Annotated in this window: 94 protein-coding genes (1 of these 94 running past the window's edge); 25 read left to right on the top strand and 69 right to left on the bottom strand. The window is 41.8% G+C overall.

Features of this window, described 5'->3' with window-relative positions:
- Positions 1–743: the 5' portion of a trigger factor gene (tig, locus tag DWW91_RS21320; RefSeq protein WP_009859578.1), read on the bottom strand. Its footprint begins 610 nt before the window's first position; 743 of the gene's 1353 nt are visible here — the first part of the coding sequence; the start codon lies at positions 741–743; its stop codon lies off the left edge, out of view.
- 325 nt (positions 744–1068) lie between these two features.
- On the opposite strand from tig, the gene DWW91_RS21315 reads away from it, so the two are divergent.
- Positions 1069–1314, top strand: a complete 246-nt coding sequence (locus DWW91_RS21315) for an RNA-binding protein (RefSeq protein ID WP_009859579.1) — start codon at positions 1069–1071, stop codon at positions 1312–1314.
- 82 nt (positions 1315–1396) lie between these two features.
- On the top strand, positions 1397–2287 hold the full coding sequence (locus DWW91_RS21310) for a CPBP family intramembrane glutamic endopeptidase (RefSeq protein ID WP_122328874.1): 891 nt from the start codon (positions 1397–1399) through the stop codon (positions 2285–2287).
- 12 nt (positions 2288–2299) lie between these two features.
- On the opposite strand, the gene lptB is transcribed toward DWW91_RS21310, so the two are convergent.
- From lptB to DWW91_RS21180, 25 genes are all read right to left on the bottom strand, one after another.
- Complete coding sequence (gene lptB, locus DWW91_RS21305; RefSeq protein ID WP_009859581.1) at positions 2300–3052, bottom strand: LPS export ABC transporter ATP-binding protein; 753 nt, start codon at positions 3050–3052, stop codon at positions 2300–2302.
- A 128-nt stretch (positions 3053–3180) separates the two neighbouring features.
- A complete protein-coding gene (locus tag DWW91_RS21300; RefSeq protein ID WP_233584549.1) occupies positions 3181–4683 on the bottom strand; it encodes a leucine-rich repeat domain-containing protein in 1503 nt (500 codons plus the stop codon).
- A 232-nt stretch (positions 4684–4915) separates the two neighbouring features.
- Positions 4916–5359 (bottom strand): hypothetical protein, encoded by a 444-nt coding sequence (locus DWW91_RS21295; protein WP_122328872.1) that lies wholly within the window; start codon positions 5357–5359, stop codon positions 4916–4918.
- On the bottom strand, positions 5356–5841 hold the full coding sequence (locus DWW91_RS21290; protein WP_009859584.1) for a D-Ala-D-Ala carboxypeptidase family metallohydrolase: 486 nt from the start codon (positions 5839–5841) through the stop codon (positions 5356–5358). Before DWW91_RS21290 ends, DWW91_RS21295 begins: the two co-directional genes overlap by 4 nt.
- Positions 5838–6032: a hypothetical protein gene (locus tag DWW91_RS21285; protein WP_009859585.1), complete on the bottom strand. Its 195-nt coding sequence runs from the start codon at positions 6030–6032 to the stop codon at positions 5838–5840. The genes DWW91_RS21290 and DWW91_RS21285 overlap by 4 nt, the downstream gene beginning before the upstream one ends.
- A gap of 11 nt (positions 6033–6043) precedes the next feature.
- Positions 6044–6487, bottom strand: a complete 444-nt coding sequence (locus DWW91_RS21280; RefSeq protein WP_009859586.1) for an HU family DNA-binding protein — start codon at positions 6485–6487, stop codon at positions 6044–6046.
- A gap of 211 nt (positions 6488–6698) precedes the next feature.
- Positions 6699–7166: a hypothetical protein gene (locus tag DWW91_RS21275; protein ID WP_224264352.1), complete on the bottom strand. Its 468-nt coding sequence runs from the start codon at positions 7164–7166 to the stop codon at positions 6699–6701.
- 78 nt (positions 7167–7244) lie between these two features.
- Positions 7245–8186 carry an HlyD family efflux transporter periplasmic adaptor subunit gene (locus DWW91_RS21270; protein WP_122328871.1) on the bottom strand — a complete coding sequence of 314 codons (942 nt, stop codon included), beginning with the start codon at positions 8184–8186 and terminating at the stop codon, positions 7245–7247.
- A gap of 18 nt (positions 8187–8204) precedes the next feature.
- Positions 8205–10094 (bottom strand): glycosyltransferase, encoded by a 1890-nt coding sequence (locus tag DWW91_RS21265; protein WP_122328870.1) that lies wholly within the window; start codon positions 10092–10094, stop codon positions 8205–8207.
- Positions 10095–10105: 11 nt separating this feature from the next.
- Positions 10106–12301: a peptidase domain-containing ABC transporter gene (locus tag DWW91_RS21260; protein WP_122328869.1), complete on the bottom strand. Its 2196-nt coding sequence runs from the start codon at positions 12299–12301 to the stop codon at positions 10106–10108.
- Between the two features lie 10 nt (positions 12302–12311).
- Entirely contained in the window at positions 12312–13706 is a 1395-nt protein-coding gene (locus tag DWW91_RS21255; protein WP_122328868.1) for a galactosyltransferase-related protein, read from the bottom strand.
- Positions 13707–13720: 14 nt separating this feature from the next.
- Positions 13721–15154 (bottom strand): Gfo/Idh/MocA family protein, encoded by a 1434-nt coding sequence (locus tag DWW91_RS21250; protein ID WP_122328867.1) that lies wholly within the window; start codon positions 15152–15154, stop codon positions 13721–13723.
- Positions 15155–15167: 13 nt separating this feature from the next.
- A complete protein-coding gene (locus tag DWW91_RS21245) occupies positions 15168–17243 on the bottom strand; it encodes a TIGR04157 family glycosyltransferase (protein ID WP_122328866.1) in 2076 nt (691 codons plus the stop codon).
- 1 nt (position 17244) lies between these two features.
- Complete coding sequence (locus DWW91_RS21240; RefSeq protein WP_122328865.1) at positions 17245–18474, bottom strand: TIGR04157 family glycosyltransferase; 1230 nt, start codon at positions 18472–18474, stop codon at positions 17245–17247.
- Positions 18475–18485: 11 nt separating this feature from the next.
- Positions 18486–19355 carry a hypothetical protein gene (locus DWW91_RS21235; RefSeq protein WP_122328864.1) on the bottom strand — a complete coding sequence of 290 codons (870 nt, stop codon included), beginning with the start codon at positions 19353–19355 and terminating at the stop codon, positions 18486–18488.
- Positions 19355–20530 (bottom strand): 6-bladed beta-propeller, encoded by a 1176-nt coding sequence (locus DWW91_RS21230; protein WP_233584548.1) that lies wholly within the window; start codon positions 20528–20530, stop codon positions 19355–19357. Before DWW91_RS21230 ends, DWW91_RS21235 begins: the two co-directional genes overlap by 1 nt.
- Positions 20531–20563: 33 nt before the next feature.
- Positions 20564–21724, bottom strand: coding sequence for a TIGR04150 pseudo-rSAM protein (locus DWW91_RS21225; protein ID WP_122328863.1), 1161 nt, complete (start codon positions 21722–21724; stop codon positions 20564–20566).
- Positions 21721–23154 (bottom strand): radical SAM peptide maturase, encoded by a 1434-nt coding sequence (locus DWW91_RS21220; RefSeq protein WP_233584547.1) that lies wholly within the window; start codon positions 23152–23154, stop codon positions 21721–21723. Before DWW91_RS21220 ends, DWW91_RS21225 begins: the two co-directional genes overlap by 4 nt.
- A 118-nt stretch (positions 23155–23272) precedes the next feature.
- Entirely contained in the window at positions 23273–23458 is a 186-nt protein-coding gene (locus DWW91_RS21215; RefSeq protein ID WP_122328862.1) for a TIGR04149 family rSAM-modified RiPP, read from the bottom strand.
- A 224-nt stretch (positions 23459–23682) separates the two neighbouring features.
- Complete coding sequence (locus tag DWW91_RS21210) at positions 23683–24030, bottom strand: LytTR family DNA-binding domain-containing protein (protein ID WP_122328861.1); 348 nt, start codon at positions 24028–24030, stop codon at positions 23683–23685.
- Positions 24031–24040: 10 nt separating this feature from the next.
- Entirely contained in the window at positions 24041–25474 is a 1434-nt protein-coding gene (locus DWW91_RS21205; RefSeq protein ID WP_122328860.1) for a LicD family protein, read from the bottom strand.
- Between the two features lie 50 nt (positions 25475–25524).
- Entirely contained in the window at positions 25525–28218 is a 2694-nt protein-coding gene (locus DWW91_RS21195; RefSeq protein ID WP_233584546.1) for a glycosyltransferase, read from the bottom strand.
- 17 nt (positions 28219–28235) lie between these two features.
- On the bottom strand, positions 28236–29849 hold the full coding sequence (locus DWW91_RS21190; RefSeq protein WP_122328859.1) for an alpha-1,2-fucosyltransferase: 1614 nt from the start codon (positions 29847–29849) through the stop codon (positions 28236–28238).
- A 23-nt stretch (positions 29850–29872) separates the two neighbouring features.
- Positions 29873–30226 (bottom strand): DUF3244 domain-containing protein, encoded by a 354-nt coding sequence (locus DWW91_RS21185; RefSeq protein ID WP_122328858.1) that lies wholly within the window; start codon positions 30224–30226, stop codon positions 29873–29875.
- 107 nt (positions 30227–30333) lie between these two features.
- Positions 30334–32154, bottom strand: a complete 1821-nt coding sequence (locus DWW91_RS21180; RefSeq protein WP_122328857.1) for a tetratricopeptide repeat protein — start codon at positions 32152–32154, stop codon at positions 30334–30336.
- A gap of 85 nt (positions 32155–32239) precedes the next feature.
- Here DWW91_RS21180 and DWW91_RS21175 point away from each other — a divergent pair, with 85 nt between their 5' ends.
- Entirely contained in the window at positions 32240–34126 is a 1887-nt protein-coding gene (locus DWW91_RS21175) for a glycosyltransferase family 10 domain-containing protein (protein ID WP_010800570.1), read from the top strand.
- A 220-nt stretch (positions 34127–34346) separates the two neighbouring features.
- Positions 34347–34940, top strand: coding sequence for an HU family DNA-binding protein (locus DWW91_RS21170; protein ID WP_122328856.1), 594 nt, complete (start codon positions 34347–34349; stop codon positions 34938–34940).
- A gap of 442 nt (positions 34941–35382) precedes the next feature.
- On the opposite strand, the gene DWW91_RS21160 is transcribed toward DWW91_RS21170, so the two are convergent.
- Positions 35383–36537 carry an ATP-binding protein gene (locus DWW91_RS21160; RefSeq protein WP_122328854.1) on the bottom strand — a complete coding sequence of 385 codons (1155 nt, stop codon included), beginning with the start codon at positions 36535–36537 and terminating at the stop codon, positions 35383–35385.
- A 172-nt stretch (positions 36538–36709) separates the two neighbouring features.
- Between DWW91_RS21160 and DWW91_RS21155 the strand changes: the two genes are divergently transcribed.
- The 4 genes from DWW91_RS21155 (at position 36710) to DWW91_RS21140 (ending at position 41708) form a co-directional block, all read left to right on the top strand.
- Entirely contained in the window at positions 36710–38020 is a 1311-nt protein-coding gene (locus DWW91_RS21155; protein WP_122328853.1) for an ATP-binding protein, read from the top strand.
- A 12-nt stretch (positions 38021–38032) separates the two neighbouring features.
- Positions 38033–40102, top strand: a complete 2070-nt coding sequence (locus DWW91_RS21150) for a cation:proton antiporter (protein WP_122328852.1) — start codon at positions 38033–38035, stop codon at positions 40100–40102.
- A gap of 82 nt (positions 40103–40184) precedes the next feature.
- Complete coding sequence (locus DWW91_RS21145) at positions 40185–40931, top strand: ABC transporter permease (protein WP_044215279.1); 747 nt, start codon at positions 40185–40187, stop codon at positions 40929–40931.
- A gap of 3 nt (positions 40932–40934) precedes the next feature.
- Positions 40935–41708 carry an ABC transporter ATP-binding protein gene (locus tag DWW91_RS21140; protein ID WP_009859610.1) on the top strand — a complete coding sequence of 258 codons (774 nt, stop codon included), beginning with the start codon at positions 40935–40937 and terminating at the stop codon, positions 41706–41708.
- 91 nt (positions 41709–41799) lie between these two features.
- On the opposite strand, the gene DWW91_RS21135 is transcribed toward DWW91_RS21140, so the two are convergent.
- The 15 genes from DWW91_RS21135 to miaB all read right to left on the bottom strand — a co-directional run bounded on the left by DWW91_RS21135 (position 41800) and on the right by miaB (position 59715).
- The gene (locus tag DWW91_RS21135) at positions 41800–44712 is read right to left on the bottom strand and encodes a pitrilysin family protein (protein ID WP_122328851.1); all 2913 of its coding nucleotides are present in this window, start codon (positions 44710–44712) and stop codon (positions 41800–41802) included.
- A gap of 148 nt (positions 44713–44860) precedes the next feature.
- Positions 44861–46147 carry a methionine adenosyltransferase gene (gene metK / locus DWW91_RS21130; protein ID WP_122328850.1) on the bottom strand — a complete coding sequence of 429 codons (1287 nt, stop codon included), beginning with the start codon at positions 46145–46147 and terminating at the stop codon, positions 44861–44863.
- Positions 46148–46394: 247 nt separating this feature from the next.
- The gene (locus DWW91_RS21125; RefSeq protein WP_009859618.1) at positions 46395–46586 is read right to left on the bottom strand and encodes a hypothetical protein; all 192 of its coding nucleotides are present in this window, start codon (positions 46584–46586) and stop codon (positions 46395–46397) included.
- 55 nt (positions 46587–46641) lie between these two features.
- Positions 46642–47091 (bottom strand): 2-amino-4-hydroxy-6-hydroxymethyldihydropteridine diphosphokinase, encoded by a 450-nt coding sequence (folK, locus tag DWW91_RS21120; protein WP_010800577.1) that lies wholly within the window; start codon positions 47089–47091, stop codon positions 46642–46644.
- A 10-nt stretch (positions 47092–47101) separates the two neighbouring features.
- A complete protein-coding gene (gene queA, locus DWW91_RS21115) occupies positions 47102–48151 on the bottom strand; it encodes a tRNA preQ1(34) S-adenosylmethionine ribosyltransferase-isomerase QueA (RefSeq protein WP_010800578.1) in 1050 nt (349 codons plus the stop codon).
- Positions 48152–48265: 114 nt separating this feature from the next.
- Positions 48266–48973: a tRNA pseudouridine(55) synthase TruB gene (truB, locus tag DWW91_RS21110; protein WP_010800579.1), complete on the bottom strand. Its 708-nt coding sequence runs from the start codon at positions 48971–48973 to the stop codon at positions 48266–48268.
- Positions 48974–48979: 6 nt separating this feature from the next.
- Entirely contained in the window at positions 48980–49780 is an 801-nt protein-coding gene (locus DWW91_RS21105; protein WP_009859622.1) for an undecaprenyl-diphosphate phosphatase, read from the bottom strand.
- Positions 49777–50019 carry a DUF3098 domain-containing protein gene (locus DWW91_RS21100; protein ID WP_009859623.1) on the bottom strand — a complete coding sequence of 81 codons (243 nt, stop codon included), beginning with the start codon at positions 50017–50019 and terminating at the stop codon, positions 49777–49779. The genes DWW91_RS21105 and DWW91_RS21100 overlap by 4 nt, the downstream gene beginning before the upstream one ends.
- A gap of 13 nt (positions 50020–50032) precedes the next feature.
- Positions 50033–50911 (bottom strand): ABC transporter permease, encoded by an 879-nt coding sequence (locus DWW91_RS21095; RefSeq protein ID WP_010800580.1) that lies wholly within the window; start codon positions 50909–50911, stop codon positions 50033–50035.
- Positions 50912–51181: 270 nt separating this feature from the next.
- On the bottom strand, positions 51182–51694 hold the full coding sequence (locus tag DWW91_RS21090; protein WP_122328849.1) for a hypothetical protein: 513 nt from the start codon (positions 51692–51694) through the stop codon (positions 51182–51184).
- Positions 51695–51707: 13 nt separating this feature from the next.
- Positions 51708–52346, bottom strand: a complete 639-nt coding sequence (locus DWW91_RS28180; protein WP_233584545.1) for a hypothetical protein — start codon at positions 52344–52346, stop codon at positions 51708–51710.
- Positions 52306–53022 carry a hypothetical protein gene (locus tag DWW91_RS28175; protein WP_233584544.1) on the bottom strand — a complete coding sequence of 239 codons (717 nt, stop codon included), beginning with the start codon at positions 53020–53022 and terminating at the stop codon, positions 52306–52308. Before DWW91_RS28175 ends, DWW91_RS28180 begins: the two co-directional genes overlap by 41 nt.
- A 155-nt stretch (positions 53023–53177) precedes the next feature.
- Complete coding sequence (locus tag DWW91_RS21080; protein WP_122328848.1) at positions 53178–54692, bottom strand: RagB/SusD family nutrient uptake outer membrane protein; 1515 nt, start codon at positions 54690–54692, stop codon at positions 53178–53180.
- 23 nt (positions 54693–54715) lie between these two features.
- Positions 54716–57673: a TonB-dependent receptor gene (locus DWW91_RS21075; RefSeq protein ID WP_173012309.1), complete on the bottom strand. Its 2958-nt coding sequence runs from the start codon at positions 57671–57673 to the stop codon at positions 54716–54718.
- Positions 57674–58344: 671 nt separating this feature from the next.
- Positions 58345–59715: a tRNA (N6-isopentenyl adenosine(37)-C2)-methylthiotransferase MiaB gene (gene miaB, locus DWW91_RS21070; protein WP_046146288.1), complete on the bottom strand. Its 1371-nt coding sequence runs from the start codon at positions 59713–59715 to the stop codon at positions 58345–58347.
- A 251-nt stretch (positions 59716–59966) separates the two neighbouring features.
- Between miaB and DWW91_RS21065 the strand changes: the two genes are divergently transcribed.
- Positions 59967–60392: a hypothetical protein gene (locus tag DWW91_RS21065; protein ID WP_010800594.1), complete on the top strand. Its 426-nt coding sequence runs from the start codon at positions 59967–59969 to the stop codon at positions 60390–60392.
- Positions 60393–60471: 79 nt separating this feature from the next.
- On the top strand, positions 60472–61968 hold the full coding sequence (locus DWW91_RS21060; RefSeq protein WP_009859642.1) for an acetyl-CoA hydrolase/transferase family protein: 1497 nt from the start codon (positions 60472–60474) through the stop codon (positions 61966–61968).
- A gap of 124 nt (positions 61969–62092) precedes the next feature.
- Here the strand turns inward: DWW91_RS21060 and DWW91_RS21055 are convergent, their stop codons facing one another.
- From DWW91_RS21055 to DWW91_RS21035, 5 genes are all read right to left on the bottom strand, one after another.
- The gene (locus DWW91_RS21055) at positions 62093–63220 is read right to left on the bottom strand and encodes an ATP-binding protein (RefSeq protein WP_122328847.1); all 1128 of its coding nucleotides are present in this window, start codon (positions 63218–63220) and stop codon (positions 62093–62095) included.
- A gap of 176 nt (positions 63221–63396) precedes the next feature.
- Positions 63397–64188 (bottom strand): gluconate 5-dehydrogenase, encoded by a 792-nt coding sequence (locus DWW91_RS21050; protein WP_046146286.1) that lies wholly within the window; start codon positions 64186–64188, stop codon positions 63397–63399.
- Positions 64189–64312: 124 nt separating this feature from the next.
- Positions 64313–65155 (bottom strand): 5-dehydro-4-deoxy-D-glucuronate isomerase, encoded by an 843-nt coding sequence (gene kduI, locus DWW91_RS21045; RefSeq protein WP_009859645.1) that lies wholly within the window; start codon positions 65153–65155, stop codon positions 64313–64315.
- A 39-nt stretch (positions 65156–65194) separates the two neighbouring features.
- The gene (locus tag DWW91_RS21040; protein WP_122328846.1) at positions 65195–66415 is read right to left on the bottom strand and encodes a DUF2264 domain-containing protein; all 1221 of its coding nucleotides are present in this window, start codon (positions 66413–66415) and stop codon (positions 65195–65197) included.
- 7 nt (positions 66416–66422) lie between these two features.
- Positions 66423–67625 carry a glycoside hydrolase family 88 protein gene (locus DWW91_RS21035; protein WP_009859647.1) on the bottom strand — a complete coding sequence of 401 codons (1203 nt, stop codon included), beginning with the start codon at positions 67623–67625 and terminating at the stop codon, positions 66423–66425.
- A 327-nt stretch (positions 67626–67952) separates the two neighbouring features.
- Here DWW91_RS21035 and pstC point away from each other — a divergent pair, with 327 nt between their 5' ends.
- The 9 genes from pstC (at position 67953) to DWW91_RS20990 (ending at position 79990) form a co-directional block, all read left to right on the top strand.
- A complete protein-coding gene (gene pstC, locus DWW91_RS21030) occupies positions 67953–69140 on the top strand; it encodes a phosphate ABC transporter permease subunit PstC (protein ID WP_122328845.1) in 1188 nt (395 codons plus the stop codon).
- A gap of 7 nt (positions 69141–69147) precedes the next feature.
- The gene (gene pstA / locus DWW91_RS21025; protein WP_009859649.1) at positions 69148–70035 is read left to right on the top strand and encodes a phosphate ABC transporter permease PstA; all 888 of its coding nucleotides are present in this window, start codon (positions 69148–69150) and stop codon (positions 70033–70035) included.
- Between the two features lie 38 nt (positions 70036–70073).
- Complete coding sequence (pstB, locus tag DWW91_RS21020; protein WP_010800600.1) at positions 70074–70826, top strand: phosphate ABC transporter ATP-binding protein PstB; 753 nt, start codon at positions 70074–70076, stop codon at positions 70824–70826.
- A gap of 35 nt (positions 70827–70861) precedes the next feature.
- A complete protein-coding gene (gene phoU, locus DWW91_RS21015) occupies positions 70862–71536 on the top strand; it encodes a phosphate signaling complex protein PhoU (protein ID WP_010800601.1) in 675 nt (224 codons plus the stop codon).
- 84 nt (positions 71537–71620) lie between these two features.
- On the top strand, positions 71621–72202 hold the full coding sequence (locus DWW91_RS21010) for an RNA polymerase sigma-70 factor (protein ID WP_044215285.1): 582 nt from the start codon (positions 71621–71623) through the stop codon (positions 72200–72202).
- Positions 72203–72297: 95 nt separating this feature from the next.
- Positions 72298–73302, top strand: coding sequence for a FecR family protein (locus DWW91_RS21005; RefSeq protein WP_122328844.1), 1005 nt, complete (start codon positions 72298–72300; stop codon positions 73300–73302).
- A gap of 143 nt (positions 73303–73445) precedes the next feature.
- Positions 73446–76733: a TonB-dependent receptor gene (locus tag DWW91_RS21000; protein WP_122328843.1), complete on the top strand. Its 3288-nt coding sequence runs from the start codon at positions 73446–73448 to the stop codon at positions 76731–76733.
- A 20-nt stretch (positions 76734–76753) separates the two neighbouring features.
- Complete coding sequence (locus DWW91_RS20995; protein ID WP_010800605.1) at positions 76754–78367, top strand: RagB/SusD family nutrient uptake outer membrane protein; 1614 nt, start codon at positions 76754–76756, stop codon at positions 78365–78367.
- A gap of 15 nt (positions 78368–78382) precedes the next feature.
- On the top strand, positions 78383–79990 hold the full coding sequence (locus DWW91_RS20990; protein WP_122328842.1) for a LamG-like jellyroll fold domain-containing protein: 1608 nt from the start codon (positions 78383–78385) through the stop codon (positions 79988–79990).
- 190 nt (positions 79991–80180) lie between these two features.
- On the opposite strand, the gene DWW91_RS20985 is transcribed toward DWW91_RS20990, so the two are convergent.
- From DWW91_RS20985 to DWW91_RS20955, 8 genes are all read right to left on the bottom strand, one after another.
- Positions 80181–84275: a hybrid sensor histidine kinase/response regulator transcription factor gene (locus DWW91_RS20985; RefSeq protein WP_122328841.1), complete on the bottom strand. Its 4095-nt coding sequence runs from the start codon at positions 84273–84275 to the stop codon at positions 80181–80183.
- A 65-nt stretch (positions 84276–84340) separates the two neighbouring features.
- Positions 84341–85666, bottom strand: coding sequence for a heparinase II/III family protein (locus DWW91_RS28170; protein ID WP_233584543.1), 1326 nt, complete (start codon positions 85664–85666; stop codon positions 84341–84343).
- On the bottom strand, positions 85663–88107 hold the full coding sequence (locus DWW91_RS28165) for a heparinase II/III family protein (protein ID WP_233584542.1): 2445 nt from the start codon (positions 88105–88107) through the stop codon (positions 85663–85665). The genes DWW91_RS28170 and DWW91_RS28165 overlap by 4 nt, the downstream gene beginning before the upstream one ends.
- Positions 88108–88185: 78 nt before the next feature.
- The gene (locus DWW91_RS20975; RefSeq protein ID WP_122328840.1) at positions 88186–88785 is read right to left on the bottom strand and encodes a fasciclin domain-containing protein; all 600 of its coding nucleotides are present in this window, start codon (positions 88783–88785) and stop codon (positions 88186–88188) included.
- Between the two features lie 12 nt (positions 88786–88797).
- Positions 88798–90255: a RagB/SusD family nutrient uptake outer membrane protein gene (locus DWW91_RS20970; RefSeq protein WP_122328895.1), complete on the bottom strand. Its 1458-nt coding sequence runs from the start codon at positions 90253–90255 to the stop codon at positions 88798–88800.
- A gap of 12 nt (positions 90256–90267) precedes the next feature.
- Entirely contained in the window at positions 90268–93345 is a 3078-nt protein-coding gene (locus DWW91_RS20965) for a TonB-dependent receptor (RefSeq protein ID WP_010800610.1), read from the bottom strand.
- Positions 93346–93366: 21 nt separating this feature from the next.
- Complete coding sequence (locus DWW91_RS20960) at positions 93367–94056, bottom strand: DUF5018 domain-containing protein (RefSeq protein ID WP_228100070.1); 690 nt, start codon at positions 94054–94056, stop codon at positions 93367–93369.
- Positions 94057–94094: 38 nt separating this feature from the next.
- Complete coding sequence (locus DWW91_RS20955; protein WP_122328839.1) at positions 94095–95192, bottom strand: glycoside hydrolase family 105 protein; 1098 nt, start codon at positions 95190–95192, stop codon at positions 94095–94097.
- Between the two features lie 223 nt (positions 95193–95415).
- Between DWW91_RS20955 and DWW91_RS20950 the strand changes: the two genes are divergently transcribed.
- Positions 95416–96513 carry a porin gene (locus tag DWW91_RS20950; protein ID WP_122328838.1) on the top strand — a complete coding sequence of 366 codons (1098 nt, stop codon included), beginning with the start codon at positions 95416–95418 and terminating at the stop codon, positions 96511–96513.
- Here the strand turns inward: DWW91_RS20950 and DWW91_RS20945 are convergent.
- Both DWW91_RS20945 and DWW91_RS20940 read right to left on the bottom strand, forming a co-directional pair.
- Positions 96510–98888 carry a glycoside hydrolase N-terminal domain-containing protein gene (locus tag DWW91_RS20945; RefSeq protein ID WP_370449605.1) on the bottom strand — a complete coding sequence of 793 codons (2379 nt, stop codon included), beginning with the start codon at positions 98886–98888 and terminating at the stop codon, positions 96510–96512. The two genes, DWW91_RS20950 and DWW91_RS20945, sit on opposite strands and share 4 nt — an antisense overlap.
- 120 nt (positions 98889–99008) lie before the next feature.
- The gene (locus DWW91_RS20940; RefSeq protein WP_122328836.1) at positions 99009–100856 is read right to left on the bottom strand and encodes an ABC transporter ATP-binding protein; all 1848 of its coding nucleotides are present in this window, start codon (positions 100854–100856) and stop codon (positions 99009–99011) included.
- Between the two features lie 121 nt (positions 100857–100977).
- Between DWW91_RS20940 and DWW91_RS20935 the strand changes: the two genes are divergently transcribed.
- From DWW91_RS20935 to DWW91_RS20920, 4 genes are all read left to right on the top strand, one after another.
- Positions 100978–101466: a radical SAM-associated putative lipoprotein gene (locus DWW91_RS20935; protein WP_122328894.1), complete on the top strand. Its 489-nt coding sequence runs from the start codon at positions 100978–100980 to the stop codon at positions 101464–101466.
- Positions 101467–101573: 107 nt separating this feature from the next.
- Positions 101574–102056, top strand: a complete 483-nt coding sequence (locus tag DWW91_RS20930; RefSeq protein ID WP_009859669.1) for a radical SAM-associated putative lipoprotein — start codon at positions 101574–101576, stop codon at positions 102054–102056.
- Positions 102056–103126, top strand: coding sequence for a TIGR04133 family radical SAM/SPASM protein (locus tag DWW91_RS20925; RefSeq protein WP_122328835.1), 1071 nt, complete (start codon positions 102056–102058; stop codon positions 103124–103126). The genes DWW91_RS20930 and DWW91_RS20925 overlap by 1 nt, the downstream gene beginning before the upstream one ends.
- Before the next feature lie 66 nt (positions 103127–103192).
- Positions 103193–104947 carry a DUF4091 domain-containing protein gene (locus DWW91_RS20920; RefSeq protein WP_122328834.1) on the top strand — a complete coding sequence of 585 codons (1755 nt, stop codon included), beginning with the start codon at positions 103193–103195 and terminating at the stop codon, positions 104945–104947.
- A 68-nt stretch (positions 104948–105015) separates the two neighbouring features.
- Here DWW91_RS20920 and DWW91_RS20915 read toward each other — a convergent pair whose 3' ends face one another.
- From DWW91_RS20915 to DWW91_RS20900, 4 genes are all read right to left on the bottom strand, one after another.
- On the bottom strand, positions 105016–105477 hold the full coding sequence (locus DWW91_RS20915; protein ID WP_122328833.1) for a hypothetical protein: 462 nt from the start codon (positions 105475–105477) through the stop codon (positions 105016–105018).
- Between the two features lie 88 nt (positions 105478–105565).
- Complete coding sequence (locus DWW91_RS20910; protein WP_147426561.1) at positions 105566–106057, bottom strand: hypothetical protein; 492 nt, start codon at positions 106055–106057, stop codon at positions 105566–105568.
- A gap of 355 nt (positions 106058–106412) precedes the next feature.
- Positions 106413–106805 carry a HEPN domain-containing protein gene (locus DWW91_RS20905; RefSeq protein WP_122328831.1) on the bottom strand — a complete coding sequence of 131 codons (393 nt, stop codon included), beginning with the start codon at positions 106803–106805 and terminating at the stop codon, positions 106413–106415.
- On the bottom strand, positions 106802–107110 hold the full coding sequence (locus tag DWW91_RS20900; protein ID WP_122328830.1) for a nucleotidyltransferase domain-containing protein: 309 nt from the start codon (positions 107108–107110) through the stop codon (positions 106802–106804). The genes DWW91_RS20905 and DWW91_RS20900 overlap by 4 nt, the downstream gene beginning before the upstream one ends.
- Positions 107111–107511: 401 nt before the next feature.
- Here DWW91_RS20900 and DWW91_RS20890 point away from each other — a divergent pair, with 401 nt between their 5' ends.
- Complete coding sequence (locus DWW91_RS20890) at positions 107512–108339, top strand: DUF6261 family protein (RefSeq protein WP_122328829.1); 828 nt, start codon at positions 107512–107514, stop codon at positions 108337–108339.
- A 33-nt stretch (positions 108340–108372) separates the two neighbouring features.
- Here DWW91_RS20890 and DWW91_RS20885 read toward each other — a convergent pair whose 3' ends face one another.
- From DWW91_RS20885 to DWW91_RS20850, 8 genes are all read right to left on the bottom strand, one after another.
- On the bottom strand, positions 108373–109296 hold the full coding sequence (locus DWW91_RS20885) for a hypothetical protein (protein ID WP_009859675.1): 924 nt from the start codon (positions 109294–109296) through the stop codon (positions 108373–108375).
- Positions 109297–109510: 214 nt separating this feature from the next.
- Positions 109511–109741 carry a hypothetical protein gene (locus DWW91_RS20880; RefSeq protein ID WP_009859677.1) on the bottom strand — a complete coding sequence of 77 codons (231 nt, stop codon included), beginning with the start codon at positions 109739–109741 and terminating at the stop codon, positions 109511–109513.
- 122 nt (positions 109742–109863) lie between these two features.
- Positions 109864–111177, bottom strand: a complete 1314-nt coding sequence (gene der / locus DWW91_RS20875; protein ID WP_122328828.1) for a ribosome biogenesis GTPase Der — start codon at positions 111175–111177, stop codon at positions 109864–109866.
- A 24-nt stretch (positions 111178–111201) separates the two neighbouring features.
- A complete protein-coding gene (era, locus tag DWW91_RS20870; protein WP_009859679.1) occupies positions 111202–112092 on the bottom strand; it encodes a GTPase Era in 891 nt (296 codons plus the stop codon).
- Complete coding sequence (locus DWW91_RS20865) at positions 112076–113080, bottom strand: beta-ketoacyl-ACP synthase III (RefSeq protein ID WP_122328827.1); 1005 nt, start codon at positions 113078–113080, stop codon at positions 112076–112078. Before DWW91_RS20865 ends, era begins: the two co-directional genes overlap by 17 nt.
- Before the next feature lie 106 nt (positions 113081–113186).
- Positions 113187–113372 carry a 50S ribosomal protein L32 gene (gene rpmF, locus DWW91_RS20860; RefSeq protein WP_009859681.1) on the bottom strand — a complete coding sequence of 62 codons (186 nt, stop codon included), beginning with the start codon at positions 113370–113372 and terminating at the stop codon, positions 113187–113189.
- A gap of 12 nt (positions 113373–113384) precedes the next feature.
- Positions 113385–113969: a DUF177 domain-containing protein gene (locus tag DWW91_RS20855; RefSeq protein WP_009859682.1), complete on the bottom strand. Its 585-nt coding sequence runs from the start codon at positions 113967–113969 to the stop codon at positions 113385–113387.
- Between the two features lie 88 nt (positions 113970–114057).
- On the bottom strand, positions 114058–115215 hold the full coding sequence (locus DWW91_RS20850; protein WP_010800623.1) for a HAMP domain-containing sensor histidine kinase: 1158 nt from the start codon (positions 115213–115215) through the stop codon (positions 114058–114060).
- Positions 115216–115343: the final 128 nt, after the last annotated feature.

Below are 115343 nucleotides of genomic sequence, written 5' to 3'. Positions count from 1 at the left end.
AAATCTCCGGTAAGACCGGCAACAGCTTCTTTGTCAACCTTCAGCAAAGAAGCGATCTCTGCTTCAGCGCCTTCGTAAGCCTTATTCGGGTTGAACACGATTACAGTGTTAGCTTTTGCACCGATGAATTTAGCTTTTTCAGCTTCATCCTTCATATAAGAAGGCATCAGTACTGCATCTTCCACAACGATACCACCTTCTTTCGGAGAACCGTTTTCAAGTTCTGCAATAGTACCTTTAACCAGGTCTTTTTCTTCTACTTCTTCAGCAGTGTCATAAGATCCGAAGTTTGCAGTATAAGCGTCAACCTGCTGGTTCAACATCTCTTCGTCGATAGCAACCTGATAATAAGGAAGCTTGTCGCCCTTACTCAGTTCGATTTTGATTTCCGGAGCCAAAGCTACGTCAAAACAAAATTCGAAATCTTCCTGTGTATCGAAATTAATAGGCTGTTGTTCTGTTTCGTTAGGCATCGGTTCGCCTAAAACGTTCAACTTATTCTCGTTGATATATTTGAACAGATTTTCGGAAACCAACTTGTTGACTTCTTCAACCAGTACATGTTTTCCATACATCTTCTTCACCATACCCATCGGTACCATTCCCTTACGGAAACCCGGTACATTTGCTTTCTGACGGAAGTTGCGCAGGCTCTTTTCAACCTGTTCAGCATAGTCAGCCTTCACTATTTCTAATTTCACAATACCGCTAACGGCATCAATGTTCTTAAGCGAAACGTTCATTCTGAATGATTTATTTAATTAATAGTCGTATCGAATTTTAGGCTGCAAAATTAGAGTTATTCTTTTAATCTCGCAAATTGTTTACTTAATTTGTTATAAGTAAGCCAAAATTAGACACATATTAATTTTTTCAATCCAAAATCTTGTATTTCTAAAATAAATGTATTCCTTTGTAATGTGAAAGGGGATTTACCTTGAACGTAAATAACATTGTTTTTTATTTCTTCATTTACTTGTTACTTGTCGATTTATCTATCACTGTTACGAAATTCCGGTTTATTACTTTCATCAGTAACAATTTTATTTTTTAATTATTTCTATTTTTATGAACATTTACATTGGCAACCTGAACTATCGTGTTCGGGAAGAAGATCTGAAACAAGTAATGGAAGAATACGGAGTGGTAGATTCTGTAAAGATCATCAAAGACCGTGAAACAGGTAAATCAAAAGGCTTTGCTTTTGTTGAAATGCCTGATGATGCAGCAGCTAAAAAAGCTATTGGAGAATTGAACGAGGCTGAATTCGAAGGTCGTCAGATGGTTGTAAAAGAAGCCAGACCAAAAATGTAATTCATTCTTTCCTGAAGAAATAAAAACTTCTACCTATATTTGGGCAGAAGTTTTTTTATGTCCGTACATTAATATTATAGATATGGTATTAAAAGGTATATATGCCGGTAAACCGGCCATGTTCCAGTTATGGCTCCTGCTGGTCAGTCTTTTGTTCGGAGCAGTCCTATCATCCCTGATCGGAACGGGAATCTTTGTTTTGTCACACGGTGTATCCGTCAATATAACGCAATACCCCGATATGATGCGAATGATGCAGTTGTTGTCAGCCATCGGGACTTTCCTGTTCCCGGCACTGGCGGTAGCCTGGCTGTGCAGTGCGGACCCGGCCGCCTACCTTTGTATAAAGCGTAAAGTGGATACCAAAATCCTGCTGCTAGCACTGGTCAGCATGTTCCTGATGTCCCCTGCGATCACACTGACAGCTTTGCTGAACAAGCAAATGATACTGCCGGAGTTCATGGCCCCGGTCGAAAGCTGGATGAAAACGCAGGAAGCCCTTGCCGAACAAATTACCAATACGCTTTTAGCCGGCGACGGTATGCTTACATTCCTGTCGAATCTGTTTGTCATCGCTATAATGGCCGGTATTACAGAAGAATTTCTGTTCCGTGGTGCCCTGCAACGGATTATAGGTCAATGGACATCCAATCATCATATAGTCATCTGGTCTGCCGCTATTCTATTCAGCGCATTCCATTTGCAGTTCTACGGGTTCCTTCCCCGTATGTTATTGGGAGCATATTTCGGTTATTTGTTATATTGGAGCAGAAACATCTGGATTCCGGTCTTCGCCCATTTCGTCAATAACGCTTTTGCCGTTATCAGCATGTCGGATATCCATCTGCGGGAGAATGAATTTATCACCGGAGATATATCCAACGCGAACCTGTTGCCTTACTCTGCATTAGCAGTAGTGACATTAGTCCTGTTCTTCTTATGCACCCGGCACATCAGGAGACTTTTGCAATAAAATAAGTTGAATTTATAAATCTTTTTTCCGCAGCACGAAGTCTTTCCCCAAATATTTTTCGCGTACGATCTCGTTTTCTGCCAATTGCTCTGCTGTTCCCTGGAAAAGCACTTTTCCTTCGAACAGCAAATAAGCACGGTCGCAAATGCTCAATGTTTCGTACACATTATGGTCGGTAATCAAGATACCGATATTCTTATGCTTTAACTTGGCAACGATCGTCTGGATATCCTGCACGGCAATCGGGTCGACACCGGCAAACGGTTCATCCAACATAATAAACTTAGGGTCGATCGCCAGACAGCGGGCAATCTCGGCACGACGGCGTTCACCACCAGACAACTGGTCTCCCAGGTTCTTTCTAACCTTGTTCAATCCAAACTCAGCGATCAAGCTTTCCAGTTTTTCTTTCTGATATTCAGGAGTAGTTTCCGTCATTTCCAAAACAGAACGGATATTATCCTCAACCGTCATTTTACGGAAGATAGAAGCCTCCTGCGCCAGATAACCGATCCCGTTACGGGCACGTTTGTAAACCGGGAATTTCGTAATTTCCATATCATTCAGGAATATCTTTCCCTCATTAGGAGTCACCAACCCCACAGTCATATAGAATGTCGTCGTCTTTCCCGCCCCATTCGGACCGAGCAATCCAACAATCTCCCCTTGTTTCACATTAATAGAAACATGGTTCACCACCGTTCGCGTTCTATATTTTTTCACCAGGTCCTCCGTCCGGAGCACCATCTGTTGTTCGTCTGCCATATCCTAATAATTTACGGGTACAAAGAAACGCAATTAATTAGTTTTCCACAAGACTATTATCATTTCTTACAATTCCATTACCACCAACTACCCAACCAACCGCTTTCATGACCACTTCTCCTATTTTATTAACCTAAAAATATTTTTTTCAACACACTGATTATAGCAAACAAGCCGAAGATCAGAGGATTAAAGACACCCCAGCCACCCATTTCGTCAAAAGAAAACAGATTATATAAAGCCGTTAACGAACCGGAAGAAACGAACATGATTTTACGCTTTATCAGATCTTCATATTTAACCCAATTTTCTCCCGAATAACCGGAACTTCCTTCCGGGACATAAATAGCTTCCAATGAAAAACAATTCTCAAATACATTCTCTCCAAAACGGGCAGGTGCCTTTGATGAGAGAAAAGTAACATCAGTCAATTCGGAACAACATTGAAACACCTCTTTCCCAATCGCTTTCACAGAAGATGGGATTATAACTGAGGTAAGATATGTTTGGGAAAAAGCAGCACGTTCAATATCCGTGACAGATGCCGGAATTACAACAGATTTAAGAGCGGAATGGGAAAAAGAACCTGCACCAATCGTTTTCACGGAAAATGGAAGTTCTACGGAGGACAAAGCCGTTCCGTAAAAACCACCTGCTCCGATCTTCTCTAATTCCGATTTTTCGGCAAACGTCACTGACGATAATTTTCTACAATCAGTAAAGGCAGCCCCTCCGATTGCCGTTACGGAAGACGGAACCATTACCGACTCAAGAGGTGTTTTAGCAAAAGCACCCGCTCCAATCGTAGTAACCGAAGAAGGTATTGAGAATGAAGCCAGTGCTGTTTCTGAAAAAGCCCACTCACCGATCGCTTTTAAATTATCGCCACCAAACGTCACCAACGTCAATCTCCTGCAATACCTGAAAGCCCCCTCCCCAATCGTTGCAACAGAAGATGGAATCATAACAGAATGAAGCCTCGTCCCGGAAAAAGCCCCAGCACCAATCATCCTCAAATTCATGTCTCCCGTAAAAGTTACAGACAAAAGTCTCTTACACTCCGTAAAGGCAGCCTTTCCTATAGTAGTTACGGAAGCCGGGATTACAACCGATTCCAGAGACGTCTCACAAAAAGCCCATTCACCGATTTCCTTTAGCTTCTGGTTTCCGGCAAATATAACCGACGACAGATTATAGCAATATCTGAAAGCAGCCTTTCTGATCGCGGTAACAGACGCCGGTATTACAACAGACTCCAGGGCTGTTTCATAAAAAGCATACTTACCGATCGTTCTCAACTCCGAATCTTTAGCAAACACCACAGATGACAAATTGCTACATCCCGCAAAGGCAGCCCCACCTATCATCGTCACCGAAGCAGGAATCGTTACCGACCCGACACGCGGCAAATCTTTAAATATCAAATTCGGAATAACGGGAACACCCTCTTCTATATAAATTTCAGTCACTGCCCTTTTATCATTTTCACTGGCATTCTTCTTCCAATCGGCATAACCGCCATACATCAGAATAGTCAGCTTCCCATCCTGCAACTCATAACCGAAATCTTCCGCTGACAGGCTCCCCATCGAAAGCAACAACAAAGCAAATATCCAGATATAGTGTCTCATAATCATTTCTTTTCTGGTTAACAATTTATCATTTTAGCAAGATACACACTTATACGAACAATCCGTGATCCAAAGGATTAAAGTTATTTAAATCCGTTAAGATTTCCGTAACAGACAAACAGAACATTTCCCATGCTAATTACTAATAACTCATTCCAAGAAGTTATAACATCATAATTTACCATCGTCTGATTAAAAATGCACTCTCATAGTGCAATACAAACAAAAGTATCTATTTTATCCGTCGCAATTTTCGTAGCAGACAGATTAAAATGATCAAACCAGGAATTAATATCCACCAGACAATCCGGCTCGTTTTTCTTCTGGTCACTTCCTGCTCGACGGAGACGGATGAAGTAACACCCTGCTCATTAACCGTATTGGCAGACACAGACACCAACTCTGTCGAATCTGCCATTCCCCATTCTTCAGTAGCATATACAATACGTTCTACATACTGTTTACTGGCACTGTCGGGTACAGAAAGGGAGACCTCCTTCAAACGAGACCAGCCCCGCAACAGCATCCCACGATTATAATGCAGGCAAGAAGTGTCCAACCGTGTATACGATATCGAATCCCTGAACGAACGAAGTTCTCTCCTGCTTCCGGGATTACGCGATGCACAGCCGGACAATCCTGCTATAAGTAATAAAAAACAAATACCACCTCTCATTTGATAATCACCTGGCGACGGTTCTTCCCCGTCAATTTCAATGACAAATGAATAAAACCACGGCGACGGTAATAAATCGCCTGATCAAAATTCAACCGGCTTTGCTGTAAAGCCTCCAGCAAACGACAACTGCCGAACGTATAAATATCCGCCGCCTCCCCTTTCAGATGCTGGGAATCGGCGACACCACCCACCAGATGATTCAATTCTTCACAACGATACCCACTGGAGATATGCATCCCCATAGGACAATCCGCATACTCCCGAAGCGGCTCCAATAATTTTCTAACCAGATTTCTGATTGCACGCTGCGCTTCCGGTGGCGGCGTATTGTCCAGGCCCTTCTCCACAGCAACCGCACTGTAGATAAACTCCCCCATGTAAAAATGATCACTGATCCAATCCGGATGATTTCTTCTCCACTTCATTTGTTCCGACGTCAAAGGTTCCTCTATTGCATATTGACAAAATTTCGTTTTCATTCTTTTCTTATTTTATATGAATAATCCACTCCAAACAAGGCTCCGGCAAACGTACTGATCTCCCCGAAAGCGACTAAAACGCTATTATGTATTTCCCCTGTCGGAGCCACCCAAAAACCGGAAAAGATCAGGATAAGACCGGCTGCACAAAGCAGCACGGCCATTACCAATTGAACATTCATTCTTTTCATCCATCATCGAATTACTCGATTTCCGGACGATCCTCACCACCTCCGGGATTCTCCGTTTTTTCAACTTCCGGAGTAATCAAAGAATAACCCATCGTTTTCTTAGTCTCACGCAAATCAAACCCGGGAGTGAAAACAATCTTCGGAGCACGAATCATACTTGCAGAGAACTTCTTTTTATCCTCCACGCCCTCGCTTCCGACCGTAATACGGAAATTACCGAATTCCCCCAACTGAACAATACGACCATCCTGCAATTCCAGATCCAGAATATAATTCAGATTATCCAGTACCGCTTTCACATCCGCACTCGATACCGTACTTCTAGCAGCAACCAACTTGCATAAACGTCTGATATCCGTAAATCCCGTACTTTTAGATACCGCATAATACAACTTCTTGGAACCTTTGACTCCCGGTTCCGACGGGCGCAGAACCAACTTGTAACCTTGTGCCATAATTAAAAATGTTTTTAAGTGAATAATTAAGTACAACACAAAGATACGGCGGTAAAAAAGAGGCAATAAGCAATAAGAAGAGGAAGCACAAATAATATAATCACATAAGAATCAAATGGTTGATCTTTTAAACGATCAATAAAGAGATTATAATCCCGGTTCTTACTGCTTTTCCGAAACGCCCATATTTTATATTCTTTAAATATAAACTTCAGCTTAACTTTACTTTCTCAATCAACTCAAACAACTCAACCAGATCATCCGTATCCACCTTGGCGTACCTGATTTTGTCAGATAATCCCTTGACTTCCAAGTCCATCTTAAACCCTAGCAAAAAAGAAAAAGCCAACTTGGAATAAGAAATCTTATGCTTTTTAGACGGTCGCTCAAACAGATTTAATATTTTCACAAACAACTCTTTATCTTTCAGATCGTACAGGAATTCCCCCAGAACCGTATCCTTGCGAACAAACTCCACAAACTGCTGTCGTTTACTCTTTATCAATGCGACCAAAAACTCACGGTAAGCAACATTCAGGTTTCCCCACTCAGAGAAAGCCAACCCGAAAGTACCTTTCACAAAACCGGCTTTTTCATTCTCCGGAAGATTTATCACTATTTCATTAAAATGCTGGACGGTAGGCTCGGCACCCAACTGTGCCATCAGTAACTTTTTCATACGAATCCGGGAAGGGGATTGTTCATCCTTCCCGGCTCGAAAGCCACTAAACGAGACAAAAGAGACAACAAAAAAACTTCAGAACCCTTCTTTCAGTATCTTTTTCAGTGGCTGGAAGAAACGTTCTATCAAACGTACATCATCAGTTACAATTTCGGCTGTGGCTTTCATTTCATAAGAAACAGGCAAATTCTTCCTATAATTGGTGGTCAGTCCGTCCGGGAAGGCAATCTCCACCATATAATTGTCTTCCGAAGGCACCAGCGAAACTGACGACAAACGCCCGTTCACGACACCGAACTCCTGATCCGGGAAATTCGTAAACCGCACGATCACCCGCTGTCCGACCTTCACCTTTCCGGACCGCTGAATCGGCAGTAAGGCCCGCCCGATCCAGGTCTCCCCACCCTCAGGCACCATACGGGCAAAAATATCTCCCGCCGACAAATAAAGGTTCGGAGCCCCTTGCACAAGCAACTGAACCTTTCCATCCGACGGCGCCACCAGGCAGTAAGACATCTCCCAGACACGGATCGCCGCTAGTAACTGTCCGACTGAAGCCCGGTAATCGCGGGCTGAAATATCTTTCGATGCCAGACTCATATAAGCCGACTGAATATCCCCCAGCAGCCACACATCCTGCAACAGATAATAGCTCAGACGTTCCGGCTGCTCCTGATAACGTGCCAACAACTTCTTCAGCCGGAACACATCCTCCGTCCTGGCCGGGTTCTCAACCACCGCCAACGGAGCACCCATCTTCACCTCCTGTCCGTTAAACACATAAAGCTCATTTATCTTTCCCGACGAGCGGGCCACCACCTCCGCCACCGGATGCCGGCTTGTCAATGTCATCTCCGTCGTGATCACATCCGGATATCTAAAGAAATAGCTACCCACCAAAAGTGCCAGCACCACGATAAACAAGATCGTAATCCCCCACCGTACAATCCAGGCCGGGATCTGTCCCATCACCTCCTGAACCTCTTCGCTACGTAATTCTATTTCTTTTCCTTCCATTTTATCAACACTGACTAGTTATTGAAAAACATTATAAATCTTATCCATTGCTTTAGATACATCAAACCACCCAGATCGTTCAAAAGCCTTAGACCGCAAATCAAATCTCAAACTCTCACTTTGAATTACATTTTTCAACGCCTTATATAAGAAATCATCTCCCTGTTCTATTAGCATTCCATATTTTCCCCCATCCAAGACTTCTTCTGATCCAGCATTTTTCGTAGCAACAACAGGTTTTCCCAAACATAAAGCTTCTCCTATAACGAGAGAGAAGCCCTCTACCGAAGAAGAAGACACAAAGACATCAGCTTCTTTCAAAAAAGGAATCGGATTTTTATGAAACCCTTGCAAGAAAACAATATTACTCAAAGACCTTTCCTGAATTAAATCCTCCAATACCATCCTTTGCTCACCTTCTCCAACAATCCATAAATCAAAATCCAACCCATCATCTACCAAACGATGAACAGTCCGTATTAACGACAAATACCCCTTCATTGGCGTTAACCGCCCAATACTACATAACGTAAACTTTCTTTTAGAGACCTTATAACCTTCTGATTTCTTCAATAGATCAGACTGATCGATAAAGTTATGTATCACTAATAACTCTGCATGAATACCTCCAAACAACCTTTCAAATTGCCTTTTAATATTTTCTGTTACAAAAATAATCTTATTCATTTTTTGGTAAACCTCATATTCATGCTCATCACTCTTATAAAAAGATTTGGTCCAATGAAAATTATACAAATCAATGTGTACCCAAGCTATTTTTACAGCAGCGCTATCCCTTTCAGCAATATATTTTACCGCCACTCCTTCCAAAAAAGCAATCTCTATATCATAAAATCGCTTTTTGACTTTTCCACTACCCGGAAAGAACCACGAAACCTCCTCTGGTATATCTACAAAATAGATTCCCTTTTCAAATAGGACTAAAAGATCAACAGCATATTTATCATAATCAAATCTTTTCAAAATATCGATCAATAATTTTTCAGCACCGCCACCTCCTAATGTATCGATACAAAACAATATCCTGATTTTGCCTTCCTTTAAACGTATCTCTTCTTTTTCTCTAATATAACTATATATATTCCGAACAAGTCCTTTACACTCCTCAAAAGTCAATTTATTACTATTCTGTAATTCAACTGCACTATTCAAAAAATCAAAATACGCAGGGTCAAGCTCAATGATCTTATTCATTAAATAATCCAGATAACAACATTGGACATTTCTTAGATCTACTCGTTGTAAACTTGGATCAGAAAATAAAGACACATTTTCCCCTGTTCGCACTTTCAACAACACCTCTGGAATATTAGCAAAAATATATCCCTTTATTATTAAGTCAGTCCATATCTCATAATATTCCACACATTCATGTCTCTGTATTTTCCCTAAACACGTTTTTAGAAACTCTCCAAAAACAGACTTGCGCATTATCACCGACTGAGTATATATAGCTTTAGAAAACAACATCTCAATGACAATATCATTATGCCGTACCTGATAAAAATGATTTACTCCGGAATTTCCATTTTCCGTTACCCAGGTACCACAAACATCAACATCTCTATGGTCCTCCATAAAAGAAAATTGGGTATGAAGTTTCCTGGGAACCATTAAATGACCAGCATCCATTAAAACAACATATTTCCCCTTTATGCTTTCCATTACCTGCCCCCATACTCCCGGTTCTTCAAATGATACAACATTCAAAATTCTCAAACGCATATCGATTGCATCCATACCATCCAGAGTATCCTCGTAATTAGCCCCTTCCTTCAACACAAGAAGTTCAAAATCTGAAAACAATTGCATAAAGACATTATTCACAGCTTCCTGCAAATCCCCATTTCCATCATCTACTTTCAGAATAACACTAATCTCCGGCATATCAGTACATTTTATGAACCCAATTCCAATTGATTCTTTACCAGCTTATAATATACACCCCGCCGTGCCGTCAGTTCCTCATGCGTCCCTTCCTCCACGACCTGTCCTTTATCCAGTACCACTATATTATCCGCATCCCGCACCGTACTCAGCCGGTGAGCCACCACAACCACTGTCCTTCCTTTATAAAACTGATGCAGATGTTCCATTATTTCCCGTTCATTATTGGCATCCAAAGCATTCGTTGCTTCATCCAAGAAGATAAATTCAGGATTCTTATATACAGCACGTGCAATCAGGATACGTTGCCGCTGTCCCTGGCTTACACCATTTCCTTCCATACCTATTTTTGTGTTATAGCCCAATGGTAGCGAATCTATAAAATCCCGGATATTAGCCACAGTCACGGCATGCAACAACCGTTCTTTATCGATCACTTCCGCACCTATAGCGATATTCTTCGCTATCGAATCCGAAAAAATAAACCCATCCTGCATCACACATCCCGTACAGGCACGCCATACATGCGGATTCATATTCTTCAATGACAGATCACCTACTTTGATATTTCCTTTGTTCGGTTCATAAAACCCAAGCAATAACTTTATTAATGTCGTCTTTCCGCTTCCGCTGGCCCCGACAATAGCCGTCACCTTATGCTGTGGGATCGTCAGATTAATATGTTCCAACACATAATCCCGGTCTGCCCCGTCATAACTAAAACTCACATCCTCGATCTGCAAAGCCCTGTTATCCGGTAAAGCATTTACTTTCAATGCTAAGGTCTGTTCTTCATCCTCCCGCTGATGGATCTCTCCCAAACGTTCCAAACTAATCTTTGCATCCTGAAATGAACGGGCAAAACCAATAAACTGTTCGATCGGAGCAGTCAACTGCCCCACAATATAGGTGAGCGACATCATCATACCAAGAGTCATCTCACCGGAAACAACAGCCCGGGCTGCGGTGAAGGAGATCAGGATATTGGTGGTTTGGTTAAAAAACACCGACCCGAGCTGTTGATATTGCCCTAAAGCTAACCCTTTAATACTTATTTTAAATAATTTCACTTGAATACGTTCCCATTCCCAACGCTTTTCAGTCTCGCAGTTATTCAGCTTGATTTCCTGCATGCCGGTTACCAATTGGAATAGATTGCTTTGCTCACTAGATGCCTGAGCAAAACGTTTGATATCCAATTCTCGCCTATATCTCATAAAAGCTAATACCCAAGCAACATACAAGCCATTCCCCAATAAAAACAAGCCTAATATAGTTAGGTCATAATAAGCCAGAACAAAACCAAATACAATAAAATTGACGAAAGAGAACAATGTACTGATTGAAGTTCCCGTCATAAACGACTCAATTCTGTTATGATCCCCGATACGTTGCATAATATCACCAACCTTTTTCGTATCAAAAAAATGAAGGGGCAACCGCATCAATTTCGCCAGAAAATCAGAAATCAAAGCAATATTGATTCGGGTATTAACATGCAATAAAATCCAACTACGGATAAAATCGACAGACAACCGGGCAATAAAGATAACTAACTGAGCAATCAGAATCAGAGTAATAAAACTCAGATTACTATCCCGAATACCAGTATCCACCAGACTCTGGGTAAGAAATGGCATGATTAACTGTAGAATACTCACCGTCAGCATCCCCAACACTAACTGAAAAAGTTCCCGTTTATAAGGAGTTAAATAACGAAAGAAGAAAGAGAATTTCCTGTCTTTTCGCTCCTCTACTTCTCCGCGATCATAAAAGTCCGGTCCGGGTTCCAATAATAAAGCGGCTCCGGTATCTCTCCCTTCCACTAAGGTACTACACCAGCAACGCTCCAACTCCTTTTCATCATAGGACACTTTTTTGTTAGCCGGATCTGCAATATAATATTTCCCGTTTTTTATTTTATAACAAACAACAAAATGCTGCTGGTTCCAATGTAAAATGCATGGCATAGGGACTTCTGTCCGTAATTGCTCCAGCGTAATCCTTACCCCCATTGTACGGAATCCGATTAATTCTGCGGCATCGCTAATCCCTAACATCGATACCCCTTCACGCGAGATAAAAGCTTGTTCACGTAAATACTGAACCGAATAGGTACGACCATAATACTTCGCAATCATACGAAGGCAGGTAGGACCGCAGTCTACGGCATCGAGTTGATGATAATGAGGGAATATTCTTTTCATGAGATTACTTTCACTTTTTAACACCCCATGACCAATCAGCTATCTCTTCCAACAAATCTGCCTTACCCATCCTGCATATTCGAAGTAACTCTTTTTTGGCAGACAAATTTTGAGACCGATCTACATACCCAGAGTTTAACTTTCGCGGATGATATAAATGATAAATACAACCTTTTACCCGCGATACCGGTAGGTCCAAAATTGTAAGCCGTTTTAACCGCTCAATATCTTCAGGTCCCCAACCAAGAAAATATTCATTCTCCATTCCGGCTCGCATGTACCTTTCACGATCAACAACGAATATACCTCCGGCAGTCAATTGCCCGAACATGGTCGGAAACTTTTCTTCTTCTGAAAGCAAAACTTCCCAATCCAACGTATTTCTGAAATTATCACTCATATCAGGCGGCAGACTATAACAAATACCATCATACGGAAAAGATAAAACAGCCTGTTGGTTTCTTACATCATCCACAGCCCTACATAGTTGTTCTTCAGGAACTAAAACATCCACATCCCACACTATCACTATAGGAGTTTTTGCCTGTTTTATCATCACATTTCGATAATAAGTAAAATGAAATACAGGATTGTCATCCATACAAAACGAATAACTGATTCGCTCATTTTCTTCTATATAAAGATGTTGATAATTATCCGCTTCCCAAATTATAAAATGTATATTTTCAAGAGTAGAATACAAACGAATTATAGTTTTCAAATTTGCTATTCGATCATCACTGTCTACACGTATCGGCATAACAATCGTTACATCACTCATGTCCGTATCGATTGAATTATTATACCTTCTTGCCGGTGAAACAGGATTCTGTTCTATTCTATTCTGCAATATCAATGCTAGTTCATTACATATATCATAATGTAAAAAATCTTGTATAAACTTTCTAACATCATGTGTTTCAGCCATACTTATCCGGGGCAATTCTCTGATTTCGGAAGAGACATAACCTTCGACACCAAATCTAATCAACAAAATATCCAAAATAGATAATAAAACCGACTTACTTGTTAAAGTACTCAAGTTATTATCACTAGCATTAGGGTCTTCTAATCTTCCTAAAAAGTAAGAAGCTATTCCCATCAAACCTGTTGCATGGGTTAAATCAGTATGCATACGAAAATAAACTGCGGAAAAAAGATGTCGATCGCATTCTTCAAGCACCTCATCAGCATCTTCTTCTATTAAGCCAGTACAAATCAAATACTGGATACCATACCCAATACCGGCTAAACCGGTTGAAAAATCCGGATATATACTTAAATCACAATTATACACCGTATCTTCTATTATTGATACGGCTGTATCCATATTTACATTCCTGTCTTCTGACAATAAACGAATGGCAGACAAGATTTCCGGATGTATATTTTGAGGAGCTTCCATAATTACAGATCTTTTTATCGGATATTTCCCAGAGGGAGATTCCACCCCGTGCGATAATTATGTTTAATCAATCCGGCAGCAAATTCTTTGGCATTGATCGGATCCGACATTTTAGCATTAAACGAAGGATGTCCCGCTTTGATTATAAATCCATTTGAAATCATCTGCCGGATTTCTTCATTGTCACTAATATTCGTAAATTCCATATTCGTTCCATCCCACTCCAATATTTTATTCAAGGATTGCAGACGAACTGCCAATACCCCCATCATGATCATTTCATTGAACGGACCCGCTTCCGAAAAATCAGATTTGGTTTTTATACGATTTTCCGGACTTTCCTTACAAGCACGTACCCAATCCTGTTCATGCCCACCTTCCATCGCTCTATCTACACGGCGAATCGTCCTGGGCACATTCGGCACACGTCTGGATAGCAGCCAGGGCCTGAGTCCGTAAGAACCGCAAAGCAGCGTATCTTTCGTCCCATGAAAAATTGTCAAACCACCACTCATCCCCATCAGTGGACGTCCTTGAGGAAATCCAGTCGGACGCTCCGGCATAAAACCACCATCATACCAATGGATTTCCACTTGCGGAAAATCAACTTTGGGCATGCCTTCCCGAGCCGGATAAACAAATTTCACATACTCCGACTGTGGAGCGCAATCAATAAACCCAGGCGAAGAAGCAGCTTCAACTGACACGGGGTAACCTAATTTAAGCGCTTTGAATGCAGGATGTAGAACATGGCACCCCATATCCCCCAAAGTGCCCGTTCCAAAATCCCACCAACCACGCCAATTCCAAGGATGATAAATGGAATTGAAAGGTCTCATTTTAGCCGGACCGATAAACAAATCCCAATCCAATGTAGGAGGTACTTTATGTATTCTGGAAGGAGTTTCCAATCCTTGCGGCCACATAGGACGATCAGTAGCGGTTTCAACTTTCTTTACTTCACCGATTTCACCGTTCCAGATCCATTCACATATCAGATCAACACCCTCATCAGAGGCTCCCTGATTCCCCATTTGTGTCGCAACATTATATTCTGCTGCCAACTTTGCTAGTAATCTCGATTCATAGACCGAATGGGTTAATGGCTTTTGAACATACACGTGTTTACCTAATGTTATAGCAGTAGCAGCAATAATAGCATGGGTATGGTCAGGTGTTGCAACCATAACAGCATCAATCTGTTTATCCATTTCATCATACATTCTACGAAAATCTTTATACTTCTTCGCCCGTGAAAAACAATTTAATACTGGCTTCGAATATTTCCAATCCACATCACAAAGGGCTACGATGTTCTCTGTTTCAAAAACATGCTGAATATTCGTAATACCCATACCACCAATACCTGCAACGGCAATATTCAATTTGTCCGAAGGAGCTGTATATCCGTGGCTTTTGCCTAAAATCGAATTGGGAACGATTTCCATATTAAACTGTTTTTTATTTGTAATTTTTACGCAAAGAAATACTTTTCTCTGTCGGGAAATCATCAGGCACCGGCTGCGTCACATTACCGGTTGCCGCCCATTCGGCACCACGAAGCAATGTAACCTGAAATCCCGCACACTGCATTGCTATATTATTGTCAAGAGTATTTCCCGCATGACCTAAAGTAGTATGAAAAATACGTGCTTTTCCATAATCGACTGTAAATATAGCCATCTCATCACGCCCGGAGCCTTTCGTTGCCGGATCGGAATACCCCCAAAACAAAACATCTTTAACAATACCCGGACCACGCATACGATCGTACAATTCATCCTGTGCATGACGCCATGCTACAGGCAAACCTTTCGTTACCGGATGTTCCGGGTTGCTGCAATTTAACACGAACTCATGCTGAATACCGTGTGAACCGGCGCACCCGTAAGATTCCTTATCATACACCAAGCGTCCATCCCGCATGTAAATATAAGGACCGGCTGTTTCATCACGATCTTCCCATCCCCCGAAACCGATTATCCGATTATATTCTTTCCAATCTCTGAAAGCATTATTCGCAGCATGATAGATTATTACACCGCCTCCCTTTTCTACAAAATCCAAAAAAGATTTTTCTGTTTCCTCCGGCCATCTGTCTCCATTGTAGTCGAGTACGACCAATTGGTAAGATGCAAAATCAAGATTGAAATTCGACATGATCTTTCCGGTTTCGGGCGATATGGCGACATTGACCGTAAAAAGTCCGGAGTTCTCAAGAATCTGCTTGATCGCAAGGTGACTGACCTCCCAATTATGATTGCTCTGTCCTGTAACTATCAAAACTTTAATCTTACCATCATCACTATGCCAACATGATTCATAGATTTTCAACATATTCCCACGAAATATATTCGAAGAATAGTTGTTTAGATATCTTCTACGCCCGTTTTGGCCCATCTGTTTAGCTTCAATCGGATGTTGTAGTAGGTATAACATCTTTTCAGCCAATAGTGAACTATCAATTTCTGTTTTATCAGTATATTCTATCACTGGTATGTGTAAGCCAGTAATATTATTCTCTACCATTTCATACAAACCGGCAGAAGTACTGCATACGATTGGTAATCCATGCATCATCATTTCTATAGCTACGTAACTGCATTGTTCATGAAAGGAAGGCATAATACCTAAATCTGCTATTGTATATAATTCATAGACTTTTTCCTTCTTTATTAATCCTGTCCAAATAACATTCATCCAAATATCTTCACATTCTGCCATATGAAGATCAAAGTCTCCATTTCCTGCAATAATAAAACGACAATCCGGACACATTTTTAATATAATTCGAAAACCCCGTAATGCATACTTTAATCCTTTACTATTGTCTACTCTCCCTACAAATAATATGATAGGAACATTTAATGGTATATTAAATTTTTGCCGTAACATGGATTTTTCAGAAACAGAAGTAGTATCTGTTAGTCCATTACATATAGTCACAATTTTATTCGAATTTATTTTATAATCATCCTGTAATATTTGTCGCGTTTTATTTGAAAGACAAATGATATAATCTACTATCTGAAAAGTATCTTTTTCTATTTGGAAGCTATCCTTCAACAGTTCTATTTCTTTATCTCTCTGAACTAATTGTTGTGTTTCCAATATTTTTTTTAAACGAACTTGATTTCCTAATAGTTTGAAACACCAATCAAGATAATGTACTGTCAGTATAATTTTACATTTGAATACATCTTTCAATTCTTTTGCAAGTTTACCTTTTTTGTTATAATTCAAATGAAATATTAGATTTTCTTTATTCTTTATATGTAATTGAAGCCAATATACGATATTATGATGATATAAGTCCCAATGTTCCGAGAGTTCATTTGACCATTGTATAGGTGGAGGAAAATACAAATAAAGTACACCCTCTATCTCTTCTGACATTATCTGTAACTTGTCAGAATTTAAGTTCACCACACAAACATTCACACCACTATTTTTCAAAACAACAACCAGTTCCTTAATATAAGTACCTATCCCATAACTTGTCGCAGGGTTTGTTTCATTAAAAATATACAGATTCATCTTATGTGCATATTGATTTATATATCCATAACATATTCTCACAAAATATCTTCGAAGAATAATTATTTAGAAACCTTCCTCGTCCATTTTCTCCCATTTGTTTGGCTTCTGTCGGATGTTCTATCAGATATAAAATCTTTTCCGACAATAATTTCGAATCTATTTCCACACTATCAGGTAAGACAGTAAGGGGAATTTTTAACCCACAGGTGTTATCCACTATTTCGTTCAATCCTGAAGTTGCCGTAACCACAACTGGCAATTGGTGCATCATCATTTCAACAGCTACATAACCAAATGGCTCGAATAACGAAGGCACAACGCCAATATCTGCTATTTGATAGAGTTCATATAAATCTTCCTTTTCTAGTAATCCAGTAAATGTTGTTTTGATACAAATATCTTTACATTCTAGAAAACACTTGTCATAATCACCACTACCTGCCATTATCAAATGACAATTTTTATTTGTTTTCAGCACTTCACGAAAAGCTTTGATCAAATAAATTACTCCTTTAACTTCATCAATACGACCAACAAAAAGGATGATTTTTTCTTCAGATAATATATTCCATTTTCTCCGAAGATGTTTAATATTAATTGATGTATCAACCACATCGCATACCCCATTTGAAATGACCGATATTTTAGCAGCCGAAATTCCATAATCCCTACATAAAAAGCCTTTCATATAATTTGACAAACAAAGGACATGATCTACCCTAGAATAATATAATTTTTCCTCTTCAAATGTTTTTTGTAGTTTTTTTCCAAAACTATCCGGATATTTTTCTTTTAAAATATGCCGCAATCTCTCCGGATTGTCATAAATATTAAACCCCCAATCAAAAAAATGGACAACAGCAAGAATACTACAATCGAAAGTATTTTTCAATTCTTCGACTAATTTACCACTTTCAAAAAAATTGAGATGAAATATCAAATCCTTTTTATCCTTGATATACAATTGAAGCAAATATACTACATTACGACAATATAATTTCCACTGATCCTCATTGCTTGTTGTTCGTTGATCCTGAATAACTAAAGGAAAACATAAATGTTCTATCCCATCTATTTGTTCTACTTGTATTTGAGGTTTTTCAGATATCAAATTTACTACGCAAATATTTATATCACAGCCTTTCAAAGCTGAAACCAATTCACGGATATAAGTACCAACTCCAAATACAGATCCACGACGAGTTTGATTGAAAATATACAAATTCATTTAATTACAAATTACAAAAGGTGCATCCATGATATATTTGCTTGGCCTAGTGCTAGCATTCGTAGCATACCTTCACCTGAGTATCCATTAAGAATACCAGCGTTAGTAGGAGCTTTTCCTATATCCAAATTTGGTATTTGCCTCAAAGCAATATCAAATTCATCTTGTAAAACATCATTGAAATACCTATTACACTGATAAGCACGAATAAAATTACCAACCATTGAATCCCCCAGCCGAGAAAACCTTTTAACTATAGATAACGATTGCAAATTCCATTTCCTCTGACATAGATCCAAGAGCCTGAAACAATCATCAAAACCTGATATTTTCTGTAAATCACATAGAAAACAAAATACATCCGTCTGCTCTGTGATTGATATATCAGAAAATCTTTCACTAATCAGAACTGTTATATGTGATAGACATTTTCGTGCCAAAATAGTTGACTCTTGATAACGTAGTCGTGTAATCCAATATTGCCCATAACCGATTAATCCACCATATAGAGTAAAATCCGAATAAGGATCATACATCACAGCTCGAAACATTCGTTGATCAAAACCCTCACAAATATCATCCTCTACACTTAAAAAATCATTAAAAATTAAATTATCAATTCCAACTCCGATACCAGCGATTCCTCTTTCGTAATCAGCAGGACTGTTAACGTGAATTTGATCTAACATTTCACCAATCACATCCATTGCATAATCAGCAAACAATTCGTTACCTGTAAACAAAGCATAATGAAAAAAGAAAATCGCAATCCCCATTTTTCCATGCACCAAACCCGGACATTGAGTTAAAGTACCGTTTAGCAAAAGCATATTAGCTATCTGCTGCAAGTCTTCTTCTATTTTTATATTTTTTTTTTGCATTACCTTACATAATTATGTCTATTTTTATACTTTATCAACATGATAACCGGATTGGATTCTTCATCCAAAGTAGCAGCAATTTCTTTTAACTTTCCTTTAAGTTGCCCCTTTTTATAAGCATCTACAAGTTTGTAAGCCTCCAAATTTTGCCAAGTTGCTATTTTATTACCTAGAGGTCTCGTATTCATAAATGTTTTACTTTTATTTAAATAGTCCTCATTGTATACAATATATTCAAATATCGCTTTATTCTTTTTGTCGTACATCAAACAAACATTGGGAAATCCTCGTTTAAGCACAAAATCATACTCTTTTTTTACTATTTCCATAAAATAAAAATCATCTGTCACAATGCTTGGACAAAGAAAGACTTCAGGTACCATAGATTGAATAGATGGAGTCCTTATAATCAACGGAATCATATCATGATTAGAAGAATATATGTAGACTGTATCAGATGAAGGTTCGGTAATTACATAATTATTATAATAAGGAATTATAGGTTCGTAAGGAAGACGTGCAGAGTAAGATCTATTATTTTTTTCATCCCTTAATATCAACGATGTCATTATCTTTTTTTCAAAAAGAATCTCGATATTCTTAATTACATTTCCTGACTGCTTAGATATGAGCGAAAATGATTGCTCATTCACAGTTCCATCATAGCAAATAAAATTATCATAATCGAAATTATATATTCTATTATACATAGCATTCCCATTATGCTTTAAAACTCGCTTTAAATTTCCACATAAATCATATACAATAACCCTCTTTGCCAAATGCTCATTAACAAACATTTCACCTCTATCTTCATCAAGTACTATTCCTGAAATATATGTATATTCTCCAACACCTTGTCCCTTTCTGTTTATCTTCTTTACCCCCTTACCATTTCTAGTAAAGATAAAAATATCTCCATCATAGTTACGGTTGATTATTACTATAAAATTCTTAGTAACATCCAATACAAGTCCTTGACATATAAACTCCCCTGAGGTTTCTAAAGGAATATATTCCACATCCATAAAATCCTGCAAAACAAGATTCTTTTTAGGATATTTTGCAGTAACATCAACAACAATTACTCCATCTTCATTAATTACAGATTTTTCACACCCAACAAGTCCCATTATAGCGGAAATAATCAACAAAACAATATTCACTATTTTCATCCACTTTCTATAATTAAATACAACACTAATCTATCATTTTATCACATGGCATAGATTCGACCTTCCAATCGCAATTTCATAATTTGAAGGAGAAGGGCAAATCCACTGATAGACACAATTATCACATGGGAATTGATTACGAATTCGAAGCCATGACTTACCTTTTTCAATCTCATTATATACTATTTCATGGATACTATGAGTATATATATTGCCTAATAATGGATAATTCACATTAGCATAAGCATCACCATTAGACATAATAGTTATTTTTCCAAAATCAAATAAATTAATTGCTTGGTTAGCGAAAATTTTTTTTACTGTCATTGATGTAGATAAAATATCATCTTTCGTCAGAAAAACATTTTTTTCAAAAAAACTCAAATTACTACCGGTATATATAGGATTTATACGATATTTTTCAATGCTAAATTCTTCTACAAATTGCTCTATTAACTCATATTCCTCCATAGTTGATACATCAAAAACATACTCAAATGACAAAGCCTGATTAAGCAAGGTTTGTTTTGAATCATTCCACTTATCTATATCTATAGGAAAATCAACAGAAACTCTATATGAAAAAATATTTTTAAAAATTGATGGTAAAGGCAAAATAGTATCATATGAACATATGATATTTTTTGATGAACTGTATCGATAAAAAAAGGAAAGTAATTCACTATATTTAACCAATATATTCATATCAGACACAATATTAATTATCAGTCTATCAGGTAAAGATTTAAAAAAAGAAATAAGGTTTGCTTCATCAGTTTTACAATCCACATAAATATTAATTTCAGATAGATTTTCTAATATATTTTTGCGTGGAGAAAAATTCATCTTCTTATATAATTCATGCTTGCTTGATAAATTAAAAAAAGGTAGCAATTGAACTGGTTTACCTTTTGATAAGGAAACATCAATTACATCGCCCATAAATTTTTCTCGTAGTTCACTGACAAAAGCATTGATATCGTCATGTTTATATACTTCTTTTTTTAATAAAGCAACACCACAATTTTCCTTTTTAAGTATTTCTCCTAACAATTCAATAACATCAGCTTTATCTGATTCTATAGTTTTTCCATCGAGAGTATTGTACAATAAAAGACTATTATTGACTATACTAATAAAAACATAAGGTTCAATAGTGAACCAATAATCGGTTGTTATTTCTTTATATTTCATTCCAATATTGTATTTTCTATTATTTGAGAATAATTAGCAGGATATTTTTCGATAAAAGAAAAAAGATGATATAGTTTATTCTTAAAATCACTATAATCTTGAAATCTATCACAAACAAAGTCTTCAGAACCCAATTTATCAAAGTTTTTCATACGAAATAAGCAAACACCACAAAACCTATATTCATAACAATTTTGACAATGTTTTATCATATAATTATAATACAAATTATACTTATTAACAATTTCAGATATATCAATTTTAACCTCTTTTCCAACCTCACCCAACGCAAATTTATTATAACTAATTTTTTCACATGCTAATAATTTTCCACGGGTTGTTAAAAGTATTTTTCTTTGAAAAGGCAAACAGGTACTTGTTGGCACATATTTTTCCACACCATGCCATACATCGGCAATATTGGATAGATAAAAATTCACTGAATTATATTTCAAAAAATCAGACAACTCCTGAAATATTGATAGTTCAACCACAGGAAGAAGATTCGATTCTTCCTTTTGGTATTCGTATTCACTTTTTCTTTTACTATGAAATATTTTATCATGAATAGCTTTTTTACTTGGATTCAGACCATCAAATGTTAGTTCTGAAATTCTAGGAATTTTATGATATCTAGAATAAATAAATTCATAAATTTCCTTCACTGAATTTCGATTATGCAAAACAGCATTAAAATTCACATTTTGTTCAAAATACTCTCTATATTCATTTTGAATAAAATCAATATTTTCAATTACTTTTTCGAAAGAATTTTTATTATTACTAAAAGAGCGATAACTATGATTTTTTGCGTTCCCGTCTAAGCTAATAAGTAGACGAAATTTGTTTTCAACTAAAAAAGGAATGCATTTATGTATCAATGTAGCATTTGTAGTCATAGTATATGACACATCCAACTCTTTCTCCTGTTTATATTGATTGACAAGCCTAACTATCTGTTTGATAAACTTTATATTCAAAAGAGGCTCACCTCCATAAAAACCAATATTCAGTTTATTATTCTTATTTTTGTACTTCAATCCAAAAACATATTTTAGTAATTTAATAGCATAATCTACATTTATATTTTTTTGATTTCTTGTATCAAATCCTTCGTACAATTCACCATAAGCACAATACGTACATCTCAAATTACAACTATCTGTTACTTCGAATACAATTTGCTTTGTTTGAATAATACTTTCTTTTACCATTGACTCGCTTATAATATCTATATTAGCAAGTTTTGGAGTTCCAAAGAAACCATACTTTTTCAAATACTCATACTTTTTAGAATAATACGACTCATTGTCTACTGACTTTTCTGAAGCTTTTATTAGTTCAGGGTGTATTAACATCGATAATCGGCTTTGGTCATCGAATATATATGAATTTTCATTTTCCGATGTATGAAAGAGTGTTTGTATCATAATAAAATAATTAGTTAACATTCATATCGACAACTAATATTACTATTAGTCGTCGATATCATTACATACTTTACAAATTAATAAAATCTGACATATCAACTCTAATAATCTAGAAAAATCAATACGCAAATTTATCTCTAGAATCAACATGATGATCAAAACCTCCTGTTTCCGGAAAAATATAGTAGCATGAACAAGTACCACATCTAGCACATTCACAACCACCTTTTAATGCATTCAATTCACGTAATTCTAATTCATCTTTGCTGAATTGATTCAATTTGATTTTACCTAATTTTTTCATATCATTCAAATTTAAGTTTATACTACTTGTAGACAATATTAACCATTTACTTTTTATCCACCAAGGAAATTTCACCTTTAACCCCCAAACGCAGGTATTTTCATACTGAACGCATCTTTTTATTAAGTAAAACTAAAATTTTATATCCAAACAAGTCACCTATGAGTTACTATTGACTGCGTATATAAATCTTCAGCCATCCATTTGAGTTTATACAACTCAGATCAAGCATACAGACGAAATGCATCACGAACCGTTTTTTCTCGGCGTTCACTTATCTTATATTGAACTCTATTCTTCATCATAACCCAATAGGATCCTCGTAGACAAACAATATGCTCTACATGCTTCATATTTACAATAACTTGTCTATTTACCTGAACAAAATAATCTTTTAACGATTTTGCAATAGTAGCCAAAGTACATTGTACCAGAAATTTTTTATCTTTCAAATAGAAACAGACAAATGGCTTATCACACTCAACAACAAATAAATCGTCATAAAAAGCTTTTGATAGACCTCCTCTATTAGAGTAAATAAAGTAATCATCTTTAAAATCGAGTATCTCCATTGTTCACATATTATTTATTATTAATCGTAGTGTTCCATTGCAAACTCTCCGAATGATCGCATGGAGTAAAAATATCAACTAATGGATATCTTCTGTCCTTCTCCGGAGGTAATTCCATATAATTACCATAACAGCGTTGCAAATAAGTGCAATAACCAACCGGAACAGGATAAAGATTCCCTTCAAAATAGGCTTCATCCAACATTTCTATTTCATCAATCAATAAATGTATCCGGCTATTATTCAAATACCTTTCAAAACTATTGGATATTGCATTTTCATAAATGGCATCCTGGTCATATACAAAAAAATCCAATTGTATGCCATTATGCCAGTTTATAGTATTGCCCATTGTTTTTTCCGAATCTAAATAATTGCTATAACGATCTCGCAAGCGTGCCTCAACTAACCAACTGAAAGACGCCATACTCGGATCAGTATCACTATTCTGAAAGAAAATATCCTTTGGTAACTCCCTTACTCCTTTTTCTAGAAACAACTCATAATCCGCACGAAGTATGCCGATATCAATATCATTATCCCAAGGAATAAAACCTTTATGACGTATAGCCCCTAACAGAGTTCCATAATCCAGCCAATAATCGATATCATGCTTTTTGCAGATACAATCAAATATTTTCAACATTCTTACCAATACAAACTTCAATTGTTCCTGAGATGTTTTTCCTTTCTCTCTTTCATCTGGGTATTGAGGATAGGAATATGGAAACAGACAACTGTTTAGTTTTTCTAAATCATCAATAGTATCCACTTCATAAACAGATTCCAGCAACTCTGTTCTAATTGTAAAGTCATTACAATTATCCAGAATGATTTGTTCCCAAAAAAAATCTTTATAATGATTGCCATCGATATATTTTATTAGATATTCTTGTAAAATAGTGCCATCAGCTCTATTCCAATAAGAGATGCCCGACATCATCCTATAAAATCCTGGTTGATTCGTTGTATAAATTTCATTAACATACCCATCTTCATTTAATACAGGGATCCATTCCGGCTCAGAAGAGAACTTCTCCACTGTAAATAAAAGAGATGTATCTATTTTTTGTACAGCGTCTTTCATTATTGGGAGGCAACAGTCTCCAATATATACATCGCCATCCAATATAAAGCTATCTCCAAGCATATCAAGAGCTAAATACAAAGAATACAGATTGTTGTATAAATCAAATTTATTGTTAACTCTAATTTCTATATTGGGATATTTTTTGACCAAATAGGCTAATTTATCGCACAGATATCCTGCTATGATACAAATCCTGTTAACTCCCAATTTCCGCAATGCCTGTATTTGATTCTCTATAATTGGAATACCGTATATAGATATCAGGCATTTTGGAAGTTTATTAGTGACCGGCTGCAAGCGAGTCCCCATCCCGGCAGCTAATATTATAGCGTTTATTTCTTTCTCATATTTCATATTATATACATCTTGATTATTAAACAATTAATCAATATACGTACAACAAACTAATACGTTAATTCAATTTCGTAATCAGCTTTATACAATTCTCTTATTTCCTCTATATAATTCCAGTCTGTCAATTGAAACTTCACAGAGGTTTCATTCGCTGATTTTTTCAATACTGGTACACCATGTTCTTCCAGAAACTGATTCAACTTATGGATCGGAACGATATAATCCACATCTTCCGGACGATAGTAATCCGATTGCCTGCGGATATGTTCGTCCTGATAAACAGGATTGCTTTTACGCAGCTCGAACCGGACAAACTCCATAAAACGATCAAATGAATTATCTTCAAACAGAGCTAAATACCGAAAATAGAAACGATTTGCTTTCTCCAGGCAAAAGTGTTTATAGCAAGAAACCAATCGTTCAACAGGATCTCTCCAAACAGCAAATTTGATCATTTTACCAGACTCTTTCTCTTTTTCCTGCATCCTTGAAACCGGACACAAATAGGGACTCGCATCATCATAACCAACCAGGCTATGAGCGCCACCCTGGTTAGGGTAGAAACCATAAAGAGATGACGCAAGCACATTTCTCAAATGTGACGATGCATTTTTCGCGATTATCACAAAAGCCAGATGATAGCTTTCCATCAAACAAAAATAATTAGCCAGAAAAGGAGATCTGGCATGCATCTCCGATGGTAGATAAACTTTATTTTCATATTCCAAGGCTACATCTTTCCAGGTTTGTATATAGTGTTTCAATTGATCTTTATTCAAACCACAGACTTTGAGAAATTCTTCACGGTTCTCTTCTTCCAACCTTGAACTATAAAAACGGGAATTTTCATAACGATAATGGAACAAGTGATATAAAGCTCCGCCGGCACGCGAAACCGGAAATCCTACTATTTCCATTCGCTTGACACGCTCCATATCTTCCATTCCCCAACCGTAAAAATGTTCATTCTCCCCTCCTGCCTTCAGATAATGCTCCTTATGTACAAGAAAAGCACCACCGACAGAATGAATAAAACAATCGGAATGCTCTTTTCCTTTCAGAAATTCAATCAAACGGTTGTCACGAAAAATAAAGCTGTCCTCCATTGAACACATATTAAAATGTCCGTCATAGGGAAAACTCATTACTGCTTTCCCGTTCCGAATATCAGCTATCGAACAGTCTATTTGATCGTTCGGCACTATCACGTCAGTATCCCATATACCAACAATCGAAGTATCAGCTTCTCGCAATAATTCATTTAGATATTTCGTCCGATAAAAAATGGGGTTATCATCTTTCACAAAGCGGTATGTCACATTCAGACAATTTCCAGGCACTCTATATTTGGAATCGTTATCAGCTTCCAATACTATTATTTTGCTCCGCTTACGTTTCGATAACTGATCTAAAACGACATCCAGGTTTTCCCGTCGTTCAGACGAATCGATACGGACCGGGATTACAAACGTAACAATATCATCTAACGGTTTATCTACATTATATATATAGACAATCTCTTTCTCACCCAATAAGCGCTTTGTCCTCTCCGGGAAGATTCCTAAAGCATCTATTTTCCGGATATCCTCCAATAAACAGTCATCGACTATTTCAATATCTCCCAGGCGATCCAGAAATTGGATCAGGTTTTGTTTATTAATAAGAGTAGCCGTGCCCCCTTCCGGAACATCTATCCGAAGTGTCAAATAATGTATCCAACCATATAAAGACTCTTTTTGCTCTTTATTCCAATTTATACTGAGAGCAGACAAACGCGTATCCAACTCCATCAGTATTTCATTTTCTTCACCTTCAGCAAATCCGTTACGCAAAATGTATATAAGCCCGCATCCCAAACTACAAAAACTAGATTCCTGCCCTAAAGACGGAACAATTTCTATATCATTTTCCAATAATTGCTCTAATAACTCATCCGCTTGTTTTTCATAAATCACATCTCCGGTATAACTCGCACAAGTATACAATGCTATAATTCGTCCAATCTCCGGAATACCGACAGTCCATTCATCCGGCATTTGCTGATTGGCCCTCCTATAACGGTTTATAAATTCAATCTGATATTTTCGGCGTATATCATAAGCAAATGCTTTCTGTTCATCTCGATGTAATTGGGATATCTGAGACGCATGCCAACGATACATCATTAATACCTCTGGTAAGTTTTCTACTTTTCCTGCTAAAGAAAAACGTGACATCAAATCGTAATCAGAAGAATATACATATTTTTCATCATATCCTCCATACTTCCTCATCACATCAGTTCGAATCATCAGAGACGAATGCAAAGATACATTATCCTGTAGTAAGCCTATCATCAACTGCTCATGCGAAGACGGCAAAGTCCATTTCATTCCCGGAATAGAAAAATCAAGTCCTGTACCTAATATCCAAAGATCCGGACAAGCTTCCAAATATTGATATTGAAGTTCCAATCTTTGAGGATAAGCGACATCATCTGCATCCATGACACAAATATATTTCCCAACAGCAATTTCCAGTCCTTTATTCCGGGAAGGATAGTTCCCGACATTATATTCATTACAAATCAATATAATACGTTTATCCGTATAAGACTTAATGATTTGCAATGAATTATCTGTTGATGCATCATCTATTATAATAAATTCAAAATTGTCAAAAGTCTGAGAAAGTATGCTGTCAATTGCTGCATGAAGATACTTATCTTCATTATAGACAGGCATTATAATGGATATATCAATCATAGCACTACATTTTTAGATTATACAAGTTCAGTCCATGGAATAAAAGTTTGTACGGAAAAAAATTTCAGTTCTTTACCCGCAAATCCACATAATCCAAAAGAACGATCCCAAATTATTGCATTTATACGCTTTTCATTAACAGCTTCAGCCTTTCGCAGTAAATCGTCATAATTACTCTTTGAATCATGGAGAAAGAAACGTAACAACCATTCTACTAATTCTGGATATAATCCGATATTCCCTATCTTTCCCAATTCAGAAACAATCTCTTCAGCTATAGAAACTGAGATATCTGTTGCTTTTTTCAGACAACATAACCCATAAAAGAGAGTTTCTTTATTCAATAAATAGATCTGCTTATCTATAATAAGAGGATTTTGTAATCGGAAACGAAAATAACGTAACCAGCCACAAAGTCCTGTTGGCAGATTCCACATACCACCAGAAATAGAAGAAATAGATAAGATTAACCTTCTATCTATTTCTGATAAAATCTCATCTGCATTTCCTTCTATAAATCCATTTTGCAAAAGATATTCAATAGCTGTACCGATTCCGGCTAAACCTTCCGCATAATTATCAGGTATATCTGCGGTCATTGAGCAAATCAAAGAATCTAATAGCCTTTCGGCCGTTCGCATATACAAAACATTTTTTATCAATCTATAATGATAGAAAAAAATAATCAATCCCATCTGTCCATGGAAAAGACCTTTCAACGGTATACTTGTAACATGACGGTGAACAATATCTATCCAACGCTTTTCCATGCTAAAAGGATACTGCCACGTTTCAGGCAAGATATCCGGAGCTAACCTGGTATTGAGCCAAACACCCGGTGCAATCACTATCTTATCTTTTCGTCCATCCAACCAGGCTCCCCACCAGCTAAAACTACTATTGGCTACAATATGATAACGACAAACAGAAATCAAATACATATCCTGCCAACTATCTTCTTTGTGATTCCAATCGATTACCTGACTATTTTCATACTGCACATTCTCTTTAACCCATTCCGGATCATCGCTGAATAAATAAATATAAAGTTCATCGGAAGATAATTGTTCACGCAACATCTCTAATGCAACTTCATAATACTTTGACGTACAAATATTTCCATAAAGATGAACGGAATTAGGTAATAGATAATCCTGACGACGAATATGGATACTTACCGATGGATGCTTTCTTATCTCTTCCGCCATTTTACGTGTTTTTTCACTCAAAAGTTGTTCACGGAATCGAAAAGCAGTCCTTATATCTTTTTCAATACCCTTAAAATATAGTTCCGTTTGCCAATAACCGGTAAAGAAACGCACCGGACATATCGTATCAGCCACCTGCTGAAAAAAAGAAGCTCCTTGTTCCTGCACATCTTCTACTTGACCCACAGGCAGTTTTTGTATCCACTCTTTATATGATAAAGGCAATTCTATATCTTTACCAACTGCAAATATTCTGTCTAGTTCATATCCATTATGTGCATGATCAGTATTCAAATAAGTTAAATCAATATAATGCCTATTTTCCGGATGACGGGAACACAGCGAACACCAAAAAGCATATTGGAACATCTGATTCCCCAAACCTCCCAAAAGCTTCACTATGTTCACTGTTTCTTCCGCCATTATAATTAAGGTATGTATAAAGATTATTCTATAATAAACTCACCTGATAGAATAATATCCCCATAAGTTATCTCAACTACATATTCTCCAGACAATTGGGTTAATGGTAGTTGAATCAATTCCGGAGAACTGAAAGTTTTTGAAAAAACTTCATTGCCACCGCTTTTCTTAACTGTAATAGTTGCACTTTCGGGAGAATTAAAAAATTCTACCCAAATAGTATTTTCTTCCTGCCAGGCTCTTACAGGTAATATACTACGAAGAGCTTCCTGATCTGATTGTCTTGCTCGTAATTCAATATCTCTTGAATCTGCTGTTTTAGAAAACGCACTAAATCCGACAAGCACACATAAAAATAGAAATAATGTTTTTCGCATATCTGTTAAATTAGATTGTTAAGATGTAGCAAAGAGACAAAATTTCTTTCAATAAAAAGTGGATTTGATTATTTTATTTACGCAGTTAACGACCTGTATATCAAGACCTACAAACCACCCCAAAATGAAGTTTCCAAAAAAATGGATTTAGAAGCCAATTCATTCAAATTTTCACTTAACGAATCATATTGGCTGGAGTTAAAATACTTCATCGCAATGTCCTTAACATATTTTGAAATGGTATTTGGTTGCAAATCCAGGACATTAGCAATCACAGATGTTTTTACTCCTAATAAATACAGACAACAGAACCGGAATTCATTATCAGACATATTAGGACATTCTTTTTTGAGATTACGAATAAAATCAGGATATACAAAATTTAGTTGTTCATCAAAATTTTGCCAGTCTTTTTCACTAAACTTGCTAACAACAACCTTTTTATCAAACATTTTTGTCATGAATGGATTACTTACCTTTAAATAACTTGAAACAAATCCTTTCATTTTGCGATTCATATTCCTGACCGATAACTCCTTTGCTAAGATTTTACCCTTTAATATTAAGATTTGTTCCCGTAAACAGGTTACTTCCTCTAACTTCCCTTGGTTTTCGATATCCCCTATCTCTTTTTCTTTAGACTTCAGTTCACTTTCTTTTCGGGATAAACTAATCTTATATATTTTCAATTCCGTTTTACTTTCTTTCAATTGGTTCCTATAGTCTAAAAGAGATCGTTCATTATCTTTGATTTTCTGTTGTTTTCTATAAAGCAGAATTGCACATATAAACACAAAAACTAATAAAGCTATAATAATCAATAGATATATTTTTTTTGCTTCTTCCTTTTTCAACTCAAGTTGATTCTTTTCATTAATCAATCTCAGGTAATTATAACGGGCATCAATCTCAGCCAACTTCTGAGGTTGAAAAATTCGTTCAATTGAATCGCGTAGCAAAAGATATTGTTCGTTATATTTAAATGCAGTCCCATACTCTTTCTTTTGATATGCCAACAAAGAAAAATGCCGATAAATTCGATTTTGAATATTGATATCCGGACTATTTAAAGCTTTCTCCCAATAATAACAAGCAGAATCTATTTGCCCCAATTGATCATACACACAACCTAACGAATAATAAGCCGAATACAATTGCTCCTCGTCCTGCCCTATCTCTAAAGATTGATTTATACACCTTATAGCTTCCTGATATAAAGACTTACTTTCATAAACATTACTTAAACAAATTAAAACCCGCCGCATTAATTTCTTCCAATTATTTTCTTTTATTATCTCTAATGAGTGATTTAAACAAATAAGCGAACTGTCTAATTTACCCAAATTCTGATAAGCAAGTCCGATATCTCTTAAGGTAGAAGCGATACCTAGCTGGTGATTCTCCATTCTATAGGATTCATTTGCCTTTTGGTAATAAACCAAAGATTTATCATACAGGGCATTATTTCTATATAAATCACCTAGTTGATTATAAATACGTGCTTGTAAAGCGTAATCCTTAATTAGAAGAACAAATTCTTCCGCTTTTGAGAAACTGATAATTGCTTCATCAAAAAGTAACATATCCATATACACCCTGCCCTGGCAATAATAAGCTTGCGCCCTTCTTTCTATATTACCCTTCTTATCATAATAATGTACCGCTATATTTATCAATGAATCAGACGTATGCGTTATATACTTCTTATCCCGCGCCTGAGTGATCAATAAGCTCCAAAGTACCTTATCCTCATTAGACAGAGCCTCCGGCCGTATGATGCTATCTAAAAGATACAAAGCACTATCAGGTCTTTCATTCATATATCCCTCTGCCTTTTTCAATAAAGGAGAGACATTGGTACTTCTACTACAAGCTACCAAACAGAAAAGTAGCAGAAGATTTAGTATTAGCTTAAGTCCTTTTGACATACGCAATTATTTTATAGAATGCAATATAGAACTTTATTTTCAAAAGATCACAAAAAAATCAATACATTTACAAAAAAATTATACAATGAGTACTTCATGTCCTTTTTTATCTATAATAGTTCCGATATATAATGTCGAAACGTATCTGGAAGAGTGTTTGAACTCCTTGATCAACATACGGATAATTTCAAAGGAGATTATTTTGATCAATGATGGCTCTACTGATCGGTCCGGTGAAATTGCAGAGAAGTTCGCTTCTTCTCATTCCTGTATAAAGCTCTTTCATCAACCGAATCAGGGATTGTCGGCAGCACGTAATAAAGGATTGTCTGAAGTGCAAGGGGAATATATAATGTTTATCGACAGCGACGATTGGATAATAGAAGGACAGACCGAAAAAATGTTCTCGGAAGCTATCGGTTTTCACCCCGACATAATAATGGGAAATTCCGTTTGTTATTATCCTGACGGACAAACCGGGACCTTATTTAATCCAATCCCATCCCATTTATGCCATACCTGCCTGACAGGAAAAGAGTGTTTTTCAGAATTAATGAAACACGGGGCTTTTCCTCCGATGGTTTCTAATTACCTATACAAAAAGGACTGGCTAAACAAGCAAACATTGTATTTTGAGAATGTTGTCCACGAAGACGAACTCTGGACTCCCCAAGCTCTTTGCCTTGCAAAAAGCATTTACATCACCAACATTGATTTTTACGGATACCGGCAACGGGAAGGTTCTATCATGAGGACATTGGTCACGTCCAAACGCGTACGAGACCTGATCTATATAGCTAATCGTTTGATTCGTTTTGCATCGGGATACCGTTTCAATGGCCCGGACCGGGAAATGAAAAGCGAACTATACGCAAAAGCTTATATGTTATATAATTTAGCTTTCTTATCACTGGCCAAAATCAAAAATGGTAATTTCACTTTACCGTCACATGCATTGTATACCATTTTTAAAATATACCACCATCTCTCACCACTCTCAAAAAAGAGGATTTACCGCTATTACAAAAATGCCCAGAATAATTTGAAGAGTTATTTAAAATGGAAGATATCTTACTGGGCGGAAAAATTATCTCCTGAAATAATAAAAAACAAACATATTATATTGATATATAATACGATGTGGGATACTCCTCTAAACATTCCCGTTGAGCAGATACCGGAAGACTATAGATTCACGACTGACAGGCAGTATTATTCTCAGGCACAAACAGTTATTTTCCACTTACCGACATTAATCAATGAATTAGAAAACGACCTGGAAAAACCTGAAGGACAAATATGGGTTGCCTGGACATTGGAATGCGAAGAAAACTACCCGTTCTTCAAAGATCCGGAATTCACGGAGCTTTTTGACTACCGGATTTCTTATCATCAAACGGCAGACGTCATACAATCGTATTTGCATGACAATTTTATTCCTTTGATGAAACAACCAGTCGACACAAAGGAGAGAGCTAACAATATCTGTATGCTTATATCCAGCCCGATCAACCAAAGTTCGAGACAGGAATACCTGAAAGAACTTATGCGGGAAATACCTATAGATTCCTATGGAAAACTATTCAATAATAAGAAAATGGATCAGGATAACGGAAGGGAGTCCAAAATCAATTTATATAAACAGTACAAATTTGTTATTGCTTTTGAAAATGCCTGTGCAACCGATTATGTAACGGAGAAATTCTTTGATCCGTTGATCGCCGGAGCGGTTCCCATCTATTTAGGTGCCCCTAACATCAACGAGTTCGCACCTGGGGAACATTGTTTTATCCATGCAAATGACTTTAAATCCCCTAAAGAGTTAGCCGATTATATAGAAGAATGTTACAATAATGAACAGGAATATCAATCTTTTTTCCAATGGAAACAAAAAGACCTCCGTCCTCAATTCATAGAGAAAGCCCAATTACAAAAAACAGCTCCCTTCATCCGCTTATGTGAACTTATTTGAAAGAATATCATTAATATATGCTATCTCCGGTACAATTCCTTCCATTCCGTATTATATTTGTATTCGTACGTTTTTACGTTTGATATATATCAAACGAATAAAACACATATATGCTTCTTTCGTTTGATGATTGATTTCCTTTCGTTCAATGATTATTGAATGAATGGTTGTACGGGATGAAAATTTGTTTTGGCTGGTATTAATTTAAAACAAGATAGTAATGAGTTTAAAATTCGGATGGTACAAGACACCGGTCCCGGGAGACAGGGAAGACAAAAAGATTCCGCATGCACGGATCATTTCACAAGGTACGCTCGACACGAAGTATATGTGCAAGATGATCTCGATGTCGAGCACGATCTCATCGGCAGACGTAAAAGGGGTATTGGAAGCACTTAACTTCTGGATGGGGTTTCACCTGGCGGAAGGGAATAGCATCGAGCTGGACGGACTGGGATATTTCACACCCACGCTGAAAAGCCGGACAGTAACGGATGAAAACGGTAAAACCAAAGTCATCGCAGAAGCCGACACCGTCAGTTTCCGCTGCGCAACCTCCCTGAAAGAACAAGTCAGGGAAGCCGGACTGGAACAGGTGAAAAAGGCCAAAACAGAAAAACTCACACAGGAACAACGGCTGGAGAATATTATGAAAGAGGTGAATAAAAACAGATGTATCAACACCGGTACCTGCGTGCAGATAAATCATTACAGCCGGTTTATGGCCCTGAACGACCTGAAGTTACTGATAGACAGCAATAAGCTGGTTCAGATAGGCAGAGGGAAACAAACAATGTATATACGGTCATTTTAGCAGGGGTGAAATTTGTCATTTTGCGTTCTGTCTTTTATCTTTATTCGAAATTTCGCGGTGGCGAAAATAACCGCCGCGAAATTTCAGATTAATTCCGGTAATATGAAATTTTACCGATCCTTTCTAAAGAAGCAACGCAAACTGTCGGGTATGACATTGGAGATGTATTTCAGGGAAAAGCTGAAAGAACAGTAACTAACAACCTCAACATAACTCTGCAATATTGCGTCATAAACGATAAAATAAGGTCATTATGAATAATAGAAGAATTGCTTCTGGTGCCAGAGTGACCCAGTACAAATATACGGCATTTATCTCTAAGTGCCGTACATTTGTACATATTTTCTTTCCCTACCTCGCTAAAAAATATGTTTTATAACTATTTGATTTTTTAGTATGGTCGCGTTGTTTTTGTGCACCTTTTTGAAATACTTAGTTTCGCCTATAAAAAAATGGATTTATTACCGTAAATTTGATTTATCCACATGGAAAACAGCTTATCGGTCACGGAAAACACTTTATTGATTTCAGTAATAATGTCTTTTTCCAGCAGTTTTTTTACGGCTGACTGTACTGAACTTGCAGATGTCAGGCTATGTCGTTTTATAAACGATCCGGATGTAATACGCTCTGCTTCGCCGTCTTTGGCAATAGCATAGAGTAATTCTTTCTGTTTTTCAGGGATATTTGATAATATTTCACGGAAAATCGTATCATTCGCCGCAATCATGTTGTTGATAGCTGCCCGTATCATTTCCAGTGTACATATTTCCCCTTCCGGGGTATCGGCAAAAGCTTCGTTAAAAGTTTTCTGAATGTAGAACGTATGCCCTTTAAACAGGGTATAAACCCGTTCTACATCTGCAACCTCGATTTGGCGGTTCCGCTTCAGGAAATGTCCGACAATGAACGGGATATATATATTCGGAGCAATTGCGGTCAACTCAAGCATATCCGCACTATGATAAAAAGGGCGGGCGGCAGACAGGAACATCTCTTGCATCATATGCCGTTCGCTACCGGCAAAAATGAAATGGCTATTCCTTATTTTCTGAATGTGAGTACGCAACAAGGCTTCAATATTCTTTTCCGGATATTTGGCGATCTGCTGAAACTCGTCGATCGCCACGATACAGGGTTTGTCAGCCGCTTCCAGATAACGAAAAATCTCATCCAACGTATACTCGGGACGATCTATATCACCTAACTCTATATTAAATGTCGGTGTACCGGAAAGCGGATCAAATCCAAATTTTCCACTGATGGATTTCAGGGTTTGAATGAAAAGGTTTGTCATTTTCCGGCTGCGGGGCAACAATGTTTCGTAAATCTCACGCCCTAACAAATAAGTAAATTCACGTAGCCCCGATGTATGCAGAATATCAATGAAAAAAGTGTAATATTCCTCCCTGATCTCCGGCTTCTCATAACAGAATTGAATCAGTCCCGTTTTACCCATACGGCGGGGAGATATAATAACCATATTGTTTCCGTTCGTGACAGACTTTATCAGGCGAGCCGATTCCTGTATACGATCACAAAAATATTCCGGTTCAATTTTACCGGTTACGATAAAGGGATTTACAACTTTTGCCATATACTCGATCTTTTCAGCAAATATAATTATTTAATTCGAATTATTCAAATCGAATAATTTCATCAACCATTAATAATGGTTTTCATTTGCATTATAAAAGAACAATAGTTACCTTTGTAATAGTCATTAATGTAATAGCCATTAAATTAATGACCATTAAAACAGTAAAGTCATGAAGTTTTACGATCGTACACAAGAATTGGAATTACTTTGGGATATCAATAAACAATCACGAAACACTGCTTGTTTCACGGTGATGGTGGGACGCAGGCGCATCGGTAAAACCTCTTTATTGCTCGAGAGCATGAAAGGTGAAAAGTTTCTCTATCTCTTTGTTTCACGTAAAAGCGAAGTCCTTCTGTGTGAACAATTCCAGCAGGAAATAAAAGACAGTCTGGAACTGGAGATTTTCGGAAACGTAACTGAGTTTCGTATTTTATTCGAACAACTGATGATATACGCCACTCAAACACATTTCACACTGATCATCGATGAATTTCAGGAGTTTGACAATATTAACAGTTCCATTTTCAGTGATATTCAAAATATCTGGGATAGATACAAGGAGCAGGCAAAAATAAATTTTATCGCTTGCGGTTCGATATATTCCATGATGAAAAAAATTTTTGAAAATAACAAAGAACCTCTATTCGGGCGCCTTACTTCAAAAATCATTTTAAAGCCTTTCAGCGTTTCAACAATTAAAGAAATTTTGAAAGACTATAACCCGGAATATACCCCGGAAGATCTTCTGGCCTTTTATCTTATAACAGGCGGTGTTGCTAAATATGTAGCTTTACTAATGGAAGCCGGAGCTGTCACTTTCAATCAAATGATCCGCTATACCATTCGACCGGATTCTCCTTTTTTATCGGAAGGACGTGATTTGCTGATATCAGAGTTCGGACGCGAATATGCTACTTATTTTTCCATTTTACAATTAATAGCTTCCGGAAAGACCAGCCAAAGTGAAATAGATTCGATCATTGGAAAAAATACGGGCGCCTATCTGGCTAATCTCGAAAAAGAATATTCCCTGATCAACAGAAACAAACCGATGTTTTCAAAACCGGAAAGCCGCAACAGTCGCTGGTGCCTGAATGATAATTACCTGATGTTCTGGTTCCGTTTCATATTCCCGAATCTATCAATGATTGAACTGGGAAAAAACAATATGCTGGAACAATTCATCTTAAAAAATTACGAACAATACAGCGGGCGCATCCTGGAACGCTATTTCAGGGATATGATAGCTGAAAGTGAAGACATCACGGATATCGGAAATTACTGGGACAACAAAGGTGAGAATGAAATAGACCTTATCGCCCTCAACCGATTCGAGAACAAGGCGTTAATAGCAGAAGTCAAACGAAATTTTCACAAGGTAAATATAGCCCGCCTATACGAAAAGGTTGCAACAATAAAAAAACAGTTGGCACATTATACGCTGGATATAAAAGGATTATCAATGCAAGATATGTAAATATTTATAGATATGATATTACTCTCAAACATAGATTTCACCTTCCCGCTGGCTGATCCGGTATTGAAGTTCTTACTGATACTGCTGATCATCCTGGCCGCCCCGCTCCTGTTGAATAAACTCAGGGTTCCGCACCTGCTGGGACTGATCATTGCCGGAGCCATTATCGGGCCGAACGGTTTTAACCTTGTCCTGCGCGACAGCAGTATCATTCTTTCGGGGACGGCAGGGTTACTTTATATCATGTTCCTGGCCGGGCTGGAAATAGACATGGGGGATTTTAAGAAGAATAGCGGGAAAAGTCTTGTATTCGGGATGTATACGTTCCTGATCCCTATGATACTGGGGACGGTCGTTGGATTATGGGTGCTTGATTTCAGCATGGAGACGTCCGTACTGCTCGCCAGTATGTTCGCATCCCATACACTGATCGCTTATCCGATCATCAGCAAGCTGGGGATCAGTAAAAACAATGCTGTCAGCATAACCGTCGGCGGGACCATGATCACGGATACGCTGGCTTTACTGGTGCTGACAATTATTGTCGGGATGGCGACAGGAAATGCCGACAACGCTTTCTGGATACGCCTGGGCGTTTCCATCGTTATTTTTGCCTTGATTGTGTTACTGGTGTTTCCCTTTATCGGACGATGGTTCTTCAAACGGGTACACGATAATATTTCGCAATATATATTCGTGCTGTCGATGGTTTTCTTCGGTGCATTCCTTGCCCAGTTAGCGGGGATGGAAGCGATCATCGGCTCTTTCCTTGCCGGACTGGCCCTGAACAGGCTGATCCCGCAGAGTTCGCCGCTGATGAACCGTGTAGAGTTTGTCGGGAACGCGATCTTTATCCCCTTCTTCCTGCTGAGTGTGGGGATGCTGATCGATTACCGGGCTTTCTTTACCAGCTTCGAAACGATCAAGGTCGGTATGGTTATGATCATCGTGGCTACGGCGGCAAAATATGCGGCAGCCTGGCTGACACAAAAGACCTTCCGGCTGTCGGTCGACCAGCGGAGTGTTATTTTCGGACTGAGCAACGCCCAGGCGGCAGCTACACTGGCAGCCGTCATGGTCGGGTATAACGTGATCCTGGGAACCGACGCCAACGGTGCTCCCATACGGCTCCTGAATGAAAGCGTACTGAACGGTACGATCCTGATGATCCTGGTGACCTGCGCCATCGCCTCCTTCTCCGCCCAGAAAGGAGCGCATAATATAGCGATGAAGGAATCCGGTGAGGAGACAGAAGACAAAGATACGAAGGACGAACATATCCTGATCCCCGTCAGCAATGAGGAGACGGTTGAAGAACTGGTCAACCTCAGCCTTGCCATAAAATCAAAAACGAATACCAGCGGGTTATATGCCCTCAAAGTGATAGACAACCAGAATTCGGACGACAAGACGCTGAAGTCCTCCAAACGGGTATTACAGACCGCCGTCGATACCGCCGCGGCCACCGACACCCGGCTGAAAGGTTTGCTCCGCTACGACCTGAGCATCTCCAACGCCATTACCAGCGTCGTGAAAGAACGGGAGATAACCGACCTGGTCCTCGGATTGCATAAGGAAAAGGACATACCGGCAGCATTCCTGGGAAATATTGTTGAAAACGTATTACAGCACAGCAGCGTAACGACCTTCATCTACAAACCGGTACAGCCGCTGGCCACTATCAAACGCCACCTGATTATCCTGCCGGACCGGGCGGAAAAAGAGATCGGCTTCATACCGGTCATGAACCGGGTATGGAACGTGTTGCAGAATACCGGGGCAAAAGTCGTGTTCTACGGTTCGGAGGATACGCTGAAAGCCATCAAAAAACTCTTCGCCAAAAGAGCGGGAGAAATATCATATGTAAACTTCAGCGACTGGGATGATTTCCTGATCGTGTTCCGGGATGTGAAAGCGGACGACAGCATGTGGGTAATCTTCAGCCGGAAAGAAGGCTATTCCTACGACCCCGTAATGCCACGTATCCCCGGCTATCTGAACAAGTATTTCCAGAGTAACAGCTTCATCCTCTCCTACCCGATCCAGGCTAGTATGGACGAAGGGACACGGTACCTGACGTGAAAACAAATCATAAACAGTGAACAGTAGTTGACATATTTCAGTTATATTTGCAGACTGGAACAGATAAGTAATCAATAAAATAATGAATAAAGCGTTACATAGAATGGGAGAATATGTCATGTTGATGGGGAAATCCATATCAATACCTGACAGATGGAGCATGTTCTTCAAACAATTGATAAAAGAGATATATAAGCTGGGTGTCGACTCTCTCTGGATCGTGGTTATCATTTCGGTATTTATCGGTACGGTTATCGCCATCCAGATATCATTGAATATCAGTTCACCGCTGATCCCTAAATTTACGATCGGGTATACGACCCGCGAAATTATCCTGCTGGAGTTTTCATCCTCCATCATGGCACTGATCCTTGCTGGTAAAGTAGGTAGCAACATTGCCTCCGAAATAGGAACCATGCGTGTAACGGAGCAGATCGATGCGATGGAAATTATGGGAGTCAATTCGGCAAACTTCCTGATTATGCCGAAAATTGCCGGACTGATGATCTTTATTCCGGTACTGGTTATTTTCAGTATGTTTACAGGAATTATGGGAGGTATAGCCGCCAGCCATTCGACAGGAACAGGTATGACGCCAGCCTCTTTCGAATACGGGTTGCAATTTTATTTCAATGAATTCTATATCTGGTATTCTATTATAAAATCTGTCGTTTACGCCTTTATAATCTCATCGATAGCCGCTTATTTCGGTTATTATGTGAAAGGAGGGGCACTCGAAGTCGGTAAAGCGAGTACGAATGCTGTTGTAATGAGCAGTATCATGATCCTGCTGGCAGACGTAATAATGACCCATTTAATGCTTACGTAAGAAATGATAGAAGTAAAAAACATAACGAAATCATTTGAAGGCCGCACAGTGCTGAATGATATCAGCGCCGTTTTTGAAACAGGGAAGACCAATCTGATCATCGGACGAAGCGGTTCCGGAAAAACGGTCCTGATCAAAAATATCATCGGCCTGATGAAACCGGATTCGGGTGAGATCCTGTATGACGGGCGCGACCTTACCTCCATGGATAAATTGGAATTGAACATGCTTCGCAGGGAAATGGGCATGCTGTTCCAGGGGTCTGCCTTGTTCGACAGCATGACGGTTCTTGAAAATGTGATGTTCCCGCTCAATATGTTCTCTAATGATTCTTATAAAGAAAGAGAAAAAAGAGCCATGTTCTGCCTGGAACGCGTGAATCTTTCGGAAGCGGAACATCTGTATCCGTCAGAGATCAGTGGTGGTATGATGAAACGTGCCGCTATTGCCCGTGCGATCGCATTGAACCCTAAATATCTTTTCTGCGACGAACCCAACTCCGGACTGGACCCTAAAACGTCCCTGCTGATAGACGACCTGATCCACGATATTACAACGGAATATAAGATGACCACGGTTATCAACACCCATGACATGAACTCCGTAATGAATATCGGGGAAAACATCATCTTCATCAAAGAAGGTGTTAAAGAATGGCAGGGAACAAAAGACCAGGTCATCACCTCCAACAACAAAGCCCTCAACGACTTCATCTTCGCATCCGACCTGTTCCGGAAAGTCAAGGAGGTGGAGATGCATCAGGATGATGGAATTTGAGAATTGAAAATTACTTGATTGGAAAAGAAAGACGGTTGTTAAATCAAATGAGTATTTAACAACCGTCTTTTTAATTTCTAATTTTCAATTCTCAATATCCAAATATCTCTTCTTTACTCAGTTTCGTTACCGGTCCGTACTGTTCCAGAGACTTCAGATCCAGATCCTTTTCATCTCCCAGTACACAATAGGTATAGGAACGTCCTTTCACCCATTTCTCCTGGAAGGCTTTGATATCGGCAAGGGTCATGGAAGGTACTTTTTCAAACAGTTCCTTCCTGCTGTCGGTATTCAGTCCCAAATCCTGTGCATTCAGATACGACCATAAGACTCCGGATTTTGTGATACGTTCCGTACGCATACGGGTTATCAAAGCTTCTTTTGCCAGATTGAACGCTTTTTCCGACTCCGGCATATTGTTGATAATATCATCAAAGGCTTTCATTGCGTCGATCATTTTATCATTCTGTGTAGCAATAAACGTACGGTATACATACGGATATTTCAATTTCGAAGGAGTGATAAGATATGCCCCTGCAGAATAAGCCAGTCCGCGGGCTTCACGCATTTCCTGAAATACGATCGCATTCATTCCGCCACCGAAATATTCATTGTACATGTTCAATGTCGGCTCGATCGACGGATCGAATTTCTCGCCACGGTTGGATACGGCTGAGAAATAAATCTGTTTGGCATCATATTGTGCCAGCAAAACTTTATTTTTCGGTGTTTCCTGTTGCTTGAACTCTGTAGCGGCCGGAACAGGAACAAGTTTTTCCGGAACATTATGATACTGTTTAACGATATCCAGTAAAGCCTGCGGTTTTTCAGGCCCGTAATACAGTATCTTATGTTCATAGGTATTTATCTTATGGATACGGTCGACCAATTCCTGAGGATCCATCTGTTGTAATTCAGCTGTAGAAAGGACATGTGTAGCCGGAGATTGCGGTCCCCAGATAGCATATTGAATCAGTTTATTGAAATTCTGTCCCTGGTTCAATTTGGCATCCGTCCGTTTTTTCAGAATATCGTCAGCCAGATTACCGTAAGTATCCTTGTCCACTTGGGCATCAGCCAGAATCTCCTCAAAGAGAGCCATTGCTTTCGGCATATTTTCCTTCAGGCCTTCCAGCATGACATACGTGCGATCCGCTCCCGGGAAAACATTGAAGTAGCATGCCAAACGATAAAATTCTTCATTGATCTCTTTCAGGCTTTTCTTTGAAGTACCGAGATATTTCATATATTCGAAAGCCGTACCCATCGCCTTATCGTTGTTCGTTCCCATCTCAAAGACATACATCAGAGAGAAAACATCGTTCGTCATATTCTGTTTGTAAAGAACAGGAATATCCGACTTTGCTGTCAGTTTCTGCAAATCCTTGTCATAATCGAGAAATACAGGTTCTATCGGAGCAACCTCTACTGCCTGTATTTCCTTAAGGAACACGCTTGAGCTGTCGCGGTTCATTACGATAGGAGTAATTTTAGGTTTGTCGATTTTCTTCTCATTCGGATCCTTGCCCTCTCTTTTGTAGATCAAAGCATAATTATCTCCGAAATACTTATTGGCAAAGTCGACGATCTGTTGTTTGGTCACTTTACTTAAACGCTCCAACTGAGCTACCTCGTCTTTCCAGTCAACACCATTTATAAAAGCAGAAACAAACATATCTGCCCGGCTGCTGTTATTATCCAGGCGATACATTTGCATCAGTTTATAATTATTGATCGCAGCCTCCAGCAAACCTTCATCGAAATCTCCCTTTTTCAGTTTTTCTATCTCTGCAAGGAAAAAATTTTTCACATCGTCCAGCGTTTGCCCTTGTTTCGGACGGCCACTCATTACAAATGCATTATAATCGGCCATACCATAAGTGCCTGCATAACAACTCAGTACTTTCTGCTGTTGAACCAGATCCACATCCAGCAAACCGGCTTTGCCGTTATTTACGATTTCGCCGGTGAGGTTCAGCAAATCTTCTTCCGGAGACGATGCGCCCGGGAAACGCCATCCCAAAGTCACATTTTCCGCATCCACGCCTAATACCTCTTTCACAACCGGAGCCTTGATAGGTGATTCATGGGTTACCGGCAACTTCGGTAAATTCGGGTTCGGTTGCAGATGACCGAAATATTTATTGATAACCTCAATTGTTTTATCCGGGTCAAAGTCGCCCGACATACAAATAGCCATATTATTCGGCACATACCAGGTATTATGATAGTTCTTTATATTGGTAATCGAAGGATTCTTGAGGTTTTCCTGAGTACCCAGTACTGTCTGGGTTCCATAAGGATGATCCGGGAAAAGAGCGCTCAAAACGGCCTCATATACTTTACGACCATCGCTGGTTAAAGACATGTTCTTTTCTTCATAAACGGTTTCCAGTTCCGTATGGAAACCACGGATTACATTGTTTTCAAAGCGGTCCGCCTGGATTTTAGCCCAGTTGTCGATCTGATTGGAAGGAATATCTTCCGTATAGACAGTCATATCAAATCCCGTATAAGCATTGGTGCCATTGGCTCCGATAGCAGCCATCAGCTTATCGTACTCATTGGGAATAGCATATTTGGACGCTTCATACGAAATACTGTCGATCTGATGATAGATTTCTTTCCTTTCGGCCTCATCGGTAGTCTTCCGGTAAACTTCAAACAGTTGTTCGATTTGATCGAGCAGCGGCTTTTCCATTTCATAATTCTGAGTACCAAACTTTTGTGTACCCTTAAACATCAGATGTTCAAAGTAATGCGCTAACCCGGTTGTTTCAGCCGGGTCGTTTTTTCCACCAACTTTGACTGCGATATAAGTCTGGATACGCGGTGTCTCTTTGTTCACTGTCAAATAGACTTTCAAGCCGTTGTCCAACGTGTAGATACGTGCTTTCATAGGATCGTTAGGGACTGACTCGTACTTAAACGGGGAGGTCTCCTTACATGCTGCCGCCAGTAATATAATCACGGCCAGCGAAAGAAACGAAATAATTTTACGCATAAGATTTAGATTTAGGAATTCTATGGCGCCAAATATAGGAAAATATACTCTAAAAAATCCTGTAAGTGATAAAATACTTAAGGTCTATATAAAAAAACCGATTATGGCATTGTTCCATAACCGGTTTTACATTTTATATCTTCAGAAATCAGATTCCGAATGCTTCTTTCACTTTATCTACATAATCCAACTTTTCCCAGGTAAACAACTCTACTTCGCAGACTGTCGGCTGTGGGTTATAGCGGGATATAAACGTTTTGGTAACCGTTTCCGGCTTACGTCCCATATGACCGTAAGAGGCTGTTTCCAGATAGATCGGGTTACGCAGTTTCAGGCGTTCTTCAATGGCTTTCGGGCGCATATCGAAAAGATCCCAGATCTTTTCAGCGATTTCGCCGTCTGTCATTTTTACATTTGCACGGCCGAAGGTATTCACGAAGATGTTCATCGGTTTGGCGACACCGATTGCATAAGATACCTGTACCAGCATTTCATCAGCCACACCGGCAGCCACCAGGTTTTTGGCGATATGACGGGCAGCATAAGCGGCAGAACGGTCAACCTTCGAAGGGTCTTTACCGGAGAATGCTCCACCACCGTGAGCACCTTTTCCACCGTATGTATCCACAATGATCTTACGTCCGGTCAATCCGGTATCACCATGAGGACCACCGATCACGAACTTGCCGGTCGGATTCACATGGTAAATGATATCATCATTGAACAAAGCCTGTACATGAGCTGGATACTGGGCTTTTACGCGCGGTACCAGGATACTCTTTACATCGACTGCAATCTTCTTCTGCATAGCGATATCGGCTTCTTCCTGGCTAATGCCTTTCGGACCGATAAACTCGTCATGCTGAGTCGATACAACGATCGTATCGATACGCAACGGCTTGCCGTTGTCATCATATTCAATAGTGACCTGGCTCTTTGCATCCGGACGGAGATAAGGCATCAGGTCGTTTTCGTTCTTGCGGATCTTAGCCAGTTCCCATAACAGGCTGTGTGAGAGATCGAGAGCCAGAGGCATATAATTCTCTGTTTCATTGGTCGCATAGCCGAACATCATACCCTGGTCGCCGGCACCCTGGTTATAAGGGTCTTCGCGTTCCACACCACGGTTGATATCGCCACTCTGTTCATGGATAGAAGAGAATACGCCACATGATTTCGCTTCAAACTGGTATTCACTCTTGGTGTAACCAATTTTTTCGATCACGCTGCGTGCAACATCCTGCACATCTACATAAGCACTTGATTTAACTTCTCCAGCCAAGACAACCTGTCCGGTTGTAACAAGGGTTTCGCAAGCAACTTTCGAGCTCTTGTCATACGCAAGAAACTCATCCAGCAAAGCATCCGATATCTGATCGGCTACTTTATCGGGGTGCCCTTCGGACACCGATTCGGAGGTGAATAAATAACTCATTACTTTTTAATTGAAAATTGAAAATTGAAAATTGAAAATTAGTAGGGACTAAAGAACGATGTTCAATTAACAACGGGTTATTAATTAATAATGAATTGATAACGGAAGGACCATATATGCCGAACGGCTAAGAAAAGTATCTTGTTTTTAGCATTTTTTCCTGTGGTTGCAAGCAATACAAATCTATCCACATCAATTCGGATGCAAAGATAAGAATAATTGACAATTCAAAATTGAAAATTGAAAATTATTTTTTCTTTTTGGTATTCCGAAGTGCTTTCTTGTACTTATACTCGGCTTTCATTTTGGCAGAGCCTGATTTATGGGTACCTCTCAGAAAGTCAGAATATTTGATTTTCTTGTCGCCGGTATTTTCGTCGCTGGCTTTTTTCTTGAAAACCATTCCTCCACCGGTCAGGATTTTTTCTATATCGTTCATTGCTTTATCTTTTATATTTATGTGAAAACAGTGCGAAGTTACAAAATGTTGCCTTTTATAACAGAGATATAACAGGCTTTTTAAATACGGGATGAATTACATTCGGGGCAATTTCGGCCAAAGGTTCCATCACGAACAGACGCTCATGCATCAGCGGATGCGGCAAAGTCAGCTCCGGAGTTTGCAGGACCAGGTTGTCATACAGCAGAATATCGATATCGATGATACGGTCATGATAGGCACCGTTACTTTTCTGCGTACGCCCCATCTCTATCTCGATCTCCTGGGTCGCTTTTAAAAGTTCAAGCGGAGACAGGGATGTATCAAGCTGTAAAGCTGCATTCAGGAACGTATTTTCGGACTGAAACCCCCAGGGTTCGGTTTCATAAAAACCGGAAAGGGCGAGAACGTCTCCCACCCTTTCAGCTAACAGCGCTGCGGCCGTTATCATATTCCGTCTTTTATTCCCTATGTTCGTACCTAAAGCCAGGTATGCGATAGCCATAAACCTTGTCTTAGATAATCAACATTGCGTCACCATAGGCACCGAAACGGTATCCTTCTTTCAGGGCTACCTCATAGGCATCCATAATCAGATCGTATCCTCCGAATGAAGCAGTCATCATCAGAAGAGTCGACAGCGGCATATGGAAGTTGGTGATCATGCTGGTAGCCACACTGAAATCGTAAGGAGGGAAAATGAACTTATTGGTCCATCCTTCGAATTCTTTCAGATGTCCGTCGGTACTTACTGCCGTTTCAATCGCACGCATCACGGAAGTTCCGACAGCACAGATCTGGCGACCGTCGTCCTTACCCTCGTTCACAATACTCACAACATCTCCGTTCACGACCATCTGTTCGGAATCCATCTTATGCTTTGTCAAATCTTCCACGTCGATTTCACGGAAGTTTCCTAATCCGGAATGAACGGTCAGGAAAGCAAAACGGCAATCCTTAATCTCCAGACGTTTCATCAATTCGCGGCTGAAATGCAGACCGGCTGCCGGAGCAACCACCGCACCTTCTTCCGTAGCGAAAATGTTCTGGTAGCGGTCTTCATCATCGGCTTCCACCGGACGGTCGATATATTTAGGTAGCGGGGTTTCACCCAACGCATACAATGCTTTTTTAAATTCATCATGATTACCGTCATACAAGAAACGCAGAGTACGGCCACGGGAGGTTGTATTGTCAATCACTTCGGCAACCATCGAATCGTCTTCTCCGAAATAAAGTTTATTACCGATACGGATCTTACGGGCCGGATCGACCAACACGTCCCAAAGACGAAGATCTTCGTTCAGTTCACGCAACAAAAACACTTCAATACGTGCACCGGTCTTTTCTTTGTTACCATATAAACGGGCTGGGAAAACTTTTGTGTTGTTGAAGATAAATACATCTTTTTCTCCAAAATATTCCAACAGGTCTTTAAATACTTTGTGTTCGATCTCCCCGGTGTTGCGGTGTACAACCATCAAACGGGACTCATCCCTGTTCTTTGCGGGATGAAGAGCGATCAGTTCCTGCGGCAAGTTAAATTTGAATTTAGATAGCTTCATAATGTTACTTTATTTATTTTCTTTTTATTCTTATCATTTATCAGACTAATTCCCGTGCCCGACACGGGATCGCATTGGAACAGACCATATCGCTTGTTCCTTTGCGGCCTCGCATCAAGTGCGGGGACAAGCCTCTTCTACCGCTTCATCCAGAAAAGCATCGATATCTTCCGGATTCATGCACTTATCCAATGTTATATCTCCGATCCGGGTACGTTCCAATCCGATCAGATGGGCACCCGAATTCAGGGCTACACCGATATCGCGCGCCAAAGCACGGATATAAGTACCTTTACTACACACCACACGGATCTTAATGACCGGCAGGTTGCATTCCAGCAACTCCATCTCATCGATCACCAGTGTCTTCGACTTCAACTCCACTTCTTCACCTTTACGCGCCAGTTCATAGGCACGTTTCCCATCCACTTTGCAGGCCGAAAAGACCGGCGGAATCTGCTGTATCGTTCCTACAAACGAATTCAGTACCTCTTCCACCCTCTCCCGGGTTATATGTTCCGTCGGATATACGGCGTCTATCTCCTTTTCCAGGTCAAAAGAAGGGGTCGTTTCTCCCAGCTTCAGGGTAGCGACATATTCTTTCGTCTGATACTGGAATTCGTCGATCCTTTTGGTTGCCCTGCCGGTACAAACGATCATCACTCCGGTAGCCAGCGGATCAAGTGTTCCGGCATGTCCGACTTTTATTTTTTTTACTTTCAGCTTCCGCGATAATTTATAGCGGAACTTGTTCACCAGATCGAACGAAGTCCACGTCAGCGGCTTGTTAAAATATAATACCTCTCCTGCAATAAAATCCATTCTAATTTACTTCATCAATGTGCATGCAATAGTAACCAGACCGGCTATTGCACAATAAATAGCAAAGTAGATCAACTTTCCTTTCTTCACGATATTGATCATCCACTTACAAGCCAGACAACCGGACAGGAAAGCCGCTACAAAACCGACAACCAGCGAAAGCGTCGGGATATCCCCGGCGATATCTTCACCTTTTACCAGCTTCAATACATCCAGCAGGGCTTCTCCCAAAATCGGAGGAATCACCATCAGGAAGGAGAACTGAGCCAGTTTCGCCTTATTATTACCCAGTAACAAACCTGTGGCAATCGTTGTTCCGGAACGTGAAAGTCCGGGCAAGACGGCACAAGCCTGAGACAAGCCGATAATAAAAGCATCTTTCATCGAAATACTTTCTTTCTGCCGGGGTTTTGCATAATAAGAAAAGGCCAGCAACGCCGCTGTCACCAACAACATGCAACCGACTATCAGCAAACCCGATCCGAAAATAGATTCGACCGTATCTTTGAAAAACACTCCGACAATACCGATCGGTATCATGGAGATCAGGATATTGATCGCATAACGTGTCTCACTGTTCATCTGAAACTTAAACAAACCACGGAATATCCATTCGATCTCTTTCCAGAGTATAACTAATGTACTAAATACCGTAGCCACATGGACTACGATTGTAAATGCCAGATTCTCTTCTCCTTCAATTCCAAACAGCGCCGATCCGATAGCCAGATGTCCGCTGCTGCTTACGGGAAGATACTCCGTCAGTCCCTGTACAATCCCCAGCACCAAGGCTTCCAACCAACTCATTCTGCGATTTCTTTACCTTTGCTGTTTTTCAGGATTCCTACAATCATCAGGCCAAACCCGATCACAGTTACTACCGGAGCAACAACGATACGACGTGTACTGAATATCTCCGGGTTAAAACTGGTCGTATCACCAGAACCGCCGCCACTCATCAACATAAAACCCACAATGATCACCGCCACTGCAACCGCGATCAGAATAAAATTTTCTTTTCCGAAAGCAAAATCTCTCTTAGCCATCTCTCTTTGTTTATTATATATAATACAACTTATCAACACCCATACGGAGGTACTTGTTTACAGCAAATACGGTAGCCGTTACCGACAACAGGATTCCCAGCAGGAACACCGCCGCATATACAACCAGTAAAGCCTTCACATCCAATAGCTGGATAAAACCGTCCAATTCGTGTTGTAAATAATATAACGAACCGGTCAGCATTAATATTGCCAGGATGGATGCAAAAATACCGCTTACCACATTATAGCGCACAAAAGGGCGCCGGATAAACCCGGAAGTAGCTCCCACCAATTTCATTGTATGGATCAAAAAACGTTTGGAATAAATCAGCAAACGGATCGTATTGCTGATCAGGACAAACGATATAGCCATCAGCATAACAGCCAATGTGAGCAGGATAATGCTCAAGCGTTTCATATTATCGTTCACCATCTGCATCATATCCTTCCGGTAAAGCAGGTCGGATACAGAGGTATATGTTTTGATTTTCTTTTCGATATGCTGCAGGCTGTCCGGGTTTGCATATTCGGAATGCAGCTTCACTTCGATAGATGCCTGCAACGGATTAAAGCCGAGGAAAGTTTCCGGATTCTCACCCAATTCTTCTTCCAGTTCCTTCGCAGCCTGTTCTTTCGATATATATTCGGTAGATTTGATAAAAGGAAGCGCGTCCAGGCTCTTCTGCATCCTCTTGATATCAGCTTCTTTCTGATTGTCTTTCAATACAATAGAAAATGATATATTTTCCCTGACATAAACCGACAACTGGTTTCCAAGCAACCCCATCAACAAAATCAACCCGAGCAGGAAAAGCACCAGGGCGATACTTATGATGGAAGTAAGACGAGAATTAAAGAAAGAAACCGAGTTAACCTTATTATTTTCAGCCATCAGACGTAACCTTATTATTATTCAATAAATTGGGGAGATACGCACAGGGTGCATACCTCCCAATTTTTCTGCAAAGAAAAAAAGAATTTATGGAACAGCCTCTGGTTTATAATTATTTAACCAATTAAAGACAATTACCAAAAGAATTCCAAATGATTCTAGGCATGCAAACCTACCGATTAAAAGCATATAGAAACTTGAAAAAACGGGAAATGGCGAGATTCACATCTGACCATTCCCTTATCAGTGTGTTTATAAAAATGTATGTCACTATCTTTCCCTGTATCGTATAGCAACCCAGACATGCACTGCTCCCCAGGTAAAAGTCTCCTTATCTTTTTCCTCTATTTCAAAATAAGGGCGAAGATCCATTTTCATCAATTCCTCCCCAAAACCTTTAAGATACTCTTCAGACATTTGCGTAAATACCTCCGGCTTTAACATAATGCTATACGCAAATATCTTCATGTTCTTATCGAAATAAATTGAATAAGATGGTCCATATTTCTTTAACCAATCTCTTTTATCACTCCAATCCCGATCCGTGAAATAAGATTCCAGCATTGAATGCATTTTCTTGCCAAACAACCCATGAATGTCAGATTCAGGTGTGCTACGAAAACTTCCGGAATTACCTTCCGGTTTTGGAAAAGACGGAACGCGTAGAACAATACGTTTTTCAAACTTCTTAGATACCTCAAAATATCTCAAATCAGGAATATTCTGAGCATTCATACTACATATTCCGATCAAACAAATTAATATAAGATTAAGTCTCTTCATATTTTCAATATATTTAAAATAATACACTATACGTAATCAATAATTGCGGCAGAATAGATTTATCTACAATGCCAGGATAACCTGTCCATCGCTCCAAAAAATCGAAATAGAGTTGAATATCTATATCAGATATAGATTTTCGATCACACATATCAAGTATAAAATCCTGATATTGACCCATAAACTGGTCATCCATATTAAAACTACCAATAAAAGCTCCACCTTCTGCACGATGTGCCACCAAGTTCCTTAACACTTTTGCTTCAAACTCAAAATTCTTATATTTATTCAACATTCGATCACCATACTCTATCGCTTGAGCCGCATGTATAAGTTCTTCATCAAAATATATATTGAGTATATCTGTCTCCGTTCTATAAGAAATCGTATTTGTTGACTTATCATATTGTGCATTCACACCTATCATAGGATCCATTTTTATATACAACGTTTTACGACTAAGAAGAAAATACAGTCTTTCAAAAACAGGAGTTGTTGCAAACTTATCAACAACAGATATTATTCTGTCCCGTTCTTGATCTCTAACTTCTGTAACAATTTTACAAGTCCTATTAAATCTCTCGGTCGGGGTATTACCCATCGGATGAGTGTCACCGCCTCCTCCCCCCCCATGCTTGTTGATTTGATACATATATATCATCAACAACGACATTTGCCGGAGAATCTACATGATCTATAAACTCAAATTCATGAGTTCTATAGTATTCATTCCAACAATGAGTGCCGGAACTGGTAGCCTTTTTCCCTTCAAACTCTATTTCGATTGTATAGTTTACACAATATGTAACTAAAACACCAGAGCGCGTTTGTAAATCATCACTTAGTTCATGAAAATGATATTGATAATTCATTTCTTCCGAGAACATTTTTTGATTAAAATAATCAAATCCCCATTCTAAATCCATTTTAGTTTTAGAAAGCATCTCTTTAGTAAGAACTATATTGGAAACGATATTATTATGAGCAAAAAACACCCAAAGCGTATTTATCTGTTTCTGCTGTCCTAATTTAATCGGTGTAATAATTATAGTTTCTTCTTTATCAATAGTAACAACTATAGATTCTTGCCACACAGGTTGTCCATAATTAGCTATAAATGCTGAAGAAAAGTTCTTTTGTTCATTTAGGTCTTTCAGTCCCAGTGTAATTTCACTAATAGCAGGTGCTGTTCCGCTATATGTAAAAAAAGCGTTTTCAGCAACTGTTCTCAAATTTATATCCTCTTCATTTTTACATGTTAACATCAATCCTAATAGAAGCAAACACTTGATAAAAATAAATAATTTTAAACTTTTTATTTTTTTCATGACAAACTCGATTTAGGTTTACAACACTTAAAAATAATCTTGTAACTTTTATTACAAGAAAAAACACGAACAGCCAACAAACACTTTTTAGATATTCTATTTTAATCAGTCTTATCGGAAATTCATTTCCAATAAGACTGACTCCAATTTATAACTTAATACCCGGCATTCTGCTGCCCTTTGATCTGCGGATTCGCATCGATCTCATCTTTAGGGATCGGCCATACCCACATATGATCGTCGGCAGACTTTACCATATCCGTACCTAAAGCAGGCAGGTAAGAAATATCCTGAGCTTCGCTTGAAGAACGATTCAGCCCTTTCTTCCAACGTTTCAGGTCAAAGAAATAAGGCTGTTCACCGAATAATTCGCGTACATACTCATCCTGAATTTCTTTTATCAAAGCATCCCCTTTATAAGATTTATCGCTCCATCCTTTCACACGGGCAGTCTTCAGTTTATTCAACATCGCGGAAGCGTTCGTTTCATCTCCCGACATCGCATAAGCCTCAGCCGCAATCAGATACATTTCAGAAATACGGAAAGCCTTGGTCTTATTTATGTTATTGCTCTTTCCTTCATATAATTCAGGGTTACCCGGCCATTTCTTACAATAAGTAATCATAAAATCCGGAACAGTCTGGGCATCGATTGAATCATACGTAAAATAAGCGTTATAACGAATATCATTGTCTTTATCATACAAATTCAATACTGTGTTAGTCGGCAAATAAGAAGGGCGGGGTAATTTATCGATAATACCGCTGAATGCGCTACCCAGGGCGTTCGGTCCTGTTTCCTTGGCTTTCACCATGGCAAACTGCCAGATGGCTTCCGTTCCGTTGTCATGCAACCACATATCGGCATAAGCATCTCCATCTGTCATCAATGGATAGGTTCCACTGTTTATCAGCGCAGTAGCTGTAGATATAGCAGTTTGGTAGTCCTCTTTTTCCAAAGCAATTCTGGCTTTCAATGCTTTTACCACATCAGCCGTGATATAAGCGGAGTTTATCTCTCCTGCTGTCGTTACATATTCTTCTGCTTTTGCCAGATCGCTGTCGATCTGTTTATAAGTCTCCTCCAACGTGCTACGCCCCGGATATGTTCCGGCAATAGATGGTGTCGAATTATATTCTTCAACAAGAGGAATACCATATTCGTTAGCAGCGGAGGACGGATCATAGTTCGTACAGAAATGGAGAGCCAACTCAAAATAAGCATATGCTCTTGTAAAATAAGCATGCCCCATATAAAGCCGGATTTCTTTCCGATCGTCATCCGATAACGAATTATCAGCTAATAAAGCTTCTGCCCCCTTCAACAGGACGTTAGCGTTTGCTATAAAATTATAATTATCGCTCCAGCAACCGGAAAAAGCTCCGTCTGTAATGGTATAGTCCCAGCGGTAAAAAGCACCATACGTATTTCCGTAATCAGCCGTAGCCGTAATCAGTCCGGACTGTACCAACGCATCCATAGTATAGCTATTTTGCACATAGCCACGCCATTCCGCATGAAACAAATTACTATATTTTCCACAGTCCTGGACAGACTGAACAGACTGATTGGTAGGTATGCTTGTTTCCGAAGCCAAATCCATATCGCAAGCTGTAAAAGCAGCAAAACAACAGGTAGCAACTGACAATATAATAGATTTTTTCTTCATGATTTTCTTCTTTTTACAAATTATTAGAACGTAAATTCAGCACCAAATGAGAACTGACGGGTATTCGGATATTTACCCAACTGCAAGTTAGAATCCACTTCCGGGTCTGCTCCCTGATATTTTGTAACAGTCAATAAGTTACGACCTACAGCAAATACCCTGACACCACGGATAAAACCTGTTTTTCTCAACAAATTATCCGGCAAGTTATAGCCGATCGTCAAATTCTTCAAACGCATAAACGACGCATTCTCAATCAGATGAGTATCAAATTGAATGGCAGAATTCGCAGCCGGAATATCCGTTATCTGCCCTGGTGTTGTCCACATATTTTCCATTACGACAGCCTGGTTTAACTGTCCGACGAAATTTGGATTTTCAACGAAGTACCGGTTATTGTCGATCATATATTTACCCAACATGAAAGAAAAGTCCGCATTCAGCGTGAAGCCCTTCCAGGAAAACTGAGTATTGAAACCACCTACCCAGGGAGCAAACTGATTTTTACCGGTAAACACGGCATTATCCTCGGAGTAGGTTTTTGTTTCATTCCCGTCTTTGTCCAGCCATATTTGCTGTCCGTCCTGCGGATCAACGCCTTTCCATCTCACATAATAGAAATCGCCATACGTTTTGCCCACTTCATATTTAACACCGGTATTGGCTACAACATATTCATCACGTCCGCCAAACAATTCTGTAATCTGGTTCTTGTTATAGTTTATATTGGCCGAAACACTCCAGAAGAGATCCTTATTGGAGATTATATCATAAGATGCGGTAAGTTCAATACCACGGTTGAACATACTGCCAATATTTCCCCATCCTGAGCCATGTCCGGTTGTATAAGAGAACGGGATCGTCATCAACATATCCGTCGTCACCTTATTATAGAAGTCAAAGTCGACGCTCAGGCGATTAAAGAAACGCGAATTGAAACCGATATTCAGTGTTTTTTGTTTTTCCCAGGTCAGATCGTCATTTTGCACGGAAGAAACTCCGAAACTCTGGTTTCCGTTGTAAAGACCTGTACCGATCAATCCTAAAGACGGGTAATACGGGTCACCATCAAATGCAGAGTTACCGGTTGTACCATAACTGGCTTTCACTCGCAATTCGTCCAGCCATTCTACATCCGCCAGGAACTGTTCTTCCTTCATATTCCACATAGCCCCTACAGAAAAGAAGGAAGCCCAACGTTTGTTTACTCCAAATAAAGAAGAACCATCCGTACGGTAAGAGGCATCCAGATAATATTTTTCATTGAAATTATATTCTGCGCGTGCAAAGAAAGAGTTCATCGTTTTCTTTTTCAGACTGGCACTCGGCGCTTTGTAAGTGGTACCATGACTTACCATCGACAAACGAGAATCCGTTATACCGTCTACACTGGTTCCGAAAGAACTGCCATCGTATATGATCGATTCCTGTCCGACCAAAGCTGTAATATTATGCAACTTATTGATATCGAACTTATATTCAGCCGTATTAGTCAACGTAAAAGAAGAATACCGCTGGAAAGTTTCGGCAGCGCTACCCGAATAATTATTATATCTGGCCGGCAAACTTTTATAGCGATACCTGTAATCAAACGCATCCATAGCTTGAGCGGCACGAATTGTCAAACCCTTAACCGGAGTCAGTTCTTCGAACATATTTCCATAAAGACGAATTTTATTCTTTTCGGTCGGTTGATTTTCCAATAAATAATAGGGATTCCAGAGTCCCAGCACATCCAGTAAATCTTTTCGTTTGCCATAAGAAATGCTGCCATCGGCATTTTCAATAATTTCATAAGGAGTTTCATAAGGGACAGCCCAACGGCTCAAAGTACCCACATTATACCAGCTATTACCGGTACTGGCAAATCCGTTTGTTTCAAAATCTTCATAAGACAAACCTAAATTCAGCCCTACTCGCAGCCAGCTGAACACTTTTGAGTCGATATTACTACGCAAAGTTTCACGGCGCATACCGGAAGCTGGTTCCACACCGTCCGCATCATAATGACTAGCTGAAATAAAATAATTTGTATTATTTGCTACCCCTGTGATACTTGCATCCAATTGCCATGTCGGGGCATTATCATTCAGGAAATAATCAGCCCAATCGGTAGAAATCCCCATATTCATGTATTTTTCAACCGTAGAAAGATTTGCTCCGGGTTTAATTGTTTTCCATAAATTATAATACTGTGTCGTATTCATCATTTCCGTAGTAGGCAATGCCGGCTGTGAAAAGCCATACTGTCCTTTAACACTAACGGTAGGTTTTGAACCTTTACCACGCTTTGTTGTAATTATCACGACACCGTTTGCCGCACGTGACCCGTAAATGGATGTTGACGATGCATCCTTCAAAACAGTGACATTTTCGATATCACTCGGGTTCAAAGCAGTAAAAACACCGCTGGAAATCGGGGAACCGTCCAAAACGAATAAAGGCTCCGTAGAAGAATTGATAGAACCGACACCACGCAAACGCATTGAAACATTTTCGCTCGGTTCGCCGGAAGAGGTATATACCTGTAAACCGGCAACCTGTCCTTGTAAAGCATCAGCAAAGTTCGCACTCGGACGGTTAGAAATCTTTTCTGATTTAACAGCTGCAACAGAGCCGACCATTGAACCTAATTTCTTTGCCGAACCATAGGTTCCTGTAACCAGCACTTCATCCAGCATCTCTGAAGAGTTTTTCATCCGGATTGTCAGATTCGGAGCGATTTTAACGGTCATCGTTTCCATTCCGACGAACGAGATTTCCAGAACCTTAGCCGAATTCGGGACATTACTCAAATTGAAAAAACCATCAGCATCAGTTACAGTACCGATAGTTGTCCCTTTCACCATCACAGTCGCTCCAATAATCGCTTCTCCATCCTCGTCGGAAAGAACTTTACCGGTTACCTTAGACGACTGAGCCATCACCAAACCTACACCCATTATACAACAGGTAAGCAATAACATCATTCTTCTTCTCATAATTTTACATTTAGATTGTAGTATTAAGTCTATAATACTAAGTTCTCGTAGGACTTATGTAAATTGTGAGGGAGATTTAATGTGTCAATTGTATATAATGCGTTATGAAATAGGATTTTATGGTTTTTGATTTAAGATAAAGGAAATAATCTTTAATCAACCAATTTGGCATATTTTATTTAATAAGTTTTAATTATAATAGATAGGGCTAGGATGATGAATATGCAGAAACTTGAACTAGAACTATATATCAAACAAACAGCGAATCAACAAAGTCGTTTAAAGTAAGGCTCACACAATAATATAGTTTATAAAAAAGAATATATGTTATACGACAGTTTTACTATATTTTCCCTATACTATTTAATTCATATAAATAAATATATGTATAAATTTGCATTCACTAAGAACGTAGTCCTACGAGAACTATGTTAATTTTTTCTTCTACCTTTGAATATCATTCAGACTAGACAGATTGTCTCTTTTAAGAATTCAAGACTTATTCTACCCTGTAAATCAGAGTAATAACATACAAATAGATATCTAAACATTTTTTTACTTCCAGATGAGTTTCCATGAACATGTCGCCTGAATATATACAAAAAAGGTACTGCTTTTATCAGAATCTGACATAAAGCAGTACCTTTTTATCAACTCACTATATAATTCAATCAGTCTATCGTTTCACCAAATAACGTTGCTGAAGACGCACGGTTGATCCGTACTTTCACAAACTGACCGACTTTATAATTCTTCTTATCAAAAATAACCACCTTGTTCTGGCTGGTACGGCCAAATAACTGTTCACGCGAACGCTTGGAAAATCCTTCGATCAGCACTTCAAACTCTTTACCGATATCACGCAGGTTGCTTTCCTCGGATAACTGATTCTGCAAATCGATCATACCCTGTAAACGGCGTACTTTCTCTTCTTCCGAAACGGTATCCGGGAGATGTTTGGCGGCATAGGTTCCGGGACGTTCCGAATATTTGAACAGGAAAGCGGCATCATACCTCACTTCACGCATCAGCGAAAGTGTTTCCTGATAGTCTTCTTCCGTCTCCGAATGGAAACCACAGAACAGGTCGGTAGCAATAGATGCTTCCGGCACGATGCGACGGATAGCAGCAATACGGTCCAGATACCATTCACGGGTATATTTACGGTTCATCACTTTCAGAATCTTCGAACTGCCGGATTGGGCAGGAAGATGGATATACTTACATATATTATTATGGGCGGCAATCACACGAAGCGTATCGTCGCTCATATCTTTCGGATGGGAGGTCACAAAACGGATACGCATATTCGGAGCTTCCAGCGCAACCCGCTCCAGTAACATCGGGAATGTTACAGTTTCACCATCTTTTTCAAAAGCATATGAGTTGACATTCTGCCCCAGCAAGGTAGCTTCTTTAAAACCTTTATCGCGCATATCCCGGATCTCATTCAGGATACTTTCCACATCCCGGCTACGTTCCCGGCCACGGGTATAGGGCACGATGCAATAGGTACAGAAATTATTACATCCGCGCATGATCGACACAAAACCAGAGATATGCACGCCACCCAGCTTCAGCGGCATCACATCTTTGTAGGTCTCCTGTGTGGATAGTTCCACATTGATCGCCTTTTCCCCATGCTCGACAGCCCCGACCAGATTCGGCAGATCCATATAAGAATCCGGCCCGACCACGAGGTCTGCATGATGCACATTGATCAACTCTTCTTTCACCCGTTCGGCCATACATCCCAGTACGCCGACGATCAGCGATTTCTTTTTGCGTTTCAGCGACTGGAAATACTGTAGTCGCCCGTAAACCTTCTGTTCCGCATTATCACGCACAGAACAGGTATTTACGAAGACAGCATCAGCATCTTCAATCTTGTCAGTCAGGGTGTATCCGTCCATTTTCATAATGGAGGCGACCACCTCACTGTCCGCTACATTCATCTGGCACCCGTAGGTCTCGATGAACAACTTTTTTTCCTCATTTGCGGCTGTAGATTTTAAGTCTACGCCATTTTCCTGATTCGTCATTTCGTTCTCGTTAATAAAATTTAAAATCTTGTATTCTATAAAAATAAACCTCCAAAGGTTTGCACAGTTCAATTCCGAGCACTATATTTGCATACGAAAAACGTAAATTTTTTCATAGTTAAGGTTTTGGTTAAATCGAATAAGGGTGGCTGTGAAGTTACCCTTATTTACTTTTATACCCTTTATAATTCTTACCTCTTTCACTATTCAATAATTCTTCGTACATTTGGAGTGCAAAAATAATCAAAGTTATGGATAACGTAGGCGATTGGATCTATATTGTTTTTCTGATAGTTGCAGCAATAAGCGGTTTATTCAGTTCAAAAAACAAAAAAAAGCGCCCGACACAAGTCCTCGGACAGCCCGGTCACGACTCATACCCGGAGGAAAATACCTCTTCGGGAAAAGGTTTTTGGGAAATTCTGGAGGAGGCAACTACCCCTCAAAAGCCGGAAGCACCAACTGCACCGATCCATAAAAAGAAAAAAAAGACACCTGCCTCAAAACCATTTTTATCCACCGAGCAGGAAATCCAAAAGTCAAAAGTCAGTTCATCCCAACCTATGAACTTCCCTGCCGAAGAGGAACACTCCATGCTGGAAGATATTGAGTTTAATAATGCCGAAGAGTTAAGAAAAGCAGTTATTTATTCAGAAATACTCAACCGCAAGTATTAATCTACATTCTTTTTTAATACCTTTGCAGCCGTTTAGCTGACTAACAAGTATTTATCTAATATAAAAACAGTATAATATCATGGCTTTAAAATTCATTACAGCTGAAGAAGCTGCTTCGTTCGTACATCACGACGATAACGTAGGATTCAGTGGTTTTACCCCTGCCGGATGTCCGAAAGTTGTTCCGGGAGCCATTGCTAAAAAAGCAATGGAGGAACATGAAAAAGGCAATCCTTTCCAGATCGGTATGTTTACCGGTGCTTCTACCGGAGACAAGCTGGACGGTGAACTGGCTCGTGCCAATGCAATCAAATTCCGTACTCCATACCAGTCAAATAAGGATCTGCGCGCTTTACTGAATTCTCACGGGGCACAATATTTCGATATGCACCTGTCTGAACTTGCACAAGACCTGCGTTACGGTTTCCTGGGAAAAATCGACGTTGCCATCGTTGAAGCTGCTGATGTAACCGAAGACGGTGAAATCGTTCCGACGAGCGGTGTCGGTATCCTTCCGACTATCTGCCGGATGGCTGACCGCATCATCATTGAATTGAACAGCCGCCACCCGAAAGAAATACGCGGTATGCATGATATTTATGAACCGGCTGATCCTCCTTACCGTCGTGAAATTCCTGTTTATACTCCTTCCGACCGTATCGGTACTCCTTATGTGAAGGTTGATCCGGCTAAGATCGTCGGTATCGTTAAGACAGAAGAGCCGAACGAAGGTGGTAAATTCTCTCCGCTGGACGATGTCACAATGGCAATCGGTAAAAATGTTGCCGACTTCCTGGTAAGTGAAATCGAAGCCGGCCGTCTGCCGAAAGAATTCGTTCCGTTACAGAGTGGTGTAGGTAATGTTGCCAACGCTGTTTTGGGTTGTATGGGAGCTAACAAAAATATTCCTGCGTTCAATGTCTATACAGAAGTTATCCAGGATGCGGTAATCAGTCTGATGAAAGAAGGCCGCGTTAAATTTGCCAGCGGTTGCTCATTATCTGTAAGTAATGAAGTAATTCGCGAAATCTATGCAAATCTTGATTTCTTCAAGGACAAGATCCTTCTTCGTCCGCAGGAAATTTCCAACAATCCGGAAGTAGCCCGCCGCTTAGGCCTGATCGCTATCAACACAGCATTGGAAGCTGACATCTTCGGAAATATCAACTCTACTCATGTATCAGGTACAAGAATGATGAACGGTATTGGTGGTTCGGGCGACTTTACCCGTTCAGCGATGTTGTCTATCTTCACTACTCCTTCTACAGCGAAAGAGGGAAAGATCAGCGCTTTCGTTCCGATGGTATCTCACCTGGATCACAGCGAACACTCAGTGAAGATCATCATCACCGAATACGGTGTAGCCGACCTGCGCGGTAAATCTCCGATCGAACGTGCCAACTGTATCATCGACAATTGCGTTCACCCGGATTACAAACCTCTGTTAAGAGAATATCTGGCAATGGGCGTAAAGGGCCATACCCCGCAAAACCTGAAATGTTGCTTCGCATTCCACGAAGAACTGGCTGCTAGCGGCGATATGCACAATGTAGACTGGAGCAAGTATAATAAGTAATTGCGACTTTTTATATCATATGAAGTCCCGAAGTGCCAAAACACTTCGGGACTTTTTTGTTCAAATCGATGAGAGACTCAAATCTCGTTTTAAACAAGTTTTTAAGGATTGTAACTGCAATATATTACATACGTCTCAGCCACAAAGAGAAGAAACGGTCATAAACCATATAAAAAGCCCCTTCTTTGGTTACAAAATCCTTTTCCAACAAACCTTTTAAAGCAGATTGAACCGAACTGCTCGATGGTAAACTGTATTTATGGATAAATTTCCCGGAAGTTAATGCGGTCGCTTTTCCCTCCTTACAGATTGCAATCAGTAATTCTTTTTGCTTTTCCGGTAACTGATAGAGCAATTCCGAATAGGTAAACGAATAAGAATCCAGGATAAAATGTATGGCTTGCTCAATCATCTCTTTATTACAAACCTCACCGGGGGGAGTTACAGCAAAAAGGATATTCAATATTTTCTGAAGATACCAGGTAATTCCTTCAAAACGATCATACAAAGAAGCTACAACCTCCTCATCTATATCCTTTTGAGCCATTCTGAAATGATGCCGGGCAAATTCGATATATTTTTGCCTATCAATAGCTGCCAAATGAAGAATCGACACACTCTGATAAAAAGGACGGGCCGGGCTGATAAACATCTCTCCCATCAGATGACGCTGAGAACCGGCAAACACAAAGCGGGCATTAGGACAATGCTGAATATAGGTACGGAGCAATGCTTCCGTATTTTTTTCCGGATATTGAGCGACTTGCTGAAATTCATCAATTGCAACAATACAAGGTTTGTCTGATAAGGAAAGATAATGAAATATCTCATCCAGCGTCGTCTCCGGTGATTTGACATCTCCCAACTCTATATTCCATTGAGGCATACCGGACATATCAAAGGTGAATCCAGCCTTCAACGATGTCAGACTATTAATGAACAATTCCCACGTCTTCCGTCCCTTAGGCTTTAAAGCAGTAAGAATAGCTTTTCCCAATTGAAAAACAAACTCGCGAAGCGTCTTCGTTGCATAGATGTCGATAAGAAAAGTATAATAATGATCTTTCACCTCAGCCAATTGAAAACAATGCTGAATCAATCCGGTCTTTCCCATACGGCGGGTAGAAATGACAGCCACATTATTCTCATTCAACAGCCAGCGAAGCAACTCTTCCGTTTCCTTTTCACGGTCACAGAAATATTCGGGGGCAATATAGCCGCTTGTTACAAATGGATTATTTATCAGAAGCATACAACAACCTTTTTATGCAAAGATAATTATTATCTTACAATAATCATACTTACGTAATCAGTAATTCTTTTTACTCCATCCGGGTGAAAATAAAATTCCTTCCGAAAGAAAACCGAATTTCTCTCGGAAGGAATCTTTTATATCAGTAAGACAAACGAGTCTTTATCCGGTATTTATCAGGGTTGTTTTCCGATATAAGCCAGGATACCGCCGTCTACATATAATACATGTCCGTTTACGAAATCAGAAGCATCGGAAGCCAGGAACACAGCCGGTCCCATCAAATCTTCCGGAGTTCCCCAACGGGCTGCCGGAGTCTTCGCGATAATGAAAGAATCGAACGGATGACGTGAGCCGTCCGGCTGAGTTTCACGAAGCGGGGCCGTTTGCGGAGTTGCGATATAACCCGGGCCGATACCGTTACACTGGATGTTATATTGACCATATTCGGATGCGATATTACGTGTCAGCATCTTTAAACCGCCTTTTGCAGCCGCATAAGCAGAAACTGTTTCACGTCCCAGTTCGCTCATCATCGAACAGATGTTGATGATTTTTCCGTGACCTTTCTTTATCATAGAAGGGATAACGGCTTTAGAAACGATAAACGGAGCGTTCAGGTCCACATCGATTACCTGACGGAATTCGGCAGCACTCATTTCGTGCATCGGAATACGTTTGATGATACCGGCATTGTTTACCAGGATGTCGATAACGCCTACTTCTTTCTCGATCTGGGCAACCATTGCATTTACCTGCTCTTCGCTAGTCACGTCGCAAACATACCCTTTTGCTTCGATTCCTTCCGCCTTATAAGCAGCTATACCTTTATCCACCAGTTCCTGTTTGATATCGTTGAAAACGATCTTTGCACCAGCCTGAGCAAAAGCACTAGCCAACGCAAAACCAATTCCGTAAGAAGCACCTGTTACAAGGGCTACTTTACCTTCTAATGAAAAATTTACCATAATAATTAATGTGTTAATGTGCCAATATGCCAATGTGCCAATAAACGCACAAGCAGTTAACACTGATTTTTTTATTTATAGCAACGGGGAATTGGCACATAGGCACATTTTCCCCATTGGCATATTATTTTAAGTCCGTAATTTTAGAGAAATCCTGATCGCCATAGTCCAGATTTTCGCCACCCATACCCCAGATAAAGGTATAGTTGTGCGTAGCAGCTGCACTGTGGATAGACCATTCGGGAGACAAAACAGCCTGGTCGCCCTTCATCCAGATATGGCGGGTTTCATCCACCTCACCCATAAAATGACAGATGGCCTGGTCTTCCGGAATATCGAAATAGAAATAGGCTTCCATACGACGGCTGTGAACATGCGCCGGCATTGTATTCCATACGCTACCCGGTTTCAATTCGGTCATACCCATCTGCAACTGACAGGTAGGCAATACCTGATTCACGATCATCTTATTGATGTTACGGTCGTTCGACATTTCCAGTGAACCCATAGCTGCAACAACGGCATCCGCTTTCGTCACTTTCTTATCCGGATAATTACGATGAGCCGTAGTCGAGTTGAAATAGAACTTAGCCGGGTTCTTTGCATCCTTGCTTTCAAAAGTCACTTCACGATCTCCCGAACCCAGGTAAAGAGCTTCCTTAAAATCGAGCTCGAAAGTGGCATCGCCGGCTTTTACAATACCGGGACCACCCACATTGAAAATACCCATTTCACGGCGTGTCAGGAAATAGGGAGCTTTCAACGGATCAATCGCTTCCAGTTGCAACACTTCGCCGGCAGGCATGGCGCCGCCAACAATCATACGGTCGTACATGGAATAAACCATGTTCACTTCATTCGGCGCGAAAACTGTTTCGATCAGGAAATCCCGACGAATACGTTTCGTATCATATTGCTTGGCATCTTCCGGATGCGCAGCATAGCGCAATTCATAATTTGTTTTCATATTCTTATCTGTATTTAATTTTCAATTCTTCATTTTCAATTACTTAAGCGCATGATCTGCCTTTACATCGCTTTCACCCTTCCAGGCACGCAAATTCGTCCATTCGGTGTAAGGGGCCGACCAATATTCGTCGGTAGCCGGCAATCCTAAAGACAGCAAACCTACGGCACACAAATAAACACTCCCTGTGTTAATATAAGACTCTGACATATCGATTTGTTCACCGGTGAAACCAACACGCAACCAACCGTTTGCATCAAAGTTCTTCGGCGATTTCATCTGGTTACGGATAACAGCCGTCATAGCACAGCGTACCTGGGCCGGTTTCACTCTTTCCGGAAGCACGTGCATCAAACTGGCTTGTGCCAATGCATGAAACGCGCCAAAACGATACACGATAGAACGGCCTACTACAGGGAAGGTTCCTTCCGGCGAGATAAAACGTTCCAACTGTTCGGCATAACGGGTTAAACGCGGCAACTGCACATCGAGAAAGTCCGCCCCTTCCAGATTATGCTTTTTCATCGTCAGCAAAACATCTGTCAGCATCGGATGGATAACAAAACTGTTATAATAATCCATGTGGAAAGCAGGACCGTCACCATACAGCGCATCTCCTTTATACCATTCGTCACGGAACTTTTTGACACCATACGTCAGGCGGTCCATATCGCATTCGCCGGTAAATTCCAGCAAAGCCGCCTCGACCATAGAAGCAAACAACAGCCAGTTGTTTTCCCAAGGCTTGATGGCACGGCTACGTTTAAATTCCGTAATCATCCATTCCTTAGCCTGCGGGTCCAGGTTATCCCACAGCTGGGTTCTGGCACGCAACAATCCCTGAGCCAGGAAAGCGGCATCTACCAACGGCTGATACGGTTTTCCAAAGACCAGATAATCGGGAGAATCCGGGTTTACGGCATTCTTCAGGCCTTTCACTGTCAGTTCGATATATTTATCACGCAGTTGTCCTTCGGGCGTATTGTCCGGACCCAGTTCCAGCCAAGGGGCAATACCGCATACCAGACGACCTACCGCTTCCAGATGCGAGAAGTCACTTCTGTCTTTCGATAAAGACTCGTAAGGCATATTCTTTTTCAACGTATTGTTGCTCAGGTTTGTCAATACCGGGTCAGCGATACGGGTCAATGTTTCTACCCAGAAAGCACGGTCCTGGGTACCGTTTTGCTGCGCTTTTCCTGCGAAAGGAATGCAGAGGCAGCAAACCAAAATAGCGGTTGTTTTCAGAAGATTTGTCATAATAGCATTATTTTTCAGTCAGTTTCTTTAAACGCATCAATGCTTCCACATAATAATAGTCAGCATAACTCAACGGAACATCCACTTCGCTGTTTCCGGGGAAATGACCGGTGGAATGCATCAAAGCAAAATTACAGTTCGTTCCTTTCGCTGCCAGATATTCGGGAGTTGTCAGAGAACGAACCTGCTGTTCTGCAAAATCGAGGTAGCTTTTTGCTTCTTCGCTCTTATCCAGTTGGCTCAGTTCAATCAGTGCAGAAGCCATAATAGCCGCGGCAGAAGCATCTCTCGGCACATTCGGGATACCCGGAGCATCAAAATCCCAATACGGAACCTTATCAGCCGGCATATTCGGATTGTTCATGATAAATGCCGCAATATGTTTAGCCTGATTCAGATATTCAGGTTTGCCGGTTTCGCGATACATCATGGTGAAACCATACAACGCCCAGGCCTGTCCACGTGCCCATGCTGATTCGTCGGCAGCTCCCTGGTGAGTTTGTTTCTTATGAGGAACACCGGTTATCGTATCGTACGAAACCACATGATAACAGCTATAATCGTCACGGAAATGATTATTCATTGTCTTGTCGGCATGAGAAACAGCCATTTTATAAAAACGGTCGTCACCGGATGCTTTGGAAGCCCAACTGAAAAACTCCAGATTCATCATATTATCAATAATAACCGGGAACTGCCAGATTTTTTTATTGAAGTCCCAGGAACGGATAGCTCCCACCCGCTCGTCAAAACGAGTCGCCAGCGAATTGGCACCGGTCAGCATCACCTCTTTATATTCCGGTTTGCCGGTCAGGCGATAACCGTTTCCATAACTGCAATATAGCATGAAACCGACATCGTGGCTGTAAGTGATATTCTTCACTTCTTCCACACGGTCCGTAAACATTTCGGCATATTTCTTTAATTCCGGAGTCGGATTGTTTTCGTACAGATACCATAATTCGCCGGGGAAGAAACCGCTGCACCACCAACTATAGTCGCTTGTTTCCAGTTTTCCGTCCTTTCCGATTGCTTTGGGAAGACGGCCTTCCTGGCTTTCCAGGTCTTTAGCCATCAAAAGGGCCTGTTCGGTCGATGCTTTCAAACCACGGTCAATCACATCAGCAAGGGGTTCTTGTTTGGGTTGCGAATCACACGAAGACAACAACACTGTGAACGCAAACACACCATACGAAAGAAATTTGTTCATGATAAAAATAGGTTATTAAGTTTTTAAGTTTGTGGCAAATATACATGTTTATATTCTAAAAAACGACAACATCCATCGAAAAAGCATCTACTTACCGAACTGTTCCCTCTCTACTTACCAACCGGATGTCTTCTTTACTTACTAAGTAAGCCTTCGTCTACTCGATAAGTAGAGTACCCCACTGCTTAATAAGTAGCCGAATGTCTACTTATTAAGCAGGTTTTGTAATACTTTCGAAACATCAATGTAATATTTACTTCAAAGCGTCTTAACCCGTTCTTAATACATGTTACCTTACTTTGCACTCAGAACAAAGAGGTTAATGACGTGAGAAAGTTTTTTGAAAAAATTGTAGAAGGAGGATTATTAATCAGCGGAGGTGTAACCAGTTTCACGATTCTGCTGATTGTCTTTTTTCTTTTTAAAGAAGCATCCGGCCTTTTCAACAGTCCGGTAGTCGAAGAGGGATACGTGCTTGCCGTGAATAAGAGCAACGATGTGAGTCATCTGTCACCGGAAACAATCATGGATATTTTCGATGCCAAAATAACCAACTGGAAAGAGGTTAACGGCAAGGATGAAGAAATCCTGGTCTTTCGTTTTTCCGACCTGACGCAATATTACAGTGAAGAAGAATTGGGAGATGAGTTTCAGTACGTTCCCGACAAGATCAGCGAACTCGTCAGCAAAGAGCCGGGAATCATCGCATTCTTTCCTCAGCAATATCTGGCGAAAGACTTCAGGGGAACCGTTCTTCCCGAAGAGAAAATATCGCTTTCCGACTTCTTCGCCGGCACCAAATGGTACCCGACCTCTGCGCCTGCCCCAATCTTCGGATTGATCCCCCTGTTGCTCGGAACATTACTGGTCAGTATCGGCGCCATTGTTCTTTCGCTCCCTTTCGGTATTGCCGTTGCCATCTACCTGGCAGAAATCGCAAATAAACGGACCCGGGAGATACTGAAGCCGGTTATTGAATTGCTGGCAGGGATTCCTTCGGTCGTATACGGTTTCTTCGGATTGGTCGTAATCGTTCCGCTCATACAGAAATGGCTGAACCTTCCGGTTGGAGAAACAGCCTTTGCCGGCAGTGTCGTTCTGGCCATCATGGCGTTGCCGACCATTATCACGGTTGCCGAAGATGCCATGCGCACCACGCCGCGTGCCATGAAAGAAGCGAGTCTGGCCCTGGGAGCAACCCAATGGCAAACAATCTATAAGGTAATCATCCCCTATTCCATATCCGGTATCACATCGGCAATTGTCCTGGGTATCGGGCGGGCAATCGGAGAAACAATGGCCGTCCTGATGGTAACAGGAAATGCGGCCGTTATCCCGACCTCCTTCTTTGAACCCGTACGGACCATTCCGGCAACCATCGCGGCAGAACTGGGAGAAGCACCCGCCGGAGGAGCTCATTACCAGGCATTGTTCCTGTTAGGGGCAGTATTATTTATCATTACACTACTGTTAAGCATTACGGTAGAATACATTTCATCCAAAAGAAAAATGTGATTAAGCTATGGCACCTGTTCAAAAGTTAGGCAATGTTGACACAAAGAAACGGACTTCACAGAAAGTTGCGTTCGGTATATTCACACTTCTCAGTTATCTGGTTGTTGTCATTCTTTTCCTTATTCTCGGTTTTATCATTATCCAGGGAGGAAAAGTAATCAGCTGGGATTTCCTGACGGAAGCGCCGGCCGACGGGATGACTGCCGGAGGTATTTTCCCGGCGATTGTCGGAACACTTTATCTGGTATTGGGCAGCAGCCTGATTAGTTTCCCAATCGGAATCATGAGCGGTATCTATATGAATGAATATGCGACAAACGGAAAAATAATCCGTTTCATCCGGATTATGACCAATAACCTGAGCGGTGTACCGTCGGTTGTATTCGGACTATTCGGAATGTCCCTGTTCGTCGTTACCCTGGGGTGGGGAGACTCCATCATCGCCGGTTCGTTTACCCTGGCACTGATGTCTTTACCACTGATTATCCGTACAACGGAAGAAGCCCTCAAAAGCATCGACGATTCTTTCCGCCACGGCAGTCTGGCACTGGGAGCTACCAAGTTGCAAACCATTCGCAGGGTTGTATTACCGATGGCTTTTCCGAATATCATTACCGGATTAATCCTGTCTATCGGACGTGTATCCGGCGAGACGGCTCCTATCCTGTTTACCGTTGCCGCTTACTTCCTGCCCCAGCTGCCGGGAAGCATCTTCGACCAGTGTATGGCCCTGCCCTATCATCTGTATGTTATTTCCACCAGCGGAACAGACATCGAAGCCTCGCGTGGAATGGCCTACGGAACGGCTCTGGTACTGATTGCAATCGTATTAATCGTAAACTTACTGGCCAATGCGCTGAGAGGCTATTTCGCCAGAAAAGTAAAAATGAACTAATCGCATACACCCAATACAAAGAATAAAACAACAATATTATGATAAAGATTGATGCTCAGAATGTAGATTTCTATTATGGCGATTTTCATGCCTTAAAGAATATATCTATGCAAATTGAAGCAAACACGTCGGTCGCCTTTATCGGACCGTCCGGTTGTGGTAAATCCACCTTCCTGCGCTTATTCAACCGGATGAACGACCTGATACCCGACACGCACATGGACGGAAAAATCGGGATCGACGGAAGAGATATTTACGGTAAAGGAGAAAAGGTCGACCTGCTCCGGAAAAATGTAGGCATGGTATTCCAGAAACCGAATCCTTTCCCGAAAACAATCTTTGAAAACGTTGCCTACGGGCTCCGGGTAAACGGGATAAAGGACAATGCTTATATCGAAGAAACTGTTGTCAAAACCCTCAAACAGGTTGTTCTTTGGGATGAAGTAAAGGATAAACTGAAAGAATCGGCTTTCGCCCTGTCCGGCGGCCAGCAACAACGTCTGTGTATCGCCCGTGCATTAGCCATATCGCCTTCCATTCTTTTAATGGACGAACCGACTTCAGCACTGGACCCTATATCGACCGGTAAGATAGAAGACCTGATACATGAACTAAAAAGCGAATATACTATCGTAATCGTTACCCATAATATGCAACAGGCTGCCCGTGTCAGCGACAAGACCGGGTACTTTTATCTGGGGGAACTGATAGAGTTCGATAATACACGTAAGATATTTACCAATCCGGAAAAGGAATCGACTCAGAATTATATTACGGGACGGTTCGGGTAATTGAAAATTAAGAATTAAAAATTGAACGATTATATATGAAAGTCATAGATCAGGAGATTGCCTCCTTAAAAAACAGCATCAGCGAGATGTGGGCATTGGTCCACCAACAGTTATATAATGCCGGCGAAGCCATGCTAACCGGAGACAAGGAACTGGCCTACAAAGTAATCAGCCGCGAACGCCGGGTAAATGCGTTCGAACTGAAGATAGACAGCGACTGCGAAGATATCATTGCCCTATATGCTCCCGTTGCCGTCGACCTGCGCTTCGTTCTTGCCATGTACAAAATCAACACGAACCTGGAACGCTTGGGAGACTTTGCCGAAAGTATCGCCCGTTTTGCCGGAAACCTGCCGGAAGGTGTTCCCGTCGACCCACAACTGATAAAGGATACCCGGGTGGAAGAAATGTTGCAGGAATTGCTGAGTATGCTTACACTCAGCCAGGAAGCATTCGAAAAAGAAAGTTCTGAAATTGCATCACGCATCTTCCTGAAAGACAACCTGATCGACGAGATCAACCATAACTCGACCAGGATCATTGCCGATTACATAGAAAAGCATCCGGGAAGTGCCCTGGTCGGCCTTTACATGGCCGGAGTCATCCGCAAAATGGAACGCTTCGGCGACCACTGTACCAACATCGCCGAAGAACTGATATTCTATCTGGATGCCAAGGTAATGAAGCATATCGGAAAGACAGAAAATTAAAATAGGCATAAATAAGATTTGTGTTTTACGTTTCTATCTTGTAATATTGTATCCGTTAAAGGGAGCAATATCTACAATACTATCGTGGAGATTCATGAAACAGAATTAATAGCCGGTTTGAAAAGTGGGGAAAGCAGAGCCTACCGCACTTTATTTGACAACTATTATCATCTTCTATTCCGTATTGCCTGTCAATATGTAAGGGATGATACAGTAGCCGATACCATCGTCGGTGATGTATTATCCCATATATGGGAAACACGCGAATCACTCCATATCACCTCTTCACTGCAAGCCTATCTGGTCTGTTGCATACGTAATTATGCAATCAATTATCAAAAGAAATTATTTGCAGACCGGGAAATCAGTATCGACGATTACGAAGAATACCCGGAAGCAATTCTTCAGGGACTGTTCCTCTCCGATGAATATCCGTTGGGACAATTGCTAGAAAAAGAACTCAACGAGCAAATACTCCTCGAAATCAATAAACTTCCCCGCGAAACCCGGCAAGTTTTCATCTTTAGCCGGATCGAAGAGTTGGCTTACGACGAGATCGCAGATAAAGTCGGCATCTCGGTTAACACAGTCAAATACCATATTAAACAGGCCCTGTCTACCCTCCGTACCCGTATGAAAGGCTATTTATCTTCCATTTTATTCTGATACATTTCAATCCAAAATCATTTTTTTGAAAAATATTTCATTTTTCACTACCCTCGCTCTACCCCTATGTTGTCTTTAGGATAAGAAGCATAAAAATGGATCAAAATAAACAACAAGAATACTACGACGAGCTGATCACCGGTTATCTGAACCGGTCACTTATTCCTGAGCAGGAGAAAGAACTCAGCCGTTGGGTCGCAGCAAACGAGTCTCATAAAAAACATTATTATGAAATGACCGAGCTGTGGCTATCTTCGTATGACAAGCAACATAAAAACGGAAGAAAGAACGAAGCCGTATACCGACGTTTTGCCGAACAGGCCGGATTCAGAAAACAAAAATATCTGTTCCTACGGGAATATACCCGGATCGCAGCGGCTCTGCTGGTCGGAGTTTTCCTGGGTACTACCGGATTATATCTGTTCAACCAGTCTAACAAGCAGGACGAGCAGGCAATGATACGAACCATTGAAGTGCCGCTCGGTTCACGAAGCCGCCTCCAACTGGAAGACGGAACCATAGTATGGCTGAATGCCGGTAGTAAATTCAGCTGTCAACCCGGATTCTCACAGAAGAACCGACAGGTCATACTGGAAGGAGAAGGTTATTTTGAAGTGGCCCGTAATGAAAAGCTGCCGTTCATCGTCAATGCAAAAGAAATCGATGTGAAGGTACTGGGTACAAAATTCAATGTCAAAGCCTATTCCGACGATCAGGAAATAGCCGTTACCCTGGCTGAAGGTTCTGTAAACATGATAGACAAAGCAGCCCCAGCCAATTCTGTCATTATGGTACCTCAACAGCAAGCCGTTTATAGCAGACTGACCGGAAAGACAGAAGTCAGAAAAGTTTCGACGGACGCAATCTGCCAATGGACAACAGGAGCCCACTTCTTTAATGAAGTCAGTTTTGAAGAAATCGCCGGACAGTTGGAAAAAGCTTTCGACGTAACCTTCATTTTCCGAAATCCGGAACGTCGGAAACTTCGTTTCTACGGAGAGTTCCGCAGCACGGATACGCTTAACGACATTCTGACGATTATGTCTTCCAGTGAGAAATTTACTTACAGACGAAATAACAATATCATTGAGATATATTAAAATAGTTGATAATTAAAAAAGAAAGGAGAATCACGAAAAGAAAAAAAGAAAGCACAAAAAAGAGCCGGAAAATGTTCGCACCATTTCCCGACTCACGAGTTCATTAAAACTTAATAATTAAATTCTAATCACATTACAAAAGTATGGAAAACATTCTTTATAAAGAAAGAAAAATCACGCTAATTGTTCGCAACCGGTTCTATGTATCCTGGTTATGTATGATACTTTTCGCAACAAGTATGCAACAGGCGTTCGCAGCATTACCACAAAATCAAAAGATCACACTGGATCTTCAAAATGCCACGATAAAAGAGGCTTTTGAAACAATCAGAAAACAGAGCGATTACATTTTCTTCTTTGAAACCGGCGACGTGGATACCCGGCAGAAAATCAGTCTGCAAATAAGCAGCGAATCCATTAACGATATTCTGAATCAGGTACTGAAAGGAAAAGGCCTGAAATATGAAATCAAAAACAAACACATTATCATCAAACCGGACAAGACACCGCAACCGGCTCAATCCTCCCGACAGTCGGGAACGATCAACGGCGTTGTTACCGACGAAAAAGGGGAACCGATCATCGGAGCCAACATCATGGTCAAAGGGACCACGAACGGTACAGTCACAGACCTGGACGGTAAGTTTGTCATTCAGGCTTCTCCCGGCGATATCCTGGAGATCAGCTATATAGGCTACAACCCTTTGCAGATAAAAGCCGGCACACAAACTTCCCTCTCCATCAAAATGACGGAAGACACACAGAACCTGGAGGAAATAGTTGTCGTTGGGTATGGTACACAAAAGAAGTCAGACCTGATCAGTGCAATCACTTCAGTACGCGGAAAAGAGCTGGCCGAACAACCGGTTCCCCGCGTCGACCAGCTATTGCGCGGACGTGTAGCCGGGATGCAGGTCGTTCAGTCAAACGGAACACCGGGAGCCTCATCGAGTATCCGTATCCGTGGCGGCAACTCACTTTCCGCTAGCAACGAACCGCTTTATGTAATCGACGGTTTTATCGATGCCGGAGACCTGAATTCCCTGAATCCGAATGATATCGAATCCATTGAAGTACTGAAAGATGCTACATCCACTGCCATTTACGGAGCCCGCGGTTCAAACGGTGTTATCCTGATTACGACCAAAAGGGGAAAAGAAGGTAAAGCACAGTTTGACGTGGAAGCATCCTACGGCTGGCAAAAGTTACCTAAAAAGATAGACTTGCTCTCTACCGGAGAATATGCTTCTTATCTCAATAAAATTGCCCGAATGAACGGGACCACGGTTCCTTATGACGACCCGTCCAAAGTTACAGGCGTAGACTGGCAGGACGAACTATTCCGCACAGCTCCTGTATATAATGTAAACCTGTCAAGCAGCGGTGGTACGGAAAAGATCAAATACCTGATCTCGCTGAACCATTTCGATCAGGATGGCATCATGGTCGGTTCCGGTTTTAACCGTACGACTTTACGTACGAATGTAGATGCGGAAGTCAATCCCTGGTTCAGTCTTGGCACAACAGTCAGCCTGTCACGCGAATTCAGCGATATATCCACACTCCCGAGCGATTATTCACTAGCCGTTTACGGAATAGGCATGTCACCTATCGGAACGGCATTCAATCCGGACGGTTCGTATAATTATACCGAACCCAGCCGCCCGCTCGGCCGTAATCCCCTCGCAGAAGCCTTGCTGCCTACGGATGAAAAGAATACCTATTACGTACTGAACAACTCTTACCTGCAATTCAAGATAGGAGAACATTTCACCTGGCGTTCTACATTAGGTATCAAATGGAACTACTGGCGTGAAGATTATTTCTCTCCGCGTAAAGGCTCTTATCAGGAAAAAACCAACAGTGCCAAGGCCACTACCTTGCAAACACAGGACTTGCTGACAGAGCATACATTGACCTACACACTGAAAAAAGAAGTACACTCATTTTCTGCCCTGGGAGGTTTCACCGCGCAAAAAGGCTACGATAAAGGGTTATCTACCGAAGTCTCGAACTTTGCCAATGATATCACCGGATTCTATGACCTGAACTCCGCCCAACTGAAAAACTCGGTCAAATCAGGTTACCACAACTGGGGATATATGTCCTGGCTTGGACGTATCAACTATTCTTATGACAATCGTTATCTGCTGACAGCCGTAGCCCGTTACGACGGATCATCCCGTTTTTCTCCGGGAAACAAATGGGCATTTTTCCCTTCCGTTTCCGTCGGCTGGAGAATTACGGAAGAAGATTTCATGAAAAGCCAACAGGTTGTGAACGATCTGAAACTCCGCCTCAGCTATGGCCGTGTCGGAAACCAGGCTATCGATATCTATTCAACCCAGTCGCTCTTCTCATCCGGCAGCACGATCCTCGGAGGCCAGGAAGTCGTAACTTACACTCCGAGCAAAGTCCCCAGCAAAGATCTTACCTGGGAAAAAACAGACCAGTTCGATGCCGGAATCGATTTTTCTTTTTTCAACTCCGTCCTGACCGGTTCGCTCGACTATTATCATAAAAAGACCAGCGACCTGTTATGGGAGATATCCGTTCCTTCCTACATTGGACAATCCACCCAGTTGCAGAATCTGGGATCGCTCTCCAACCAGGGAGTTGAATTATCATTAAATGCTTCCCTTATAAACAAGAAGGATTTTCAGTGGGATATGAACTTCAATATCTCGACCAACCGCAGCAAGGTACTGAGCCTTGGCCCGGACCAGGAAAAACCGGTAGGAGAACATTGGGGCGGTTATTACAGCAGTATCCTGAAAGTAGGATCACCCGTCGGACTGTTTTACGGTCAGGTATACGAAGGTGTACTGACCCAGCAGGATATCGACGCTGGAAATCTATCCGCCCGTCCGGGAGATCCGAAATTTAAAAATATTCCCGATGATCCGAACAACTCTACCGTTATCGGTAATGCCAATCCGGATTTCTTCGGAGGATTAGGCACAACAGTAACCTATAAAGGAATATCCCTGAACGCCTTCTTCCAGTATTCGGTAGGCAACGATGTGATGAACCTGAACAGTGCCTATTTCCTGCCGGGTAATGCCAACGTAAACTGCTATCGCGAACTGGCAGAGAAGATGTGGACTCCTGAAAATCCGGATACAGACGTTGCACGTCCTGGAAACAGTTACATCTACTCCGTCGATTCACGTTTCGTAGAGAACGGTAGTTTCCTTCGTCTCTCTTCGCTGACCCTGGCGTATGATTTACCCCGCAACCTGCTGCAATATATCGGCCTAGCCTCAGCCAGAGTATATGCAACCGGCAACAACCTGTTCAATATCTGCAACTACCGCGGATACGACCCGGAAGTCAGCCTCTACTCCACCAGCCCGATCCTGAAAGGATACGACTGGGGACAATATCCGATGAACCGTTCATTCTCCATCGGACTTAAATTCACTTTGTAAACCTATAAAATGATTGAAAGATGAAAAAGTATAATATCCTTCTGATTTTATTTATCCTGTTCACTACAGCCTCCTGCTCCGGATTACTGGATGAAGATCCGAGAGGAGACGTTGCTGGTAGCAACTTCTTTACAGATGAAGAGAATGCTTTATCAAACATAAATGATCTCTACAATGCCTTCGGGGATGCGAACGTATATAGTCGCCAGGCAATGATGGTCATGGAATTCGGGACAGACCTGGGAACACGTTCCCCTAGCGATAACTGGCCGACACTCGACCCGATAGCGACCTATACACACGATGCTTCCGCCCAACGTATCTGGTGGGTATGGCGGGATAGCTACAAGTATATCCGGAATGCCAACCTCTCGATCGCCAGTATAGAAAACATGGATGCTTCCCTGTTCAAACATGCCGGAAAAGAACGGCTGCTGGCTGAAGCACGTTTCATCAGGGGATTCCTTTATTTCCACCTGACAAACTTTTTCGGCGATCTGCCGGTCATCACCGAACCTGCCGAGGATTTGAATTCACTGTTGCATCTTTCACGCACACCCGCCAGCCAGATCAGAAAAGAGATCGTACTGGCAGATATGCAATATGCCGCCGACCATTTACCTGAATTCGACGAGTACAGCAGCAATGATGCCGGACGTATCAGCCGCAGTACAGCAATCGGTATGATGGCAAAGGTCTACCTGTTTGAAAAAGATTACGCCAAATGCGCCGAACTCTGTAAAACTCTTTATTCGGAAGGTAAGCGGGGTTTACTGAACCAGTATGCCGATGTTTTCGATTCAAAATACAACAACAGTAAAGAAAGCCTTTTGGCTATCCAGTCACTGATAGAGAAAAAAGAATCGCCGGCACAGACCACTTGTTACGGTGATTTCACAGAAGATGACGACAGTCCGTATAACAATGGCAGTGCCATTGCCCCGTTACTGCCTTTTGCCTCCTACTACGTACCGAAAGAAGACCAATGGTATGATACGGAGAATGACAACCGGTGGGGTTTCAATTTCCGCCTGGCTTCCGAATCCAAATATAAGGAGTTGATAGACGGTACAGGCACATCAGCCAAACATCTCGGTGCCGGTATCAAATACAAGGGAGAGATTGTCCGTATGCCATATATCGTCAAATTCTGCGATGTAAACAACCGCCGTCCAGACCGTTCGGGTACATCGCTAAACTTCCCGATCCTGCGCTGGTCGGATGTACTGCTGATGTATGCCGAAGCGCTGAATGAACAGGGAAATACAGGCGAAGCATTCACTTACATCAATGAAGTCAGAAAACGCGCCTATACAAACAAAGACAATACCCTCAATCCGGGCTGGGAGCTCAAAGGACTTTCACAAAGCGAACTGAGAACGGCAATCCTGAAAGAACGTGCATTAGAGCTTTGCTTTGAGGGACACCGTAAATTCGATCTTTCCCGTACCGGAACACTTGAGGCGGCAATCAAGGGTGTCACCCATCTGGATGATATCGAATTTCTATTCTCCGAGGCGTATTATCCCAAAGAAGCAGCCCGCAACGTGCATAGCTGGCATCGCCTGTTCGGAGTACCGACAAGTGAGATAACATTAAACAGTAACCTTCTTCCCCAGAATGAAGGTTATTAAACACCATTCTTATTTATGCTTAACAAACTAATTTCGGGTATATCTCTGATAACCCTCTGTTCTAACATAGTAGCGCAAAGCCCCGGACAGGGGCTGGCCTACTATCAGTCATTCGATAACCCGCAACCGGAAGCGATCCGGATGGCAGAAATTGCGACGCGGGATTCATCTTCCCTTTTTCTGGTACATACATCGTCTTACAGTGAAGGACTGAAAGGGAAAGCCCTCGACTTGACAGATGAAGTCGCTTACCGTATTCCCCTTTCCCTGACGACAAAAGATTGTCCGTCTTTCGACGACGGCCGTTCTTTTTCCTTGCAGGTCTGGGTTAAAACCAAGCCGGACGCTCCTTTAGGTACACCGATCATGACAAATGCCACCACCAAGGAACCTACCGGCTGGCGTATCGGCACACAGGAAAACGGAGCCTGGTACCTGAGCCTGAATGACGGAAAAAACAGTTACACCTACCAACCGACAGCACAGCGCCAGGCGATCAATGACGGAAAGTGGCACCAACTGACAGTCTCTGTAGACAAGACAAAGGGAGAAGTATGGATGTATCTGGACGGACGCAATGTCGCCATTTATCAGATCGAAGGATTGAAATCACTTGAAAGTAAATTCCGGACGATTATAGGAGGAAGCGACGAAGAGCAAGACTGGGAATGCCGGGGGGAATGGATGGCTTTCAACGGAAAAATCGATGAAGTGAAAATGTGGGACCGCCCGGTCAGCAGCGCGGAAGTACGAGAGAGTTACAAGCAGTTCTTTCCTTTATCCCCTCTTTATCCGTCATACAAACCCGACCGGTTAAAAGTACAGGTCTGGAATATATGGCACGGAGGACGCCGCTTTGGTAAACAGGTCGGTGTAAACCGCGTCATCGAAGTATTAAAAAAGGAAAATGCAGATGTGATCGGTCTGATCGAGACATACGGTTCCGGAGCAATCATTGCTGATTCCCTGGGGTATTATTTCTATCTGATCAGTTCCAATCTCAGCATCATGAGCCGTTATCCGATAGATGAAACGATCCAACTGTTCCGCTCATTCAATTCAGGAGGGGCACTCATCCGCATAAGTGAAGAACAACAGATTGCTTTCTACGATATCTGGCTCCATTATCTGCCCGATGTTTCGGACCTGAACAAAGGAAAAGCAGCCGTAAAGAAATATGAAGAAGATGAAGCACAAACCCGCATCCCGGAGATCAGGGAGATTCTGAAACAAATGACTCCCCACACTGCCCAATCGGCAGAAACCCCGGTCATATTGGTCGGTGACTTCAACTGCGATTCGCATCTGGACTGGAACGAACAGGCACGTCCCGCCCACCTGGGCGCTTTTGCCAAACTGGAAGTATCCAGACAAGTCCTCAACGAAGGTTTTACGGATAGTTTCCGCCACCTCTATCCGGACATTCTGCTGAATCAAGGGGCGACCTGGTCTCCCCTCATCAACCTGGGTTCCAAAAAACTAAGCTGTCTGCCCCAACGTATCGACTATATCTATTATAAAGGAGATAAACTTATCCCGTATCGTTCGGAAGCCCTCTCCCATCATCCCGTAGGCTGGCCGTCAGACCATGGAAGTGTAGTGACATCATTCTACTTTAAATAAAAGGCAAACTGCAAGTATTGCATATCACTACTGTCTTCTTTTCATATCACAGCTGGATTCCGTTTGTTTCACAGATGGATTTCTTTTGTATCACAGCTGTGATATGAATAGAAGATCAAGGGAAAATCACTCTACCCCGGAACAAAGTCATTGTATGTCCCAGGCAGCCGGCTAGATCCCAAAGGTAATTTTACTTTCCGGCCTTGTTCTTTTGAATAAATGCAGTAGGGATCATTCCGAACTCATTCTTGAAGATACGGGTGAAGTATGACTGGCTCTCGATACCAATCCGCTCCATCGTTTCACGGATAGACAAGTTTTCCTCTATCAGTAATGTTGCGGCCTTTCGCAGACGGTAACTTCTAATGAACTCGACGATCGATTTATCCGTCAACGATTTGACTTTCGCATAGAGTTTACTCCGGCTCATCGATAACTCGGAGGCAATGTAGCTGACATCCATGTCCGGCTGGTCGATACGGCTCTCGATAATCTCAATCAGACGGCTGATAAATTTATTATCCTGCTGGTTAGCCGCCAGTTCCCGGCTGTCAACGAAATAATTTCGGGCATAATGTTCTTTCAGGTTTTGCTGTTGCCTGAATATATTCTGCACAGTCAATTTCAGAAGTCCGAAATCGACCGGCTTTTCAAAATAAGCATCCGCACCGGAGTCCAACCCTTCCATCTGATTCTCTAATCCTCCTCTGGCTGTCAGCATAATGAACGGTATATGGGAATAGTTCATGTTTTCCTTTATCTCCCTGCATAAAGTGATTCCGTTTTTTACCGGCATCATAATATCACTGATGATAAGGTCGATTTCCATTTCTTCCACTATACCGGATGCTTCCGCCCCATTCCCGGCCTCGACAATTTCAAAAGAAGCACGAAGATGCCCTGCCATCAAACCGCGCAAATCCTCATTATCTTCCACCAAAAGGATTCGTTTCCTGTCTCTCAACAAGAAAGATTCCTGTTTATCTGATTCCTGATTATCGAACCGGAGTTCCGGTTCGATAAAATATGACAATGTCATATTTTTCGCTGATGCTTCATTTTCCAACAGTTCCGCAGCATCATACATTTCTTTATCCAGAGGAAACTGCACAAGCATTTCCGTTCCTTTGTTCCGTTCACTATAGATCGAAATGGCTCCTTTATGAAGCAATACCAGGCTTTTTACCAATGCAAGCCCGATTCCGGAACCGATATGAGCCTCCGTATCATCCGAATCGACTTTATAGAAACGTTCAAACACCTGGGCTATAGATTCGGCAGAGATACCGACGCCTGTATCCTTGACCAGAATACTGAAAGTCCGGACCAACTCCGGATTAGATTGTATTTTATAGCTGTTTTTAAAACCGGACCGGAAAGGTTCCTTATCCACCCGGGTCTCAACGACAATATGCCCTCCGTTACCTGTGTACTTGAAAGCATTGTTCAATAAGTTCATGATTACTTTCTCCATGATCTGTTCATCGAAGTAAACAGACGCAGATAAAGCCGGATCGCACTGAATCGTGTAGTCGATCTCCTTTTGCAAAGCATACTCCTGAAAATCAGAAGCAACCTCCTGAACAAAACGGTTGATGTTGGACGAATGTACCTTCAGCTTCATTTTTCCGTTCTCCACCGTCCTGAAATCCATCAGCTCATTAACCAGATTCAGCAGGCGGCGGGCATTACTGTTCAACAACCGGATATAATGATTGTTCCCGTACTGCTGTTGCATATGCTCGACAGAAGCCATGATAAGAGACAACGGAGTTCGGAAATCATGGGAAATATTTGTAAAGAAACGCAGTTGAGCCTGATGGTTCTCTTCCTTCTTCTTCATTTCCAGAGAATCCATATAAAGTTCCAGTTTCAGTTTTTTCTGATGATTGTAGTAATATAAAACAGTTCCTCCCAAAGTAAAAAACAGGAAACCGTAAATCGTATACGCCCACCAGCTAAACCAGGGAGCCGGCAACCTTCTGATCCGGATCGTTGTCGGAACATCATTCCATACCCCATCATTATTGGATGCCATCACTTCAAAAGTATAACTACCCGAAGGCACTTTGGCATAAGACACGATCCGGCTTGTGGCATCGATCTCTATCCAACGCTGATCGTATCCCACCAACCTGTATTTAAACCGATTCTTCTCCGGTATCAGGTAATTATCGGAAGACAACTTAAAACCAAAATTTATCTGGTTATAATCCAAAACGATCTCTCTGGTGGTAGAAATCGACTGGTGCAACGGCGAACCGGTTGAATCAGGTTTTACAATCGCATTGTCTATATAGAAATCGGTAATAATAGCAGTCGGTTTAAATTCACTGAGCAACACTTCTTTCGGATTGATAATTGTAAAGCCGTTGGTCCCGCCAAAATACAATTCACCGTTTTTCCCTTTCATACAGGCCTTCGGATAAAATACGATCCCCTGTATCCCGTCTTTTTTATCAAAACGGAAAAAAGTATTTTTCTCTATATTATATTTAAACAGGCCGTTATCCGTACCCATCCAGAGATCGTTATCATCATCCGTACAAAGACTGTAAATAGTGGATACGTCATAGCGTAAAATATCGTTGACGGAATAAAACCGGTTATTCTTCACATCATATCTAACCAACCCGCTCCCAACCGTTCCAATCCAGACATTCCCTGTTTCATCCAGACATAACGCCTGTGCCCTGAGGCTGTAGGCCGAATCCGGAGCAATTTTCCTGTACTCTTTAGTTCTGACGTTCATATAGTAGAGTTCCTCGTTATTGACTACCCATAAATCATCACCTTTCCCCCGGCAAAGATCCGAGATGGAACTATTGTTGTTGTCCCTTTTCGACATATAATGAGTAAAACGGTCCGTAGCAAACGAATAGAAAGAAATACCGGTCGACTGATAGCTGATCCATAGGCCGGAATCAGCTTCCAGTATTATCTTTCTCAAATCGTTGGTCAACATTCCGTTGTCCGAGCGATAATCTTTATTGAATCGTTTAAAAGTCGAGGTTTTGTGAGAAAAGCAATCCAGTCCTCCCCGGTACATGGCAACCCACAGGTTCTGCGACGGGTCGATGACCAGCGATTTGACATTATCGTAGGTTAAACTGTTTCGCGACGGATTATGGGTATAATACCTGAACTCCCCCGTTTTCTTATTCATCCGGTTGACACCGCCTCCTTCCGTAGCAATCCACAGGGATTCATCATCCTCAGCAAAACCACTTACCACTTTATGGTTCAAACCGTTTTCACGGGGACTGAATGTACGGAAACGGGATGTTTCCTGAAAATTGAGATAACATAATCCACCCGAGTAAGTACCTATCCAGACATTTTTCTGGGCATCTTCTTCTATCGTCCATACCGAGTTGCTGGGCAAAGTAAAAATATCCGATTTTGAATTTGTGAAATGGGAATATTCCTCCGTTTCCGGATTCATGATATATAATCCTCTCTGAGTACCAACCCAGACATAACCGTTTTTATCGACATATAAGGTTTTCGACGGAACATATTCGTTATTCAGCGTACAAAAAAAGCTGTAGTGGTTAATAATGGACAAAGTCTGATAATCCAGCTTATACAGCCCATAGCTTTCGGTCAGCACCCACAACTCAATTCCATGTTTTTTTATTTCGATAATTGCCTGATTATCCGGAAGCGCACAAATTTGCTCAAAAAGCATTTTATCATAGTCAAACCGGTATATCTCACCATTGGACGTTCCGGTAATAAGTTCATCCTCATCAGCACACAGGATTACGGCATTATACAATAAACCTTTTTCCGACTCCATTCCGAAAAAGGTCTTTTTCTCCACATCGAAAATGCCCAGGCTGGCACTTATCAGCCAGAGGTTCCCCCGGGAATCCGTTTTAATGTTCATCGTATTCGGCTTGAACATTCTTTTAAAAGAATCGGTAATCTTATCGTAAACGAAAAGCCCTTTATTGGTTGAAACGAACAAATGTCCGCGGGCATCCAGTTCCACATCCCGGAAGTACCATTTATCCGAGGTATCCAGCATCCTGAAATAAGAATAATATCTTTTAAACTGGTAACCGTCAAAACGAAAAAGATCGTTCTCCATGACGATCCAGATAAAGCCGTCACTATCCTGCTGAATAGACTTTACCCCATCATAATAAAAGCCACCCTCAGGCGACAAGGTGTGGAATTTGTAGTTTTTTATATTCCCCGCCAGAGCTGGCAAACTGAAAGACAGGCAAATAAATAGTATCAGCTTGTATAAAGTATGATTTTTTCTGAATCTAAACATCGTAATCCCTCATTTTGTATAGAAATAAAACTCCCCCAAATATAGGATATTCAGGGGAGAGTTCTTTATTCAGCTTCGAAAAATATACGGATGTAGCCTTTTTTTGACTTTTCATTCAGACGGATTCCGATACGGGAAAACTCAGGACCGTTTTCCTGTATTTTTTCCGGGATAATGGTATATCCTTTCGGAGATGATACTTCTATTTTTACATTGACTGTATGTTGCTTACCTGACAGTTTTATTGTATTGTCTCCCTTTTCCTGCCAGTCGACCAGTGTCGTAACAGCAGATTCAAAAGAGCCGGCCTGATCCAATTCGAAACGATCTTCTATCAGCAAACTACCTTTTCCGCTACGGTCAAACACAAATTTACGGGTATATGATTTCAGATTCGGACAATCGTAAGCACTCGTTAAGTCCAAGACATATTCATCACGGGCAGCCGTAAAATCCGTTCCGATGATTTCTGCCCGGTATTCTTTTCCGGCTCCCTGTAACGCCTGGTCTATCACTGCGACAGGATGGCCGAAAGAGGAAATCGACTTGAATGTATACCGTTTATCCGTCCACATCGCACCGGCATAATGATAAGGACCTCCCGGATCACCCGCCAGTGTCTCATCTCCTATGATAAGAGAATAACTTCCCACATCATTATGATTGTGATGTTCGGCATTATTTCCGCCCTTCAGGGCAACTCCCATCGAATGTGCTGTTGGATTTTCCGGACGACAAATCAACACACCAGCTTTGTCAAAGAACATTCTGATCGGTTGTTTTCCGGCTGTCTTTGCTGCACTTTCAGCATGGCTGGATGTCTGTAAGGCTGTATTCGGGAAAAGTAACATCGCAGTAAAAACCGAAGGCCGGAGCTCCCGGGTATCGATCTGATCATAAGCAGACAACCCCAATCCCAGATTATGGTTACAATACCATAAAATCAGCGGAGAGACAGTCGTTCCGATCCGGCAATCGGCAAAAGCCGGATAAGCACCGTTGATAATTTCGAAATTGATGCCATACATCGCTATCTTTTTCATCTTTTCACTCTTGAACAAGTCTATAGTGCCTTTGGTGCGCTGATACAACTGTTCCCGTAAAATGATGTAATGCTGGAACCCGTAATTAAAATATCCCAACCCTTCCGTACAATATCCGTCGTCCGTATATCCCAGCACACTGTTCTGTGAATAATATTCGGCTGCGGCAACAAACAGGGCACGTTCCTTCCTATCTTTTATAACCCCGACAGCAGCACTGGTAACCCCTGCCAGACAAACGGCATTCCAGTTATTCGTATTATTGAACCAGTTAAAAGTATATCCTTTCCCCGTTTGTAAAGCATCTTTAACCGGATTGAAAACACGGACATACATGGAGTCTATCACTGCCTGACCGGTTCACTGATCTTATCATCCAAGAAATAAAGAGTCTCTGCCAACTCATGGACAAAAGCTGCCGCAGCCAGGTCCACTTCATGTTTTTTCCCGTAAAACACGTTCAGATACGTATCGTGGGCCGGAAGTATCCAGGAACGATGAGAGATCAGGTCTTTTAGGGTCGATTCTATTTTAGGGACAAAACGCCCTTTATTCTCCATACATTCAGCCCAGACCAACGGTGCCAGACGTGATTTCCGGGCATTCAGCATTTTCTCGCCGGGAGGCCTGACCCCATTCTTCGAAAATTCCAGGTAAAGTTCATCATCCCACGCCGGCATTTCCGTATTCAAGACCTCCTCAGCCTTTTTCAATACAGAAGGATAGTCAATTTTATCTTTAATCTTTTCCCACTCCGCACGGTTGTGATAGGATACGCCAAAACCAGCAGGTTCTTCCTCCAGGTAACCGGCAATTTCATTGATCCGCTGCCGGTTATTCTCTTCAAAAGGAACACTTTTCGGTACTTGCGCAGCCAAAGCAAAAGGCTTCTTTTCTCCGGGTATCAGGCAAACATCTACACACTGCCGGGTATTTGCCGGAACTTCAAATTCGAATCCAACAAAGATAGTTCCTTTATTGGAAGCATCATACTCATGGGGAGATTCCGTACTCCAGGTCCTGCTCTTTATCGCAACCGTCCCTTCTGCTTGTATTGTCAGTTTCTTTCCGTCCATGACAAGTACAATGGTATGGTCATCAATGATCTGAGGGGTAGCGGCTGTCAGCAGATTCCACCGGATCGAAGCCGCCTTGTCATTCGTCCGGATTTCATCACGGATCAGGACATATTCGTTATTGATAATCCCGGCACCTCTTTTCAGGCTACTGACTTCCGTTTGGTATAAAGACGTAAGATCCATTGAAACAGACATCAGTCGGTCCTTCTCTGTAATATTTTCCACCGGGGCATGTCCTGCTATGATCTGTTTCTTTCCATTTACAGTCAATGTATTATGAGCCATATTGTTATAGCGGAACACATCCCAGCGGGGAGATTCCTGCGTCATATTCCACAGGTCAATACCTTTCGATTCCAGCGAATGATAATCCTGTGCCCCGAAATCCATTGCCCACCGGATGCCATCCGACTCCATCACAAAAGAGCCTATATCCATATGTCCATGGCTTTCTTTCGGGGTTCCTCCCTTCACACCCAGGTAAATAGCGTTATCCGATTCCCAGGAAGTCCGCATAATAGCAAGAGCACTTTTACCTTGTCCCGTATACATCCGTTCGACAGGAGTCGTGACGTCTTTAAACGAGAGATCCTTACTCCATATAAGCAACATGGGGAGATAACGGTCTTTAGTCAGACTGGGATCTTTTCTGACTTCAAGCGTTTTCAACTTATCCAGTTCTCTCCAGATAAGCGAAGGGGTATTCGTCTTTCCGGCAAACCAATACATAACCGGATTCACGACTGTGGAACTCCCGTTATCGGCAAAGTTAAAACATTGTAGACTGGCATGTTTTGATTCTGCAACACGTTCCAGCGATTTTGTGACAGCCAGTTTATTTACTGCTTTGGCAGTACCTTCCATATGTTGCATAAAAGAGGCTGTATTTAAAAATCCGGGGGCCTCGCAAAGGCCAAAATCCTTTTTCCAGATTGTTTCCAGCAGATCAATGAACAACACATTATAGGTCGTCCCATAAATCCAGTAACCGTATCCTTCGGGATAAGCCCCGTTATTCACATAGACGGTCATCGGTTTGCGTATCGACTCCAGGGCACGGTTTATCAGAGCTGCAGACTCCTCCGGTTGTAATTCATACAAGGCGAGTGCCCCAAAAGTAATGCCTCCATTACAAACCTGGTTCCAATTGTTATTGCCACCCAGCCAGCCATTATATTGTTTTTCCAGCGATGGCTTCAGACCCTTCTCCCTGATTGCTGCGGCAATCTGTTTCCTCGATTTTTCAGACAACCGGGGATATAGCCAATCATATCCGATCGACACGGCAGAAGTCATCTCCGCCACATCCAAAAAATGACTGGGATTCCAGTCTGACAGACCGGCCATTGCCAGCAACTCTTTTTCCGCCCGCAGAAAATAGGTATCCTCCTGCGTCAGACGAAAAGCATACGACAGGTAAAGAATCCTCCGGATAGCTTCACGCGAAGTATGTAAGATTCTGCGCCCTTTCTGGTTACGGGTAAGGACCGGTAGCGGAAGCATCCGGTCGCATTCCTGTATAATCTCGTTGTGCAAGGTTTGCAACAGAGGCTCGGAAGATATCTTATCCTTCAACAGTGTTTCTTCTCCCTTGGTTAAAAGAAGACGGGGGTGCTCCGGAACAACCTCATGCGAAGAGATCCCGGATAATGACTGTGCATGCAAGACTACCGGCAAAAGCAAGGCGATCAATAAGATATACTGTTTCATTTTTTCTCTATTTGGGTAACTGAATAAAAAGAAAGTGTACCGGTCTCGTAGGACATACGGAACACTTTCCATAATTTATTATTTCAACTTATACTCCGGATAAGCGTCGACCACATGCATAATGCCATTGGTCGGCTGCAAATTGGAAGTCACTACCGAAACGACCTTTCCCGAATTTACCACGTCATTGATCCGGACTTCAAACTTATTTTGTGCATCATTATTCTGAGGTCTCAGGCTCAGATACATGATTGCATCCGGATTCATGGTTTCAACTTTTACCGGTGTAGTTGTCAGATCCAGAGAATGATAACGTCCCTTTACAATATATGAATTCAGTAATGTCTTAATATCTTCTACTTTCATTGCCTGCAAACCGGAATAACGTTGATCTTTTAAATAACTGGTAAACGCCACATCGTTCAACAGAATGAAAGTACGGTCACTGGTTTCATATTCCTGCTGGTAACCGGCCAGTGTAATTGCGTCATACAGCAAAGACATATCCATATTTTTACGGCTTTCAATAAAAGCATAGGCCGACATATCCATAGTCAGTTCAACCGGACTGTATTCATATTCAAAATCCTTTTGCAGATCAAGTCCGAACAGGTTGCATGAACTGAATATTGAAGCCATGAAACAACCTGCAATTAGTTGGAATAGTATTTTTTTCATATCTGTATCTTTTTAATAATTACCATTTTGAACCAAATTCGCATTTTCCAGAATATTATTATAATATACCGGCCAGTAAAGCTGCCATTCATCTGTAAAGCGGGGGCATACGTCACCTGTTTGCGCTTCAATGTAATTTTCAAAATAATCGTTCATCACTTTCATCGCCCGGCCTGTACGGATCAGGTCAAACCAACGGCGTCCCTCACCCAACAGTTCCAGCTGCCTTTCCTGAAGGATAGCATCCTCCATAGCCAGAGTCCGGTCCGAAGCATTTGTAAAATCGTCCATCGTCTTCAGTGACAGTCCCGCCCGCTCACGGATCATATTCAGTAATTCCAGTGCTTCTTCCTGTCTCTGCTGCTTATTCAGCGCTTCCGCTCTCAGCAATAGAATATCAGCATAACGGTAAAAAGGAACATACTTTTCATTTGCTTCAATCACACGTTCACCCGGTTGCCATTTCCAGATGGATGCATCGCCATTCGGACTGGATATGTGGTTGGATGCATAGACAATCGTAGTATCGATCGTCTGATAACGGCGAAGGTCCACACGATATTCCTCCGTATTCCACAAGTTCTTCACTCCTTCCGAAGGTATCATCTGCGGAGCAGCTGTCCGGCACATCATATAGATAATCCAGTTCTGTTTATTATTCTGGTAAGACCATTTCATTGTCCAGATGTTTTCGCTGGTAGTACCGTCTGCACAAACCTGGGCAAATTCAGTCCCTTTGAGAAGCGAATAGCGTTTCAAATCCATCAGTTTCCCGGAGTAAAGAATTGCTTTGTCATAGTCACGCATCCACATGGCGTAATCGGTATAAAGGGCATACAAGGCACCGGGATTGAAACGGAACACATCATTCTGGCCTTCGTCCACTAATTTCACAGCTTCTTCCAGGTCTTTTCCCACCAGGTCCAACACTTGCGACTGAGGAGACTGAGTCGGTTTTTCAACATCAGCCAAAGATAAAGTCGGCTTTTCTACCAACGGGACATTTCCCCATATTCTCGCCAGATTGAAATAACAGAAAGCACGTAAGAAATAAGCCTCAGCCAAATAATTATCCTTCTTAATCGCAGTCAGTCCCTGCACATCAGGTATATAATGCAAAGCATAATTAACAGTAGAGATAGATTTATACCACACATTCCAATCAGCAGAGACATGCGATGAATTCAGTTTATTGGTATTGGCGGCATAGGTAGGCATACTGCTGGAAACCGTTGTTCCCACAAAGTTATCGGAGCGCATCTCAAACCAGGTCATATAATTACCGGCACTGTTCTTATTATAGTTTGTCTGGAAATCCGCATAAACAGAATTCAATGCGGCACGGACATCATTATCAGTCTGCCAGAAAGTGGAAGTTGCAATATCACTCACGGGGTCCACATCCAGAAAATCATTCAGGCAAGAGGTGAACAAAAGAGTCGACAAGAAAACTGCATATATCTTTTTCATCTTCATATACATTTAAAAGTTAACATTTACTCCGAACAGAATATCTTTTGCCTTCGGATAGGAGTTATTATCATAACCTACGGCAAATCCGCTGCTTGGTAATTCAGGGTCGAAACCGGAATAGTTCGACCAGGTAAAGAAGTTTTGCATCATAGCTGATACGCTCAATGATTCAACACCGATCTTTTTCACGATATTTTTAGGCAATTCATAAGCCAGACGGATATTCTTCAAACGGATATACGAACCATCCTCGATCCAGAGACTGCTGGCAAAGCGGGTATTATCCATGACTGCCGCACCATTTGGTTTCGGGAACTTGGCTATATCGCCGGGAGCTTTCCATGAATTAGCGATATTAGCTGGGTTACCGCGGGTGATAGCCGACCATTTATGTTCCGAACGGCTCTGCTCGTAAGCATTGAATACATCTCCGCCTATGGCAAAGGAGAAGAACAAAGAAAGTGTGAATCCTTTATACGTAAAGTCGTTATTGAAACCTCCGATCACGTCCGGCTGTCCGCAACCCAGTACCTGACGGTCTTTGGCATCGATGATACCGTCCTTATTGACATCGTCCCACATAACATCACCGCCTTTGAAAACATCACCGGCTGCCGTATTATAACGATACTGTTTGATCTCGCCGTCATAAGCCTTGCCATCCAGTTCATAGCCGGTAAAGCGGTCTTTTTCATCAAATATCGGAGTAAGCTGTTTCCAGTCGGGGGTAAAGGCATTCGATTCATCATACGGGAAAATAGCATTAGCTTTCCATCCATACATAGTTCCTACCGCATATCCCTTATCCAGGATATATACCGTATTGATAAACTGTTGTCCGCCCTCCGGAATGGAAACGATCGTATTCTTATTGAACGAAAGGTTCAATGAGGTATTCCACTGGAAATCTTTCGTTTTAATATTGGTTGAATTCACCGTTATTTCCCATCCTGTATTTTTTACATCGCCAATATTCTGATAAGAACTGCTGAAACCGGATGTTTGCGGTAATTTAACCTGATAAAGAACATCTGAAGTCTTTTTGTTATAATAATCAGCTATCAATCCGATTCTTCCGTCCAGGACAGAGACATCGAGACCGATATTGTACTGCTGCGTCTGTTCCCATCCCAGATTCCTGTTCTCTAACTGGTTCGGATAAATACCCGGCATATCCGCATAGAAATTTGTTGTGTACAATCCCAAAGAAGAGAAATTTCCGGCAACCTGGTTACCCGTTACACCATAACTCAGTCGTAATTTGGAATCGCTGACTACCGGTTTCATCCATTTCATAAAAACTTCATCCGAAAATCTCCATCCCAATGAAGCTGACGGGAAAAAGCCCCAGCGTTTATCCGTACCGAAACGGGAAGAACCGTCGTAACGCAAGTTTGAATTAAACAGGTACTTACCTTTATAACTGTACGAGATACGTCCGAAGAAAGAAGCCAGCCGGTTCGCAGTCCAGGTCGCTTTCGTATTGGTCATATCCACACCACCATAGGCATTTGAAATTTCAATGGCGTCACTGATATTATCGACAACGGCCAGTTTCGTCATTTCCGTTTTAAATTCCTGAAGACTGAAACCTCCCAACACGGTTAACGCATGGTCTTTATTGAACGTTTTATTATAAGTCAGCACATCTTCATGTGTCCAACTGGTTTTCGTATCGTCCTGGTTGGTCGATTTACGACGTCCGTTCACATCCAGGATAGCCGGACGGAAGCTCTGGTATTTCTGTAAATTGATACTACCGGCAATACTGGCTTTAAACTTCAGTTCGTCCAAAATCTTGTATTCCAGAAACTCGTACAGGTCCAGATTGTATATCTTATAATTATTCTTTCCGACCATACTTTCAGCCAAAGGATTACTACGGCTTGCCAGAATCGGGGTATAACTGCCGTCGGGTTCTATCACATTATAGTTGGCAGGACGCTGAAGGAGACGCGACCGGGATTCACTGGTCGACCTGCGCTGGTTGGAAATAGTCAATGCCAGACGATTACCGATAGTCAGACGCGGAGTCGCGTTGTAATCGGCATTGATACGAGTTGTCAAACGTTTATTAAAGGTGTTGACCTGAATACCCTGCTCTCCCAGATAACCTGCACTGACAAAATATTTCAATTTCTTTTCCGCACCGGAAACGCTGACATCCACCTGGTTTGTCCACGCATGCCTGAACAACAAATCCTGATAGAAATTGTCAGCAGTCATGGACGGGTTCAAAGAGTCGCGGTTGGCGATCGTCGTATAATTGCCGTTCAGGAAATTACGTAAAGTTTCATATTGGATACCTTGCAAGCGGCTCATCTGGGCCAGTTTTTTACCTATCCGTGACTGTTTCAATGAATAATTGGCAGAAACTTTTGCTTTTCCTTCCTGTCCCTGTTTGGTAGAAATAATGACAACACCATTGGCAGAGCGGGAACCGTAGATGGCAGCAGAGGCGGCATCCTTCAAGACCTCGACGGATGCTATGTCACGCGGATTGATATTATCGATATTCGAAACTTCCATTCCGTCAACAATAAACAACGGATTGGAGCCGCCGTCACTCAAAGTGGAGGTACCACGAATACGGAATGTAGCGGCAGTACCCGGTTCGGAAGTACTCATAATATCCAGACCTGAGACTTTCCCCTGTAGGGCAGACGCAATGTTTACAGGTTCATTGGACTGTATATCCTTATCACTTACAGAAACGATAGAACCGGTAATATCCCTTTTCTTCATCGAACCGTAACCGACAACGACAACTTCATCCAAAGCCTGGGAAGATTCTTCCATACTTACATGGATAATTTTCCGGCTATTGACATTGACCGTTTGTGTATTATATCCCAGGAACGTAAATTCCAAAACACCGGTAGCCGGCACCTGGATCGAATACTTACCGTCCATATCGGTCATAGTACCGGTTTGTGTTCCCTTCAATACGATATTGACGCCGGCCATCGGACCCAGTTTGTCGGTGACTGTACCGGTGACTTGTATATTCTGAGCAGAAAGGACAGTCCCAATGCTAACAAAGAGCAACAGGAGCAAAAACTGTCTGTATTTATTAATGTGGTTCATTGTATACTGAATTTAAAGTGATTATTCTTGTTTCGTTGTTACAGAGACCGTATAAGTGGCAGTCTTCTTGCCATCTTCCGAAGTGACTGTGAATTGAACAGGTTCTGTAAAATCATAGGCCTTTCCATCCGGTTTGTCAAACGAGGCATTAAAAGACTCTGGAGAAAGTTCAAATTTCGGAACCAGTTTTGTCAGATCTGTGTTTGCGGGCACCACAAGAGTCGCAGTTTTGTTATTCTCATTACAAACCGCTTTCACCGGTTCTCCCGTTTCCGGGTCTGCAACAGCAGGGATAGCAACAGAATACAATTGACAGGCCGCATACTTGTACGTCATATCCAGAACCACTTCATAAACGGCTTTTTTCCCGCTTTCCGCTACAACCGTATATTCAATGAGACCAGCGGAAAAATCGACAGCCTCCAGGCTTTTGGGAGTGACACTCGTCCAGGGAGCCGCCACAATCTCCGGACGAATCTCCTTCAGGTCCAGATGTGAAGGCAGCTTCAACGTAATTGTTTTTTTACTCTGGTCGATAGTAGCAATGTGCTGTACAAAAACATTGCCTCCGTTCTGGGCAGGGTTCAATGTAAAGCGAACAATACTACGCATGTTGGATGGCGGATAATCACTAAGATCTTCACTGCCACAACCAAAACCGATAAAGATAAGGCACAGAAACGTGCTTAAATAAATACTTAGTTTTTTCATGTGTCGAATACAACTAAAAAGGTTAAACATCTATTATTTTATTTTTCTCTCTCTGCGAATTTATACATCTCGGATGCGACCATCAGAAAAGCACCGCTGCCATATTCCTGGTTATCCGCTGCCTTTACATTTTCAGGACTAGCGCCGATAGCCTGTACATATCCCAATTTCCCGTTTTCATCTATACACTCCAGCAAGGCAGTCCATGCCCGGCGTACTTTAGTCATATAAATATCCCGAGACAATAATCCGTTATTAATTCCCCAGATCATGGCATAAGTGAAAAATGTGCTGCTGCTGGTTTCTTTTACGGGCACTTCTTCCGGATCCAGAAGACTCGCACGCCAGAGTCCGTCCGGTTGCTGAACAGATGCTATTTTTGTTATCATTTGCATATACAGTTCCTCATAATCCTTATAAATCGGACTCTTTTCCGGAATCAGCGATAAGAGTTGGGCCAACCCGCCTACCACCCAGGCATTTCCCCGTCCCCAGAATACTTTCTTTCCATTGGTTGTCAATGCATTGAAATAACGCTTGTCCCTAAAGAAAAGACTATCATCTTTACTATACAGAAAATCAGTTGAATCCCAATACATTTCTTGCAGATAGTCGTAATATTTACCATCACCTGTTATAGTAGCCAGACGGGCCAGCACCGGCGGTTCCATATATAAGGCATCGCACCACCACCAATCGACACGACCGGGTTGAGGGTCAGCGATCAGACTATCTATTGCTTCCTGTATCCCGTGAAGCATCTTCGGTTCCTTCTCTGCTTTATAGGCATCCAGATAAGCCTGCCCACAGGCCAGATCGTCTGCATGGCGGTACCGGCGTCCTCTTTTCCAGTTCCATCCATCCGCCCATTTCTTTGTCTGTTCCAGATAGGCCGGATCAGCAGTTGTCTGATACGCATACATTATACCGGAATAAAAGACAGAACGGGCCCACTGTTCCTGTTCCGCATTTATATCTACCGGATGGTTAACCTGCCATCGGAAAACATCGAGCATTTTCTCTTTAATAAATGCTTTTGAATAAATATCTTCTTCAGCCGATTTCTTTTCTCCAGAAAAAGAGCAGGAACAAAGCTGGATTGTTAATACACTGACAAAAACAAATTTCAATTTCATGATTTGCGATTTAGGTGATTTTTAGTCCAAAAGTACAGGGATAAGGAAAAGGTCTTTTGTCCGAATAAGCATCCTTTTGTCTCTATTTGCCTTTTACACAGGAAAAAGCAGAAAAAAACGATTTGCACTAAATTTGAAGACAAATGAGCAAAAGCTCTCTTATTGCCATATTACCCGTTTATATATATCTTTGCACCCCAAATCAACAAACAGAAAAAGATTCATGAAACGACTGACTGTATTTTGCCTGTCGGCCTTGCTGACGGGAACTACTTTTACCGCTACTTCGCAGAAGACGTTAATTCCTAACAATACGGAAGTATTCAAACTGTCGCTCGAAACTCATGGTTCTTATAACGAAGCGCTTTCCGGGGAAACCGAACGCGACCGTTTTCTGTTGAATGATTTCAAGGTGGAAGCGACCGGCACCGTCCTCCCCTGGCTTTCCTATGCCTACCGCCAGGTGCTCTGTTACCGGAATGAATGGGTGCGTGCCAACGGATTCGGTTCTTATATCGAGAATGCGTGGGTGAACTTCCAACTCTCCGAAAAATTCTCCGTCACTGCCGGAAAGCAGGATGCTGCCTGGGGTGGGTTCGAATACGACGAATATCCTTACCGGATTTACGATTACAGTGATATGAATGACTGGATGGAATGCTATTTTACAGGAGTCGCCGTCAGCTATGAACCTACCGGAACACAGGAGATCTGTGTACAAGTGACGAACGGCAACGATAACCGCAGCAAATCTCCTTCTTTCTATAACCTGGGATGGAACAGCAGCTATCTGGATGAGATGTTATCTCTTCGTTATTCCGTTACAGCCGGACAACAGGCCAAAGGGAACTGGATGTGGATGGTATGGGGCGGACAGCAGGTGGAAGCCGGAAAATTCCTGGGATATTTCGATGTGATGTACACCCGGGGCAAGATGGACCCGATGGGATTGCTGGCCGAGCAGTTCGAACCCGAAGACGAAGAGAACGGGGCTTCAATAGGAAATACGAGTTATCTATCGCTGGTCGCCCGTTTGAATTATCAGATCCATCCGAAGTGGAACCTGTTCGTAAAAGGGATGTACGAAACTGCATCCGTATACAAGGCTAACGGTCCTTACGAGTCGGGTAAATACCGTACCGCCTGGGGATATCAGGGAGGGGTCGAGTTCTACCCGATGGGAGACGACAACCTGCATCTTTTCATGACAGGTACCGGACGGGCTTACAACCTGACAGAAAAAGCAAAGGCGTTCGATGTCTTTGCAGAGAACACCGGACGCCTTTCCGTAGGGTTTGTTTATAAGATTCCTTTATTTTAAAACTGTAGCAACAACGAATCTCCTGCCTCCATCTCTACTGTCAACATACCGTCGATAACCGGTAAGGAGGCTGGTTTCTGATTCATTTTAATACTCATATTAGAAGATTCGGCAGGCAGTTTGATGCGGAATGTTCCCGGAACAACGGCTTTAAGTCCGGCTTCCGTCATTTTTCCTTCTGCCCATTTAGCTGACACTTCGCCACCACCCTGAACTTTGAGTCCTTTGAAACTACCGGTCTTCCAGGCTGTAGGCAAAGCCGGAAGCAACTCGATATTTCCGGTCTGGCTCTGTACAAGCATTTCGGCAATACCGGCACAACCTCCATAATTGCCATCGATCTGGAACGGCGGATGCGCACAGAACAGATTCGGATAAGAACCGCCTCCATTCACCATATTCGTCGTTTTTTCCACACAGGGACGCAGCAGGTCGACCAACAGTTTATAAGCATGGTCGCCATCATGCAAACGTGCCCAGAAATTGATCTTCCAGGCCATCGACCAACCAGTACTCTTATCACCTCGTGCTTCGAGTGTCTTACGGGCAGCTTCCGCCAGTTCGGGGGTATGCTCCATAGAGATTTCATTTCCCGGATAAAGTCCATACAGGTGGGAAACATGACGATGATGCGGTTCGACTTCTTCATAGGGTTCAAGCCATTCCAGGATACGGCCATCCTTACCGATCGTAGTCGGCATCAGACGGGAACGCTTATCCGCCAGTTCCTGACAAAAAGCAGAATCAACTCCGAGGATATTGGCAGCCGCAATCGTATTGGTAAACAGCTCACGGACAATCTGATTATCCATAGTCGAACCGGCACAGATATGTATAGCTTTGCCGTTCGGCATACGGTAAGCATTTTCAGGCGAAGTGGTAGGAGCCGTTACCAAATAATTATTTCGCGGGTCACGAACCAACATATCCGTAAAAAATAAAGCAGCACCTTTCATCACCGGATAGACCTCTTTCAGATATTCTTTATCCAGTGTATATTGATAGTGGGTAAACAGATGTTCGCATAACCAGGCGGCAGACGTATTGGTCGCTCCCCAGGAAGGATGTTCGCCCGGAGCAGTAAATTCCCATACATTACCCAGGATATGTGTCACCCAGCCACGTGCATTATAAAAGACTTTGGCTGTACGTTCTCCACTTTCTACCTGCTGTTTCGTCCACTCGATCATCGGGAGATGCAATTCGGAAAGGTTCGTTACTTCTGCGGGCCAGTGATTCATCTGGAAATTGATATTCAAATGATAGTCGCCGTTCCAGGGAGTATTGATCGTATTACACCATAATCCCTGAAGATTAGGAGGCAATGAACCGGTACGGGTTGACGAGATCAGCAGATAACGCCCGAACTGGAAATAAAGGGCCCCCAGCGACGGATCGTTCTGATCCTCCTGGAAAGCATGCAAACGTTCATTGATCGGCATCTCATCCCTTGCGGAACGACCCAGGTCCAGATCGACCCGGTCGAACAGGGAACGATAGGCATTGACATGCTCCTTTCTCAAGGTGGAATAATCTTTTCTTTCCGACTCGGCCAGCAAAGAGAACAGTTGGTCTTCAAATCCTTCGTTCTTATAATTAGTCACCATACTCACCAGAAGGATGGCTTCGGAGGCATTCTGAACGGTTAATGAACTGTCCCCGGAGATCAGAGAACCGCCTTTAGGCAGGAGAACCCGTACACGGGCGCCATATTTAATACCTTTCATTTCCAGCGTATCCACGCCGTCCGGCAATTGTCCTTTCATCAGCAAGTCCTTTCCGTCGACCGACAAGGCATAATGTTCGGGACGGTTCATCCCCACCGTAAAGTTAAGCGCCTTATCGGCATCTGCCATCAAATGAACCACACCCAGATCACCGGAGAAAGAGGTAAACGACTCACGGCTGTAATTCACTTTTCCCTTGCGGAAAGAAGTAGAGGCTATCGCATCGTTCAGATTCAACTCACGACGGTAAGCGGCTACGGAATCGGAACCGTCTACATATACATAATCCAGCACCAGATTTCCCAGCAACTGGTAACTACCATAGGGAACATTGGCACCCTGTCCTTGACCGCTACCAGCCCCTTTACAAACAAAGGTGCGATACATCAGGTCCTGTGCTTCGTCGTTTTTCCCTTCAAAAAGCAGACGGCGTATATTTGCCAACGACCAGACGGCCTGCGGGTTATCCGTATCCTGTTTGCTTCCGGACCACATGGAAATTTCATTCAACAGGATGTTTTCCTTATTGATTCCACCGTCGGGCATCATTCCCAGCCGGCCATTTCCCAATGGCAGAGTTTCCTCCCAGATGCGGGCAGGTTCATCAAAGTGATAAGCGATCTTATTGGCTGTTTTTACTTCTGCCATATCACAGGAAGCCAGCAATACCAATAAAGCAACAATAGAAGGACGAATTATTTTCCGTCCTATTTCCTTTAATCGAATCGAGTTCATAGTATTATTAATAAAATTATAATTCAAGCGGTATCAGAAACTTTGCATGTCACACAGCCTCTTATAATAGCCATTCAAATCCAGCAGTTCTTCATGACGGCCACGTTCAACGATCTCACCTTCATGCATCACACAGATCTCGTCTGCATTACGAATCGTGGAAAGACGGTGGGCAATAACGATCGTAGTACGGTTACGCATCAGGTTTTCCAATGCTTCCTGCACCAGGCGTTCCGACTCCGTATCCAATGCGGAGGTTGCCTCGTCGAGGATCAGGATCGGCGGGTTTTTCAGGATGGCGCGGGCGATACTGATACGCTGACGCTGTCCGCCGGAAAGTTTACCGCCCCGGTCACCGATATTGGTATTGTAGCCATCTTCGCTCGCCATGATAAACTCATGCGCATTTGCGATACGCGCGGCTTCCTTCACCTGTTCCAATGTCGCTCCTTCCACTCCGAAAGAGATATTATTGAAGAAGGTATCATTGAAAAGGATCGCTTCCTGATTCACATTCCCCATCAGGCCGCGCAAATCGTAGAGGGAGGCATCGCGGATATCCGTTCCGTCAATAGTAATGCTTCCCTTATCCACATCATAAAAACGTGGCAGCAGATCCACCAGCGTACTTTTACCGGAACCGGACTGGCCAACCAATGCGACGGTCTTTCCCTTAGGGATTACCAGGTCAACACCTTTCAACACCCAGTCATGCTGGTATTTAAACCAAATATTGTTATATCGTATTTCCTTATTCAATTCTATCTTCTTAGGATCAGCCGGATCATTGATATTACTTTCAGCTTTCAAGATCTTATCGATACGATCCATAGAAGCCAGCCCTTTCTGGATGGCATAAACAGACTTACTTAAATCTTTCGCCGGATTAATAATACTATAAAAGATAACCAGGTAATAAATAAATGTGGAGGCATCGATCGTGCTATGGTTACTCAGGATAAGCGTACCTCCATACCAAAGAACGATGGCGATAGTAGCCGTTCCCAGAAACTCACTCATCGGATGCGCCATCTGCTGTCGGCGATAGATACGGATGGTGGTCCGACGGAATCGGTCATTACTGCTCTCGAAACGAGCCTGTATTTTCTTCTCGGCATTGAATGCTTTGATAATGCGCAAGCCGCCTAAAGTCTCTTCGATCTGGCTCATCAAGCCGCCCCATTGTTGCTGGCCTTCCAGCGATTTACGTTTCAGTTTCTTCCCTACCTGTCCCATCACATAACCCGCCAAAGGCAACAGTACAAGGACGAAAACAGTCAGCTGCCAACTGATAACGATCATACCGATCAGATAGATAATGATCAGGATCGGATTCTTGAACAACATATCCAGGGAACTCATGATGGAGGTCTCCACCTCGTTCACATCGCCGGAGACACGGGCAATGATGTCCCCCTTGCGCTCTTCCGAGAAAAATCCCAGGGGGAGTTCAGTAATTTTCTTATTGATCTGGTTACGGATATCACGAACAACCCCTGTACGGATAGGGATCATCGTAAAAAAAGCCATGTACATCGTACCCACTTTCAGGAACGTAGAGATAATAAGGAAAGCACCTAAAACGATCAGTGTAAATGAGCCTCCCTCTTTTTCAATCAGGTCGCTGACAAACCAGAAGAAATTGTTCTTTATCAGTTCGGGAGTACCTTTCCAGCTTTCCCAGGTCCAGGGATCAAACACCCAGGCTTTATAAGAATAAACATCATCATTCAGTTTGAACAATATATTCAATATCGGAATAATCAGGGCAAAAGAGAACAGATTCAGTATGGCGGATAAAATATTGAACACAATGTTCGACACCATATACTTCTTATAAGGAGGCACAAAACGCCGTAATATGCGTATGAAATCTTTCATGTTTATTTAGTTCGATTGGATTTGGCGCGCAAGTTACTCATAAAAAACAGGCGGTGCAACGTTTCGACTTATGTTTGCATCAATTAGATATGGATGTAAATACAATTAAAACCATATGAATATGAACAGAACAAACCATTTCTTCCTGACCTTTACAAATAAAATATTGGCAGGATTATTAAGCCTGTTAGGCTTTTCACTGGCAGCATGCGACAAAATAGGGGCAGACGAATACGGATGTCCCTATGCCGATTATGAAATCAAAGGGAAAGTAGTCGATGAGAACGGGAAAGTCATCAACGGCATACAAGTTATTATTCCCGACCCTTTTGGTAATGAAGAATATACGCATCGGGATACGCTGATCACGAATAGTGCCGGAGAGTTCGTCGCACGACCGGTTGTCACCACTTTTGGCACGGATATCACTTTCAAAATCACAACAAAAGATATCGATGGCACCGATAACGGAGGAGCATTTGAAGAAACAATCACGGAAGTAGCTTTCAAAAAAGAAGACCTGACAGGAGGAAACGGCGAATGGAATTATGGTAATGCACAAAAGAACGTAACTATCAAAATGAAGCAGGCTGTGGAAAACAAAGAATAAGTAAAAACAAATATCCAGACTTATACAACCGCCGATGCAGTATTTTTCGTACTTTTGTATTTAATCATATGTAATCTATCAGTTAATAACGAAACAACGCAAGTTATATGAAAAGGTTCTATCCTCATTTTTTGAACAGTATGAACTGGGTATTAGCCGGTTTACTCACCTTACTAGGTTTCTCTTGTTCCGATTCGGATGATGATGGGGGAGGTCAGGTAGAAGAATACGGCTGCCCACATGCTAACTACGAGATCAAAGGGAAAGTGGTAAACAGACAGAACAACCCGATCCCCAATATACAAATCGCCATCAGCGATTCGGTTCCCGACCGTCAAATGCCCAGCGATACCATCTACACCGACGCAAAGGGAGAATTCCTTTGGGAAACCGGAGAATTCCCCGGGGCAACATTCAAACTTATCACGACAGATATTGACAAAGATAAAAACGGCGGTCAGTTTGCAGCCGATACCTCTTTTGTTTCCTTTAAAAACGCCGTCTATGAAAATGGCAGCGGTTGGTACGAGGGAAAAGCCAAACAAGAGGTTACAATCACTATGAACGAACAGATTAACACGGAAGAATAATGGATAAACGCCCCGGATTTCGTAAACGCATCGCTCTGGAACTCTTCCGCAGTATCCGAAGAAACAGGGCCAAGCTACACGAACTACGCACACTCTTTTGGGAATGTACGCTTCGTTGCAATGCATCCTGCCGTCATTGCGGCAGCGACTGCCATGTATCGGCTGGCATGAAGGATATGCCGGTGGAAGATTTTCTGAAAGTTATAGACGATATTACTCCCCATGTCAATCCTAATAAAGTATTGGTAATTTTTACCGGAGGAGAGGCTTTGGTGCGCAAAGACATCGAAACCTGCGGAATGGAACTTTACCGCCGGGGATATCCCTGGGGAATCGTTTCCAACGGATTGCTGATGACACGCGAACGGCTGGACGCGCTGCTGGCCTCCGGCATGCATTCGGCAACCATCAGTCTCGACGGCTTCGAAGAAGCACATAACTGGTTGCGCCGTCATCCGAAAAGTTTCGAGAATGCAGTCAACGCCATCTGCATGCTGGCGGAAGAGAAAGAGATTGTCTGGGATGTGGTGACTTGCGTAAACCAAAAGAATTTCAAAGACCTGAAACTCTTCAAGGAATTCCTGACGGAAATGGGAGTAAAACGGTGGCGTCTGTTCACCATCTTCCCCGTCGGACGGGCCGCCGAAGAAGCCGACCTGCAACTGACCAACGAACAGTTCACCTGGATGCTTAACTTCATCCGCTACTGCCGGCAGGAAGGAAAGATACACACCAGCTACGGTTGCGAAGGGTTCCTCGGAAACTACGAAGCCGAAGTGCGCGATTCCATTTTCCAGTGTAATGCCGGAATCAGTACAGCTTCGGTGCTGGCAGACGGTTCCATTTCCGGTTGTCCGAGCATTCGTGCCAATTTCCACCAGGGGAATATCTATAAAGATAAATTCATCGACATCTGGAACAACAAATTCAAACCGTACCGCAACCGTGAATGGACACGCAAAGGACAATGCGCCGACTGCAAAATGTTCCGCTATTGCGAAGGCAACGGCATACATCTGTACGACGATAACGGCAATCTGTTGTTCTGTCATTATAATCGGATAAAGTAATTGCGTACAATATCCCATCTTTTTCCTATCTTTATCCCCCGAATAAACTTCTAAAAGAATTTATACATGAAAAACTCTCTTATTCTCTGTGCCCTGCTAACGCTAGGCCCGGTTTGTTACGCACAGCAATCGAACATCACCGATTACACCGAACTGACCGACACCAAGCCACACGATAGTGAGGCTGTATGGAATAAAATAACAACGCCTACCCAACTCAGCTGGGCGAGCACGGACGTTCGTTATCCGAAACTCAGTATCCCAACCGTTACAAAAACCTCCCGCTGGCAGACGAAAGCCTGGAAAGGAGAACGCGTAAACGCCCAGGCCGTACTGTGGACAACCAACGACCTGTCGGACGCAACCATCACCGTCAGCGAATTGAAAAACGGTTCATCCGTTATCCCGGCTTCCAACGTCACCACCAATTTCGTGCGTTACGTAATGACCGACGAATTGAACAAAGAACGTACAGGCGGTTGCGGTGTACGTGAAAACAAGGCGGAATGGGATTCTTCCGTTGTTGCCGACGTGTTGGATATCGTAAAGATGCGCGATGTCGCCGCCCGTACGACACAACCTATCTGGATGAATGTATGGGTACCGTCCGACGCACGTCCCGGAAAATATAAAGGAACACTGACCGTTTCAGGCGAAAACTTCCAACCGATGAAGTTACAGGTGGAGATAGACGTACTGAACCGTACCCTGCCGGAACCGAAAGACTGGAAATTCCATCTGGATTTGTGGCAGAACCCGTATTCCGTGGCCCGTTACTACGACGTGCCTCTCTGGAGCAAAGAACATTTCGATGCCATGCGCCCGATCATGAAGATGCTGGCTAACGCCGGACAGCGTGCCATCACCACCAGCATCATGCACAAACCCTGGGCGGGACAGACCGAAGATCATTTCGACAGCATGGTGTTCCGCATGAAGAAACTCGACGGCAGTTGGGAATATGACTACACTGTTTTCGACAAATGGGTAGATTTCATGATGAACGATATTGGCATCAACGACCTGATCAGCTGCTACACCATGATCCCGTGGGCATTGAGTTTCGACTATTACGACCAGGCCACCAACCGCATCCAGTTCATCGAAGCCAAACCGGGCGATGCAGCTTATGCCGACTACTGGGGCAGTTTCCTGAAAGATTTCTCCCGTCACCTGCGTGAAAAAGGTTGGTTCGAAAAGACTGCTATCTCTATGGACGAACGTCCGTTGGAAGCCATGCAAGAGGCTATCAAGGTAATCAAGCAGGCTGACCCGGAATTTAAGATTACGCTGGCCGGTAACTATCATAAAGAGATACAAGGCGACCTGTATTACCTGAGTATTCCGTACGGCCACAAATTCCCGGAAGATGTGAAAGCCGAACGCGACCGCAAAGGCCAGATCAGCACGGTTTATACCTGTTGTTCGGAAGCATTCCCGAACACCTTCACCTTCTCCAACCCGGCAGAAGCCCCCTGGACGATCCTCCACGCCGTTGCCGGTGGTTACGACGGTTACCTGCGTTGGGCAGTCAACAGCTGGACAAAAGATCCGTTGCGCGACTCCCGTTTCCGCACCTGGGCAGCCGGCGATACATACAGTATCTACCCGGGTCCCCGCAGCAGTATCCGTTTCGAACGTCTGGTAGAAGGCCTCCAGGACGCTGAAAAAATCCGCATCCTCCGCGAAGAACTGAAGGGCAGCAAACTGGATAAGCTGAATAAAACGGTAGCCATGTTTACTCCGGAAGGACTGGCTGAGACACAGAAGTCGGCTACGGAGATGGTGAATGAGTTGAATAAAGTGCTGAATTCGTTTTAAAAAACTTATATTAAAAAATAACGGTTTCAAATTTCCTACAATAACAGAATTTGAAACCGTTTCCATTTTTATGATAAACCATTATGAGTTTTCCTTTTAAAAAGATCTCTGTAAAAGAATTCTACTGCTATTATTGTGAATATAAGATTTAATATCGCCCTGTCTTCAGCATGCATTCGAAAAAATCCTCCTATAATTAATGTAAAAGGGACAAGTATAAAAAAGACAGGAATAGAACCGATCAAAAAACTAATAATCCTCAACAAAACTTTTCTTGAAGACATCAAAGTGTTACGATCTAATAAATATTTAATGACTTCTCTAAATCCCCAATAAAATAATGGAGCGATGAAGGTACATATTTGATATATATTAAATCCATATTTATAATCATAATCAAAAACATCACCTCGTTTATTTCCAATCAATAAATAAAGTAAACTATTAAACAAAAACCACATACCAAATATAAATAACTCTTTAGTTCTTGACTTTAAAAAAGTTATTATCACATCCATGTTTATATTCATAGACTCACCTTTTACACTATTTCCACAAAATTTACAGTAAAAACTATTTTCTGAAATTTCTTTACCACATTTCCTACAATACATATTATTATGATTTAAAATAATAATTAGATAAAAAGCATACAAATAGTCCTAATAAAAATCTTAAACTTCCTAAAAAGGCGACCCATATATCTCCAACTATCAAATAATGAAGTCCCCACATAGTTTGATATGAACCGAAAAAGGTTAAAATCAAAAAAATCAAGAACAAACTTATTTGCAAAATAGACAAAAAGAACTGCCACAAAATTAAAGAGTCATCAGATGTTTTAAATAGTAACCTCAATTTAAGAAATAATTTTTCAAGACATTTTACTCTCAGAACTTTTCCTTTGTAAAATACTACAAAAGCATTTATGGTAGCAACAGGTAAAGCCATCCACACTACGGCACTCGCTACTGAAGATGCCCCTTCCTCTATAAGAGATTTTTTAGCTGTAGATAAGGCTGCGCAAGCTAAAATCCATGAAAGCAAAATAAAAATACCCTTTAGCAAAACTATAAAAATAGATTTTAAACGAGTTATAACTGACTCCATAAGTATTATCTTTACCCCTCCCTGTCCCCTCCGTTCGGTGTTAACAAAAAAAGAAGCGTGGGAACCATCGTCTATTACTGTCTTGAGGCTCTCGACTGCCCACTCATCAATAATAGCACAATGATCCCACGCTTTATGCAAGTATATAGTCCACCCGTCACCGGGTAGGTATATATAACAAACATAAGCGCAGGAAACATTTTGTCTATTATCTTGATGAGTTGAAATTGTCGAGATTTCAAGACAAGATAATATTGAAACGCTTCTACGTTATTTTTTCAATACGTCGCAAAGATCGCACATTTAGATTATTAAACAAAATATGCGAGATCTTTTCTCTCAGAAATTTATATTGTTACATTTCTATCAAACTTTCTATAGCTTGTATAAAACCAACAGCTTGCGGATAAAGTTCCTTTACCTTTTCCTCCGTCATCATAATAAAATCGTCATAATCTCCCGTTTGGCGATTGTCAAAAAGGATTGAAAAGAAACGTGCCTGCTCTTTTGACACCAATCCCGTAACAACAAACTCCTTTCCTAATGCCTGACGAACACCGGAATGTGTTTTCACACTAATACCATTCTTCAACAGCAAAGCAGCAACAGCGTAATAACAGGCATAATACATACGGTTGGTTGCAGTGTTCCAAAAGCCGTTTTCAATATGCACCGGGACTTCGTCCAACGTTTCTTTTGCATTCTGTAATCTGATGGAAACAAGTGATTTTCGTTCTTCATCCGTCATAACGCAATTCCTTCTCTCATTACATTTTCAGAAAAAGGCGTCGTCAACTTTTCCCATATCTTTTTACTGAATACACGGGGACTGATGATCACTCCCGTCTCGAACTCTATGTCATAAAGCGGATAAGCGATCTCCTGTTCCTCTTTCAGAGAGATATCTTCTTTGTCAAGCAAGATAAGCAGATCGATATCGCTGTCAGGACGGGCATCGCCACGGGCTTCGCTTCCGTACAGAATCGCCTGTGCACCGGGAGCAACACGACGGATAACTTCCCGTATACGGTTTACTATTTCAGGACGTCTCATAAGATACTCCTTTCTTCTTTAATTTCTATTTTCACAAAGGTAGCTATAAATCTCAAAATCACAAGAAAGAGGGTTGTTTCGTCAAGATAAAGACAAAAGAAGGCTCCGACAAGTGAAAGTGACCTTCCGGAAATCCGGGAAGCATTTTTAAACGGTGCAAAACGGTTTCCGGAAACCCGGGAATGAACTTTCACCATTCAAAAGGCATTTCCGGAAATCCGGAAAGTCACTTTCAACAGTCGAAAATCGTTTCCGGAAATCCGGAAGGTATTTTTCAACATTTAAACGAGGTTTCCGGACTTCCGGGAACTTTTTTTTAATATAATCACAGAAAAACTCTTTTTACCGGAATTATTTGTCTACATTGCCGAATGTTTAATTCACTATAAATCTTAAATATCATGGGCAGTTACACAAAAATCAAGCACATAACGCTTTATGATCTCAACAACGCCGAATACCTGGCCTTCCTCAACTCCGTGCTGAACCTCGTCCCCGCTCCGACCGGCGGCGGCGACCGTCCCGAAATCGAATCGCTCGATGCCGACGTACGGACAAACGGCTCGCCCGATATCGGACTGTCGGCACAGTTTGTGCAAAAAATGGAAAACGACGTCATGCTCCTGGCCGACACGGTCGACGAAAGCCGCATCGCACAGGAAACGGAACAGGCCGCCGTTCACGAAGCCAACCGCGACAACCTGGTCATCTACATCACCACCCGCATTTCGCGCGCCGGTACCCTGCCGCTCGAAGCCGAACGTGATGCCGGAAAGTTTCTCTATAAGGTGATCAAACCGTACATCGGCATCGCCCGCCTGCCGGTAGCACAGGAAACAGCCAAAATACAAGGCCTGCTGATCGACCTGCGGAAGGACGAAAACGCGTCCTACGTCACCACCCTCGGACTGGAAGCCTACCTGGCCGAACTCGAAAAGGAAAACAACGCCTACATCGCACTCACCTCGGCGAGAACACAGAGCCGCGCCGCCAATAAAAAGGACAACAGCGCAACAATCCGTCAGCGTCTCGACAGCCAGTACGACGACCTGGTGATGCTGGCACAGTCGTTCAGCGTAGCCCAGCCGTCGGCCGCAGCAACGACATTTGTCAGCAACCTGAACCAGCTGATCTCAGAAACCGTCACCGCTTTCAACCAACGAAAGAAAGGTTCCGGCCCGGCAGGTGAAGGCGGAGGCGGAAGTAGCGACCGCCCGGAAATCGAATAAGTCAATCGGAGAAAAAACGAAAAAGGGAGGTGATTACTTCCCTTTTTTCATTTGATCCAAATAGAGTTTGATATCCGGCATCTGGAGCCGCCTTGTTTCGGCCTTCTCCTGCTTCAGGAGTTGCTCGATATCCAACGTTTCTTCTATGACGTCATCAAATCTTGCCAACAAATCTTCCCGTTGCTCTTCCGTGAGATTCGTCCCGCAGATACGCAGCAGATACCTTCGCAAGATTGCTTTTGTCTTCTCCGGATTACGACAATGCTTCATATACAGCGCCTGTTTCAATTCAAATGAAAGCTCCGGGTTCTCGGTATTTGCCAGGTCTTTCCATAAAGCTTCTTCTTCGTATACCATCGCTTTATAACGGCTCAGGTTCTCCTGGTCGAGGAAAGTGATATAGGTAATCAGTTTTTTGTCGAACCGAACCAACGACAAACCCTGTTTGGAGATCATGAAGCCTTTCTCTTCCATTTCCTTTTCAGTCCACTTTTCAGGCAGGTAATAGGTCAGCGTTTTGTCCTGATTATATATCATATAATATATAGCCGGATGTATGCCACGCAGGTTGATCCCGTTGTATTCGAGATACCGCTCTTTGTAACGTGTCAGGAAATGGGCCGAAAGCCTCTCCAGCACAAAGTCTTCCATATTATTAATGAATAGATAATCGACCGCGTTGTCCCGGTACAAAGGGATATAAACGATACAGCCGGCTATAAACTCATCTGCAGCGGTATAGCTGGTATTAATAAAAACGACATGCCAGGTATTTTTCGATTTGGTCAATACGTTTTTTTCCTCAATCAGCGAATGGAGGACTCTCTTCTCCCCTCTGCGCAAACGAAGGCGGTTTATAAACTGTTCGAAAGCGATCTTCACTTTCATGCGTATCTCCAGAAAGTCGCGGTAGGCAACGGCCTGCAGTTCGTCCTCAGTCATATGTGATGTAAACATAGCAGTAAAGTTTAATATTAACGATGGATAAAAGTACGAATATAAATTCACTAAAGATGTAAATCCTCAATCATTCAACGGCATGGAGCCTTTACTTCTCCGAAACATATAAATGACACGCAGACGAAACGGATTGAAGCTAATTTATAATATCCAAATAAGTCAAGGCCTTGTTCGTATACAGAATTATAACTTTCCCAAAAGCGGTCACTAACTACAACCGGCTTTTTAGGAGCGCCGCTTTCCATTGTTCAAATTTTTGGAATCCTTCATCTAAAGAAGTAAACATTCCCTGCTCAATTTCATGGATATGTTTCCAAAATTCTTCCTGAGAAACTTGAAGCGGTACATTCGGATTCCATTTATCGGAATTCCGGCATACACAAGACTTATCTTTCTGAGTTGATAAATCACGATCTGATGAAAAATGATTAATTTTTGTCATAGTCAAAACTGTTTATTATATTAGAATACGATAAAGATAGATATTCTTCCCCGAATAAAAGACATTTGATAAAAGGAATAACCATAAAAAAAGAGATACCGTTATAGCATCTCTTTTTTATCTTATTTCTCGCGAATAAATACATTAATCGGTGTCCCTGTAAAATCCCAGTTCTCCCTGATCTTATTTTCCAGGAAGCGTTTGTAAGGATCTTTGATCCACTGCGGCAGGTTGGCAAAGAAAACGAAGGAAGGAACAGAGCCTGCGGGCAGCTGGGTGATGTATTTGATCTTGATATACTTTCCTTTCCATGCAGGAGGCGGATAGTTCTCGATGATCGGCAACATGATCTCATTCAGCTTGGCTGTCGGGACGCGTTTCTTACGGTTGTCGTATACTTCTTTGGCAGTTTCGAGCACTTTCAGGATACGCTGCTTGGTCAACGCCGAGATGAACAGGATAGGGAAATCTGTAAACGGCGCCAGACGTTCGCGGATCGCATTCGTATAGCTGTCGATCACCTTCTGGCCTTTATCTTCTACCAAATCCCATTTGTTCACACAAACGACCAACCCCTTCTTATTCTTCTGCACCAAAGAGAAAATATTCAAATCCTGGCTTTCGATACCGCGGGTAGCATCTACCATCAGTACACAGACATCGGAATTCTCAATCGCACGAATCGAACGGATCACCGAATAATATTCCAGGTCTTCGTTCACCTTTCCCTTCTTACGGATACCGGCTGTATCCACCAGATAGAAATTCAGGCCGAATTTATTGTATTTGGTATAAATAGAATCGCGGGTCGTTCCGGCAATATCCGTTACGATATGACGGTCTTCACCGATAAACGCATTGATCAAAGACGATTTTCCGGCATTCGGGCGACCGATAACGGCAATACGAGGCAACTCTTCTTCCAATTCTTCATTTTTTTCTTCCGGAAGGATCTCGATGATCTTATCCAGCAAGTCGCCGGAATTGGAACCGTTGATAGCCGACACACAGAAAGGATCGCCCAAACCGAACGCATAGAACTCTGCGGCCTCGGCATGCATCTCAAAGTTGTCCGCTTTGTTTGCCACCACGATAACCGGCTTTTTATTACGGCGCAGTATCTTGGCCACTTCGATGTCCAGGTCCGTGATACCGTTCAACACATCCACCACAAACAAGATCACGTCTGCTTCATCCAAAGCGACCTGTACCTGCTTATTTATCTCTTCTTCGAAAACATCATCCGAATTAATTACCCATCCGCCGGTGTCGACCAGCGAAAACTCTTTACCGGTCCAGTCCACTTTACCGTACTGACGGTCGCGGGTAGTCCCTGCTTCCTCGTTCACGATGGCCTGACGCGATTGGGTCAGACGGTTGAACAGGGTGGACTTTCCTACGTTGGGCCTACCAACAATTGCTACAATATTTCCCATAAATTTCTTTTCTGTGCGCTGTTTTTAATCCAGCTGATAACCAAAATTCTTCAACAGGTTATCCCGGTTACGCCAGTCTTTTTCAACCTTGACGAACATTTCCAGGAATACCTTCTTCTCAAAGAAGCGTTCAATATCCTTACGGGCCATAGCACCGACTTTCTTCAGTGCCTGTCCCTTATGCCCGATGATAATCCCTTTCTGGGAATCCCGTTCCACAATAATGAGCGCCTTGATGTGAATCATTTCTTCTTCTTCCTTAAACAGCTCAACAACGACTTCCACCGCATACGGTATCTCCTTCTGATAATACAGGAGTATCTTCTCGCGAATAATCTCCGTAACGAAGAAGCGGGCCGGCTTATCGGTAAGCGCGTCTTTTTCAAAATAAGGGGGAGACTCGGGCATCAAATCCTCCACCCTATGCTTCACATAATCAATATTAAAGTTCGAAAGCGCGGAAATCGGAATGATCTCGGCCTTCGGAAGAACCTCTTTCCAATGGGCTACCATCTTTTCCAGTTCGGCCTGATTGCTGGTATCGATCTTGTTGATCAGCAGCAGGACCGGACATTCCACCGATTGGACCCGCTGGAGGAATTCTTCATTTTTATCGATTGTCTCAACGACATCGGTCACATAGAGTAACACGTCGGCATCACCTAAAGCCGACTCCGAAAAATTCAGCATAGACTCCTGCAACTTGTAATTCGGATGCAGGACTCCCGGCGTGTCTGAATACACGATCTGCATATCGTCGGTATTCACAATCCCCATGATACGATGACGGGTAGTCTGCGCTTTCGACGTGATGATGGAGATACGTTCCCCCACCAGACGGTTCATCAGCGTGGACTTCCCAACATTAGGATTACCGACAATATTAACAAAGCCGGACTTATGCTTGTTTTCCATTATAACCCCATTTAAGATAAATTGCACCCCAGGTAAAGCCTGCACCGAATGCTGCCAGAATCAGGTTATCCCCTTTCTTCAGCCTGTCTTCCCACTCCCAAAGGCAGATAGGAATAGTACCGGCACTGGTATTACCATATTTCTGGATATTGATCATTACCTTCTCCATATCCACACCCAGACGTTTAGCCGTCGCATCGATAATACGCAGATTAGCCTGGTGAGGCACGATCCATGTAATATCGTCGTGGGTCAGTTTATTTCGTTCCGCTATTTCGGCAGCCACATCGGCCATATACGAAACAGCATACTTAAAGACATATTTGCCATCCTGCAAAACAAAATGTTCCCGTTTATCCACGGTCTCATGACTGGAAGGATAAGCCGAGCCACCTGACTTCATAATCAGATGAGAATAGCCTACGCCGTCAGTACGCAGAATCGTGTCGAGAACGCCGACTTCTTCCGTAGTCGGTTCCAGTAAAACCGCACCGCAGGCATCCCCGAACAAAGGACAGGTAGAACGATCCTGATAATCGGTAATCGAGGTCATCTTATCACCGGCAACAACAATCACTTTCTTATAGCGTCCCGAACGAATATAATTCGCACCTGTTTCCAACCCATATAAGAATCCGGCACAAGCTCCCTGCAAATCGAAAGTCATTGCATTCTTACAGCCGGTATGATAGGCGATGATTGAAGACATGGTTGGAAAGTGATGGTCTGCCGTTGTTGTAGCTGACAGAATCACTTCGATCTCTTCCGGATTTACTTGTGTTTTTTCGAGTAACTGCTTCACAGCACGTATACCCATGTAAGAGGTACCAACCCCTTCACCTTTCAAAATTCTGCGTTCTTTGATGCCAACACGTGTCATGATCCATTCGTCAGTCGTATCGACCAATTTGGAGATGTCCTCATTTGTCAACACGTCTTCCGGAACATATCCGCCTACACCTGTTATAACCGCATTTAATTTATCCATAATTAAAAAAATAAAGAGACTCTATATCCCAATTAAAAAATTAGCCCTAAAAATATTTTTAGGGCTATTTCTTTCGTTTATCAGACTCAATATGATCGTGACAAACTTACACAGCTGCTTCTTTTACGATAGCTAATTTACCTCTGTAGTAGCCGCATTCGCCGCATACAGTGTGATAAATATGCCATGCGCCGCAGTTCGGGCAAATAGCCATTGTTGGAGCGACAGCCTTGTCATGAGTTCTTCTCTTGGCTGTTCTTGTCTTACCTTGTCTTCTTTTAGGATGTGCCATGTTTTAATTTATTTAATTGTTATCATTCTCTATTAAACCTTTCAGGGCATCCCAGCGAGGATCAGAATTACCGCTTACGTCATCATCCATGGATATATCTTCCACTTCGTCTTCTTCGTAATCATCATCTCCGTCATCTGTACTTTTAGCAGTGTGCTTCTTCAGCTTCGTCGACATCGCTTTATTACATTTTCCCGGAGCATGTACATGCTTCATCGGTACTGCCAATGCAATAAACTCATAAAGGAACCATGCCAAATTAATCGCACCTTCCTCTTCTGGTATTACTACCACCTCGTCGCTCTCTTCGGCATATTCTTTACCGAATTTCACTACCAAGCGATTATGTGTATCAACCGGAATCTCCATATCGTCCAGACATCTGTCACACGGAACGATTGCTACACCTTCAATCTGAAAGTTCATTTCAAAAGCCACTGACGTACGCTTCACTGTCAGGTGAACCTTGACTTTGCCCTTCTGGACTTCGTCTCCGTCAATGTCCACAAAAAACTTGTTCTCCAGTAAATACTCGAATTCGTGCACTCCTGGAGCGAGATTTTTCAAATCTACGTTATATAATTTAAATTTTCCCAAAGCCTTTTAGTGTAAAAACCTTGCAAAGGTACGAAAAAACTAAACACAAATGCAATACCTATGCAGTTATTTTTTATTATTGAATTATTTAGCCTCTATATTTACGAAGCTCTATACGAAATGTCGTGCCTTTTCCGACCTCCGAGTTCTTTACGAATATCTTGCCGCCATGGTAGGACTCTATGATACGTTTGACCAGAGATAGCCCGAGTCCCCATCCGCGCTTCTTAGTCGTATAGCCGGGATTGAAGACAGTCTTATATTTTGATTTGGGAATCCCCTTTCCTGAATCCGTAATATCTATCCGCACAGTCTTGTCACGTTCTTCCACCTGGAACGTTATTTCACCCTGGCCTTCCATAGCATCCACAGCATTTTTTGTCAGGTTTTCAATAACCCAGGCAAACAGTGAATCATTCATTAAAACCAATACGGGATTATCCGGAAGATGAGTATATATCTTCACCTTGGCAGAAATGCGTGTTTCCATATAATTTAAGGCCGTACGAATCGAATTGCTGATATTTACCGGTGTCGGATCGGGATTTGATCCAATCTTCGAGAAACGTTCTGCAATCATCTCCAAACGCTTCACATCTTTTTCCATTTCACCCAGGAGGGACGGATCGATTTCTTTTGTACGAAGATATTCCACCCAGGCGATCAAGGAAGAAATAGGAGTTCCTAGCTGATGGGCTGTCTCCTTCGATAATCCGACCCATACTTTATTCTGTTCTGCCTTCTTCGTACTGGCAAGAGCCAGAAAGGCAATCAGGATAAATATGAAAACGACTGTCAACTGGGCATAAGGATAGATAAGCAGCCTTTTCAGGATAATAGAATCGTCGTAGTATAAATACTGGAAGGTTCCATCCTGCATATCGATCAGTATAGGAGGGTTCTTGCTTTTTAATTCCCGTACTTTATTTTTCAGAAACAAGTCTGAGTCCTTTTCCGGAAGGTCGATATTCTTCTCTGCAATTACACTATCCTTCTCATTACACCATAAAACAGGTATCGTGGTGTTACTCTCCAGAATCTTCAGAATAAGAGCCATATTTGAACCATTGGTTTCGGTAGCAATCATACGTTGCGCTTCCGCCCAGATCTCGACCTTCTGGCGTTCTTCCTGCGCTAAACTCTTTACAAGCTTATCAGAGACAAACACAGAAACGATCGCAATCAATGTGGCTATTAAAATGAAAAGATATTTCAGCCGTTGCCGGGAATCATATATACTGCTCATAATCTAAAATTCATACTCAATGTATATTAGAACGGAAAAGAAGATACATTATTATAAGAGAGATGTTAAATCAGGAAGAATAAAAACGAAAAGAAGCTATAAACGCAAAAAGGAGTCCACTCTATCGA

The organism is Parabacteroides sp. AF17-3, from assembly GCF_003635445.1.
GTDB classification, from domain to species: domain Bacteria; phylum Bacteroidota; class Bacteroidia; order Bacteroidales; family Tannerellaceae; genus Parabacteroides; species Parabacteroides goldsteinii.
This window is presented reverse-complemented; position numbering and strand designations above follow the sequence as displayed.

Excerpts from the sequence above, each read along its gene's own strand:
- DWW91_RS20990 (WP_122328842.1), top strand. The coding sequence starts at position 78,383 with ATGCTTAACAAACTAATTTCGGGTATATCTCTGATAACCCTCTGTTCT.
- metK (WP_122328850.1), bottom strand. The coding sequence starts at position 46,147 with ATGAGTTATTTATTCACCTCCGAATCGGTGTCCGAAGGGCACCCCGAT.
- DWW91_RS21150 (WP_122328852.1), top strand. The coding sequence starts at position 38,033 with ATGATATTACTCTCAAACATAGATTTCACCTTCCCGCTGGCTGATCCG.
- DWW91_RS20890 (WP_122328829.1), top strand. The coding sequence starts at position 107,512 with ATGGGCAGTTACACAAAAATCAAGCACATAACGCTTTATGATCTCAAC.
- DWW91_RS20900 (WP_122328830.1), bottom strand. The coding sequence starts at position 107,110 with ATGAGACGTCCTGAAATAGTAAACCGTATACGGGAAGTTATCCGTCGT.
- DWW91_RS21065 (WP_010800594.1), top strand. The coding sequence starts at position 59,967 with ATGGATAACGTAGGCGATTGGATCTATATTGTTTTTCTGATAGTTGCA.
- DWW91_RS21220 (WP_233584547.1), bottom strand. The coding sequence starts at position 23,154 with ATGATACAAACACTCTTTCATACATCGGAAAATGAAAATTCATATATA.
- DWW91_RS21035 (WP_009859647.1), bottom strand. The coding sequence starts at position 67,625 with ATGAACAAATTTCTTTCGTATGGTGTGTTTGCGTTCACAGTGTTGTTG.
- DWW91_RS21060 (WP_009859642.1), top strand. The coding sequence starts at position 60,472 with ATGGCTTTAAAATTCATTACAGCTGAAGAAGCTGCTTCGTTCGTACAT.
- DWW91_RS20885 (WP_009859675.1), bottom strand. The coding sequence starts at position 109,296 with ATGTTTACATCACATATGACTGAGGACGAACTGCAGGCCGTTGCCTAC.
- DWW91_RS21265 (WP_122328870.1), bottom strand. The coding sequence starts at position 10,094 with ATGCCGGAGATTAGTGTTATTCTGAAAGTAGATGATGGAAATGGGGAT.
- DWW91_RS20850 (WP_010800623.1), bottom strand. The coding sequence starts at position 115,215 with ATGAGCAGTATATATGATTCCCGGCAACGGCTGAAATATCTTTTCATT.
- der (WP_122328828.1), bottom strand. The coding sequence starts at position 111,177 with ATGGGAAATATTGTAGCAATTGTTGGTAGGCCCAACGTAGGAAAGTCC.
- DWW91_RS21230 (WP_233584548.1), bottom strand. The coding sequence starts at position 20,530 with ATGAAAATAGTGAATATTGTTTTGTTGATTATTTCCGCTATAATGGGA.
- DWW91_RS20925 (WP_122328835.1), top strand. The coding sequence starts at position 102,056 with ATGGATAAACGCCCCGGATTTCGTAAACGCATCGCTCTGGAACTCTTC.
- DWW91_RS21315 (WP_009859579.1), top strand. The coding sequence starts at position 1,069 with ATGAACATTTACATTGGCAACCTGAACTATCGTGTTCGGGAAGAAGAT.
- DWW91_RS28165 (WP_233584542.1), bottom strand. The coding sequence starts at position 88,107 with ATGAAACAGTATATCTTATTGATCGCCTTGCTTTTGCCGGTAGTCTTG.
- DWW91_RS21125 (WP_009859618.1), bottom strand. The coding sequence starts at position 46,586 with ATGAACGATATAGAAAAAATCCTGACCGGTGGAGGAATGGTTTTCAAG.
- rpmF (WP_009859681.1), bottom strand. The coding sequence starts at position 113,372 with ATGGCACATCCTAAAAGAAGACAAGGTAAGACAAGAACAGCCAAGAGA.
- DWW91_RS21080 (WP_122328848.1), bottom strand. The coding sequence starts at position 54,692 with ATGAAGAAAAAATCTATTATATTGTCAGTTGCTACCTGTTGTTTTGCT.
- DWW91_RS21250 (WP_122328867.1), bottom strand. The coding sequence starts at position 15,154 with ATGGAAATCGTTCCCAATTCGATTTTAGGCAAAAGCCACGGATATACA.
- lptB (WP_009859581.1), bottom strand. The coding sequence starts at position 3,052 with ATGGCAGACGAACAACAGATGGTGCTCCGGACGGAGGACCTGGTGAAA.
- DWW91_RS21190 (WP_122328859.1), bottom strand. The coding sequence starts at position 29,849 with ATGGCGGAAGAAACAGTGAACATAGTGAAGCTTTTGGGAGGTTTGGGG.
- queA (WP_010800578.1), bottom strand. The coding sequence starts at position 48,151 with ATGAAGCTATCTAAATTCAAATTTAACTTGCCGCAGGAACTGATCGCT.
- DWW91_RS21300 (WP_233584549.1), bottom strand. The coding sequence starts at position 4,683 with ATGAGACACTATATCTGGATATTTGCTTTGTTGTTGCTTTCGATGGGG.
- DWW91_RS20905 (WP_122328831.1), bottom strand. The coding sequence starts at position 106,805 with ATGACGGATGAAGAACGAAAATCACTTGTTTCCATCAGATTACAGAAT.
- DWW91_RS20920 (WP_122328834.1), top strand. The coding sequence starts at position 103,193 with ATGAAAAACTCTCTTATTCTCTGTGCCCTGCTAACGCTAGGCCCGGTT.
- DWW91_RS20965 (WP_010800610.1), bottom strand. The coding sequence starts at position 93,345 with ATGAACCACATTAATAAATACAGACAGTTTTTGCTCCTGTTGCTCTTT.
- DWW91_RS21310 (WP_122328874.1), top strand. The coding sequence starts at position 1,397 with ATGGTATTAAAAGGTATATATGCCGGTAAACCGGCCATGTTCCAGTTA.
- pstB (WP_010800600.1), top strand. The coding sequence starts at position 70,074 with ATGATAAAGATTGATGCTCAGAATGTAGATTTCTATTATGGCGATTTT.
- DWW91_RS21225 (WP_122328863.1), bottom strand. The coding sequence starts at position 21,724 with ATGAAATATAAAGAAATAACAACCGATTATTGGTTCACTATTGAACCT.
- DWW91_RS21005 (WP_122328844.1), top strand. The coding sequence starts at position 72,298 with ATGGATCAAAATAAACAACAAGAATACTACGACGAGCTGATCACCGGT.
- DWW91_RS21285 (WP_009859585.1), bottom strand. The coding sequence starts at position 6,032 with ATGAAAAGAATGAATGTTCAATTGGTAATGGCCGTGCTGCTTTGTGCA.
- DWW91_RS20930 (WP_009859669.1), top strand. The coding sequence starts at position 101,574 with ATGAAAAGGTTCTATCCTCATTTTTTGAACAGTATGAACTGGGTATTA.
- DWW91_RS21140 (WP_009859610.1), top strand. The coding sequence starts at position 40,935 with ATGATAGAAGTAAAAAACATAACGAAATCATTTGAAGGCCGCACAGTG.
- DWW91_RS21170 (WP_122328856.1), top strand. The coding sequence starts at position 34,347 with ATGAGTTTAAAATTCGGATGGTACAAGACACCGGTCCCGGGAGACAGG.
- DWW91_RS21175 (WP_010800570.1), top strand. The coding sequence starts at position 32,240 with ATGAGTACTTCATGTCCTTTTTTATCTATAATAGTTCCGATATATAAT.
- DWW91_RS20950 (WP_122328838.1), top strand. The coding sequence starts at position 95,416 with ATGAAACGACTGACTGTATTTTGCCTGTCGGCCTTGCTGACGGGAACT.
- DWW91_RS21260 (WP_122328869.1), bottom strand. The coding sequence starts at position 12,301 with ATGAAAAGAATATTCCCTCATTATCATCAACTCGATGCCGTAGACTGC.
- DWW91_RS20970 (WP_122328895.1), bottom strand. The coding sequence starts at position 90,255 with ATGAAAAAGATATATGCAGTTTTCTTGTCGACTCTTTTGTTCACCTCT.
- DWW91_RS21205 (WP_122328860.1), bottom strand. The coding sequence starts at position 25,474 with ATGAAATATGAGAAAGAAATAAACGCTATAATATTAGCTGCCGGGATG.
- miaB (WP_046146288.1), bottom strand. The coding sequence starts at position 59,715 with ATGACGAATCAGGAAAATGGCGTAGACTTAAAATCTACAGCCGCAAAT.
- DWW91_RS20960 (WP_228100070.1), bottom strand. The coding sequence starts at position 94,056 with ATGAAAAAACTAAGTATTTATTTAAGCACGTTTCTGTGCCTTATCTTT.
- DWW91_RS20865 (WP_122328827.1), bottom strand. The coding sequence starts at position 113,080 with ATGGATAAATTAAATGCGGTTATAACAGGTGTAGGCGGATATGTTCCG.
- DWW91_RS20955 (WP_122328839.1), bottom strand. The coding sequence starts at position 95,192 with ATGAAATTGAAATTTGTTTTTGTCAGTGTATTAACAATCCAGCTTTGT.
- DWW91_RS21215 (WP_122328862.1), bottom strand. The coding sequence starts at position 23,458 with ATGAAAAAATTAGGTAAAATCAAATTGAATCAATTCAGCAAAGATGAA.
- DWW91_RS21240 (WP_122328865.1), bottom strand. The coding sequence starts at position 18,474 with ATGAATTTGTATATTTTCAATCAAACTCGTCGTGGATCTGTATTTGGA.
- DWW91_RS21210 (WP_122328861.1), bottom strand. The coding sequence starts at position 24,030 with ATGGAGATACTCGATTTTAAAGATGATTACTTTATTTACTCTAATAGA.
- pstA (WP_009859649.1), top strand. The coding sequence starts at position 69,148 with ATGGCACCTGTTCAAAAGTTAGGCAATGTTGACACAAAGAAACGGACT.
- DWW91_RS20985 (WP_122328841.1), bottom strand. The coding sequence starts at position 84,275 with ATGTTTAGATTCAGAAAAAATCATACTTTATACAAGCTGATACTATTT.
- DWW91_RS21180 (WP_122328857.1), bottom strand. The coding sequence starts at position 32,154 with ATGTCAAAAGGACTTAAGCTAATACTAAATCTTCTGCTACTTTTCTGT.
- DWW91_RS20915 (WP_122328833.1), bottom strand. The coding sequence starts at position 105,477 with ATGAATATAAACATGGATGTGATAATAACTTTTTTAAAGTCAAGAACT.
- DWW91_RS21155 (WP_122328853.1), top strand. The coding sequence starts at position 36,710 with ATGAAGTTTTACGATCGTACACAAGAATTGGAATTACTTTGGGATATC.
- DWW91_RS21090 (WP_122328849.1), bottom strand. The coding sequence starts at position 51,694 with ATGAAGAGACTTAATCTTATATTAATTTGTTTGATCGGAATATGTAGT.
- DWW91_RS21195 (WP_233584546.1), bottom strand. The coding sequence starts at position 28,218 with ATGATTGATATATCCATTATAATGCCTGTCTATAATGAAGATAAGTAT.
- DWW91_RS20880 (WP_009859677.1), bottom strand. The coding sequence starts at position 109,741 with ATGACAAAAATTAATCATTTTTCATCAGATCGTGATTTATCAACTCAG.
- DWW91_RS21100 (WP_009859623.1), bottom strand. The coding sequence starts at position 50,019 with ATGGCTAAGAGAGATTTTGCTTTCGGAAAAGAAAATTTTATTCTGATC.
- DWW91_RS21295 (WP_122328872.1), bottom strand. The coding sequence starts at position 5,359 with ATGAGAGGTGGTATTTGTTTTTTATTACTTATAGCAGGATTGTCCGGC.
- DWW91_RS21105 (WP_009859622.1), bottom strand. The coding sequence starts at position 49,780 with ATGAGTTGGTTGGAAGCCTTGGTGCTGGGGATTGTACAGGGACTGACG.
- DWW91_RS20940 (WP_122328836.1), bottom strand. The coding sequence starts at position 100,856 with ATGAAAGATTTCATACGCATATTACGGCGTTTTGTGCCTCCTTATAAG.
- era (WP_009859679.1), bottom strand. The coding sequence starts at position 112,092 with ATGGAAAACAAGCATAAGTCCGGCTTTGTTAATATTGTCGGTAATCCT.
- DWW91_RS21145 (WP_044215279.1), top strand. The coding sequence starts at position 40,185 with ATGAATAAAGCGTTACATAGAATGGGAGAATATGTCATGTTGATGGGG.
- phoU (WP_010800601.1), top strand. The coding sequence starts at position 70,862 with ATGAAAGTCATAGATCAGGAGATTGCCTCCTTAAAAAACAGCATCAGC.
- DWW91_RS21095 (WP_010800580.1), bottom strand. The coding sequence starts at position 50,911 with ATGGCTGAAAATAATAAGGTTAACTCGGTTTCTTTCTTTAATTCTCGT.
- DWW91_RS20945 (WP_370449605.1), bottom strand. The coding sequence starts at position 98,888 with ATGGCAGAAGTAAAAACAGCCAATAAGATCGCTTATCACTTTGATGAA.
- truB (WP_010800579.1), bottom strand. The coding sequence starts at position 48,973 with ATGGATTTTATTGCAGGAGAGGTATTATATTTTAACAAGCCGCTGACG.
- DWW91_RS21270 (WP_122328871.1), bottom strand. The coding sequence starts at position 8,186 with ATGGAAGGAAAAGAAATAGAATTACGTAGCGAAGAGGTTCAGGAGGTG.
- DWW91_RS21135 (WP_122328851.1), bottom strand. The coding sequence starts at position 44,712 with ATGCGTAAAATTATTTCGTTTCTTTCGCTGGCCGTGATTATATTACTG.
- DWW91_RS20975 (WP_122328840.1), bottom strand. The coding sequence starts at position 88,785 with ATGAAAAAAATACTATTCCAACTAATTGCAGGTTGTTTCATGGCTTCA.
- DWW91_RS21160 (WP_122328854.1), bottom strand. The coding sequence starts at position 36,537 with ATGGCAAAAGTTGTAAATCCCTTTATCGTAACCGGTAAAATTGAACCG.
- DWW91_RS20935 (WP_122328894.1), top strand. The coding sequence starts at position 100,978 with ATGAACAGAACAAACCATTTCTTCCTGACCTTTACAAATAAAATATTG.
- DWW91_RS21275 (WP_224264352.1), bottom strand. The coding sequence starts at position 7,166 with ATGAAAAAGTTACTGATGGCACAGTTGGGTGCCGAGCCTACCGTCCAG.
- DWW91_RS21245 (WP_122328866.1), bottom strand. The coding sequence starts at position 17,243 with ATGAATCTGTATATTTTTAATGAAACAAACCCTGCGACAAGTTATGGG.
- DWW91_RS21235 (WP_122328864.1), bottom strand. The coding sequence starts at position 19,355 with ATGCAAAAAAAAAATATAAAAATAGAAGAAGACTTGCAGCAGATAGCT.
- DWW91_RS21255 (WP_122328868.1), bottom strand. The coding sequence starts at position 13,706 with ATGGAAGCTCCTCAAAATATACATCCGGAAATCTTGTCTGCCATTCGT.
- folK (WP_010800577.1), bottom strand. The coding sequence starts at position 47,091 with ATGGCTATCGCATACCTGGCTTTAGGTACGAACATAGGGAATAAAAGA.
- kduI (WP_009859645.1), bottom strand. The coding sequence starts at position 65,155 with ATGAAAACAAATTATGAATTGCGCTATGCTGCGCATCCGGAAGATGCC.
- DWW91_RS20910 (WP_147426561.1), bottom strand. The coding sequence starts at position 106,057 with ATGGAGTCAGTTATAACTCGTTTAAAATCTATTTTTATAGTTTTGCTA.
- DWW91_RS21280 (WP_009859586.1), bottom strand. The coding sequence starts at position 6,487 with ATGGCACAAGGTTACAAGTTGGTTCTGCGCCCGTCGGAACCGGGAGTC.
- DWW91_RS28180 (WP_233584545.1), bottom strand. The coding sequence starts at position 52,346 with ATGTATCAAATCAACAAGCATGGGGGGGGAGGAGGCGGTGACACTCAT.
- DWW91_RS20995 (WP_010800605.1), top strand. The coding sequence starts at position 76,754 with ATGAAAAAGTATAATATCCTTCTGATTTTATTTATCCTGTTCACTACA.
- DWW91_RS21075 (WP_173012309.1), bottom strand. The coding sequence starts at position 57,673 with ATGAGAAGAAGAATGATGTTATTGCTTACCTGTTGTATAATGGGTGTA.
- DWW91_RS21290 (WP_009859584.1), bottom strand. The coding sequence starts at position 5,841 with ATGAAAACGAAATTTTGTCAATATGCAATAGAGGAACCTTTGACGTCG.
- DWW91_RS21055 (WP_122328847.1), bottom strand. The coding sequence starts at position 63,220 with ATGCTTCTGATAAATAATCCATTTGTAACAAGCGGCTATATTGCCCCC.
- DWW91_RS21040 (WP_122328846.1), bottom strand. The coding sequence starts at position 66,415 with ATGACAAATCTTCTGAAAACAACCGCTATTTTGGTTTGCTGCCTCTGC.
- DWW91_RS21050 (WP_046146286.1), bottom strand. The coding sequence starts at position 64,188 with ATGGTAAATTTTTCATTAGAAGGTAAAGTAGCCCTTGTAACAGGTGCT.
- DWW91_RS21000 (WP_122328843.1), top strand. The coding sequence starts at position 73,446 with ATGGAAAACATTCTTTATAAAGAAAGAAAAATCACGCTAATTGTTCGC.
- DWW91_RS28175 (WP_233584544.1), bottom strand. The coding sequence starts at position 53,022 with ATGAAAAAAATAAAAAGTTTAAAATTATTTATTTTTATCAAGTGTTTG.
- DWW91_RS21185 (WP_122328858.1), bottom strand. The coding sequence starts at position 30,226 with ATGCGAAAAACATTATTTCTATTTTTATGTGTGCTTGTCGGATTTAGT.